The 115343-nt window shown below is 35.9% G+C and carries 116 protein-coding genes and 1 tRNA gene (2 of these 117 running past the window's edge); 104 read left to right on the forward strand and 13 right to left on the reverse strand.

All coding sequences use genetic code 11. From position 1 onward, the window contains the following. On the reverse strand, positions 1 to 218 hold the beginning of the coding sequence (locus D2K60_RS04500) for a MurR/RpiR family transcriptional regulator (protein WP_117168777.1). The gene continues 619 nt to the left of window position 1, outside the view; 218 of the gene's 837 nt are visible here — the first part of the coding sequence; its start codon is at positions 216 to 218; its stop codon lies off the left edge, out of view. 192 nt (positions 219 to 410) lie between these two features. Between D2K60_RS04500 and D2K60_RS04505 the strand changes: the two genes are divergently transcribed. The 5 genes from D2K60_RS04505 to hpf all read left to right on the forward strand — a co-directional run bounded on the left by D2K60_RS04505 (position 411) and on the right by hpf (position 5391). Continuing rightward, a complete protein-coding gene (locus D2K60_RS04505; protein WP_117168778.1) occupies positions 411 to 1283 on the forward strand; it encodes a DUF8171 family membrane protein in 873 nt (290 codons plus the stop codon). After that, positions 1284 to 2993, forward strand: a complete 1710-nt coding sequence (locus D2K60_RS04510) for an ABC transporter ATP-binding protein (protein WP_117168779.1) — start codon at positions 1284 to 1286, stop codon at positions 2991 to 2993. It begins immediately after the preceding gene. Next, a complete protein-coding gene (locus tag D2K60_RS04515) occupies positions 2977 to 3795 on the forward strand; it encodes an energy-coupling factor transporter transmembrane component T family protein (RefSeq protein WP_117168780.1) in 819 nt (272 codons plus the stop codon). Before D2K60_RS04510 ends, D2K60_RS04515 begins: the two co-directional genes overlap by 17 nt. 19 nt (positions 3796 to 3814) lie before the next feature. After that, positions 3815 to 4585, forward strand: coding sequence for a PHP domain-containing protein (locus D2K60_RS04520; RefSeq protein WP_117168781.1), 771 nt, complete (start codon positions 3815 to 3817; stop codon positions 4583 to 4585). A 260-nt stretch (positions 4586 to 4845) separates the two neighbouring features. After that, on the forward strand, positions 4846 to 5391 hold the full coding sequence (gene hpf / locus D2K60_RS04525; RefSeq protein ID WP_117168782.1) for a ribosome hibernation-promoting factor, HPF/YfiA family: 546 nt from the start codon (positions 4846 to 4848) through the stop codon (positions 5389 to 5391). A gap of 287 nt (positions 5392 to 5678) precedes the next feature. Here hpf and D2K60_RS04530 read toward each other — a convergent pair whose 3' ends face one another. Together D2K60_RS04530 and D2K60_RS04535 are read right to left on the reverse strand one after the other, a co-directional pair. Continuing rightward, positions 5679 to 6674 carry a nuclease-related domain-containing protein gene (locus D2K60_RS04530; protein WP_162880694.1) on the reverse strand — a complete coding sequence of 332 codons (996 nt, stop codon included), beginning with the start codon at positions 6672 to 6674 and terminating at the stop codon, positions 5679 to 5681. A 79-nt stretch (positions 6675 to 6753) separates the two neighbouring features. Next, the gene (locus D2K60_RS04535; protein ID WP_117168784.1) at positions 6754 to 7938 is read right to left on the reverse strand and encodes an ROK family transcriptional regulator; all 1185 of its coding nucleotides are present in this window, start codon (positions 7936 to 7938) and stop codon (positions 6754 to 6756) included. 785 nt (positions 7939 to 8723) lie between these two features. On the opposite strand from D2K60_RS04535, the gene xylA reads away from it, so the two are divergent. From xylA to D2K60_RS04565, 6 genes are all read left to right on the forward strand, one after another. Next, entirely contained in the window at positions 8724 to 10049 is a 1326-nt protein-coding gene (gene xylA, locus D2K60_RS04540; RefSeq protein WP_117168785.1) for a xylose isomerase, read from the forward strand. A 13-nt stretch (positions 10050 to 10062) separates the two neighbouring features. After that, complete coding sequence (gene xylB, locus D2K60_RS04545; protein ID WP_117168786.1) at positions 10063 to 11559, forward strand: xylulokinase; 1497 nt, start codon at positions 10063 to 10065, stop codon at positions 11557 to 11559. Positions 11560 to 11660: 101 nt separating this feature from the next. Beyond that, positions 11661 to 14486, forward strand: a complete 2826-nt coding sequence (locus tag D2K60_RS04550) for a glycoside hydrolase family 3 protein (protein ID WP_117168787.1) — start codon at positions 11661 to 11663, stop codon at positions 14484 to 14486. Further along, positions 14483 to 16807: a glycosyl hydrolase family 95 catalytic domain-containing protein gene (locus D2K60_RS04555; RefSeq protein ID WP_117168788.1), complete on the forward strand. Its 2325-nt coding sequence runs from the start codon at positions 14483 to 14485 to the stop codon at positions 16805 to 16807. The genes D2K60_RS04550 and D2K60_RS04555 overlap by 4 nt, the downstream gene beginning before the upstream one ends. Before the next feature lie 705 nt (positions 16808 to 17512). Continuing rightward, positions 17513 to 19000: a glycoside hydrolase family 1 protein gene (locus D2K60_RS04560; protein ID WP_117168789.1), complete on the forward strand. Its 1488-nt coding sequence runs from the start codon at positions 17513 to 17515 to the stop codon at positions 18998 to 19000. Positions 19001 to 19048: 48 nt separating this feature from the next. After that, positions 19049 to 20851, forward strand: a complete 1803-nt coding sequence (locus tag D2K60_RS04565; protein WP_117168790.1) for a sensor histidine kinase — start codon at positions 19049 to 19051, stop codon at positions 20849 to 20851. Positions 20852 to 20873: 22 nt separating this feature from the next. Here D2K60_RS04565 and D2K60_RS20560 read toward each other — a convergent pair whose 3' ends face one another. Beyond that, on the reverse strand, positions 20874 to 21017 hold the full coding sequence (locus D2K60_RS20560) for a hypothetical protein (RefSeq protein ID WP_162880695.1): 144 nt from the start codon (positions 21015 to 21017) through the stop codon (positions 20874 to 20876). Between the two features lie 453 nt (positions 21018 to 21470). Here D2K60_RS20560 and D2K60_RS04570 point away from each other — a divergent pair, with 453 nt between their 5' ends. From D2K60_RS04570 to D2K60_RS04590, 5 genes are all read left to right on the forward strand, one after another. After that, on the forward strand, positions 21471 to 22988 hold the full coding sequence (locus D2K60_RS04570) for a response regulator transcription factor (RefSeq protein ID WP_117168791.1): 1518 nt from the start codon (positions 21471 to 21473) through the stop codon (positions 22986 to 22988). Between the two features lie 19 nt (positions 22989 to 23007). Then, complete coding sequence (locus tag D2K60_RS04575; protein WP_117168792.1) at positions 23008 to 23676, forward strand: YesL family protein; 669 nt, start codon at positions 23008 to 23010, stop codon at positions 23674 to 23676. A 24-nt stretch (positions 23677 to 23700) separates the two neighbouring features. Further along, a complete protein-coding gene (locus D2K60_RS04580) occupies positions 23701 to 25071 on the forward strand; it encodes a DUF4340 domain-containing protein (protein WP_117168793.1) in 1371 nt (456 codons plus the stop codon). Positions 25072 to 25238: 167 nt separating this feature from the next. Then, complete coding sequence (locus D2K60_RS04585) at positions 25239 to 25937, forward strand: dihydropteridine reductase (RefSeq protein ID WP_117168794.1); 699 nt, start codon at positions 25239 to 25241, stop codon at positions 25935 to 25937. A 375-nt stretch (positions 25938 to 26312) separates the two neighbouring features. Beyond that, positions 26313 to 26603, forward strand: coding sequence for an RNA polymerase alpha subunit C-terminal domain-containing protein (locus D2K60_RS04590; protein ID WP_117168795.1), 291 nt, complete (start codon positions 26313 to 26315; stop codon positions 26601 to 26603). Positions 26604 to 26636: 33 nt separating this feature from the next. Here the strand turns inward: D2K60_RS04590 and D2K60_RS20565 are convergent, their stop codons facing one another. Further along, positions 26637 to 26795: a hypothetical protein gene (locus D2K60_RS20565; RefSeq protein WP_162880696.1), complete on the reverse strand. Its 159-nt coding sequence runs from the start codon at positions 26793 to 26795 to the stop codon at positions 26637 to 26639. Positions 26796 to 27151: 356 nt separating this feature from the next. Between D2K60_RS20565 and D2K60_RS04595 the strand changes: the two genes are divergently transcribed. The 19 genes from D2K60_RS04595 to D2K60_RS04685 all read left to right on the forward strand — a co-directional run bounded on the left by D2K60_RS04595 (position 27152) and on the right by D2K60_RS04685 (position 54313). Continuing rightward, a complete protein-coding gene (locus D2K60_RS04595; protein ID WP_117168796.1) occupies positions 27152 to 28171 on the forward strand; it encodes an ABC transporter permease in 1020 nt (339 codons plus the stop codon). 74 nt (positions 28172 to 28245) lie between these two features. After that, positions 28246 to 29130 (forward strand): carbohydrate ABC transporter permease, encoded by an 885-nt coding sequence (locus D2K60_RS04600; protein ID WP_117168797.1) that lies wholly within the window; start codon positions 28246 to 28248, stop codon positions 29128 to 29130. Positions 29131 to 29191: 61 nt separating this feature from the next. Beyond that, the gene (locus tag D2K60_RS04605) at positions 29192 to 30862 is read left to right on the forward strand and encodes an ABC transporter substrate-binding protein (protein WP_117168798.1); all 1671 of its coding nucleotides are present in this window, start codon (positions 29192 to 29194) and stop codon (positions 30860 to 30862) included. Positions 30863 to 31011: 149 nt separating this feature from the next. Continuing rightward, a complete protein-coding gene (locus D2K60_RS04610) occupies positions 31012 to 32547 on the forward strand; it encodes a glycoside hydrolase family 43 protein (RefSeq protein WP_117168799.1) in 1536 nt (511 codons plus the stop codon). Between the two features lie 456 nt (positions 32548 to 33003). Continuing rightward, positions 33004 to 34674, forward strand: coding sequence for an ABC transporter substrate-binding protein (locus D2K60_RS04615; RefSeq protein WP_117168800.1), 1671 nt, complete (start codon positions 33004 to 33006; stop codon positions 34672 to 34674). Between the two features lie 72 nt (positions 34675 to 34746). Beyond that, positions 34747 to 35667 (forward strand): ROK family protein, encoded by a 921-nt coding sequence (locus D2K60_RS04620; RefSeq protein WP_117168801.1) that lies wholly within the window; start codon positions 34747 to 34749, stop codon positions 35665 to 35667. Further along, positions 35664 to 37694 (forward strand): beta-galactosidase, encoded by a 2031-nt coding sequence (locus D2K60_RS04625; protein ID WP_117168802.1) that lies wholly within the window; start codon positions 35664 to 35666, stop codon positions 37692 to 37694. Before D2K60_RS04620 ends, D2K60_RS04625 begins: the two co-directional genes overlap by 4 nt. A gap of 14 nt (positions 37695 to 37708) precedes the next feature. Next, positions 37709 to 40024 carry an alpha-xylosidase gene (gene yicI / locus D2K60_RS04630; RefSeq protein ID WP_117168803.1) on the forward strand — a complete coding sequence of 772 codons (2316 nt, stop codon included), beginning with the start codon at positions 37709 to 37711 and terminating at the stop codon, positions 40022 to 40024. 174 nt (positions 40025 to 40198) lie between these two features. Next, positions 40199 to 40813, forward strand: a complete 615-nt coding sequence (locus D2K60_RS04635) for a type 2 periplasmic-binding domain-containing protein (RefSeq protein ID WP_117168804.1) — start codon at positions 40199 to 40201, stop codon at positions 40811 to 40813. Between the two features lie 199 nt (positions 40814 to 41012). After that, the gene (secA, locus tag D2K60_RS04640; protein ID WP_117168805.1) at positions 41013 to 43520 is read left to right on the forward strand and encodes a preprotein translocase subunit SecA; all 2508 of its coding nucleotides are present in this window, start codon (positions 41013 to 41015) and stop codon (positions 43518 to 43520) included. A 91-nt stretch (positions 43521 to 43611) separates the two neighbouring features. Next, positions 43612 to 44713 (forward strand): peptide chain release factor 2 gene (prfB, locus tag D2K60_RS04645; RefSeq protein ID WP_117168806.1). Its coding sequence is split into 2 segments (ribosomal slippage): positions 43612 to 43683 and positions 43685 to 44713, totalling 1101 coding nucleotides; the frame shifts between segments, so codons are not numbered across the junction. A 322-nt stretch (positions 44714 to 45035) separates the two neighbouring features. After that, positions 45036 to 45902 (forward strand): YitT family protein, encoded by an 867-nt coding sequence (locus D2K60_RS04650; RefSeq protein ID WP_117168807.1) that lies wholly within the window; start codon positions 45036 to 45038, stop codon positions 45900 to 45902. Between the two features lie 388 nt (positions 45903 to 46290). Then, positions 46291 to 46977 carry a cell division ATP-binding protein FtsE gene (ftsE, locus tag D2K60_RS04655; RefSeq protein ID WP_117168808.1) on the forward strand — a complete coding sequence of 229 codons (687 nt, stop codon included), beginning with the start codon at positions 46291 to 46293 and terminating at the stop codon, positions 46975 to 46977. Then, on the forward strand, positions 46967 to 47860 hold the full coding sequence (gene ftsX, locus D2K60_RS04660) for a permease-like cell division protein FtsX (RefSeq protein ID WP_117168809.1): 894 nt from the start codon (positions 46967 to 46969) through the stop codon (positions 47858 to 47860). Before ftsE ends, ftsX begins: the two co-directional genes overlap by 11 nt. A 77-nt stretch (positions 47861 to 47937) precedes the next feature. After that, positions 47938 to 49332 carry a murein hydrolase activator EnvC family protein gene (locus D2K60_RS04665; RefSeq protein ID WP_117168810.1) on the forward strand — a complete coding sequence of 465 codons (1395 nt, stop codon included), beginning with the start codon at positions 47938 to 47940 and terminating at the stop codon, positions 49330 to 49332. A 138-nt stretch (positions 49333 to 49470) separates the two neighbouring features. Continuing rightward, complete coding sequence (locus D2K60_RS04670; RefSeq protein WP_117169108.1) at positions 49471 to 50952, forward strand: S41 family peptidase; 1482 nt, start codon at positions 49471 to 49473, stop codon at positions 50950 to 50952. A 141-nt stretch (positions 50953 to 51093) separates the two neighbouring features. Next, on the forward strand, positions 51094 to 52290 hold the full coding sequence (locus D2K60_RS04675) for a PDZ domain-containing protein (protein ID WP_240335240.1): 1197 nt from the start codon (positions 51094 to 51096) through the stop codon (positions 52288 to 52290). Between the two features lie 105 nt (positions 52291 to 52395). Beyond that, positions 52396 to 53043 carry a GTP pyrophosphokinase gene (locus D2K60_RS04680; RefSeq protein ID WP_117168812.1) on the forward strand — a complete coding sequence of 216 codons (648 nt, stop codon included), beginning with the start codon at positions 52396 to 52398 and terminating at the stop codon, positions 53041 to 53043. Between the two features lie 382 nt (positions 53044 to 53425). Continuing rightward, positions 53426 to 54313, forward strand: coding sequence for a diacylglycerol/lipid kinase family protein (locus D2K60_RS04685; protein ID WP_240335241.1), 888 nt, complete (start codon positions 53426 to 53428; stop codon positions 54311 to 54313). Between the two features lie 68 nt (positions 54314 to 54381). Here D2K60_RS04685 and D2K60_RS04690 read toward each other — a convergent pair whose 3' ends face one another. Further along, positions 54382 to 57612 (reverse strand): DEAD/DEAH box helicase, encoded by a 3231-nt coding sequence (locus D2K60_RS04690; RefSeq protein WP_117168814.1) that lies wholly within the window; start codon positions 57610 to 57612, stop codon positions 54382 to 54384. Between the two features lie 310 nt (positions 57613 to 57922). Here D2K60_RS04690 and D2K60_RS04695 point away from each other — a divergent pair, with 310 nt between their 5' ends. The 21 genes from D2K60_RS04695 (at position 57923) to D2K60_RS04795 (ending at position 81009) form a co-directional block, all read left to right on the forward strand. Beyond that, a complete protein-coding gene (locus D2K60_RS04695; RefSeq protein ID WP_117168815.1) occupies positions 57923 to 59509 on the forward strand; it encodes a peptide chain release factor 3 in 1587 nt (528 codons plus the stop codon). 164 nt (positions 59510 to 59673) lie between these two features. Further along, on the forward strand, positions 59674 to 61656 hold the full coding sequence (gene uvrB, locus D2K60_RS04700) for an excinuclease ABC subunit UvrB (RefSeq protein ID WP_117168816.1): 1983 nt from the start codon (positions 59674 to 59676) through the stop codon (positions 61654 to 61656). Between the two features lie 6 nt (positions 61657 to 61662). Then, entirely contained in the window at positions 61663 to 64539 is a 2877-nt protein-coding gene (gene uvrA / locus D2K60_RS04705; protein ID WP_117168817.1) for an excinuclease ABC subunit UvrA, read from the forward strand. A gap of 260 nt (positions 64540 to 64799) precedes the next feature. After that, positions 64800 to 65153 (forward strand): YojF family protein, encoded by a 354-nt coding sequence (locus tag D2K60_RS04710; RefSeq protein ID WP_117168818.1) that lies wholly within the window; start codon positions 64800 to 64802, stop codon positions 65151 to 65153. A gap of 42 nt (positions 65154 to 65195) precedes the next feature. Then, positions 65196 to 65858 (forward strand): bacillithiol biosynthesis deacetylase BshB2, encoded by a 663-nt coding sequence (bshB2, locus tag D2K60_RS04715; RefSeq protein ID WP_117168819.1) that lies wholly within the window; start codon positions 65196 to 65198, stop codon positions 65856 to 65858. 169 nt (positions 65859 to 66027) lie between these two features. Beyond that, entirely contained in the window at positions 66028 to 66225 is a 198-nt protein-coding gene (locus tag D2K60_RS04720) for a PspC domain-containing protein (RefSeq protein WP_117168820.1), read from the forward strand. A gap of 1 nt (position 66226) precedes the next feature. Beyond that, positions 66227 to 66589 (forward strand): phage holin family protein, encoded by a 363-nt coding sequence (locus D2K60_RS04725; protein ID WP_117168821.1) that lies wholly within the window; start codon positions 66227 to 66229, stop codon positions 66587 to 66589. Between the two features lie 626 nt (positions 66590 to 67215). Further along, a complete protein-coding gene (gene pabB, locus D2K60_RS04730) occupies positions 67216 to 68955 on the forward strand; it encodes an aminodeoxychorismate synthase component I (protein ID WP_117168822.1) in 1740 nt (579 codons plus the stop codon). 107 nt (positions 68956 to 69062) lie between these two features. Then, a complete protein-coding gene (gene hprK, locus D2K60_RS04735; protein WP_117168823.1) occupies positions 69063 to 70016 on the forward strand; it encodes an HPr(Ser) kinase/phosphatase in 954 nt (317 codons plus the stop codon). 20 nt (positions 70017 to 70036) lie between these two features. Next, entirely contained in the window at positions 70037 to 70870 is an 834-nt protein-coding gene (gene lgt, locus D2K60_RS04740) for a prolipoprotein diacylglyceryl transferase (RefSeq protein ID WP_117168824.1), read from the forward strand. A gap of 11 nt (positions 70871 to 70881) precedes the next feature. Next, a complete protein-coding gene (locus D2K60_RS04745) occupies positions 70882 to 71844 on the forward strand; it encodes a nucleoside recognition domain-containing protein (RefSeq protein WP_117168825.1) in 963 nt (320 codons plus the stop codon). Next, entirely contained in the window at positions 71819 to 72457 is a 639-nt protein-coding gene (gene ppaX, locus D2K60_RS04750) for a pyrophosphatase PpaX (protein ID WP_117168826.1), read from the forward strand. Before D2K60_RS04745 ends, ppaX begins: the two co-directional genes overlap by 26 nt. A 3-nt stretch (positions 72458 to 72460) precedes the next feature. Beyond that, positions 72461 to 72994, forward strand: coding sequence for an acyltransferase (locus tag D2K60_RS04755; RefSeq protein WP_117168827.1), 534 nt, complete (start codon positions 72461 to 72463; stop codon positions 72992 to 72994). A gap of 97 nt (positions 72995 to 73091) precedes the next feature. Beyond that, a complete protein-coding gene (locus D2K60_RS04760) occupies positions 73092 to 74753 on the forward strand; it encodes a glycerol-3-phosphate dehydrogenase/oxidase (protein WP_117168828.1) in 1662 nt (553 codons plus the stop codon). A 167-nt stretch (positions 74754 to 74920) separates the two neighbouring features. Further along, entirely contained in the window at positions 74921 to 75934 is a 1014-nt protein-coding gene (locus tag D2K60_RS04765) for a tetratricopeptide repeat protein (protein WP_117168829.1), read from the forward strand. Between the two features lie 115 nt (positions 75935 to 76049). Further along, positions 76050 to 77000 carry a thioredoxin-disulfide reductase gene (gene trxB / locus D2K60_RS04770; protein ID WP_117168830.1) on the forward strand — a complete coding sequence of 317 codons (951 nt, stop codon included), beginning with the start codon at positions 76050 to 76052 and terminating at the stop codon, positions 76998 to 77000. Between the two features lie 238 nt (positions 77001 to 77238). Then, positions 77239 to 77691, forward strand: a complete 453-nt coding sequence (locus D2K60_RS04775) for an 8-oxo-dGTP diphosphatase (RefSeq protein WP_117168831.1) — start codon at positions 77239 to 77241, stop codon at positions 77689 to 77691. A gap of 27 nt (positions 77692 to 77718) precedes the next feature. Further along, entirely contained in the window at positions 77719 to 78600 is an 882-nt protein-coding gene (gene rapZ, locus D2K60_RS04780) for an RNase adapter RapZ (protein ID WP_117168832.1), read from the forward strand. A 3-nt stretch (positions 78601 to 78603) separates the two neighbouring features. After that, positions 78604 to 79557 carry a gluconeogenesis factor YvcK family protein gene (locus D2K60_RS04785; RefSeq protein ID WP_117168833.1) on the forward strand — a complete coding sequence of 318 codons (954 nt, stop codon included), beginning with the start codon at positions 78604 to 78606 and terminating at the stop codon, positions 79555 to 79557. Positions 79558 to 79585: 28 nt separating this feature from the next. Further along, positions 79586 to 80530 (forward strand): DNA-binding protein WhiA, encoded by a 945-nt coding sequence (gene whiA / locus D2K60_RS04790; protein WP_117168834.1) that lies wholly within the window; start codon positions 79586 to 79588, stop codon positions 80528 to 80530. Between the two features lie 206 nt (positions 80531 to 80736). Beyond that, positions 80737 to 81009, forward strand: a complete 273-nt coding sequence (locus tag D2K60_RS04795) for an HPr family phosphocarrier protein (protein ID WP_117168835.1) — start codon at positions 80737 to 80739, stop codon at positions 81007 to 81009. 101 nt (positions 81010 to 81110) lie between these two features. Here the strand turns inward: D2K60_RS04795 and clpP are convergent, their stop codons facing one another. Next, entirely contained in the window at positions 81111 to 81701 is a 591-nt protein-coding gene (gene clpP / locus D2K60_RS04800) for an ATP-dependent Clp endopeptidase proteolytic subunit ClpP (protein ID WP_117168836.1), read from the reverse strand. Positions 81702 to 82079: 378 nt separating this feature from the next. Between clpP and D2K60_RS04805 the strand changes: the two genes are divergently transcribed. Beyond that, positions 82080 to 82152, forward strand: a tRNA-Arg gene (locus D2K60_RS04805). Between the two features lie 130 nt (positions 82153 to 82282). Here the strand turns inward: D2K60_RS04805 and D2K60_RS04810 are convergent. The 5 genes from D2K60_RS04810 to D2K60_RS04830 all read right to left on the reverse strand — a co-directional run bounded on the left by D2K60_RS04810 (position 82283) and on the right by D2K60_RS04830 (position 85694). Beyond that, positions 82283 to 83437: a tyrosine-type recombinase/integrase gene (locus D2K60_RS04810; protein WP_117168837.1), complete on the reverse strand. Its 1155-nt coding sequence runs from the start codon at positions 83435 to 83437 to the stop codon at positions 82283 to 82285. Positions 83438 to 83467: 30 nt separating this feature from the next. Next, complete coding sequence (locus tag D2K60_RS04815; RefSeq protein ID WP_117168838.1) at positions 83468 to 83911, reverse strand: ImmA/IrrE family metallo-endopeptidase; 444 nt, start codon at positions 83909 to 83911, stop codon at positions 83468 to 83470. Between the two features lie 79 nt (positions 83912 to 83990). Continuing rightward, complete coding sequence (locus D2K60_RS04820) at positions 83991 to 84644, reverse strand: hypothetical protein (RefSeq protein WP_117168839.1); 654 nt, start codon at positions 84642 to 84644, stop codon at positions 83991 to 83993. Positions 84645 to 84709: 65 nt separating this feature from the next. Continuing rightward, the gene (locus tag D2K60_RS04825; RefSeq protein WP_117168840.1) at positions 84710 to 85333 is read right to left on the reverse strand and encodes a hypothetical protein; all 624 of its coding nucleotides are present in this window, start codon (positions 85331 to 85333) and stop codon (positions 84710 to 84712) included. Between the two features lie 4 nt (positions 85334 to 85337). Further along, positions 85338 to 85694, reverse strand: coding sequence for a helix-turn-helix domain-containing protein (locus D2K60_RS04830; protein WP_117168841.1), 357 nt, complete (start codon positions 85692 to 85694; stop codon positions 85338 to 85340). A 175-nt stretch (positions 85695 to 85869) separates the two neighbouring features. Between D2K60_RS04830 and D2K60_RS04835 the strand changes: the two genes are divergently transcribed. Both D2K60_RS04835 and D2K60_RS20570 read left to right on the forward strand, forming a co-directional pair. Next, a complete protein-coding gene (locus D2K60_RS04835) occupies positions 85870 to 86100 on the forward strand; it encodes a helix-turn-helix transcriptional regulator (RefSeq protein ID WP_117168842.1) in 231 nt (76 codons plus the stop codon). Positions 86101 to 86112: 12 nt separating this feature from the next. Next, entirely contained in the window at positions 86113 to 86283 is a 171-nt protein-coding gene (locus D2K60_RS20570; protein WP_162880697.1) for a hypothetical protein, read from the forward strand. Here the strand turns inward: D2K60_RS20570 and D2K60_RS04840 are convergent. After that, on the reverse strand, positions 86280 to 86486 hold the full coding sequence (locus tag D2K60_RS04840) for a DUF3892 domain-containing protein (RefSeq protein ID WP_162880698.1): 207 nt from the start codon (positions 86484 to 86486) through the stop codon (positions 86280 to 86282). The two genes, D2K60_RS20570 and D2K60_RS04840, sit on opposite strands and share 4 nt — an antisense overlap. Positions 86487 to 86569: 83 nt before the next feature. On the opposite strand from D2K60_RS04840, the gene D2K60_RS04845 reads away from it, so the two are divergent. From D2K60_RS04845 to D2K60_RS05040, 45 genes are all read left to right on the forward strand, one after another. Continuing rightward, positions 86570 to 86758, forward strand: coding sequence for a helix-turn-helix domain-containing protein (locus D2K60_RS04845; protein ID WP_205418575.1), 189 nt, complete (start codon positions 86570 to 86572; stop codon positions 86756 to 86758). After that, complete coding sequence (locus D2K60_RS04850) at positions 86758 to 87513, forward strand: phage antirepressor KilAC domain-containing protein (protein ID WP_117168845.1); 756 nt, start codon at positions 86758 to 86760, stop codon at positions 87511 to 87513. Before D2K60_RS04845 ends, D2K60_RS04850 begins: the two co-directional genes overlap by 1 nt. Further along, positions 87513 to 87782 carry a helix-turn-helix domain-containing protein gene (locus D2K60_RS04855; RefSeq protein WP_117168846.1) on the forward strand — a complete coding sequence of 90 codons (270 nt, stop codon included), beginning with the start codon at positions 87513 to 87515 and terminating at the stop codon, positions 87780 to 87782. The genes D2K60_RS04850 and D2K60_RS04855 overlap by 1 nt, the downstream gene beginning before the upstream one ends. Positions 87783 to 87891: 109 nt before the next feature. Beyond that, positions 87892 to 88209 carry a helix-turn-helix domain-containing protein gene (locus D2K60_RS04860; RefSeq protein ID WP_117168847.1) on the forward strand — a complete coding sequence of 106 codons (318 nt, stop codon included), beginning with the start codon at positions 87892 to 87894 and terminating at the stop codon, positions 88207 to 88209. A gap of 118 nt (positions 88210 to 88327) precedes the next feature. Beyond that, positions 88328 to 88462 (forward strand): hypothetical protein, encoded by a 135-nt coding sequence (locus D2K60_RS21100; protein WP_275896237.1) that lies wholly within the window; start codon positions 88328 to 88330, stop codon positions 88460 to 88462. After that, positions 88462 to 88695, forward strand: coding sequence for a hypothetical protein (locus D2K60_RS04865; RefSeq protein ID WP_117168848.1), 234 nt, complete (start codon positions 88462 to 88464; stop codon positions 88693 to 88695). Before D2K60_RS21100 ends, D2K60_RS04865 begins: the two co-directional genes overlap by 1 nt. Continuing rightward, positions 88664 to 88873, forward strand: a complete 210-nt coding sequence (locus D2K60_RS04870) for a YqaI family protein (RefSeq protein ID WP_117168849.1) — start codon at positions 88664 to 88666, stop codon at positions 88871 to 88873. Before D2K60_RS04865 ends, D2K60_RS04870 begins: the two co-directional genes overlap by 32 nt. 101 nt (positions 88874 to 88974) lie before the next feature. After that, positions 88975 to 89928, forward strand: a complete 954-nt coding sequence (locus D2K60_RS04875; RefSeq protein WP_240335242.1) for a YqaJ viral recombinase family nuclease — start codon at positions 88975 to 88977, stop codon at positions 89926 to 89928. Next, entirely contained in the window at positions 89929 to 90732 is an 804-nt protein-coding gene (locus D2K60_RS04880; protein ID WP_117168850.1) for a recombinase RecT, read from the forward strand. A gap of 185 nt (positions 90733 to 90917) precedes the next feature. Next, positions 90918 to 91703, forward strand: coding sequence for a DnaD domain-containing protein (locus tag D2K60_RS04885; RefSeq protein WP_117168851.1), 786 nt, complete (start codon positions 90918 to 90920; stop codon positions 91701 to 91703). Between the two features lie 11 nt (positions 91704 to 91714). After that, positions 91715 to 92512, forward strand: coding sequence for an ATP-binding protein (locus D2K60_RS04890; RefSeq protein ID WP_117168852.1), 798 nt, complete (start codon positions 91715 to 91717; stop codon positions 92510 to 92512). A gap of 11 nt (positions 92513 to 92523) precedes the next feature. Continuing rightward, entirely contained in the window at positions 92524 to 92685 is a 162-nt protein-coding gene (locus D2K60_RS20575; protein WP_162880699.1) for a hypothetical protein, read from the forward strand. A 10-nt stretch (positions 92686 to 92695) separates the two neighbouring features. Further along, a complete protein-coding gene (locus D2K60_RS04895; protein ID WP_117168853.1) occupies positions 92696 to 92890 on the forward strand; it encodes a hypothetical protein in 195 nt (64 codons plus the stop codon). Next, positions 92878 to 93261 carry a DUF1064 domain-containing protein gene (locus D2K60_RS04900; RefSeq protein WP_240335243.1) on the forward strand — a complete coding sequence of 128 codons (384 nt, stop codon included), beginning with the start codon at positions 92878 to 92880 and terminating at the stop codon, positions 93259 to 93261. The genes D2K60_RS04895 and D2K60_RS04900 overlap by 13 nt, the downstream gene beginning before the upstream one ends. A 33-nt stretch (positions 93262 to 93294) precedes the next feature. After that, positions 93295 to 93498: an XtrA/YqaO family protein gene (locus D2K60_RS04905; protein ID WP_117168854.1), complete on the forward strand. Its 204-nt coding sequence runs from the start codon at positions 93295 to 93297 to the stop codon at positions 93496 to 93498. Further along, a complete protein-coding gene (locus D2K60_RS04910) occupies positions 93495 to 94352 on the forward strand; it encodes a putative phage abortive infection protein (protein WP_117168855.1) in 858 nt (285 codons plus the stop codon). The genes D2K60_RS04905 and D2K60_RS04910 overlap by 4 nt, the downstream gene beginning before the upstream one ends. A gap of 59 nt (positions 94353 to 94411) precedes the next feature. Further along, on the forward strand, positions 94412 to 95245 hold the full coding sequence (locus D2K60_RS04915) for a hypothetical protein (RefSeq protein ID WP_117168856.1): 834 nt from the start codon (positions 94412 to 94414) through the stop codon (positions 95243 to 95245). Positions 95246 to 95405: 160 nt separating this feature from the next. Continuing rightward, positions 95406 to 96179, forward strand: coding sequence for a DNA-methyltransferase (locus D2K60_RS04920; RefSeq protein ID WP_117168857.1), 774 nt, complete (start codon positions 95406 to 95408; stop codon positions 96177 to 96179). Between the two features lie 198 nt (positions 96180 to 96377). After that, a complete protein-coding gene (locus D2K60_RS04925) occupies positions 96378 to 97457 on the forward strand; it encodes an MrcB family domain-containing protein (RefSeq protein WP_117168858.1) in 1080 nt (359 codons plus the stop codon). A gap of 157 nt (positions 97458 to 97614) precedes the next feature. Continuing rightward, the gene (locus D2K60_RS04930; protein WP_117168859.1) at positions 97615 to 98337 is read left to right on the forward strand and encodes a hypothetical protein; all 723 of its coding nucleotides are present in this window, start codon (positions 97615 to 97617) and stop codon (positions 98335 to 98337) included. After that, a complete protein-coding gene (locus D2K60_RS04935; RefSeq protein WP_117168860.1) occupies positions 98334 to 98837 on the forward strand; it encodes a hypothetical protein in 504 nt (167 codons plus the stop codon). Before D2K60_RS04930 ends, D2K60_RS04935 begins: the two co-directional genes overlap by 4 nt. Before the next feature lie 87 nt (positions 98838 to 98924). Then, positions 98925 to 99083 (forward strand): hypothetical protein, encoded by a 159-nt coding sequence (locus D2K60_RS20580; RefSeq protein ID WP_162880700.1) that lies wholly within the window; start codon positions 98925 to 98927, stop codon positions 99081 to 99083. Next, complete coding sequence (locus D2K60_RS04940) at positions 99076 to 99588, forward strand: sigma-70 family RNA polymerase sigma factor (protein ID WP_117168861.1); 513 nt, start codon at positions 99076 to 99078, stop codon at positions 99586 to 99588. The genes D2K60_RS20580 and D2K60_RS04940 overlap by 8 nt, the downstream gene beginning before the upstream one ends. A gap of 163 nt (positions 99589 to 99751) precedes the next feature. After that, the gene (locus tag D2K60_RS20585) at positions 99752 to 99913 is read left to right on the forward strand and encodes a hypothetical protein (protein ID WP_162880701.1); all 162 of its coding nucleotides are present in this window, start codon (positions 99752 to 99754) and stop codon (positions 99911 to 99913) included. A 69-nt stretch (positions 99914 to 99982) separates the two neighbouring features. Next, positions 99983 to 100444, forward strand: a complete 462-nt coding sequence (locus tag D2K60_RS04945; RefSeq protein ID WP_117168862.1) for a terminase small subunit — start codon at positions 99983 to 99985, stop codon at positions 100442 to 100444. Further along, positions 100422 to 101669, forward strand: a complete 1248-nt coding sequence (locus tag D2K60_RS04950) for a PBSX family phage terminase large subunit (RefSeq protein WP_117168863.1) — start codon at positions 100422 to 100424, stop codon at positions 101667 to 101669. Before D2K60_RS04945 ends, D2K60_RS04950 begins: the two co-directional genes overlap by 23 nt. Before the next feature lie 24 nt (positions 101670 to 101693). Continuing rightward, the gene (locus D2K60_RS04955; protein ID WP_162880702.1) at positions 101694 to 103121 is read left to right on the forward strand and encodes a phage portal protein; all 1428 of its coding nucleotides are present in this window, start codon (positions 101694 to 101696) and stop codon (positions 103119 to 103121) included. Continuing rightward, positions 103114 to 104010: a phage head morphogenesis protein gene (locus D2K60_RS04960; protein ID WP_117168865.1), complete on the forward strand. Its 897-nt coding sequence runs from the start codon at positions 103114 to 103116 to the stop codon at positions 104008 to 104010. The genes D2K60_RS04955 and D2K60_RS04960 overlap by 8 nt, the downstream gene beginning before the upstream one ends. Positions 104011 to 104106: 96 nt before the next feature. Next, on the forward strand, positions 104107 to 104268 hold the full coding sequence (locus tag D2K60_RS20590) for a hypothetical protein (protein ID WP_162880703.1): 162 nt from the start codon (positions 104107 to 104109) through the stop codon (positions 104266 to 104268). A gap of 150 nt (positions 104269 to 104418) precedes the next feature. Beyond that, positions 104419 to 105069 (forward strand): phage scaffolding protein, encoded by a 651-nt coding sequence (locus D2K60_RS04965; RefSeq protein WP_117168866.1) that lies wholly within the window; start codon positions 104419 to 104421, stop codon positions 105067 to 105069. Between the two features lie 17 nt (positions 105070 to 105086). Beyond that, positions 105087 to 106058, forward strand: a complete 972-nt coding sequence (locus D2K60_RS04970; protein WP_117168867.1) for a major capsid protein — start codon at positions 105087 to 105089, stop codon at positions 106056 to 106058. 50 nt (positions 106059 to 106108) lie between these two features. Then, entirely contained in the window at positions 106109 to 106360 is a 252-nt protein-coding gene (locus D2K60_RS04975) for a hypothetical protein (protein ID WP_117168868.1), read from the forward strand. A 5-nt stretch (positions 106361 to 106365) separates the two neighbouring features. Beyond that, entirely contained in the window at positions 106366 to 106653 is a 288-nt protein-coding gene (locus tag D2K60_RS04980) for a phage head-tail connector protein (RefSeq protein WP_117168869.1), read from the forward strand. Next, the gene (locus D2K60_RS04985; protein ID WP_162880704.1) at positions 106650 to 106958 is read left to right on the forward strand and encodes a phage head closure protein; all 309 of its coding nucleotides are present in this window, start codon (positions 106650 to 106652) and stop codon (positions 106956 to 106958) included. The genes D2K60_RS04980 and D2K60_RS04985 overlap by 4 nt, the downstream gene beginning before the upstream one ends. Continuing rightward, the gene (locus D2K60_RS04990) at positions 106951 to 107298 is read left to right on the forward strand and encodes an HK97-gp10 family putative phage morphogenesis protein (RefSeq protein ID WP_117168871.1); all 348 of its coding nucleotides are present in this window, start codon (positions 106951 to 106953) and stop codon (positions 107296 to 107298) included. The genes D2K60_RS04985 and D2K60_RS04990 overlap by 8 nt, the downstream gene beginning before the upstream one ends. Next, on the forward strand, positions 107295 to 107696 hold the full coding sequence (locus D2K60_RS04995) for a hypothetical protein (RefSeq protein WP_117168872.1): 402 nt from the start codon (positions 107295 to 107297) through the stop codon (positions 107694 to 107696). Before D2K60_RS04990 ends, D2K60_RS04995 begins: the two co-directional genes overlap by 4 nt. Positions 107697 to 107700: 4 nt before the next feature. After that, a complete protein-coding gene (locus tag D2K60_RS05000) occupies positions 107701 to 108288 on the forward strand; it encodes a hypothetical protein (RefSeq protein ID WP_117168873.1) in 588 nt (195 codons plus the stop codon). 44 nt (positions 108289 to 108332) lie between these two features. After that, positions 108333 to 108671: a hypothetical protein gene (locus D2K60_RS05005; protein WP_117168874.1), complete on the forward strand. Its 339-nt coding sequence runs from the start codon at positions 108333 to 108335 to the stop codon at positions 108669 to 108671. 35 nt (positions 108672 to 108706) lie between these two features. Further along, positions 108707 to 108970, forward strand: coding sequence for a hypothetical protein (locus tag D2K60_RS05010; RefSeq protein WP_117168875.1), 264 nt, complete (start codon positions 108707 to 108709; stop codon positions 108968 to 108970). 39 nt (positions 108971 to 109009) lie between these two features. Beyond that, on the forward strand, positions 109010 to 111031 hold the full coding sequence (locus D2K60_RS05015; protein ID WP_117168876.1) for a phage tail protein: 2022 nt from the start codon (positions 109010 to 109012) through the stop codon (positions 111029 to 111031). Next, positions 111032 to 111886: a phage tail family protein gene (locus D2K60_RS05020; RefSeq protein WP_117168877.1), complete on the forward strand. Its 855-nt coding sequence runs from the start codon at positions 111032 to 111034 to the stop codon at positions 111884 to 111886. It abuts the gene before it with no gap. 68 nt (positions 111887 to 111954) lie between these two features. Beyond that, positions 111955 to 112461 carry a hypothetical protein gene (locus tag D2K60_RS05025; protein ID WP_117168878.1) on the forward strand — a complete coding sequence of 169 codons (507 nt, stop codon included), beginning with the start codon at positions 111955 to 111957 and terminating at the stop codon, positions 112459 to 112461. Between the two features lie 15 nt (positions 112462 to 112476). Beyond that, positions 112477 to 112683 carry a hypothetical protein gene (locus D2K60_RS05030; RefSeq protein WP_117168879.1) on the forward strand — a complete coding sequence of 69 codons (207 nt, stop codon included), beginning with the start codon at positions 112477 to 112479 and terminating at the stop codon, positions 112681 to 112683. A gap of 56 nt (positions 112684 to 112739) precedes the next feature. Further along, positions 112740 to 113702 carry a hypothetical protein gene (locus D2K60_RS05035; protein WP_117168880.1) on the forward strand — a complete coding sequence of 321 codons (963 nt, stop codon included), beginning with the start codon at positions 112740 to 112742 and terminating at the stop codon, positions 113700 to 113702. Between the two features lie 15 nt (positions 113703 to 113717). Next, a protein-coding gene (locus tag D2K60_RS05040) for a siphovirus ReqiPepy6 Gp37-like family protein (protein ID WP_117168881.1) crosses the window boundary here: on the forward strand, positions 113718 to 115343 show its 5' portion. 1965 nt of this gene lie beyond the right edge of the window; only the first 1626 of its 3591 coding nucleotides appear in the window; the start codon lies at positions 113718 to 113720; the stop codon falls past the right edge of the window.

Consider the following 115343-nt stretch of genomic DNA (forward strand, 5'->3'; position numbering starts at 1 on the left):
ACCTCTAAGGTTGTTTGCATCTTTTTTTTGAATGCTTTGAAATTGTGAAAACCGACAGCCTGCCAAAAACGGGAGACAGAAGCGATGCTGACGTTAACTGCGAGCGCAATTTCGTTTTCCGTTGACAGTAAGACGTGTTGGGTATTTTTTTGAATATAGTTTGCAATTTTAACTTGTGTTGGTGACATCGAGGTTGTATCCCAATCAAAACTGATCATATGCGTGAGCTCCTTCTTGTAAAGAATACTATCAGACTAGCATATTTCAATCCAAAGTAGAGCTTTATGAAAGAAAATTTACATAATGATAAATAAAGTTAATAAATTTACATCTTCTTTACGACAAGCCTAAAGTAGATTAATAACTCTATCTTATACTGAAAGTAAGTTAATAAGAGGAGGGAAAAGAAAATGAGTCAATTAAAAAAAGAGCGCTACACATTAACACAAGCACAGAAAATGATGGTATTTATTTTATCTATGTCCTTATACGGTTTATCGAACATGATAACAGAATTGGTGCCATCGGTTAATCTCGGTCCAATTGAATTTTCGATTGAGTACTTTGCTTTTATCCCGCTTACGTTATGCATGTTGTTTCATCCGTTATATGCCGCAATTGGTGCTGCATTAGGGGAAGTTATTTTTGGAGAAATTATGCTTGGTCAGTTCGGTGGATTTGGTGAATTAGAGAAGTTTATTGCTTTCTCGTTAGCGATGTATATTGCTGGTACACTCGTGCGTGATCCGCGTAATAAACGCCAAGTTGCGGTTGCAGCTATGATGGGTGTCATTATTCACCAAGCGATTAGCTCGATGGTTGATATTATGAAAGTTTGGGTCGGTGTCGAAGAGTTAGAAGCAGTAAATGGGTTAGCAGAGAGTGTCGTTATTATTGAAGGATTCGCGTTTTTAAATGATGTCCTGTTCTCCGGTATTCTGTTTGCATTACTTCCAACGGTATATTTGGTACCACGTTTGTACGGGAAGATGGAGCCTTTACTTGGCATGAAACCACGTGATAATCAAACAAGGTATTCGCTTGGTGAAATTGTCGGGCCGCGTTTAGTTGTGCTTGGAATATTCTTAGCTGGTGCAGCGTTCTTGTTTGAATATTTATCAGAAGCTGGTTTTAATTGGGAGTGGGAAGCAGATTTTGTTGGGATGTTTGGTGAAGGATTTATCTGGATTAGTATGGCGGTCGCTGCAGTCGTGGCAGGAATTACAATTGCTGTGCTGCTCAAGAAAAGAGCTAGCAATATAGAAGAAGAAAGGGTTTCATAAATGACAGCACACATTGAAATAGATCAGGTAACGTTTCAATATCCAGGTGGCGATGCGCCCGTTTTAGAGAATGTTTCCTTATCTTTAGAAAAAGGTACCTTCGTCGCCATCATGGGTAGTAACGGTAGTGGTAAATCAACCTTGTGTAAGCTTCTCAATGGCTTGATTCCGCATTATTATGTAGGAGATTTCAGTGGGAAAGTAACTGTCAATGGCCTTGTAACAACCGAACAAAAAGTAGCAGAACTGTCGCATGATGTTGGCTATGTCTATCAAGATTTTGAGAACCAATTGGTAAGTCCGCGTGTGTTAGAAGACGCGAGCTTTGCGCCACTGAATTTTGGTTATGCTGATTTTAAAGAACGAGGGAAACAGGCTTTAGATCGGGTTGGGTTAGTTGGCTATGATCAAGAATTCATCTGGCAATTAAGTGGTGGTCAAAAGCATCTATTAGCTCTAGCTGGTGCGTTATCACTTGATCCTGATATTTTAATTATCGATGAGCCTGTCGCACAACTCGATCCCCAACACGCGGAAGAAATATATCAGATTTTACAAAAGCTTAATGAAGAATATGGCAAGACAATTATCGTAATTGAACACCATACAGAATTTATTGCTTCGTATTGTAAAGAGGTTGTTTTGATGGATCAAGGAAAAGTTGTTTGGAAAAAAGAGACGAATGAAGCCCTGCAAAATGTTGAAGCGTTGGTTGCTAGTCAAATCTATCCACCGCAAGTAACACAAGCGGCATATCAGCTTGGCAATACACAGGCTGTGAAATTACCAATCACACTAGCAGAGGCGCGCACTTTTTTCGAACAAAAAGAACGGGTAGGAAGTTTGATTGAAGAATACGACGAAGTGATGCCAATGCGTGAAGCGATAGTTGAAATGGAAGGCGTTAGTTTTTCTTATAAAACGATTACGCGATCGAAAAATCAAGTTTTAAATGGTATTGATTTAACCATTCATCATGGTGATCATATTGCATTAGTTGGCAATAACGGTGCAGGAAAATCTTCGTTAATGCGACTAATCACAGCCTTAGTTAAACCAGAAGCAGGCAACGTAATGGTTAAGGATATGAATACACGTGATGTTTCACCCGAGAAGTTAGCTGATCTCGTCACCTATGTCTATCAAAATCCGGAGCAAATGTTTATCGAGGATAGTGTACGTAAAGATGTCGAGTTTTTCTTAAAAGCTCGGAAAGTAGAAGGCTATCAAGAAAAGGTTGATAAGATTCTTGCGCAATTTGACTTAACGGATTTACAAGATAGGGACAGCCGCTTGATGAGTGGCGGACAGCAACGCCGTGCATCACTTGCGATTGGCGTCGCGATGGATCCAGAAGTGATTCTCTTAGATGAACCGACCGCAAACTTGGATATTGCAACACGGAAACATATTACTAGATTGATTGGTGATTTAGAAGAAATTGCGGCCGTGGTAATCGCAACACATGATATGCAGCTTGTTGCGGAATGGGCGAATCGAATTATTGTCTTGAACAACGGGAAAATCATCCATGATGGTGATCGTGCTTCCGTGTTTGGTAATGCGGCATTGCTAGATCGCGCTGGATTGAAAGCACCGCAAATATTGGAGCTTAGTAAAGCACTCCAGGTTGAACCTTTAGCTTATACGGTAGCTGACTTTGTTGCTGCATGGAAGCAGAAGGAGGAAGTTGATGGAATATACGCGTAAGTTTTCCGATAAATTATCAGTAGAACAGATGAAAATAGAATTATTAAATACCGCTTATGGAAATGGTGACACTTTTTTAGCAAAATTAGATCCGCGTACACTATTTACCTGGTATCTGTTTTTCGGTGTTGCACCGTGGTTTATTCATAATCAAATTGTTTTGTTAGGGATGTTTGCGTTAATGGTTGTGCTAACATTCTTCGCAAAAGTCAGCCCGTTAATTGTCTTTATTCTTTGTTTAGGTTTACTCGGACAAGGTGGTTACCTGTTAATTGCATCACTCTTTTTTGGTGGTGACGCATCGGTCATTATGCCGTTGCTTGTCTTGACGTTAAAATTGTCGGTAATCTCACTTGCTAGTATTATCGTCTTTTGTTCAATGGATCCCGAGAAATTGAGTAATGGACTATTAAAAATCGGTGTACCTGGCCAAGTGTCGTTCAGTATTGCTTACGGATATCGCATGCTTCCGAGTTTGTTAGAGGAATATCATCACGTTTTCTTATCGTTTCGTTTACGAGGGAAGGCACCGGAGCGACATGGCTTTTTATATTGGCGCTCAATTACGTATTTTTGTAAAATCGCTGTCTTATCGTTTTATCCGTTGTTATTAAGCACGGCAAAACGAGCACGAACAACGGTGGAGGCACTAGAAACGAAAGGTAGCTTCTACGGATTCAACCATCCAAAAGTGAAAAAGATTAAACTGGCACATTTAAAAATGGGACGACGAGATTACGTGTTTTTAGTTTTATCGATTGTTTATATGGTTGGTGTGTTTATGATCGGAACGATTTCTTAATAAAAAGGAGATTACTAGAATGAAAATTGATTTTCACAGTCATGTAAAAATATCAAAAAAATCAATGTTTATGCCAGATTATTTTGCGGAGATGATGAAAGAAGCAGCAAAAAGTGGCTTAACCGCACTTGCGATGACAGAGCATTTTAATACGAAACGCTTTATGGATATTTATGATTATATCGATCGAAAATATGTGTATGAGAACGGCTATTATGTAGTTGGAGATATCCGTGTTTTTCCTGGTGTTGAAGTTGATGTAAAAGAGGTTGGGCACATCTTGTTAATAGGGGATCGTGACGATATCTTGGACATCCGTTCTACGTTAGAACCTTATACAGACCCAGCTAATTTTATTGGATTTGATCAGTTAATGGATTTGGCGGAGGGTTATGATATCTTGAAAATTGGTGCTCATCCATTTCGTAAGGGTACGCCATTGACACATTTACAACCGGAACAATTACGTCGCTTAGATGCACTAGATTTAAATGGAAAAGATTTATACGCACAGGGCATAGAACCCTATCGGACGCGATTGACTGATTTTGCAGAAGATCTTGGTTTACCAGTTGTCGGAGGCAGTGATACCCATCAATTTCTACAGTATAGCGCTGTGTCGAATCAGTTTGAACAAGCATGCTTAAATGTTACAGAATTAAAAGCAGCAATTAAGGCTGGCAATTATCATGTGGAAATTGCAGAGGATCTAATGATAAAAGTAAAAGCTGCCGTTTTAGTGAAAAAATATATGAAACAGTTGTTAGAAGATCATACACCTGTTGGATAAAAATCTGAAAACCGAGCTTAAATCGCTCGGTTTTTTGTTTGTCGCTTTAAAAATGTGTGGGTAGTGTAAATTTTTTTAACAAATAGCTTTAAAGTTAGTTAGATGTAAACGTTAACAGTAACGTTGATTTAGCAGCGTTTAGCGGTGATTGTAAATTTTTCTAACAAACTTTATGTAATTTCGACAAATTTTTTATGTGTTTATGCAGGAATAAGACAGGGTAGTGTAGAAGTATAGATATATAAAGGAGGACACTTATTATGAAATATAACATTCGTGGAGAAAACGTTGAGGTAACAGGGGCAATGAAAGAATACATTGAAAAAAAGGTAAGTAAGTTAGAACGCTATTTTGATACACCCCCAGCATCAGATGTAAACGTGAATCTAAGTGTCTATAAAGAAGAACAAAAGATTGAGATCACCATTCCAATGATTAATCTATTATTACGTGCGGAAGAACAACATACTGATTTGTATGCCGCCGTTGATTTAGTAGTAGATAAATTAGAAAGACAAATAAGAAAATATAAAACAAAAGTTAATCGTAAATCACGCCAACAAGGTGCAGCAAAACACGTTTTCGCCGAAATGGAAAAAGAAATAGATGAAGATTATGATGAAGATGGATTTGAAGTCGTTCGTACAAAACGATTTGACTTAAAACCAATGGATTCCGAAGAAGCAATTCTACAAATGGATATGCTTGGACATACTTTCTACGTATTCACAGACGCAGAATCTGGAGACACAAACGTTGTCTACCGACGTAAAGATGGAAAATACGGTCTAATCGAAACAAGCTAACTATAACTAATAATAATATGTAAGGGTTCCGCCTAGGCGGAACCCTATTTTGATGGGGCTTTTTTGATGGAGGAACTGGTGGCAATCCGACGGAAGTGGGCGCCATAATTAAGCGGAGCACGCGATAATTAGGCGGAAGGGCGCATAATTAAGCGGAGTACGCGATAATCCGACGGAAGTGGGCGCCATAATTAAGCGGAGCACGCGATAATTAGGCGGAAGGACGCCATAATTGGGCGGAAACGAGCCTTAATCCGGCGGACGCTCAAAGTCATAGTTAATCAACTTCATCTATCATTCCTCCTTTTATAATTTTGCTCGAGTAGTTTGTCCAAATAGTAAATGCGTCCCTTTGTTTCTCCACTAGTTTCCAATCCAATATTTATTAATATTCTTTTTGCTGTGGAATTGGATTCTATACCTAAGAATAATCGTGCTTGTTTATTTGTAATGGAAGTTCCAAATAGTAATGCATATTCGCATAGCGCCTGGATATGCGCTGTGTTATTTTTCTCGCGGCAAGCTGGACAGTACCAGTAGCGTTTTATGCGGTGCATTATAATTCTTTTTCCATTGAATTGGCAACTTGGGCACCATACGCCTCTACGAATATGATGGTAGGCTATCTGATATCTTTGGATCACAAAGTAATGATTAGCTTGATGCTTTTCATTTAAGAAATGTGCAAGCTTATAGAGTTGTTGTTTTTGATAAACTACTTTTGCATGTGCGCTTTTAATAGCGTTAATTCTACTAGGTAATCGTTCGTTGGTGAGGATATCATCATATTTCTGGTCGGATTGGAGAATAACTCTGGGATGAGTAAATGTCACGACTGGGTGAATTGGAATCGCAGGAAATCCGTGTTTCGCTAAAAAATCGCTTAATTGCCATCTCTGCACAGCTGCTTGGATTTCTGGGTTAGGGAATGTCTCTGTAATTTGATCAAGGGTTCGAATCATCTGGTCGTTTTGATTAAAGGAAATCGTTCCCTTCAGATTCTTCGCCTCAACTATAAAACAGACGGAACCTGTCAAAAGTAGTGCATCAATCTGGAATGCGTTATCTTTTCCTTGTAACCGTAATCCGTATAAAAGTAAAGCCTCTTCTGAATCCGTTAAACTAAAATAATAATGTAAGGATGTTTCACCAAAATAGCCAGCTGTCTCTCGGCCAAGAAGATTATCAAGTTTTTCAAAATTAGGATTGGAACGATCGATCCGAGGGAGAAGTACTTCTAGTTGCTTGAGTAAAGGGGTCTTTTCAGGGGGACGAATGATCAATATAGATACCTCTTTTCTATTAAATTAAAGTTAGTATACTATTAAATAAAGCCTCTAGCAAATGCTAGAGACTCTTATATTAATTTGAAATACTATTATTTAATCGAATAGAAAATGCCTCAATCGTAAATGCTGCCATGCCATAAGCAGTGGAATGAGAAGTTAGACTTGAAAATTTAATTTTTAAATCTACTTGATGAAATCCAATCGCATGTTTCTTGACGTAACTTTCTAACGCAGGTCGAATCCATTTTTCGGTTGCTGCCATTTGATTGCCTATAACCACTGCTTCAGGATTAAAGATATTAATGCTATTTGTTAATCCAACCCCGATATATTCGCCAATCTCTTTAAATAAATCAATTACGTCAACTAAACCATTATCAGCAAGTGTAACCATCGTTTGGATCGGTGTGACATCATCTTTTTCAATTAATCCCAATTTAAGTGCCTTTTCAAGCAAGGCGCTTTCAGATGCATAACGCTCCCAGCAACCATTGTTTCCACAACGACAAGGAATCCCATCTTTTTCTATTGTCATGTGGCCGAGTTCTCCTGAGAAACCATTAAATCCTTTAAATAGTTTCTTTTCTAAAATTAGTCCAACACCAATACCAGTTCCAATACTTGTATAGACCATATTATTAAAATCTTTACCTATTCCAAACACTTTTTCGCCATATGCACCAGCATTTGCTTCATTTTCTATTACAATTGGTAAATGAAACCGTTCCTCTAGCACCTGTAGCAAATGAATTCTTTTCCATCCGAGGTTTGGTGCTAGTAGTAATTCACCATCATTACTGACAACACCTGGAACACCAATGCCAATCCCGACCACACCATAAGGGCTTTCTGGCGCAGCTTTTTGAAGATCTTCAATCACTTCAAATAGCTTCTGCATCACATGTTCAAATGTCGTGTCTTGAAAATGAACACGTTGTTCACACACTATATTTCCATTCAAATCAGTTAACAAGCCTAATATGTAATTCACGCCTAGGTCGATTGCAATTGAATAGCCTGCAAGGTGGTTAAATAAAAGCATCACAGGTCGTCTTCCACCGCTAGATTCGCCAGGACCTGATTCCAGAATAATGTTTCCATCAATTAATTCACTTACAAGAGAGGAGACTGTTCCTTTGTTTAATCCAGTGAGTTGGGCAACACGAGCACGTGAAATAGGGGTGTTTGTTTTAATTGTTTCAAGCACAAGGGTCTTATTTTCCTTTTTGACAACATGCTGGTTCCACGTTTGATTCATAACGATTCACGTCCTCTTTCTATTTATAATATTCAACTTTAGTAGCGTGAAATTGTTGAAAAAATCCTGTTACAACTAAGAAATCTCACAATCTATAGTTGAAGTTGACTTCGTGCTCATTTCGTAAGCAACATTGCGACATACCGCTCTGGAAATATACTTCGTTTTCCGTGGGCACGGCTTCAGCTAACTTAGTAAAGCAAAAAAACACTTTACTAAGTGGATCTTCAGCCCGCGCTGTTCCCACAGGAGTCTACGTATATTTCCATCACTAGATATACACATTCTTTCGTAACATGAAAATTACATGCAAGAGAGAAAACAAGCGCTCTATCGCTATTTTTTGACAACCCTGTTTTGTTAATAAAATAATTTGTTTTGCACAGTTGACTTTTATAAGAAAAACCTAGCGTATCAAGTTAAATGGGTGACATCCTCGAAAATAAAAAAAATTTCTTCGTGCGATGTGTCGCTGTCGAGGCATTCCTTGTCCTGCAGGAACAGCACGGGCTGAAGATCCACTCGGAAAGCGACCTCATTTCACTTGAGCAGCGGGTCCGTTACACCTGCATTTATAGCTGTTTCGTAATAAACGAAATCTTTTATAAACCAGCCAACAATTTGTACGTATTTTTTTGATGAGAAAGTTATGTCAATACTAATGTATCATAAGATTAAAAATAATACTAGAAACTTTGTTTATTCGCTAGACAAACTTAGTTTTCCTTGCTATACTGAGCCCATAGAAAGATAAAAAAACGTTTCAAGAGAGGTAGGTTTTTTTTATGACATGGTTTGAAAGCGTTAACAAGATTAAATATGAGGGTGCTCAATCAAAGAATCCGTTGGCATTTAAATTTTACAATCCAAACGAGCTAGTTAATGGCCAAACAATGGAGGAATATTTACGTTTTGGTGTTGCATATTGGCATACATTTACACAAGATTTATCGGATCCATTCGGAGCGGGAACTGCGATTCGTCCATGGGATAAATTTACTGGAATGGATCAAGCAAAAGCACGTGTGGAAGCTTCATTTGAATTTTTTGATAAATTAGGTGTCAAGTATTTCTGCTTTCATGATGTTGATATCGCACCAGAGGGTGATACATTAAGAGAATCGAATAAGAACGTAGATACGATTGTAGCGATGATGAAAGATTATATGAAGGATAGCGGCGTGAAGTTGCTTTGGAATACAGCGAATAATTTCACGCATCCACGTTTTGTTCATGGTGCTGCTTCAGCAAGTGATGCAAATGTGTATGCATATGCGGCTGCTAAAGTGAAAAAGGGATTAGAAGTAGCAAAAGAACTTGGTGCTGAGAACTACGTCTTTTGGGGTGGTCGTGAAGGATACGAAACATTGCTAAATACGGATCTTAAATTAGAACAAGATAACTTAGGACGTTTCTTTCATATGGCGGTTGATTATGCGAAAGAACTTGACTTTGATGGCCAATTTTTAATTGAACCAAAACCAAAGGAACCAACAACACATCAATATGATTATGATAGCCAATCGGCGCATGCATTTTTATTGAACTATGGTTTAGAAAAACACTTTAAACTAAATATCGAAGCAAATCATGCAACATTGGCTGGACATACATTTGAACATGAATTACGTTATGCACGTACAAATGGTATTTTAGGTTCTGTTGATGCAAACCAAGGGGATCCATTACTTGGTTGGGATACAGATGAATTCCCGACTGACTTGTATTCTACAACACTAGCAATGTATGAAGTGATTAAGAATGGTGGTCTTGGAAAAGGTGGATTAAACTTTGATGCAAAAGTGCGTAGAGGATCATTTGAGCCAGAAGATTTATTTTATGCGCATGTAGCTGGCATGGATAGTTTCGCAGTAGGTTATAAAGTTGCTAGTAAAATGATTGAAGATAATGTGTTTGAAGATATTCTAGCAGATCGTTATAGCACATATAACGAAGGAATTGGTCTTGATATCGTGAGTGGCAATACTGATTTCAAAAAACTTGAAGCGCATGCTTTAGACTTAGGTGAAATCAAGCAAAAATCAGGTCGTTTAGAATTAATTAAAGCAACAATTAATCAGTATTTATTACAAGTGACTGCAGAGAAATAAACGAGGTGAGCGAATGAAATATGTAATCGGTGTAGACTTGGGAACAAGTGCCGTAAAGGTTTTATTAGTAGATCAAGATGGAAACGTAACGGATGAAGTATCGAAATCCTACCCGTTAATTCAAGAAAAAGCAGGATATAGCGAACAAGATCCAGAGCAGTGGGTGATACAAACAAAGGCTGCAATAAAAGAGCTAACAGCAAATTTCACTGGGGATAAGAAAGATATCCAAGGTTTGAGCTTTTCGGGCCAAATGCATGGACTAATCCTCTTAGATAAACAGCAAAACGTCTTGCGTAACGCTATTTTGTGGAATGATACACGGACAACGAAACAATGTCAGGACATCTATGACTTGGTCGGTAAAGATCGGTTTATTTCCATTACAAAAAATCTAGCATTAGAAGGATTCACTTTACCAAAGATTTTGTGGGTAAAAGAAAATGAACCGGAACTTTTTGCTAAAGCAGCGCATTTTGTATTACCAAAGGATTATCTGCGTTTTCGCTTAACGGATCAAATTGCAATCGACTATTCTGATGCGGCAGGAACAAGTTTACTAGATATTAGTCAGAAGAAATGGAGCGAGGAAATCTGTGAAACATTAGCGATTCCATTATCACTTTGTCCACCATTAGTTGATGCAGAAACAAACGTTGGCAAGGTTTTAAAAGAAGTTGCCGAAGAAACAGGGCTTGATCCAGAAACGGATGTTTTTGCAGGTGGTGCGGATAATGCGTGTGGTGCAATTGGGTCTGGTATCCTTTCAGAGGGTAAAACATTTGCCAGTATTGGTACGTCAGGTGTCGTGCTATCTTACGAACCAAATGGAGAAAAAGATTATCAAGGAAAAGTACATTATTTCAATCACGGTGAAAAGGATAGCTATTATGCGATGGGCGTCACGTTAGCAGCTGGACATAGTCTATCTTGGTTCAAGGACACTTTTGCACCGAATGAAGATTTCGATGTGCTATTAAAAGATGTTGGAACCGTGCCAGTTGGTTCAAGAGGATTGCTTTTCTCTCCTTATATCGTTGGCGAACGGACACCACATGCAGATGCAACGATTCGGGCAAGTTTTATCGGAATGGATAGTTCACATCAATTAAAGGATTTTACGCGAGCAGTATTAGAAGGTATCACTTTTTCATTACACGAGTCAATTAAAATATTTCGTGAGAACGGTAAACAGATCGATACGATTTATGCAATTGGTGGCGGTGCAAAAAACAAAGTCTGGTTACAGATGCAAGCTGATATCTTTAATGCCAAAATAATTAAATTGAAGAGTGAGCAAGGTCCAGGTATGGGAGCAGCAATGTTAGCGGCATATGGCTCAGGCTGGTTTGCTTCGCTAAAAGATTGTGCAGATCACTTTTTAGAAGAAGCAGAAACCTATCAACCAATTTCAGAAAATGTCGTGAGCTATCAAAGATTATTTGAACTATATCAAACGATTTACCAGCAAACGAAAGCATTAAATAAAGACTTAATGGCATTTCGTTAAAGAACAAAGAGATATGATAAGAACTAGATATTATAGTAGTTCTTATCATATTCTTTGTATACATAGGTAACTCATTTCATAAAAAGAAGGGGATGGATTAATTGGGAAATCTATTTAGCAATCCAACTGTTCCGTTAGAAGATCGTTTAAATGATTTAATGACAGCGTTAACTTTAGAAGAGATGATTACACTTTTATCTACTTCTCAAAGTGCAATTCCGCGTTTAGGTATGGAAGCATACGCGATTGGTGGAGAAGCGGCGCACGGTATTGTAAATCGAGAAGGTGGTAAAACAACCGTCTATCCACAACCAATCGGACTATCGAGTACATGGAATAAAGCATTACTGCATAAAGTTGGTTCCGCAATTGGGGATGAAGCTCGGATATTTTACTACCAACAAGATCATAAGACTGGTTTAACATTATGGGCGCCGACGATTGATATGGAACGTGATCCTCGTTGGGGACGCACAGAAGAAGCATATGGTGAGGATCCCTATTTAACAGGACAATTATCCAAAGAATTGATAAAAGGGATGCAAGGTGATGATCCTTTTTATTTAAAAATGGCTGCAGCCCCGAAACACTTTTATGGTAATAATAATGAATATGGACGAGGAAGTATTTCAAATAGTATTGATCCTAGAAATCGCTATGAATATTATTTGAAAGCATTTGAACCAGCCTTTGTTGAAGCAAAAGCATCATCGATGATGACGGCTTACAACGGAGTGAATGGTATTCCCGCCATGCAATTGAAGGAGATTAAAGAGGTAGTAAGAGACGAGTGGGAAATGGACGGTTTTATTGTCAGTGATGGTGGTGCACTTAGTTTAAACGTAGAGGATTACCGTTATTATGACAGTCTAGCGAAAGCATTAGCTGATGCGTTGAAAAAAGGGATCGATTGCTTTGTTGATGATAAACAAATCGTTGAAGATGCAGCAAAGGAAGCTTTAGCCAACGATTGGATAGCCGCAAAAGACATTAGAAAAGCTGTATCCCGTATTTTGAAAGTTCGTTTTCGTCTCGGTCACTTTGATGCTGATTCCAGCAAGAACCCATATGTGAAAACAGAGAAGGAAACAATGTGTAGTCCGGAGCGTTCGAAGTTAGCGTTGCAAGTTACAGAAGAAGCCCTTGTTTTATTGAAAAATGATACTAACATCCTTCCGTTAGATGAAGAAAAACTTAAAAAAATAGCTGTAATCGGACCAACAGCAACAGAAGTATTTCGCGATTGGTATACAGGATATCCGCCATATGCCGTTTCCACATTAGACGCTATAAAGAGTAGATGTGTTAAACAACATGTTACCTACACTAGTGGTCATGATCGTATTGCGCTAAAAGCAGTAGATCAAGAACGGTATTTGGCTATTTCAGAGGATAATATTGTCCGTTCCGATGGTAAATCTATTACAGAAAATGCGCAATTCATCCAGGAAAACTGGGGCTGGAATGCAAATCTACTGAGAAGTGTTTCAACAAATAAATACCTAACATTGCCGGAAGTCGATAACGTTTTGCAAACGAATAAAGAAGAAGTATTTGACTGGTTTGTTCGCGAAAAAATCGGTTTTTATACTAGTGATGAAAAAGCATCGACGTACCATCTTACTTCTTGGCAGGAGGAGCCATTAGCTGTATCAGATAATCAGGCGATTACACCAGGAATAATAGCTGATACATTTGAAAAAGTTGTCATTCAATCTGGTATTGAGCAAGCTGTTGAACAAGCAAAACAGAGTGATGTTGCAATTGTTTGTGTTGGCAATCATCCAATGGTTAATGGTCGCGAGACAGAAGATCGGCCTGGCATTTCTTTACCGGAACACCAACAAGAGTTGATTCAAGCAGTTTATCACGCAAATCCTAAGACGATTGTAGTAGTGATAGGCAGTTATCCATTCGCATTAAATTGGGAAAAAGAGCACGTTCCAGCAATTTTATATAGTGCACATGGTTCTCAAGAGCTTGGCACTGCTATAAGTAATGTACTGTTTGGAGATACGTCTCCATCTGGCAAACTGAGCATGACTTGGTACACGAATACCGATAAACTTCCAGATATCTTTGACTATGACATTATTAAAGGAAAACGCACCTATATGTATGCAGATGAAAACATTCTTTATCCATTTGGACATGGACTTCATTATGGTGATATCGCCTATAAAAATCTTGTAGTTGATGCATTGCAAATCAAAGAAGATACGAAAATTAAACTCCAAATCAAGCTAATAAATAAAAGTAAGCGTCTAATAAAGGAAGTTGCTCAAGTCTATGCGACGATAGTAGATTCAGAGGTGAAACGACCGAAGAAAAAACTAGTTGCATTTGAAAAAGTCACACTAAAACCGGATGAATCGAAGACTATTATTTTCTCTGTTACAGCAGATCAATTACAAGTTTATGATGTAGCAGAAGGAGCCTTTTGTTTAGAACAGGGAAGCTGCATCTTTTCTGTTGGCTCATCAAGTGAAGCTATCCATCTAACTTCAGATCCAATTCCTGTAAGCGGCCGTTATTTAACTGAACGCTCGTTAACAAAGCAAACAATGGCAGAGAATTATGATGATTACGAGCGCGTGATTATTGATAAAGGAGAAAACGAACAAAACTGTATTACCAATCAATCAGATGGTTGGGTTTGTTTTAAACAGGTAACCTTTGAAGCGTTTAATCAGTTACAGTACCGCGTTACTACTGATGGTGGAAGTGGTCAAGTAAGTTTTCATTTAGATCGATTAGATAACACTCCTGTGGCAACAAAAGTAATTGATACAGATTTTCCATATCAATGGCTTGATCAACAGGTTACTGTCGAAACAAATAAAGGAAAACATGATATCTATCTTGCTTTTAAAGGCCCAGTTTCTCTTTTATCTGTGCTACTAATCAAGGGGGAAAAGCGAGCATGAACATAAAAGACACGATTCCATTAAGAGGTGTTTGGAATAAAACACCGGCTACCAAGTGGGAAGAAGCGTATCTTGCTGGGAATGGATCACAAGGTGTGATGGTATATGGTGACCCAATCCACGAAACGATTATTGGTAACCATTGTCGGTTATATTTACCGCAGGGTAATAGCCAACAGCTACCAGAAATGGGAAATCATTTACCTGAGGTAAGAGAATTAATTCGAACAAAAGGTTATCCAGAAGCATTAAAGTTTTACTACGAAAAAGCAGTACAATCTGGCTATGAAGGATTAACAATGAGTGATCCTTATCATCCAGCATTTCATTTGCATATTGATATGCCGTTAACAAATTATCATAGCTATTATAAAAGTATGGATTATCAAACTGGTGAGATCGCTGTGAATTTTAAAGAAGGAACAACAGATTACCAAAGTAAAACCTTTGTATCCCGGACAGACGATGTTATTGTCTATCAATTAGAAGCGAATAAGGGAACGATTGATTGCAATCTAAGCTTAGCTAATTATGATAATCAAGGTTTAAATAGTACGAAACATGTAAGCGAAGAAGGAATCACATCCCATTATCAATACGTAAATGGTACGGGTGGCTATGATGTTGCGATACGACTGATTGCCCCAGATGCTATATGTGAACGAAAGTTAGATAAAGTTCATATTCGAAACACAACGAAGCTTTTGTTAATTATGAAGATTGTTCCTTATAAGAATGAAGAGGATCGTAATACGGACAGTTTAACGAGCATGAAAGTTTTTGATAAAGCCTATCCAGAATTATTTCAAGCCCATACGTTGCTGCATCAAGAAATGTTTGATCGGGTTGCACTTAATCTAACAACTGACACAGAACGTAAACGTAATATTGAAAGCTTACTAGAAGAAGCAAAGGAAAAATCTGTTTTGCCACTAGCATTAATAGAAAAAATGTATGATGCAGGACGTTATATGTATATATCGAGTGCAGGAGAGCTAACGCCAAATTTACAAGGGATTTGGACCGGTACGTTTCATCCGGCTTGGAGTGGAGACTTTACCTTTGATACTAATGTGCAGTTATCAATCGCAGCCGCACTATCTAGTAATTTATCAGAGGGGTTATCAGGTTACTTTCGACTGCTCAAAGAGTTACTTCCAGGGTTTCGGGAAAATGCGCAAAAGTACTATGGCTGTAGAGGCATTATGTCATCTGCTCATTCAAGTAACACGGGCAAACATATCCATTGGAATGAGGAATGGCCACTCCAATTTTGGACGTGTGGTGCTGGTTGGCTTGGGCATTGGTTTTATCAGTATTATTCATTTACAGGTGATAAGGACTTTTTAGCAACAGAAGCAGTACCATATTTAGAAGAAGTGGCATTATTTTATGAGGACTTTTTAATAAAAGATCCAGATGGAACGTATCGCTTTACGCCCTCTTATTCTGCAGAGAATGGTTGCGCGGATAATGCAACACAAGACATCGCAGTTGCGAAAGAAGTATTAAAGCATTTAATAGAGAGCTACCATGTATTGCAGATTGATTCACCAAAAATAGACCAGTGGCAAGAAATACGAGATAATCTACCAGACTATCAAATAAATGCTGATGGAGCATTAAAGGAATGGTCAACAGCAGAGAGTGAAGAAAATTATAATCACCGCCACTTTTCTCACTTATATCCTGTTTTTCAAAGTAGAGAGTTTACCGAAGAAAGCGAGCCGGATCTGTGGCAAGCAAGTAAAGTGGCATTTGATAAACGTTTAGAAGCATGGTTGAAAAGTGATGATGGTGATACAACTTCTACGCATGGTAGAATGCATGCAGCCTTATGCGCAACACAATTTCATATGCCAGAACTTGTCTATGATATTTTCACGATGTTAACGAAGTATAATTGTTTTTATCCATCATTGATGATGAGTCATTATAATAACCAAGAAGTTTTTAACGTAGACGGAAATGGTGCTTTTCCGCAGGTGATTCATGAAATGCTAATTGATTACCATAATCAAACACTATCTTTACTTGGCGCATTACCAACTCAAATTGACCATGGCAAAATAAGAGGTGTGCGTTTAGCAAATCAAGTTGAAGTCACGCATTTGGAGTGGGAACTAGCAACAGGTGAATTACGTGTGCACTTACTAGCAAGTGGAAGTGATCAAAAGATGGCAGTAAAACTACCGCTTTATCCGAATGCTAGAGTAACAGCGTTTACTGGCTGCAAGATTGAAGAGAAGACAGGTCAAATTAGCTTGAACTTACATGCTAGTGAACGTGCAGAAATTGTATTTCAATTAAATAATGAATAAATCAACTTTCGCAGTGCTTAATAGGAACTTAAGTTTTGGAATAACAAGGAAGTCTCATAATCCAAAATAGAAGTTGACTTCAGGCTTCTTTCGAACTTGATAGAAACTGCGACGTAGATTCCCTACCCGCTCCACAATTGAAATGGGATCGCTTTCCGTGGGCACGGCTTCAGCTAACTCGGATAAGCAAAGACCGCTTTCCGAGTGGATCTTCAGCCCGTGCTGTTCCCACTGGAGTCTCACCTATTTCAATTGCTCCGCTAGTTTTGTCTTTAAACATTTTATGAACTACAAATAAATACAGTAATCATTAGTCTCTTGAAAATGTTTCGATTGATTCTGTCTTACGCTTAAAAATAGTTCCACTAACTAGCGAAGGAAGCAAATGCTTGACACTCCTACGGGAACAGCGCGAGTCGAAGATCCACTTAGTAAAGCGTTGTTTGCTTTACTAAGTTAGCTGAGGCCGTGCCCGTGGAAAGGAAAAGCATTTGCTGACGTAGCGAATAAGACCAGAATGTTACGTCGCAGTTTATGTTAATTCAGTCATTGACAACAATCTTTTAGAAAGCAGACCTTTTTAAAGAATGTCACGTAATAGAACAAATATATTCCAAACGCAACGCAGCCAACTATTACTTATTTTTTAAGTGAGAAAGTTGAGAATTAAACTAAAATAATACCTAATTAAAGGAGCGGATAAATATGTACCATGAAAAACTAGATCCATTTCCAAAAGATTTCTTATGGGGAGCTGCTTCAGCAGCATATCAAATAGAGGGAGGATGGGATGCAGACGGGAAAGGACCTTCTGTCTGGGATGAATTTGCTAAAATCCCTGGAAAGACGTTTGAAGGAACAAATGGTGATGTGGCAGTTGATCATTACCATCGCTTTCAAGAAGATGTCAAGCTAATGGCTGAGATGGGAATGAAATCTTACCGTTTCTCTGTTGCTTGGAGCAGAATTTTTCCGGAGGGAAGCGGAGAAGTAAATGAAAAAGGATTACTTTTTTATGAACAACTTATCGATGCATTGCGTGAATACGAGATTGAACCAGTCTTAACGCTATATCATTGGGATATTCCCAAAGCCTTACAGGATAAATATAATGGATGGGAATCAAGGGAAGTAATCGATGACTTTGACCAATATGCGCGTACTCTTTTCATACGATTTAAGGATAAAGTTAAGTATTGGGTAAGTTTTAATGAACAGAACGTCTTTACTGCAATGGGATATCGTTGGGATACACATCCGCCAAGAGTGACAGATGTCAAGCGTATGTTTGCAGCTAACCATATAATAAATTTAACCAATGCAAAAGTAATCAATAGTTTTCATGAATTGGTACCAGATGGTCTAATCGGCCCAAGCTTTGGATATGGTCCGATGTACAGTTTTGATTGTGATCCATCGAATGTATTAGCTGCATTAAATGGAGAAGAGTTCCAGAATCATTGGTGGATGGATGTTTATGTTCATGGAAAGTATCCGAAAGTTACCTTTAAACATTTAACACGATTAGGTATCGCACCAACACTTGAAGCTGGTGATGAAGCATTACTGCAATCTGCGAAACCAGATTTTCTTGGGGTGAATTATTACCATGGTGGAACAGTTAAAGCAAATGAAATAGAGCACCCACCAACAAATGAAGAAAAAGATATAGAAGAAAAAGGATTCCAAGCAACAGATCCCTATTTAATGCAACCTAAAACAGAGCAAGCACAAAGCCCAGAAACAACGATGTTTAAAAATGTTACAAATCCCTATTTAGAAACAACAAAGTGGGGCTGGGAAATTGACCCGGTTGGAATAAGGATTGCCTTAAGAAGACTTCAAAATCGATATGATCTACCAATGATGATTACCGAAAATGGTTTAGGTGCAATTGATCAATTAACGAGCGAAGGAACAATTGAAGATGATTATCGGATTGAATACTTACAAACGCATCTTATTGAGGTTCAAAAGGCAATCACAGATGGGGTTGAATTGTTAGGTTATTGTGCATGGTCCTTTACTGATCTATTAAGTTGGTTGAATGGTTATAAAAAACGATATGGTTTTGTATATATTGATCGTGATGATAAGAGTGAAAAAGAGTTAAAACGCATTCCGAAGAAAAGCTACTATTGGTACAAGAAAGTAATTGAAACAAATGGAAAAGAACTGTATAGTAAAAGGTAGTGTAAACGATTTCAATATAAAAAGATAGTCTTGTGATGGGGGATAAATATGCCGCAGATAATAGAAAAGGCGCGGAAGCTTTTACAAGATTTAAAAATTCGCCATAAGCTGTTGGGTATTTATCTCCTTGTAACAGTGCTACCAATATTGTTGGTAGGTGCTTATATGAATAATGCAACGCGTGATGTTGTTTTAAGTAATGCTGTATACGAGGCTGAATCGAACGTAGATAAGTTAGAAATGCGGCTTGATACAATTTTAAACCGCGTAACTAGTATTTCGGACTTAATCTATTTAAATGATGACCTGCAAAAGCTACTACAGGAAGATTATCGTACGAATTTACAAGTTTATAATGCATATAACGCATATCCGATTTTTGATCCGTATTTAAAATATTATGATGAGATTGAGAATATCCAATTTCATATGAGTAAGCAAATGATTACGAATTCGTATTTTATTCATGCCGATAAAAATACGATGAAAGAAAATTGGTATCAACAAGCAGTTGAAAACAAAGGCAAAATCTCCTGGGTATTTAAAAAGGAAGAATATACAGGAGATTCCTTTTTAACCTTAACACGGGCAATATATGATACAGATAATATACTTTTGGGAGTTTTGAGTATTTATGTTTCGCCAGATAAATTAAAAGAGATATCAATAGGCGAATTGCAAGATGTTTTTATTACGTTAGATGAACAAGTCATTGTCTATCATCAAGACCAAAAAAAGATCGGTGATTATCCTGCTTTTCTAGAATCAGAAGAAAAAAAAGAGCAATCGAATTATGTCATCGATAAACGCTATGAAGAAAAAGATGTAAAAATAAATGTCCACTCTTTTCGACCAGTAAGAGCATTGAGTAACGAAATTCAAGTTGCAAGTATTGTGCCAGTTGAAGAAATTATGCAAGCACCAAATCACATTTTTTTCCGTGGGTTTGTGGTGATAGTGGCTGCTTTAAGTGTATCTATTCTTTCAATTATTCTTTTTATAAAAAAATTCAATGTCCGAATAAATACGTTAAAACATGCGATGTTTCGCGTAGCCAAAGGGAAGTTTAATATAAAAAAAGAAATTCCAGGTAAAGATGAGATAGGCGAAGTATATGATGAACTTTACCAAACTTCTCAAAGTATTCAACAATTAATTGATGAAGTATATGTTCATAAGATTAAGGAAGAGAGATGGCGTAGAAAGCAAAAAGAAACAGATTTTAAAATGTTATCTAGCCAGATAAACCCACATTTTCTTTATAACACGTTAGAAATGATTCGGATGAAGGCCTTGATAAATAAAGATAAAGAAGTTGCCGAGATTATTAAAAAATTAAGTAAAATGATGCGATCTGCGTTAGAACGAACAGATCAACCTGTGCCATTGAAAAAAGAAATAGACTTGGTTACTACTTATCTAGAAATTCAAAAAATGCGTTTTGGGGAGAATTTCAGTTATCAATTTGAGCTGAAATGTGACATGACAAACTATCAGTTATTCCCATTGCTGATCCAGCCTATCGTAGAAAACGCAATTATTCATGGACTCGAACCGAAAGAAGGGCCTGGATGCGTGAAAATCTATGTGGAAGAAAAAGAGGAGCATTTACTAGTTACAGTAGAGGATAATGGAGTAGGCATGTCGCGTGAACGTCTTTCACAAGTTTATCATCGTATAAATGAAGAAACGTACCAACCAGATGGAGAAAGAATAGGTGTGCGTAATGTTCATCAGCGCATCCAATTGTACTATGGTACGGACTATGGAATAGAAATGACAAGCAAACCAAACAAAGGAACAAAAGTAACCTTTCGTTTACCAATGATAAAGAAGAAAGCAGTTTTCTAGAAGATTGTTAATGAGTAAAGTTCTATGAATTGCGATATAACACACCCGCTACGGAAGCAAATGGGCTCCCTTTCTGTGGGCACAGCCTAAAGCTCTCATTGGTAAAGAAAATCACTTTACCAAGTGGATCTTCGGCTTGTGCTGTTCCCACTAGAGTGTCACCCATTTACTTCCTCCGCTAGGTTTTACTACTAATAATTGTGTTCAAAACAAGTTATTATTGTTAACAACATACAGTTTAAAAAGTAGCGATAGAAAGCTTGTATTATTTCATAAATGTAACTTGCAACTCACGAAAAGATTACGTCTATACTAGCAGTGGAAATATACGTAGACTCCTCGAAAATATAAAACTATTTTCTTCGTGCGATGTGAACTCTTTGAAGCATTCCTTGTCCTGTGGGAACAGCACGGGCTGAAGATCCACTTAGTAAAGCGCTTTTGCTTTACTAAGTTAGCTGAAGCCGTGCCCACGGAAAGCGAAGTATATTTCCAAAGCGTATGGTACGTCTTAATTTTCGATTAAGTTCGAATAGTAAGAGCAACTGCATTTGTGAGAAGAGCTAAAAAGAATAACATAATATGGTGATGATTCAATTATAGAGGGGGTTGTTTTATCATGTTCAAGGTTTTGTTAATTGATGATGAACCTTTAATTAGGGAAGGTTTACGCCAAGTGATAGATTGGGAAGCGTGTGGTTTTACAATATGTGACGTAGGTACTGATGGTCGTGATGGTCTGAATAAGATTCGAAGCCACCAGCCAGCAGTGGTGTTAATAGATATTAGAATGCCAGGTATGTCAGGTATAGAAGTAATTCAACAAGCAAAAGAAGAAGGCTATACATGTAAATTCATTGTCTTATCAGGCTATTCTAGCTTTTCTTATGCGAAACAATCAATTAAATTAGGCATTGAATCGTATCTTCTAAAACCGGTAGATGAAGATGAGTTGATATCGATTTTAGCTGAGATTAAGACCACCTTAACACATGATAAAAAAATACACACCCAATTAACACAGTATCAACAACTATCAGAAGAACAAAGATGGAAATCGGTCATTGAAGGAAGAGCTGATGATCGACAGATTGCAAACCTTATTGAAACAAATCCAAGTCACTTTCATTTAGCTGTTTTACACGCTGATGAAGACATGAAAAAGCAAAAAATCAAAGAAATTTTAAAGCCGTATGAAACTAAAAACTTAAAATTAATTTGGAAAGATCATTCGATATATTTATTATGTACGAATTGTGAGGAGCAGGAAGTAATAACATATCTTACGCTTTTTAGTGAGAAAATACAGAAGTTTGTTAATGATCAAATTAAAGGATATTTAGCGGATACCTTTCAATCACTTACTGAAATTGACTTCGCACTTCGACAAATAGACCAACTTGATAAACTCGCCTATTGTTTTGGAAGCGAATCAAATTTAACCTATTCTATACTAGATAATGAAAAAGTGGAAGAACCCAATCACAATCAAATCGCATCAATCATTATTCGATCTCTAGAATTTAAGGATAAAAACAAATTAGAAGAGCAATCAAAAATGTTAATTCATTATTATCAAAAGGGCAAATTTGAAAAAGGACGAATCCAAGCAGAGATGATTGAATTTGTATCGGAAATAAGTAAGGAATTATCAAAAACATATCAAGACTTGCAAATCGGAGAAAAAGAAACGTTTGTTAAACAAGTTTATCAAACAAAAAACATACAAGAGTTGTTTGTTGTTATCGAATCAAGACTCTGGTTGCTAGCAAAACAAATCAATGGCTTTTCCTTAACGGCTGAGGACAATATGAAAAAGATCTTACATTATACACAACAATATTATTATCAAGATTTAAATTTAAAAGTATTAGCTAAATTATTTAATTACAACAGTTCCTATTTAGGGAAAAAGTTTAAAATCCATACAGGTGAGCACTTTCATACCTATTTAGATAAAGTTAGGATTGCGAAAGCGAAACAATTGTTAGTGAAACAAGATTACAAAGTATACAAAGTATCCGATTTAGTTGGCTACAGTAATATGGATTATTTTTATAAAAAGTTCAAGAAACATGTAGGAATGAGTCCAAAAGAGTATCAGAAGGAAAGTAGAAAAGAACATTCAATTTTATAGAGACTAGTGGGGGATAAATGTGGCAAATTCAATTATAGATCGACCAATATATAATGTAATTAATTATGTTTATGCATTTCTGATCACTAATTTTTACTTTTTTATAGCAAACAGTGTATTTGTTTTCGCTTTTTACTTTGTCGAGTTTACAATAGAAAACATTCTTTTGTTTTATATCGCACTTCTTCCGTTTGGGCCTTCTGTTACGGCGTTATTGGCTACGATGGATAAGTTAGTTAAAGATAAGATTATCCAACCAACAAAGGATTATTGGCATTTTTATCGTTCGAACTTCAAAGTAACAATGAAGTATTGGTTGATACAATGGTCCGTTATAACCATTCTGATTGTTGATATTCATTATGGGAATTTATACTTTCCGCTGTTATCTCCAATATTTTTAGTGTTTATCTTTTTAAATGTAGCAATCATGCTTTACGCCCTGCCACTTATAACACGTTTCGAAGTTAAAATGAAAAATTTGTTTATCGTCGCTTTTTATGCAAATTTCCGTTTTATTAAGACTACCTTATTAAATATGACAACTATTATTGCATTAGGAATCATTTATTATGCAGTGCCAAGTATTTTTATTCTATTCTTAATGAGCATCACCTGTTTTTTCATTATGTTCAATATTCAACGACCACTTGAACAAATGAAAATTGATTTATCAACTAGTAAATAAATAACAGTCTGTGAGGTTTTTATCATGAAACGTAAGCATCTAGTAACAATAAGCATCATGCTAATAGGTTTAGCCGTATCACTATTTTTCTTAACTGATCAGGATGAAGTTGCTAATGGAATTAAGCAGTCACCTCAGGTTTTAATTACAGAGAGTGAGAAGGTAGATCGCGTTACAATTCAATTGGATAACGCGGTTATATTAGAAAAAGATACAGAAGAAACCTGGACGATTAAAGATAGTCAAGAAGCTGCAGATCAGGATAAAATCAAAGCAGCGCTAACAACTTTGTTTAGTTTAGAAGGCGAAGAAGTGGCTGTTAAGAAAAAGGATGTTGGTTTGGATTTCCCACAAATTAAGATCAAGATTGGCTATTCAGATAACGATACAGAAGAATCATGGACAATCGGTGATTTAAATGCAGCAGGTTCCGCGTATTATGTCGAGAATCAAAATGAAGGTACCATCTATCTTGTTGCTAGCACATTAATTGAAACGTTACCATTACAAAAGCAAGGTTACACAGATAATAAAATTATCACGATTACATCTGAAACAGTTAATAAGATGACGATAAATAATGGTGCAGAAACAATCGAACTTACCAACGATGTGCCATATCCTGAAGAGGAATCACGTGCAAACTTAACAGGGTGGTATGTACATGCGCCATACAGTGGTTATTATAATGCGGCTTACTCTAAAATGTCAGATATGATTTATGCAATTGACCAATTCGAAATGACTGAACTAGTTACCTCCAATCCAACTGATTTGAACGAATATGGATTAGATGAAGTAGATTTTACGATAACATTAGAATCAGCTGAAAAAACAGAAAAAATAGTAATCGGTGATCCAGCAGCCGGTGGTAATTATTATGCCATGTTGGAGGGTCAATCAGCTGTTTTTACTATTAATAATCAGTTATTAGATTTATATAGCTACCAAGCTTTTGATCTACTAGATGGCTATGTAAAAATTATTGCGCTTGATGTTATGAATCAACTAAAAATAGAGTCCGATGATTTTTCAATTGATATTAGGATGGAACATGATACGGTTACAAATGAAGATGGTGAAGAGGAAGTTTCTTCTGCATTTAGCGTAGGAGATCAAATAATAGAAGAAGATATTTTTCGAGATGCATATAAGTATGTAGCAGGTTTGAAAGTGGATAAAGTAGTCGAGGAAGATGTCATTTATCAAGATCCAGAAATAGAGTTGACATATGTTATTGATTTAAAAGATGATCAACAAAAAGAGATCGACGTCGCGTTTGTTCCTTATGATACGACACATTACACCGTATTTGTTGACGAAGTAGTAGACTTTTTAGTGTTAAAAGAAGACGTTAACCAAATGCTTGAAGAGATGAAAAAGATTACAAAATAAGACTCTTATCGTAAATTATAATGTTTTCGATGGGACGAGTACTCGCAGTCAGCTAAATCTAGCTTTCCTTGGGTAAAGGATGCAACAAAAGATCCCTTTAATTGATAATTGTTATTAATTAAAGTACATTAGATAGTAACAATATGTATAATAAAGGGGAATATATAATGCAAATATACTGGACTAAAATAAATAAAATTATTGAAGAAGCGCCTGAGGTTAAAACGTACCTACTCGATTGTCCAAAAGACTATACATGGGAAGAAGGCGCCCACATCCACTTCGCACTGGAAGGTTTTAATGCTGGAGATAAACCAAACCGCAGCCTGATTCGCCATATGTCAATCTCCACTTTACCACACGAAAATTTAATCGGAATCACAACACGGATCAAAGAGCAGTGTTCTGAGTTTAAAACGATTTTAAGAAATCTGGAAGTCGGAAATGAAGTTGCAGTCTTTAAAACGCATTCGAATATACCACTTAAAAGGGAAGACAAAAATGTGTACCTACTATCATCAGGTGTCGGATTGGCAACATTCAGACCGCTTGTACTTAATTATTTCGAACGTCACGACAACGTCAATCAAATTCATTCCCTAAACATCGATTCATCAAAAGATTTCTTATTCACTAACATTTTTAAAACCGCACATGAGAAGAAGTTCACGTCACAGTTCGTCGATAACCGTGAAGACTTCTATGAAGAAGTGAAAAATCTTGCTGCAGATAAGGATGGAGACTTCTATGTTGTCGGCAGCGACGAGTTCCTTGTGCAAAACATTGAAGTACTACGCGAGCAAGGTATCAAGCCAGAACAGATTATGCTCGACAAGCATGAATCACAACTGCCTAATTTTTTCTGATTCAACTTGGCAGGTTAAGCGAGACAAAATAATTTCTTGGTAGATACTAATTGGATGTCCCATTAATTGGTGCTATATCACATTAATAACAATTACTTCTTCTGCTGTTTGGCAGAATTGTTGAAGATGGAAGTACTCCAAAATACGCTTAAAAGTCTGTTTTAAAAACAGGCTTTTTTATATTTAGAAATGAAAATTACCATACGTGTGGAATATAAGAACAAGAATTCTTGATTTTCTGGTATGATATTCTTATTAAGAATTGTTAGTTTGTGAAATGCTGTTCTTAAACTATAGATGGATATACATAGTTTTGTCGAGATTGTACAACAAATATATAATATGTAAATATAGAATTTGTTTGGAGGAATTATTTTGACAGCAGAAAAAAGTTTAAGAGTTTGTGAAAAGGGACATAAGTATTACAAAAGTAGTGAGTGTCCAAGTTGCCCTACCTGTGATAAAGAGAATAAGCCTAAAAGTGGCTTTCATTCAAAACTCAGTTCACCTGCAAGAAATGCATTGGTTCACGAGGGGATTGACACTTTGAAAGAATTATCAAAGCTCACTGAAAAGGAAATTTTAAAAGTTCATGGTATTGGACCAGCTTCCTTACCTATTATGAGAACTTCATTAGAAGAAGAAGGGTTATCATTTAAAGAATAAATAAACTACAATATGTGACGTACTTTACTTAACTTACTGGTGCTTATGTTGAACTAGATCAACTAATATCATAAAGTCATTGCGACTCTCCTCGAAAATTAAGAAGCCATTTTCTCGTGGGTTGTGCCGCTGTCGAAGCATTCCTTGTCCTGCATGAACAGCAAGTAATGCAGATCCACTTGGAAGGCGCACTTTGGACCTGCGGTTACTGTCTACCGGAAACATTTACTGATCCGAGTTAGCGCCGTTGAACTGTGATTACTCGTCCCATCAATGTGATCCGCCTGTGGAAAGTGTGCCAATTTCACTTGTGAAGCGCGTCAAGAAATTCTGTACGTCGAAGTTATGCATTTTCACTGAAAATTAATACGTAATGCATTGATTGTTCTTGAAATCAAGGTATTTTTATTACATTAAAATCAAGACCTCTTGTTTTTACATGATTTTATGTCCTTATTGTTCTGTTTTTATTGAAAGCGTTTACTTATATAATGAGAATAGAAAGAAAAGGTACTTCTACTCATCAAGCAGTAAGGAGAGAATTTAAAATGAGTAAACATGTGAAAGCAAGTGGAGAACAAGCGAACCTAGCTGTTGAAACAGCCAATGTCAAGATTGGGTTAGATAAAAAGACAAAACAACCACAGCTTCAACCCAAAAAGAAGGGCTTTTGGAAAAGAGTCAACAATCAGAAGGCATTAATTTTGATGGCATTACCATTTATACTTTGGTTATTTGTTTTTAAATATATACCAATCGCAGGGTGGACAATGGCGTTTCAGGATTATAAACCACAGAATGGTTTATTTGATCAAGAATGGGTAGGGCTCGAGCACTTTAAAGATTTATTTAATGAACCAATGTTCTATCAAGCTTTAGAAAACACATTGGGCATGGGGATTTTAGGAATAATATTTGGTACATTATCCGCAATTATTTTTGCATTATTACTGAATGAAATGCGATTTCAAAAATTCAAGAAGTTTACACAGACGGTATCTTATCTACCGCACTTTGTATCTTGGGTTATTGTAGCGAATATCGTAACGACCATGCTATCACAAGATGGACCGATCAATGCAGTATTAATGGGTTTAAATATTATTGATGGGCCAATCAGCTTTATGTCCAATCCTGATATGTTCTGGGGCATTATAACTGTATCGGATGTTTGGAAAGAAATGGGTTGGAATGCAATTATTTACTTCGCTGCAATGGCAGGTGTTGACCCGCAGCTATATGAAGCTGCAAAAGTAGATGGTGCCAGCAGGTTTCGCCAAATGTGGCACATTACATTACCGAGTATTCGCCCAGTTATTATCGTTCTACTAATTCTAAGCATTGGAAACTTAATTAACATAGGTTTTGAAAAACAAATGCTATTAGGAAATAACGTTGTTGCGAATAAAGCACTAGTTATTGATTTATACGCCCTAGATTATGGTATAGGGATGTTCCGTTATTCCTTTGGTACAGCAATCGGTATATTTAAATCTGTGATAAGTATTATCCTGATTTTAATAGCAAATGGTTTTGCCAAACGGATAGGTGAAGGAAGAGTATTTTAATCCAACTTTTTTAGTTTTAGTTTATGAATAGGTAATCTTTCATACCAAGGCACATTATGGAAAGGAGAAACACCATGGCTAAGAAAAAGTTTACAATGTTTGATATTTTACTATTAATCTTAATGTTCTTTGTGCTTGTCCTAACACTCTATCCATTTTTAAATATATTAGCAATCTCATTAAATAATGCGATAGATACTGCTAGAGGCGGGATTAATATATGGCCAAGAGAATTTACATTTGCAAATTACACTGAAATTTTTGGTAGTAATGATCGACTGTTACAAGCACTATTTATGTCGATTTTAAGAACTGTAGTTGGTACAGTAACAGGTATCATCGCCAGCACTATGCTAGCTTACACGCTTAGTCGTCGCGATTTTATTTTTAACAAACAAGTGGGTTTCTTGCTCGTAATTACGATGTTTATCAGTGGAGGATTAATTCCTGATTATATGTTAATTAGAGAGCTTGGCTTAATTAATGACTTTATGGTGTATATTTTACCATTACTGATTACAGCATTTAATGTCATTATTATCCGGTCCTTTATGGACAACATACCAATGGCTTTGACAGAATCAGCAAAAATTGATGGTGCAAATGATTTTACTATTTTCTGGCGCATAGTGATTCCATTGAGTTTACCAGTTATCGCAACGATCGCTCTTTTCTTAGCGGTAGGGCAATGGAATATGTGGTTTGATACGTATTTATACGCTAGATCAAGTGATAACTTAACAACCTTGCAGTTCGAGTTAATGAAAATACTAGATAATGCTAACATCTCAGGTGGAGATGTCACCTCTCAAAATGCAGAGGTTTTAGCAGGTCAAACAAATCCACAATCTATCAAAATGGCAATCACTATTATTGCTACAGTACCAATTTTATTGGTGTACCCATTCTTACAAAGGTATTTCGTTACAGGACTTACTTTAGGTGCTGTGAAAAGTTAAGCATGATATTAATGAAAATTAATATAAAGTATCCACTTACAAAAAATGGAGGGAAAATGTGATGAAAAAGCATTTATTTATACTGATTTTCATGTTTATTTTCAGCACGCTTATCTTGGCTGGGTGTAGTGATGATTCTTCTAGTTCTTCAGATGAATCAGATAATGGAAATAGCTCAGATGAACCAATTACATTATCATTATTTAATGCAGATGGAGAAGCAAAGGAGTTTGATGATCCTATTGCACAAAAAATCACAGAAGAAACAGGAATCAAATTGGATTTTGATTATCCAGTAGGTGGAAATGATGAAGCGATTCCATTAATGATTGCAAGTGGTGATTATCCGGATATGATTTTTGCGAAAGGTGATATCGGCAAGCTAATTGACGCGGGAGGTGTTATTAAATTAGATGAATTGATCGAGGAAAAAGGTGATAATTTAAAAGCAATGTATGGGGATCAAATTGATCGTTTACGTAATTCGAGTGATGATCCCAGTATTTATACTGTTGGAACGTATCCTGTTGAAAATGCTTACTGGCAAACTAGCGGATCTTTCCAAATTCAATTAGATGTATTACGTGAATTAGGCTATCCAGAAATAAACACATTAGAAGAATTTGAAGAAGCAATCACAGAATACTATGAAATGTATCCTGAGATTGATGGTCAAAAAACGTTACCTTTATCACTGTTAGGTAGTGACTGGCGCTGGTTAATTACAGTAGGTGACCCTGCAGGTGCTATAGCTGGATTTCCAGGAGATGGCCAATGGCAGATTGATGATGATACAGGAGAAGCAACATACAAATTCTTGAAACCTGAAATTAAAGAGTATTTTAAATGGTTAAATGGTATGAATGCAAAAGGTTTATTAGATCCAGAATCATTTACACATACGTATGATACGTATATTTCCAAACTTTCATCTGGTCGTGTGCTAAGTGTTGCTGACCAAGATTGGGATATTGCGGATGCTGATAAAGCATTGGTTACAGACGGAAAAGAAGAAAGAACATATGCACCACTTCCTGTAACGCTTGGTTCTGACGTACAATCACAAGCATTAAAAGATTATGGGTTTGCAGGTGGTTGGGGAATTGCGATTTCATCAACAAGTGACCATCAAGATGAGGCATTCGAGTTTTTAAATTGGATGGCATCAGAAGAGGCACAGGTTCTTGCTAATTGGGGCATCGAGGGTGAGAATTATGACATTGTTGATGGAAAACGTGTGATGCAAGAAGATGATCGTGAACGTATGAATTCTGATGCGGATTATGGGAAACAAACTGGTGTAGGTTATTATGTGCACCCGTTCCCTCAAATGGGTATTGGTGCAGTGGACTCTGGTGGTCAACCAATCACACCGAACTCTGAAGAAGATATTATCGCTAACTATAATGATGTAGAAAAAGAAGTATTAGCTGAATATGGTATGGATAACTGGATTGATTGGTTTCCTGCAACAGAAGAATTAGATGTGTCTAACCACGGCCAAGCTTGGAACTATACAATTCCATCAGGCAGTGACCTTCAAATTATCCAGCAAAAAGCGGATGATTTAACACAGCAACGTGTTACTCAAGCAATTTTAGCTGATCCGAGTGAATTTGATGAAATCTGGACTGGTATGATTAAAGAATTAGAAGCAATGGATATTGAAACAGCAAATGAAGAAATGACACAAATGACATTAGATGTAATGGAACTTTGGGGAACTAAGTAACAAGTATACAAAAACAAGTCTCTATTCTAAAATGTCCTCTAGATAGGATATTTTAAAAAACTTGCAACATTAAAGAGATGATTTCTGTATTACTAAGAAGTCATCTTTTTGTATTAAATAAATAAGACAGATCATAATGGAGGGAAATAATGAGATACGAAAATCCGATTATAAAAGGGTTCCATCCCGATCCTTCAATCTGTAAAGCTGGTGACAGTTACTTTTTGGTTACATCCAGTTTTGAATATCTTCCTGGAGTTCCGTTGTTCCATAGTAAAGATTTAGTTAACTGGAATCAGATTGGTCACTGTTTAACAAGACAATCACAAATAGATTTACGTAATTGCCATTGCTCTGGGGGTATATATGCACCTACGATCCGTTACCATGATAAAACATTTTATATGATTACTACATGTATGACAGAAAGCAGTTTTAAGAAGGGAAACTTTATTGTAAGTGCGTCTGATCCTAGGGGAGATTGGTCAGAGCCAGTTTGGGTAAAGAGGATTGGAATAGATCCATCGTTATACTGGGAAGATGGACGAACCTTTATGCAACTTGCTATAACCGATGAGTCAGGACCAGCAATAGAACAGTTCGAAATTAATATAGAAACAGGGGATATTATAGGGGAGTCCCAAATTATTAGTAGAGGAACTGGCGGAAGAGACTTAGAAGCGCCACATATGTATAAAATCAACGGATATTATTATTTAATGGTAGCAGAAGGCGGGACAAGAGACGGACATATGGTTAAAATTATGCGAAGTGATACGTTATGGGGTCCGTTTGAATCTTGTCCGCATAATCCGATCTTATCAAATCGCGACTATGCATCAGAACAGTTACAATCTGTAGGTCATGGAGATTTAATAGAAGATAACGATGGTAACTGGTGGATTGTTGCATTAGCAACAAGACCAGTAGAACTTAGACACGTACTAGGTAGGGAAACGATACTTATGCCAATTATTTGGTCAAAAGATGGATGGCCAATAGTAAAAGATAACCGTGCTCTAATTGAAGTGGATTCAGACCTATATACGCCAAATATAGAAAAAGAACAAAAAACAAAATTGATTCTTGATGATTTTAATGAAGACTCGTTAGCTCCATGTTATAACACTATGAGAGAATTTATTACTGATAACTACTCTTTATCAGATAGAAAAGGATACCTTTCTTTAAGGGGAAAGGAATGGTCTTTAAATGATTTAGAAGCAAGTACCTTTATTGGTAGAAGGCAAGAAGAGTATCATTTTAATATAGAAACAAAGTTAAGTTTTGCTCCTACTGCACCAAATGAAGAGGCTGGATTAGTCGTCTATATGGATAATAAACATCATATGGATTTAGTAGTTACGATTAGGAAGGGGGAAAAAGTAGTTTTATTGCGTAAAAATGTTGCTGATATTCAGGTGGAAACAGAGGGGTTGATAGTAAGTCAAGAAACTTCAGATATCTATCTAAGCATAATAGGAGACACCAAGAAATACTATTTTTCATGTTGGACAAGTAAAGAAGAGCTTCACTCAGTTGGAAGTACAATGGTGAAGCATCTGGCATCAGAATGTACAAATTCTGCATTTACAGGAGTTTATATAGGGATGTATGCTAGTGGAAATGGTAAAAACACACAAACTGCAGCGCATTTTGATTATTTTAAAATGGAGAATATCTGATTGTAATTGAAGCTGCTTGAAATAGCAATATTTAAGTAATGGTAAAAATAGAATATTCATATAAAGTAAATATTATAGAATTAATAAGAGTGAATGAAGCACCTTTTTGATTCAATCGACACTATGGATCTGAATGCATGCTCTTAGTCATTTAAACTTCCAGATTAAGTATTATCTCTATAATCATTTTTATGGTCATATTCATTCATTTAGTTTCAAGAGAGTCACCTCTTCTTTTTACATGATTTTATGTCTTGATTGTTCTGTATTTTTTGAAAGCGATTACTTATATAATAAAGATATAAATAACAGCTAACAAATCAAGGTCGTCTGCTCGGTTCTCGGTAAGCAGAGTAAGATAGGAGTAAATACAATAATATAGACGCATAAAAGGCTAATTAGATTATTATTAATGAAAGTTAATATAAATAACAACGACAACTTGGAGGAGAAAATATGAAAAAAAATCTATTGCTATTATTTTTGATGTTCGTCATAGGAACTGTAATTCTTGCAGGATGCAGTGACGACTCGTCAAGTTCATCAGACGATTCAAATGATGGAGGAAATTCGGATGAACCAGTAACACTTACATTCTTTAGTGCTGACGGGGAAGAAAAGGAATTTAATGATCCCGTAGCTCAAAAGATCACAGAAGAAACAGGAGTGAAATTAGATATTGATTATCCAGTTGGTGGAAATGATGAAACAATTCCATTAATGATAGCAAGTGGTGACTATCCAGATTTAATTTATGCGAAAGGTGATATCGGCAAATTAATTGACGCTGGTGGTGTTATTAAATTAGATGAGTTGATTGAAGAAAAAGGCGATAATTTAAAAGCACTATATGGTGATGATTTAAATCGTTTACGTAATACGCTAGATGATCCAAGCATATATACAGTAGGGACGTATGGTGTAGAAAATGCATATTGGGCTACGAGTGGTACGTTCCAACTGCAGTTAGATGTCCTACGTGAATTAGGATATCCAGAAATTGATACGTTAGACGAATTTGAAGCTGCACTGACAGAATACTACGAAATGTATCCGGAAATTGATGGACAAAAAACGTTACCTTTATCCTTATTAGGTAGTGATTGGCGTTGGTTGATTACTGTAGGTAATCCAGCAGGTTTTGCAGCAGGTCTTGAGGATAATGGCCAATGGGCAGTTGATAATGAAACGGGAGAAACAACTTACAAGTTTTTACTTCCAGAAATGAAGGAATATTTTGAGTGGTTGAATGGAATGAATGCCAAAGGATTATTAGACCCAGAATCGTTCACCCAAACGTATGATACGTATATTTCTAAGCTATCATCTGGTCGTGTACTAAGTATTGCTGACCAAGATTGGAATATCGGAGATGCGGATAAAGCATTAGTATCAGACGGAAGAGAAGAGAGAACGTATGCACCATTACCTGTAACACTTGGTGATGACTATCAATCTAAAGGATTACAAGACTATGGTTTTGCTGGTGGATGGGGTATTGCAATCTCTTCTACAAGTGAACATCAAGATGAAGCATTTGGATTTTTAGATTGGATGGCATCAGAAGAAGCCCAAATTCTTGTTAACTGGGGTATCGAAGGTGAAAACTATGACATAGTTGACGGTAAACGCGTGATGAAAGAAGAAGACCGTGAGCGTATGAACGCAGATAGTGAATATGGCAAAGAAACGGGCGTAGGATATTATGTCTATCCATTCCCACAAATGGGTAACGGTGCAGTTGATTCGAATGGTCAATCGATTACGCCAAATTCAGAACAAGATATTATTGACAACTTCAATAGTGTAGAAAAAGAAGTTTTAGCAGAGTATGGCATGACTAATTGGATTGAATGGTTCCCTGCAACAGAAGACTTAGGCGTTACAAAACATGGTACTGTTGCAAACTATACAATTCCATCTGGTAGTGATGTTCAAATTATTCAGCAAAAAGCGGATGATTTAACAGAACAAAGTATTACTCAAGCAATTTTAGCTGATCCAGCTGAATTTGACGAGATGTGGGAGAACATGATTAAAGATCTAGAAGCAATGGATATTGAAAAGGCAAATGAAGATATGACGCAGATGACAAAAGATGTTATCGAACTTTGGGAAACCAATTAATAGAAAATATAACAAGCCTGTTTCCAATCGGATGCGGGCTTGTATTTTAAAAAAAAGAAAGATGGGATTCAAATGAAAACAAAACTCTATTTGTGTTTTGATGTCGGTGGAACAAACGTTAAATACGGCCTATTAACTGCTGAAGGGAAGTTCATTAACAAATCGAGTTATCCAACTAGAAAAGAAACAGCTGAGCAATTCATAGATGATATGGTAAATGTAATTAATGAGATAACAACGACTAATCAAATTGAAAAGATAGCAATTAGTTTTCCAGGATTTATTGATCCAAGCACTGGATATGCAGCATTAGCAGGTGCAATTGATGTTCTAGATGGAACGAATATTATAACTTTACTAAATCAAAAAACTACTCTGCCAATTATCATAGAAAATGATGCGAATTGTGCTACACTAGCTGAGAAGCACAGTGGAAACGCTATCAATTGTGACGACTTTATTTGTATGACAATTGGAACTGGAATCGGTGGCGGGATTTTTATTAATGGTGATATTTTACATGGTCATGCTTTTCAGGCAGGTGAGTTTGGTCTAATGACGGTAAATGGTTTAGACGATGGTTATCAGAATTTGCATGACATTGCCTCAACGAGTGCCTTAATTAATAACTACAAAAAAATAAAAAAGATTGATATAAAAACGCTAATTGAAGGTGAAAAGGTATTCGAAGACGCACGGATTGATCCTGAAGTTGAAGCCATGCTTGATCGCTGGTTTTCTTATGTAAGTGCAGGTGTATTCAATTTAGTTGCTACATTAAATCCAGAAAAGATTTTAATTGGTGGTGCAATTAGTGTAAGAGAAGACTTGTACGAACGAATCAACGACAAATTAAATCAAATTTATAATTGGAAGGATATTAAAGTTCCAATCGAAGCTTGTTATCATCACAATAATGCAGGACTTTTAGGTGCGCTGTATCAAGCAGTTCAGTCGGATCAAAAAAATCAAATCAAGGAGGAATTGAATTGATAAATAAAGCATTACCAAAGATTTGGTACGGTGGAGATTATAACCCAGAGCAATGGAATAAAGAAACATGGTCTGAAGATGAACGAATGTTTACATTGGCGGGTATTGATGTTGCAACAATCAATGTTTTTTCTTGGGCACTTAACCAACCGTCTGAGAATACATATGATTTTACTTGGCTCGATGAAACGATTGATCGTCTATATGAAAAAAATGTCTTTGTTTGTTTAGCTACAAGTACAGCTGCACACCCGGCATGGATGGCGAAGCGTTATCCCGATGTAAGGCGAGTTGATTTTGAAGGAAGAAAGCGCCAATTTGGTGGTAGACATAACTCCTGTCCGAATAGTCCAACATATCGAAAATATGCAAGTCGTATGGCAGAGAAGTTAGCTGAACGCTATCAAAATCATCCAGCTGTTTTAATATGGCATGTTTCAAATGAATATGGTGGTTACTGTTATTGTGATAATTGCCAAAAGGAATTTCACGTTTGGCTTAAAGACCGCTATCATACACTTGATGCAGTTAATCAGGCGTGGAATACGACGTTTTGGGGTCATACATTTTACGAGTGGGATGAAATAGTCGTACCAAATGGTTTAAGTGAAGAATGGGAACATGGCAATAATACGAACTTTCAAGGAATTTCATTAGATTATCGTCGTTTTCAATCGGATAGTCTGCTAGATGTGTTTAAGCTAGAACGCGATCAATTAAAAAAACATACACCAGATATTCCAGTTACAACAAATTTAATGGGCTTATACCCAGAACTAGATTATTTTAAGTGGGGAAAAGAAATGGATGTTGTATCGTGGGATAACTATCCATCAATTGACACACCAGTTAGCATGACAGCAATGACGCACGATTTAATGCGAGGGTTGAAAAGTGGTCAACCATTTATGTTGATGGAGCAAACACCTAGTCAACAAAACTGGCAAGCATTTAATGCACTAAAGCGACCTGGCGTAATGCGTCTTTGGAGCTACCAAGCAGTTGCCCATGGCGCGGATACAGTGATGTTTTTTCAATTACGACGTTCCCGTGGCGCAACCGAGAAGTATCATGGTGCAGTGATTGAACATGTTGGGCATGAACACACGAGAGTATTTAAAGAAAGTGCTGCAGTGGGTGAAGAATTAGGTATTCTTTCTGATCAGATTATTGATAGTCGGACGGATGCAAAAGTTGCAATCGTGTTTGATTGGGAAAATCGCTGGGCTATTAATTTATCAAGTGGACCGTCCGTAGCACTCGATTACGTGAAGGAAGTGCATAAATATTATGACGCCTTTTATCAAAAAAACATTCCAGTTGATATCATCGGAGTAGAGGAAGACTTAAGCCAATATCAAGTCGTGATTGCACCTGTTTTATATATGATCAAAGAAGGTCACGCGAATCGTTTGAAGAAATTCGTTCGAGATGGCGGTACATTTGTTACAACATTTTTTAGTGGCATTGTAGATGAGAACGATTTGGTGACACTTGGTGGTTATCCTGGTGAACTTCGTGAATTAGTCGGAATATGGTCAGAAGAAATAGATGCATTAGAACCGTCACATACAAATGAAATAGTATTTGATACAAGTATTGGAGCATTGAAAGGCTCATACACATGTAACGTTTTATTTGATTTAATACATGCAGAAGGTGCTGAAGTTCTAGCAACCTATGGGTCTGATTTTTATCAAGGAATGCCGGTGTTAACCAAGAATACGTTTGGCCAAGGAAATGCCTATTATGTAGCTTCAAGTCCTGATCAGACATTTATTCGTGATTTTGTTGAAAATATCTGTACAGATATGGATATAAAAGCATTGATGGTATCCGCCGATGGTGTGGAAGTAACGGAGCGTGTGAAGGAAGAGACTTCATACTTGTTTATAATAAATCATAATCCAGAAGAAGCAAGCTTTGAAGCTGGAGAAACAGTATATATCGATCTGATTACAAACAATACCTATACCGGAACAAATAAAATTAAAGCACGAGATGTGCTCATTTTAAAACAACAATAAAGGAGTTTTAATAGATGAAATTTACAGATGGAAATTGGCTTGAAAGAGAAGGGTATCAGATTAACTTTCCTAGAGTCGTTCATGAAGTTATTGAAGAAGAGAATGCAGTTACATTATATGCCCCGTGTAAATTTATAAACCATCGCGGGGATACGCTAGATGGACCATTACTTACTATTAAACTATCAGCACCAATCGATAACGTTGTACGGGTGCAAACTTGGCATTTCAAAGGTGGAAAAGAAAAATATCCAAATTTTGATGTGAAAGAGGAACTAAAATCAATCGATCTTATTTCAGAAAAAGAAAGACTATCTTTTTCTAGTGGAGATTTAAAACTGACAATTAATAAGGATGTATTTGGTCTAGTTTTTGAAAATGCTGTTGGAAAATTAACGGCAGTTGACAGTAAAAGTTTAGCATGGATTGAAGGACCAGAAGGAAAAACCTTCATGCGTGGACAGTTAGGTTTAGGTGTTGGTGAGAATTTATATGGTTTAGGCGAACGTTTCACACCATATATAAAAAATGGTCAGTCAGTAGATAGTTGGAATAAAGATGGTGGAACGAGTTCGGAACAGTCGTATAAGAATATTCCATTCTACTTAAGTAGCAAGGGCTATGGCGTGTTCGTTAATCATCCAGAAGAAGTAAGCTTTGAGCTTGGGTCTGAATTAGTATCCCGTTCTCAATTCAGTGTAGAGGGAGAGTATTTGGATTATTATTTCATTAATGGTCCAACACCAAAAGAAGTGGTAAGTCGCTATACAGCACTTACTGGCACACCAGCATTGCCACCAGCATGGTCTTTTGGACTATGGCTATCGACGTCATTTACTACTGATTATAATGAAGAAACGGTTACCCACTTTGTTGATGGTATGGAAGAGAGAGGGATTCCGTTAAGCGTTTTTCATTTTGATTGTTTTTGGATGAAAGAATTTGAATGGAGTAATTTTATCTGGGACAGACGTAATTTCCCAGATCCTGAAGGAATGCTAAAACGACTGAAAGATAAGGGGTTAAAGATTTGTGTTTGGATTAATCCGTATATTGCACAGAAGTCGGAGTTATTTGAAGAAGCACGCCTTAACGGTTATTTATTGAAAAAAGAAAATGGGGATGTTTGGCAATGGGATCGTTGGCAAGCTGGTATGGGAATTGTCGACTTTACGAATCCAGACGCAGCAAAATGGTTTCAATCCAAATTAAAAGTACTTATTGATATGGGAGTGGATTCATTCAAAACAGATTTTGGTGAAAGAATTCCTACAGATGTGGTATATTATGATGGATCAGATCCTCAGAAAATGCATAACTATTATGCCTATCAATATAATGAAGTAGTATATGATTTGTTAAAAGAAGAAAAAGGATCAGAAGAAGCGGTTGTATTCGCCCGTTCAGCTACAACAGGAGCACAGAAATTCCCAGTACATTGGGGTGGAGATTGTGATTCAACTTACGAGGCGATGGCTGAAAGTTTACGTGGTGGCTTATCATTAACAACATCTGGATTTGGTTATTGGAGTCATGATATTGGAGGCTTTGAAAATACGGCAACTCCTGATGTATTTAAAAGATGGACTGCATTTGGTTTATTATCAAGTCACAGCCGTTTTCATGGTAGTTCATCTTATCGTGTACCATGGAATTTTGATGACGAGGCAGTAGCTGTTGCACGCCATTTTACAAGATTGAAAAATAGCTTAATGCCATATTTGTATGGGCAAGCAGTAGCAAATAGTAAGACTGGTGTTCCGGTCATGCGATCGATGTTGCTTGAATTTCCAGAAGATCCACTTTGTGAAACGCTTGATCGTCAATACATGTTAGGAGACTCGATTTTAGTTGCACCAATTTTCAATGAAGAGGGACTTGGTTCGTTTTATTTACCAAAAGGAACGTGGACACATCTTTTAACTGGTGAAGAAGTAGAAGGCGGGAAATGGATCAAACAAAACTATGACTATTTTAATCTGCCATTGTTTGTTCGTGAAAATACTCTTTTACCAATTGGCCTAAATGTTGAAAAACCAGCTTATGATTACGAGATGGATGTTACTTTTCAGGTATATCAGGTTAAGGACGGTTCTAAAGTTGAGAAAAGCATCTATGATACATCCGGTAAATCTATCGGCTCGGTTACTGTTTCACGCGTAGGCGAGAGGTTAGAGTTTGAAACTGATTTGATCGAAAAGCCTTATCATATAAAGGTGATAGGAGCAAAAGACAGTATTTCTACATCTAATGGAAGTATCAATTCAGATCCACAAGGTGTAATTGTCTCACCAGAAGTTGGAACTACCAAATTATCTATTACTCTGTAATATTTTAAAAATTTCTAGTATTCAATAGGGAGTCTATAAATTTCAATATCTTATCTGATTCTGATGCGTCATCAACTGGTTTAGCTTACGATGCCAATAGCTATTGTTCGCGCATCAGAAAACAGACAAAGTATGTATCTCATGTTTCAATTTTTTCGTTTGGGAGAGGTATCCATGAAGCGACTAATCGCCACTTTAAGGACAATGTCAAGTAAGAAAGAACAAATAGATTACATATGGGAGTATTATAAGTTACATATAATTGGGAGTATTTCTGCTATTATATTTCTCGGAATTATGGTAGGTAATATTTTTGATGAAGAAGAAAAAGTATTTGAGGTAATGGTAGTAAGTGAAGCGAGTTTATCTGTGATCGAACAAGTCGAAGAAGATCTATCAGATCATACATTTGATGCCTTTACACTATTCTTTGAATACATTCAACACAAAGGTGGGAAAGTCGAAGAAAGTGCCTATCAACAAATGCAAAAAATGTCTGCAGCTCTCTCTGTTGGCCAAATCGATATCATCATAACGGACAAGGCACTTGCAAAGCAGTTAATAGAAGAAGATCTATTTCTTCCTCTGTCTGAGGTGATTGATTTGAATCAGATCAATCAAGAAGACTATCAATTAGCTGATTTCGAAACAAATGAAATATATGGGATAAGCACAAAAAATGCAGCTTACTTGGATGCTCCAACTTTTGATGATACATTTATTCTCGTACCAGCTACCTCTAGAAATCAAGAATATGTCCAGGAAGTAATAGATGTGTTATTACCCTAAATAGTAAAAAAAATAAAACGAAATAATTAGAAGTAGTGACTGCTAAAAAAGCAAAAGTCACTACTTTTTAAATTTTAACCATCCTAATTTTTTCAATTCTTGTCATTACTAAATGCTAGTGTTATGATTGAAAATAGACGAATAGTATCATGATATAATTTAAAAAAAGAACATTTTATACAATAGAGGAGCGTATGACATGCGTGGATTACTAAAAAAGGTTTTTGACGGTAACCAGCGACAACTTAATCAATTGCAAAAAACAGTTGATGAAATAGAAGCAATGGAACCAGAAATTCAAAAATTATCTGATAAGGAAATAAGTGAGAAAACGGCAGAGTTTCAAAAGCGTTATCAAGATGGAGAAACTTTAGATGATTTATTAGTAGAATCCTATGCAGTTGTAAGAGAAGCTGCAAAGCGTGTACTAAATATGCGCCCATTCTCTGTTCAGTTATTAGGCGCTTTAGTATTGCATCAAGGTGATATTGCTGAGATGAAGACAGGTGAAGGTAAAACATTAGCTTCTACCATGCCCGCATATCTAAATGCTATATCTGGTAAAGGTGTACACATTATCACAGTCAATGAGTATTTGGCTGAACGTGACGCACGTGAAATGGGTGCACTATTCACATACCTCGGTATGACTGTTGGACTAAACATAAATAGCTTAACAAAAGAAGAGAAAAGGGCAGCATATTTAGCAGACATTACTTATGGAACAAATAACGAATTTGGCTTTGATTATTTAAGGGATAATATGGTGCTATATAAGGAACAAATGGTCCAGCGTCCATTGCCTTTTGCTATTATTGATGAGGTCGATTCCATTTTAATTGATGAAGCACGTACACCGTTAATTATTTCTGGATCTGCTCGTAAGTCTGCAAGCCTTTATAATCAAGCAAACGCATTTATTGGTGGACTTAAGGATGAAACGGATTACACATATGATGAGAAAACAAAAGGTGTGCAATTAACAGAAGAAGGTATTAATAAAGCAGAACGCTTTTTCAATATTGAAAACTTATTTGATCTTAATCATGTAACATTAACACATCATATCAACCAAGCATTAAAAGCAACTGTGGCGATGCAACGTGATATGGATTACGTGATCGAAGAAGAACAAGTTGTGATTGTTGACCAATTTACAGGCCGTTTAATGAAAGGTCGTCGATATAGTGATGGTCTACACCAAGCAATCGAGGCTAAAGAAGGCTTACAGATTCAAAATGAAAGCATGACACTTGCTTCTATTACATTTCAAAACTTTTTTAGAATGTACGATAAGTTAGCTGGTATGACAGGTACAGCAAAAACGGAAGAAGAAGAGTTTCGCAATATATATAACATGGTTGTACTTTCAATTCCAACTAACCGTGAAATTGTCCGTGATGACAAAGCAGATTTAATATTTAAATCAATAGATGGTAAATACCAAGCTGTAGTTGAGGACATTAAAGAACGTTATGAAGCAGGTCAACCAGTATTAGTTGGTACTGTCGCGGTAGAAACATCTGAGGTAATATCAAAGTACCTTAAAAAAGCTGGCGTAAAGCATAATGTATTAAACGCGAAGAACCACTATCGTGAAGCAGAAATCATTGAAAATGCCGGACAATTTGGCGCAGTCACAATTGCTACAAATATGGCTGGTCGTGGTACGGATATCAAACTAGGTGAAGGTGTAATTGAACGTGGTGGATTAGCTGTTATTGGAACAGAACGTCACGAATCTCGCCGTATTGATAACCAGTTACGTGGTCGTTCTGGTCGTCAAGGTGATCCGGGTATTACACGATTTTATTTATCAATGGAAGACGAATTGATGCGTCGATTCGGTTCTGACAATATGCGTGCAATGATGGATCGTTTTGGCATGGATGATAGCCAACCAATTGAAAGTAAAGTTGTATCTCGTGCGGTTGAATCTGCGCAAAAACGTGTAGAAGGTAATAACTTCGATGCACGTAAAACAGTTCTATCTTATGATGATGTTTTGCGTGAGCAACGTGAAATTATTTATAAACAACGTTTTGATGTGATAGATTCTGATAATTTACGTGATATTATTGAAGAGATGATTAAAACGGTAGTAGGACAAACCGTGCATGCGCATACGCAAGATGATGACCCAGAGAAATGGGCAACACAAACGATCATAGAATATGTCCATGCTAATTTAGTTGAAGAGAACTATTTAGTGGAGGAAGATCTAAAAGGTAAAGAACAACAAGAAATAATCGATTTCATCCTTGAAAAAGTGGATGAAAAGTATGATAAAAAAGAAGAAGAACTTACACCAGATCAAATGCGTGAGTTTGAAAAAGTTATTGTACTTCGAACAGTTGATACAAAATGGATGGATCACATTGATCAAATGGATCAGCTTCGTCAAGGTATTCATCTACGTGCTTATGGGCAAAATGATCCATTGCGCGAATATCAAATGGAAGGCTTTGCGATGTTTGAACAGATGGTTGAATCCATTAATGAAGAAGTTGCGCGTTATGTAATGAAAGCACAAGTGCGTGAAAACTTAAAACGTCAAGAAGTAGCAAAAGATGCGACAGCCGTTTCAGGTGATCAAGAGAAGAAGAAAAAGAAAAAGCAACCATTTATTAAAGCTGAAAGTGTAGGGCGTAACGATCCTTGTCCTTGTGGAAGTGGTAAAAAGTATAAACTTTGTCATGGTAAGTGATGCAATTAGATGGAGAGACACTTCCGTAACTGGAAGTGTCTTGTCTATGTGTTAATGGTAGAGAAATGAATGATTATAAGAGGTGTAAAAAATGGAATTAGCAGAGATAAGACATGAATTAGATAGTATTGAGAAACAATTAACAGACTTTAGGGGGTCTCTTTGACTTAGAAGAGAAGCGTACGCGCATTGCAGAGTTAGAAAATCAAATGTCAGAGCCTGGCTTTTGGGATAGCCAAGAAACCGCACAAAAGGTTATTGCTGCTGTAAATGAATTAAAAGAGTTTGTTCATACCTTTGATCAGCATGTGGAAAGTTTAGAAAATGTTGTGCTTTCATATGAGCTTGTTAAAGAAGAAAATGATGAAGAGTTACGAGCAGACTTGGAAAAAGAAGTGCAAGCATTGAGTGAAGCGCTGAAACAGTTTGAATTATTTATGTTACTTAGTGAACCATATGATAAAAACAATGCGATTTTAGAATTACACCCAGGTGCAGGTGGTACAGAATCACAAGATTGGGCTAGCATGTTACTTCGAATGTACACCCGTTGGGCAGACTCAAGAGGATTTAAAGTCGAAACATTAGACTATCTACCTGGCGAGGAAGCTGGGGTGAAAAGTGTGACATTATTAATTAAAGGTCATAATGCTTATGGTTATTTGAAGGCAGAAAAAGGTGTCCATCGCTTGGTTCGTATCTCACCATTTGATGCCTCAGGTAGACGCCATACATCGTTTGTATCCTGTGATATTATGCCGGAATTAGATGATGATATTGATATTGAAATTAATACAGAAGATATTAAAGTTGATACGTACCGTGCTAGTGGTGCTGGTGGTCAGCATATCAATACGACTGATTCAGCAGTTCGAATTACGCACTTACCAACTAATTCTGTTGTGACATGTCAGGCAGAACGTTCACAAATTAAGAACCGTGATCAAGCAATGAAGATGTTGAGAGCAAAGTTATATCAATTACAAATTGAAAAACAACAGTCCGAATTAGATGAAATTAGAGGCGAACAAAAAGAAATCGGTTGGGGAAGTCAAATACGCTCCTATGTATTCCATCCTTATTCTATGGTGAAGGATCACCGTACGAATATGGAAGTTGGTAACACGAACGGTGTAATGGACGGGGACATCAATCCATTTATTGATGCGTACCTACGTTCACAAATGAATTAACTAGTTTTCAAAGAGAGATGCTTTAGCTAAAGATTAGCTGAAGCATCTCTTTTAATTCCTACTGTTTTCTTTTGAGAAAGATCACTACGCATTCCACGGGTCCAAGCTCGAGAATGCTAGAAAAAACTAACCACTAAACTTCCAATATTCCATCATTCAAATAGATTAACCCGACTAATACGAATGGAAAATAGACTTTACGCTACATCACGCTAGTACTATACTCTACTAAAAATGGTTGTCCTCTTATTAGAAACAATGATATAATCCTTAAGGTTGAAAATGACGGATAGTAATGTAGAAAGTTCGAGGTGTTGTTATTATGATCGCAAAATATAGACGGGAACCGGTACCGATAGTTTTTATTCATATTTTAGAATATAGCTATGTAATAATAGGTGCATTTTTAGTCGCTATCGCATTTAATTTATTTCTTTTACCAAATGAAGTTGCTTCTGGTGGAGTAGCAGGAATAAGTACGATTACGAAATCAATTTTTGGTTGGGAACCATCATTGGTCCAATGGGCCATAAATATTCCGCTCTTTATCATTGGCTTTCTAATACTTGGAAGTAAGTTTGGCTTAAAAACCTTAGTTGGAACGATTGTTTTGCCCCTATTTGTATTCGTAACAAATGATTGGAGTGCAGCCACGCCAGATCCATTATTAGGTGCAATATTTGGTGGCATGAGTGCTGGTCTTGGAATAGGAATTGTATTTCGTGGCAAAGCGTCTACTGGAGGAATTGATCTAGCAGCACAAGTACTGCATAAGTATTTTCCACTACCTCTAGGTATATGTGTTGCTCTATTTGATGGACTAATTGTAATATCTGCCATATTTGTTTTTTCTGTAGAACAAGGGTTATACGCATTAATTGGTTTATTTGTCACAAGTCGTACGATTGACTTCGTTCAAGTTGGTTTTAATACGTCAAAGAATATTATGATCATAACAGATCAAGTCGAAGAAGTTCGTCAAGTTCTATTAAAAGACATAGATCGTGGTGTAACTGTTTGGAATGCTGAAGGTGGTTATACCAAAGAAGAACGCAAAATAATTATGTGTGTCGTTGCTCAAAATGAATTTAGTAAAGTGACGCAAATGGTGCGACGCGTTGATTCAAAAGCTTTCGTAGTTGCGATGAATGCGAGCGAAGTACTCGGAGAAGGATTCAAAAATACATGATTATAGTTACTAGTTACGCAACTTTCGCACAAAAAAGCGCTAATCGTTGACTGTACTAAGTTTAGATATAGCTGTTATATAGCCTGACAGTCTTTAAAAAGCCTGTTTCACTCTGTGAAAGTTGAAATAGTAATATAAGAAGATTCTACTTTCGAGCAGAATCTTCTTTTTATTTTAATTATAGTCTAGTAAAGGAGTGGTAACTACTTTCGCGAATTTTGTAATTTTTAACAGGGTTTGAAATGAAAATGTAATAAAAAATGTCTAAAAAAAGTGAAAATAGATGTTATAATGAACAGGATCAAATATTTTGATAGAGACTGTAACTATCATTTGGTAACAGTTTCTTACATCGAGAAAATAAACTTATAATAAAGGTGATAAAAATATGATACAAATGCAAGGTGTATATAAAACTTATCCTAATGGTGTTACGGCACTAAATGGTATAGATATAGCAATAGAACCAGGTGAATTTGTTTACGTTGTAGGCCCAAGTGGTGCTGGTAAATCAACATTTATTAAACTGATTTTCCGTGAAGTATTAGCCTCAAAAGGATTAATAAAAGTTAACAGTAAAGATATCTCGAAAATGAAACGAAAACATATCCCCTACTTACGAAGAGATATTGGTGTTGTCTACCAAGATTTTAAACTACTACCAAAACTCACAGTCTATGAAAATATAGCTTTTGCTTTAGAAGTATTAGAAGAGTCACCACGTGGTATTCGTAAACGTGTGATGGAAGTTCTTGACTTAGTTGGTTTAAAAAATAAGGCGCGTTTCATTCCTGATGAACTTTCAGGTGGGGAACAACAGAGGATTTCTATTGCCAGGGCAATTGTGAATTACCCTAAATTAGTAATTGCGGACGAACCAACAGGTAATCTAGATCCGGAAACATCTTGGGAAATTATGAAAATACTGGAAGAAATTAATGCAACGGGTACAACCATTATTATGGCTACCCATAGTAAAGAAATCGTCAACACGATAAAAAAACGCGTAATTGCCATTGAAGATGGCTTAGTTGTACGTGATCAACATCGAGGTGAATACGGCTATGAGATTTAATACAATAAAAAGACATCTTCGTGAAGGTACGAAAAACATCTGGCGTAATGGTTGGATGACCATTGCTTCTGTCGGTGCAGTAACTACGACATTAATTTTAGTTGGTGCATTTTTAGCACTCATGCTTAACTTGAATCATGTCGCTGATAATTTAGAAGAAGACGTTGAAATTAAGGTTTTAGTCGAACTAACTGCGGATGAAGAAGAAGTCGAAGCTGTGGGTGACCAGATAGGTGAAATTCCAGAAGTAGAGACTGTTGACTTCGCAACAAAAGAGGAAGAGTTAGAAAGCCTGATATCAAGTATGGGCGAAGAGGGTGGAGCATGGGAATTATATGAACAAGATAATCCTTTAAATAATGCGTACATCATTAAAACGACAGATCCACAAGAAACTTTGACAATTGCAAAAGAAATTGAGGAAATAGAGAACGTTGAAAAAGTGAATTTTGGACAAGATGTTGTGCAAACTTTGTTTAAATTTAATGAGTATGCTCGAAATATTGGGCTTGTCCTAATCTTAGGGTTGGTATTCACGGCAATCTTCTTAATCTCAAACACAATAAAGATCACAATAATGGCACGTAGTAAAGAGATTGGTGTTATGAAATTAGTTGGAGCTACAAACGGATTCATTCGCTGGCCGTTCTTTGTAGAAGGTCTTTTACTGGGTGTACTAGGAAGTATTATTCCTGTGGCGGTTTTATTAACAGGTTATTACTATCTAGATGCGAATGCTGCATCAATTAATCAATTTAGTTTTCTAGAGATATTACCATTTTCACCATTTGCATGGCAGCTAGCGCTACTGGTGTTAGCAATTGGAGCAGCAATAGGTATTTGGGGAAGCGTTATGAGTGTTCGGAAGTTTCTAAAAGTATAAATCTCTTTTTAAGAGATTTATACTTACATAGTTTATCGAAACTGCAAATCTAGTTTACAAGAGGAGGATATTTCACCATGAAAAAAGTTATCACAAGCCTTTTTATTCTTACAACCATAGTTGGATTAACGATATCACCAGTAGCTGCAGAAGATATCTCTAGTTTGAATGAGAAGTTGAATGAACTAGAGAGTGAAAAGAGTAATATAGATGAAGAGTCTGGAAGTATTTCGAGTGAAGCAGAAGAAGCGGAAGAAAATATTGCTGAAAATGAAGCTGAACAGGGTGAAGTAACTAGTGAAATAGATACAATAAATGCTGATTTAGAAGCAACGCAATCAAAATTAGCTAGCAAAGAGAGTGAAATTTCGACTACTAACGAAGAAATTAGTAGTACGGAAACGGAAATAGAAGAAACAGAAGAAGAAATAATTCAATTAAATGAAGAAATTGAAATCCTAGAAGAACGAATAGCAGAAAGAGAAAAGCTATTAAAAAATAGATTGCGAGCGATTCAACAAAATGGTGGCGATATTAGTTATTTGGAAGTATTGATGGGCGCTCAAGACTTTGGCGATTTTTTAAACCGTGCAACAGCAGTGACGAAGATCATGGATCAAGATCAAAGTATCATGGAAGCACATCAAGCTGATAAAGAAGATATGCAAACTAAAAAAGTGGCAGTAGAAGATAAAAAAGCACAATTAGAAGATGATAAAGCGAATTTAGAAGATAAAAAAGCGAATTTAGTTGTTCAAAAACAGGATCTTGAATCTATTCAAGCAACTCTAGATAGCCAAATGGCAGAAAAAGAGACATTAATGGTCGATTTAGAAGATAAGCATAGCGAATTAGAAGAATATACGATGACATTAGCAGAACAGCAACAAACATTAAATGATCAAGCCTCTATTATTGCTAATGCGATGAAAGAAGCGGAATCAAAAAAACAAGAATTACAACAATTAGCTGAGGAAAAAGCTAAAGAAGAGGCAGCGGCGGCAGCAGAAAATAATAGCAATTCAAGTGGTGGAGGTGGAAGTTCTAGTTCAACTCCAGCCCCATCAACTGGTAATAGTAATGCTGCATTTATAATGCCTGCATCAGGAACACATACGTCTCCTTATGGCTATCGAAGCTTTAATGGTGGCGGCATGCACTATGGCTTAGATATTGCAAATGGCGTCGGTACACCAATAAAGGCTGCAGCTTCAGGTGTAGTTACGAGAGCTAACTATTCTTCAAGTTTTGGTAACGTTGTTTATATTTACCATCCGGACTTGAATCTAACTACTGTATATGCACACTTAAGTAGTATTGGTGTATCACTAAGACAAAATGTATCACAAGGATCAACGATTGGCGGAATGGGTAATACAGGTAACTCATTTGGAAGTCACTTGCACTTTGAAGTACACAATGGTGGATGGAGTTATCATGGTGCCATCAATCCATCACCATATTTACCATAATAAATACACATCTTTTTCTAATAAAAGCATAATCTAAATAAACAAAGGCATCGCACGAAATGTTGTGGTGCCTTTTTGTGTCATACATATGGTACACTAGGAAAATAATTATTGAACAAAAAAATCGGGGTGAAAAAAGTGCAAATCAAAAAAAATTATCTTGTTCTAATTATTATTGGAGCAGTACTTATTGGTGGAGTAGGTACTTTCTTTAGTATGCAATTGTTACAAGAAACAGTGTTAAATGAGCAAAATATTGATTCAGAAAATTTTGTTGATCTATCTGAGGACGAGCAACAAGAAATTCTAAATGATGCCGGAGAATCAACTACTTTTTCAAAAGTTATGCAAGCATACAGTGTCATACAGGACAACTATTTAGAAGAGGCTGATCAAGATCAGTTGATTGAAGGTGCTGTTGAAGGTATGCTGGCAACTTTAGATGACCCATATAGTGTTTATATGGACCAAGAAACGATGGATCAATTTAATGAACAGATTGAATCTTCCTTTGAAGGTATTGGAGCAGAAGTTAGCATGGTTGATGGTAAAGTTACCATTGTTGCACCGATAAAAGATTCTCCTGCGGAACAAGCAGGTTTAAAGCCAAATGATCAAATACTAAAAGTTGATGACGAGAGTATCGAAGGTCTTGACTTATATGATGCTGTTTCCAAGATTCGTGGGGAACAAGGTTCAGAAGTAACATTAGAAATCCAACGGCCTGGCGCTACAAATACAATCAAAATTGAATTAACAAGAGACGATATTCCACTGGAAACGGTCTACGCAGAAACAACTGAAGTGGACGGTAAAACAGCTGGAATCATTGAAATCACTTCTTTTTCTGAAGATACTGCTGATCGATTTGAAGAGGAGCTAACCAAATTAGAAGATGAAGGTATCGAAGGTTTAGTAATCGATGTAAGAGGAAATCCAGGTGGCTTATTACCTTCTATTCAAGAAATACTGAAAAACTTTATACAGAAAGACACACCATATATGCAAGTGGAAGATGGAGAAGGAAATAAAGAACGATATTTCTCTGAATTAGATAATGCAAAAGATTATCCGATTAGTGTCTTAATAGATGAAGGTAGCGCATCAGCTTCTGAGATCTTAGCAATTTCAATGAAAGAAGCAGGAAATGCAGAAATAGTTGGGGCAACAAGTTTTGGAAAAGGCACGGTACAACAAACTATCCCAATGGGAGACGGTAGTACAATTAAGTTAACATTGTTTAAATGGTTATCTCCAGAAGGAAACTGGATTCATGAAAAGGGAGTTGAACCGACAATAGAGGTAAAACAACCTGCATATTTTTATGCGAATCCAATTCAAACAGAGGAAACCTATTCATACAATGATAGTAATGAAAACATTGAGAATGCACAAATTATGCTTGAGGGATTAGGTTATAAGCCAAATCGAGAAGATGGCTACTTTAGTCGTGATACACAAACAGCAGTAGAACAGTATCAAGCAGAAAACGACTTAGAAGTAACTGGTGAGATTGATCAAGCAACCGCTGAGAAATTACAGACAAGTGTAATTGAGAAAATAAGAAGCGGTGAAGAGGATACGCAACAAGAAAAAGCATTAGAAGTATTATTTGATTAAACAAAATGTGAGCAATTCTTTTATGAGGTTATTTTATTCATAAGGGAATTGCTTAATCTTTTCTTAAATAAGCAGGAATTCATCATCTTTTATCGAATTATACTAGATAGAGTACTAATAAGACTTAGAAGTGGAAGGGGTGTGCAAAAAAATATGGAGACTTGGCTAATTGAGATAGCAAAAGGTATTGGAAAGCTTTTTTTGAATCCATTGATATATTGGTTTTTTATTATTGCATTCATAGCATCATTTACCCGGATTAAGAAGGAACGGAAAAACTTCGGTACGAAAATATTTAGTTTGTTTGATGAATTACGCTACACGTGGAAAACATCACTTATATTTGGGTTCGTCTTATCTTTAGGTATGATACTTATTGGTGCTTCACTTCATTATCTAATGATAGCAGGACTTGTTTTGTTTACTGTACTATTTTCGATTGGTAAAAAATTCACGTGGTTATCGGCAGCTTATACATTTGGATTTACCTACATAGCATTGCTCTTTTCTCCATATTTCATATCCTATCTGCCTTCTTCATGGAATACAGAGATAAAAGACTTTCAGTGGCTGATATTTACAACGTTAATGGGAATCTTTATCTTAATTGAAGCGATTAAAATGATACGTATTCAACAAGATGAAACTTTTCCTGAATTAAAAAAAGGTAGTCGAGGCAAATTGGTGGGACAGCATCGCCTAAAAAAGATAATGCTTATACCTTTCATAAGTTTATTACCTGCGGGATTAATCACTCCTTTTGCAGATTGGTGGCCACTATTTTCTATAGGTGAGACGGAATTTGGGCTTATAATTATCCCTGTGATAATAGGTTTTGAACATGTAGTAAGAGGCTCAATGCCAACAAAATCGATCCGTGCATTTGGCCAATCTTTATTAATATTAGGACTAATCGTTATTGGATTTTCGATAGCTGGCTATTATATAACTATTTTTACGTTAATAAGTGTTGTTATCGCAATTATTGGTCGTGAGTTACTTGCACTACAATTTCGACTACGTGATTTAAAAAAACCTACTTATTTTGCAGTAGAGGAGAGCGAATTAAAGGTTCTAGGAATTATTCCAGGGTCACCAGCTGAGAATATTGGATTAATGATTGGCGAAAAAATCATTAAGGTAAATGGACAACCTGTTTCAAGCGAGCAAGCATTCTATGAGGCACTTCAGCTAAACAGTGCATATTGCAAACTTGATATTCGAGATGAAAGAGGCGAAATCAGGTTTGCACAGCGCGCCCTATATCAAGGAGAACATTATGAATTAGGGATTATTTTTCCTCGGGAGACAGCATGGAAATTTCAAAAGGCTGAATAAAATAATCTTCATATAAATTTAATGAAATTTCCATCATTTTGCCGTTAATTCAAGTTATAATTACTTAGTAATATAACTTGAGTGCCTTATGAAAGGTTGAGCGGAATGAATGCTTTACAAAAACGTTTTAATGATTGGAAAAATGGTTTACTAGTTTATAAATTTGCTTTGGATGAAATTGATACAAAATTAAGTATATTGAGTGAAGAGTTTGAATTCATTCATAACCACAATCCAATGGAGCATGTTAAATCGAGATTAAAAGAACCTAATAGTATTATGGACAAGTTAAAAAGAAAAGGATTAGAAGTCACTTTATTTAATGCTAGAGAGCATGTACGTGATATTGCTGGTGTTCGCGTGACTTGTTCATTTGTTGCGGATATTTATAAAGTTTATCATATGCTTAGCAAGCAGGATGATATTAAAGTACTTGAAGTAAAGGATTATATTAACTACCCGAAACCAAATGGTTATCGTAGTTTTCATCTAATTGTTGAAGTACCTGTTTTTCTTGCTAGTTCCACTGAACGTGTTCCAGTAGAAATACAAATACGTACGATAGCGATGGATACGTGGGCAAGTTTGGAACATAAAATCTTTTATAAATATGATCAAGAAATTCCAGAAGAATTAAAAGACGAATTAAAGCAAGCGGCAGATACAGTAAGAGCACTTGATGATAAAATGGAAAGTATTCATACGCGAGTTGAAAAGGAAAAACATAAAGTAACACCAACTATATTGAAATAAAAACAGACACGTATGCAATCATGATTGTATGCGTGTCTTTCTAATGACTGAGGTAAAAGTAAATAAGAGAATAAGATAGCCGAACTACAATAGATATTAATTAAATTATTAAGAGGTGATACAAAACGGAATTAACCTACTTTAAATTATAAATAATCATTTCTTATAACACATCAAGCTCCATTCATTATAACTAATACTATGAAATATTAGAGTGCTTAGTTTTTAAGTGTGTGACTTATTTCCTGGGGAATAAAGTATGTGTTCAAAATAAATACAAAATTGAATACTCGCCAAATGATAAAGGTTCTCCTAATAGCGTTTTGAATAGGGACACAAGGGGTATAACTACAATATCCTTATGAGAAGGAAGGTTAACAAATTGAGAAAAGTTGCAGTCATATTTAATCCCAATGCAGGAAAAGGAAAACTACTACAATTAAAAGTTAAAATTATAAACACATTAGAAATAGCCTTTCAGGAAGTAACATTCTATGAGACAAAGCAACCAGGAGACGGTGCAGCGTTTGTTGAACAAGTTTCAAGGCAGGTTGATTTAATTATTGCAGCTGGTGGCGATGGCACAGTGAATGAAGTGATTAATGCAATTGCTCCATTGGAAGTAAGGCCTGCTTTTGCAATTATTCCTGGAGGTACAAGCAATGATTTTTCTAGAGAAATTGGCATGTTACAAAATCCGTTAAAAGCAGCTGAACAAATTGCTAACAAGGAAACAAAAATGATTGATATTGGCCAAACTGACCAAAATTATTTTTTAAACTTTTGGGGAATTGGAATTATTACCCAAGTATCTGAGACAGTTGATTCAAACTCAAAACAAAATATCGGGCGGTTAGCTTATTATTTAAGCACCTTACAAACGATTGGTGAAGAAAAGCCATTTCATTTAAAAATAGAATCTGAAGAAGGAGTATGGGAAGATGAAGCGGTAATGCTTATTGTAGGTAACGGTACGTATACTGGAGGGATTCGAGCGTTCTTCCCTGAAGGTAGTATCCATGATGGCTTGTTAGATGTATTAGTTATAAAGGAAGCCTCCTTACCAACTTTTTGGTCTATCCTTCAATCAAGAGTTGATAACAAGGGGCAAATGAATGAGGGGATCAAAACCTTCCAAACAAAAAGTATAACTGTTGAAACAAATCCACCACAAAACATTGATTGTGATGGGGAAAGACAGAATCAAACGCCATCCACTATTACTGTATTACCAAACCATATAAAAATGGTAGTTGGAAACATGGAATAATTAAAAGAAAACACGCCAAAAGCAGATTGAATCCAGCTTTTGGCGTGTTGTATAGTGGGATCTACTTATTAGCGATCTATTGTCAATAATTCACGTAATTCATTTTCTGATAACGTAGATAGCATTGTTTCACCTGGTTTAATAATTTGATCAACAAGCTCTCTTTTTTTATGTTGTAATTGAAAGATCTTTTCTTCGATTGTTCCTTCCGTTATTAGGCGAATAACTTGGACAACATTTTTCTGTCCAATTCGGTGTGCGCGGCCTGCTGCTTGTTCTTCAACAGCAGGATTCCACCATAAATCAAAAAGGATAACAGTGTCTGCCCCAGTTAAATTGAGTCCTGTTCCCCCAGCTTTTAAGGAGATAAGGAAGACTGAGTTTTCACCATCATTAAAAGCATCAGCCATTTCTAATCTTTGTGGTGGTGGAGTAGAACCATCTAAATAAAATATATCATGGCCATCTTCTTTTAGTTCTTTGTCTATTATTTTTAACATACTTGAAAATTGTGAAAAGATTAATAGTCGTTTACCACTTTGTCTTAATTCGTTAACTAATTCTTTCAGATGTTCTAATTTACCTGATTTACCGGTATAGTTTTCTAAGAACAAGGACGGATGACAGCAAATTTGTCGTAAACGTGTAAGCCCAGCTAATATTTCTAATTTACCCTTTTCAAAACCCTTTTGTTCAATTGTTTGCGTTATTTTCTCCTGCATTTTTTCTACATACGCAAGGTATACTTGTTTTTGATTTTTAGTAAGTTCTGAATATTGCTCTGTTTCAATTTTATCTGGTAATTCTTCTAATACATCCCGTTTTAGTCGACGCAAAATAAATGGCCTTGTTATCATTGCAATATAAGCAGGGTCTTGTTGTAAGAAGTGTTTTTTTGTACCGAAAAATCCAGGTGATATCGTGTGAAATATCGACCATAATTCATCTAAGGTATTTTCAATAGGTGTACCACTTAACGCAAAACGATGTCTTGCTTGCAGTGAACGGACAGCTTTTGCTGTTAAAGTAAGATGGTTCTTAATTGCTTGTGCTTCATCAAGAATTAACGCATCAAATGGTAGTGATGCATATATATCCTGATCTTTTCGCATCAACGGATAAGAAGTAATCAGCACATCCACGTCCGTCATCTGTTCAACAATTGCTCTGCGTTGCTGTTTTGTACCAACAATTACTTCTGCCCGTAAAGAAGGCGCAAACTTGGAAATTTCCTTCCGCCAGTTATAGACAAGAGAAGCTGGTGCAATGACTAATGCTTGGTAATTACCATCTATTTTTTCTGCCTTTTCACTTAACAAGTAACTGATCGTTTGCACAGTTTTCCCTAATCCCATGTCATCGGCTAAGATACCACCTAAGTTATAATAGGAAAGTGTTTTAAACCACTGATAGCCAACAAGTTGGTAATCGCGTAAAGCAGCATCAAGCGTATTCGGTAAGCTAAATTGTAGCTCTTCTGGATGTTTTAAAGCTGTTAACATGTTTTCGAATGTTTCTTGATAATGTGCGACTTCAGCAGGAAATGTTTCCTCAACTTGCAAACTGCGAGCCGCAGAAATTTGGACTTGTCCATCTTGTAGATCAGATTTACTTAATTGAAGTTGATCAATAAATTGATGAAATGATTCAAATGATTCATTCTCTAAAGCAATTAATGGTCCATCTGGAATCCGATAATAGCGTTTCTTTTCTACTAATGCTTGCAAAAGTTCTTGTACTTCGGTATTTGATATCCCGTTAATATCAAAGGAAACGTCTAGCATCCCCGTTATTTTGTTTACCTGAATATTTGCTTGTAATTCGGCTTCTTCTACACGAATTAATTTCTTTACAGCATCTGAAATATAAACAATTGCATGGTTATGAACCTCAGGTAAGGACTCATGTAAAAAACGATAGATATTTTCATTGTTAAAAATTTGAAAACGACCATTTAAATAATAGAAACCAGCTTGCTCGAGAAGTTGTAAAATAAACCGTTCGGCCTTTATTTCACGCTTTATTACTAAGTTAGAAGCGTGATGTGAGTCGTAAGGTGCAAGTTCATGATCTCCATACTGAAAAACAATATTTGCAGTGAGTGTATCTTGTAATTCATCTAGATATATTTTTGTTTTAAGCGATGTTATTGCAAGTATTTCGTTTGTTTTTGAAGAATAAATAGGTTGTCCTATTCGTTCTAGTTTCGGCATAACATTTGAGACAAATGCTTCCATCTTATCACGAGCTATTAAATGGACATGCTTGGTACGATAAGGTAATAAAGCAAATAGCTGATCAATAATCAAGCGTTGCTTAGCGTTCGTCCGATAAAATCTAGTAGCTTCATATAAATAGCCATACCCATCAAAATAATCAAAACGGAGTAAAGCCGCCAGATTAATTGAAAAACTGTCTTCATTTTCAAGATCTACCGGAAATGTAAGGGCTGGCAACTTGTCTTCTAATAAAAAGTTCTCGAAAATTTGGCCTGTTAAATCTTTCATCATATGGTCTCTTGTACTAATCCCATCTAATAAAGGGTTAGCTAAATTAGGTGGAATTCTAATAGCACGTTTATTCGTCATACCATAATCATTATCATATAGAATTTCATTTTGATAGGCTTGTATAAGTTGATTGATAATTTCTTTATCTTCTGCTGCAAACTGATGTAGTAAAGGATCATATGTGAACGTATTTGTAACAGGATAAGCTTGCTGATTTTTTATATGAATAAGAAAGGTGCGGATTTCTTTAATTATATATGTTTTATTTGTCCCAACTTGCAACTCTACTTCTAAAAATAGTTTCGCATTCTGAGTGTTTTTGCGTTGTATTATCGTATAATCAATTCGAAGTTCTTTTGCATCTAAAGCGTGTACTCTATTTTCACTACTAAATGCTTCTAACATTCGTAATGTGAAAGGATCGCTTTTTGCTTGCGGTTGAACTGGCAATATTGGGTTTTGATTTGTCGAATTCGTTACGACTAGTTGACTAGGATCACTGTTATTATTATTGCTTATTGCGAGTAATACTGCTGCAATGTGCTTGCAAGTGAAATGTGTTGCATAAGCTGGACAATCACAGTTGCCTTCTAACTCATCATCGTCAAAAAAGAAAATACGAACGTTGTAGTTTGTTGCACCACGAACTTGCGCACTCCATGTGTTGATCGTTTGATTATATGTTAAACCAATGACTCTTCCTTTTTTGAAATAGTCAAAGCCCCTTTTATAAAATCGTTGTCCAGTTATTTTAATAATGTCTTGTGTTTCTAAAAAAAAAGTGCGCATATATATTTCCCTACCTTGTCTTGTATTGGCAAAAGTGTATCTTTTCATTATAACAAAAAACAGCCAGTAAAAACGGTTAGAATAAAAAAAATTATTTGTATTTTAGTTGTTAAAGGATTAAAATAGGCTGTCATACAACGTGAAAACAGTTGACTTTAGCCTGAAAAACGTGCTATTTTTACTAACGTGAATAGGCATATAAAAAAGCAATTATACATTTAGGTGAAGGAGCATTATATTGATGTAGAAATCCCTTAGTAGGCCATGTTTTATAAATGAATCAAATTAAAGATAGGAAGGGATTTATAAAATGACAATGCAAGAAGAAGTTAATAAACGAAAAACATTTGCGATAATATCACACCCTGATGCGGGAAAAACAACATTAACAGAAAAATTGTTATTATTCGGTAACTTAATTCGCGAAGCAGGTACAGTAAAGGCAAAAAAATCAGGTAAATTTGCGACATCTGACTGGATGGAAATTGAAAAGCAGCGTGGAATTTCTGTAACATCGAGTGTGATGAACTTTCCATATAAAGATTACAAAGTAAATATATTAGACACACCGGGTCACGAAGATTTTAGTGAAGATACGTATCGTACTCTAACAGCGGTAGATAGTGTTGTCATGATCATTGATGCAACAAAAGGAATTGAAGCACAAACAATTAAATTGTTTAAAGTTTGTAAAATGCGTGGAATTCCGATCTTTACCTTCATTAATAAGATGGATCGTGAAGGTCGCGAACCACTAGCACTTTTGGAACAAATCGAAGAGGTTTTAGATATAGAAACGTATCCAATGAATTGGCCTGTCGGAATGGGTAAACGCTTCTTAGGAATATTTGATCGTCAAAATAAACAGTTTGTAAAATATAATGGTAATGAAGCAGAAACGACTATTCCATACACAGATCTAGATAAACCTGAAAACAAAGCACTTGTGGAAAATCCAACGTATCAAGATACATTAGATGAACTAGAATTAATTGATGAAGCTGGAGATGACTATTCTTTGGAGGCTGTCTTGAGCGGTGATCAAACACCAGTTTTCTTCGGTAGTGCACTTGCGCCTTTTGGTGTACAAAGCTTTTTTGACACATTCATCGATATGGCACCAAACCCAGTCCCTAGAAAGACAACAGAGGGTTTAATAAGTCCTGATCACCCTGATTTCTCAGGTTTTGTATTTAAGATTCAAGCAAACATGAATCCAGCACATCGTGATCGTGTCGCATTCCTCCGGGTTTGTTCAGGTAAATTCGAACGTGGAATGAGCGTACGATTAGAGCGAACAGGGAAACAGATTAAGCTATCTCAAACACAGCAGTTTGTAGCTTCGGTTCGTGATACAGTAGAAGTTGCTTATGCGGGAGATATTATCGGTATTTATGATCCGAATGCTTATCGTATTGGTGATACATTAACAGAAGGTAAAAATTCTTTTGTTTATGATGAATTACCACAATTCCCACCTGAGCTATTTAAGCAAGTAACTGCAAAAAATGTGATGAAATCAAAGCAATTCAGAAAAGGTTTAGAACAACTCGTACAAGAAGGTGCAATTCAATTATTCACACGTTATCCGATGGAAAGCTACATTATTGGAGCAGTTGGCGAATTACAGTATCAAGTATTTGAACATCGCATGAAACACGAGTATAATGTTGAAGTAACGTTAGAATCTATCGGTGAACGCGTACCCCGTTGGTTAAACAAGGAACAAGTAGATACGACGTTATTTGATGATCGAAATCTGTTAGTTAAAGACCGTGAAGGTACATTTTTAGTCTTGTTTAAGAATGACTTTGCTCTTCGCTGGTTTAAAGATAAACACAAAGATGTCGAATTAATTGATTTATTTGAAGTGAACCAATATGATCAATCATATTAAAAATTAATAGAAACAAGAAAGCTTGGGGTAAACTGTACCTCAAGCTTTTTGTTACATATATTTTTAAATACAAAAAATAAACGAATATTTGTTCGTGTTTTGGTTTGAAAAGTAGTATAATGTGGTAGTATAGATAAAGTAAAGAGATGAACGGAGGGTGCGTAGTGGTAGATAAATTTGAGTTAGTGTCGAAATATAAGCCCGAGGGTGATCAGCCGTCTGCAATTAAGGAATTAGTTTCCGGAATTAATGCTGGTAAGCGTGAACAGACGCTACTTGGAGCAACAGGAACAGGTAAGACATTTACGATGTCAAACGTTATTACTGAAGTAAACAAACCAACTTTAGTCATTGCTCATAATAAAACACTGGCTGGCCAATTGTATAGTGAATTCAAAGAATTTTTCCCTAATAATGCTGTGGAATACTTTGTTAGCTATTATAATTATTATCAGCCTGAAGCCTATGTGCCTTCTACGGACACATTTATAGAGAAAGATTCAAGTGTTAATGATGAAATTGATAAATTACGACACTCCGCAACATCTTCCTTATTTGAAAGGAAGGATGTTTTAATCGTAGCTAGTGTATCGTGTATATATGGTTTAGGTAATCCAGAAGAATATCAAAATCAAGTATTATCAATTCGAGTCGGGATGGAGAAAGACCGAGATGCATTACTTCGTCAGCTAGTTGATATTCAGTATGCGCGTAATGATATAGATTTCCAACGTGGAACTTTTAGAGTACGAGGAGACTCGGTTGAAATTATTCCAGCTTCTAGAGAAGAACACTGCATTCGAGTTGAATTTTTTGGCGATGAAGTTGATCGTATCCGTGAAGTTAACGCGTTAACTGGTGAAATTGTTGGTGATCGAGAACATATCGCTATTTTTCCAGCTTCCCACTTCGTTACCGGTGAAGAAAAGTTAAAAAAAGCTATGAAAAATATTGAAAAAGAATTGGAAGAACAGCTTACGTTTTTCCGTGAAAATAATAAATTATTAGAAGCGCAACGCATTGAACAACGGACACGTTATGATTTGGAAATGATGGAGGAAATGGGATTTTGCTCAGGGATTGAAAACTACTCGCGTCAATTAACATTGAGAGAAGCGGGATCGACTCCATACACCTTAATTGATTACTTTCCAGATGACTTTATGATCGTTGTTGATGAGTCCCACGTTACGTTACCACAGGTGCGTGGAATGTTTAATGGTGACCAAGCAAGGAAACAAGTATTAGTTGATCATGGATTTCGGTTACCATCAGCAATGGATAACCGTCCGTTAACATTTAAGGAGTTTGAAGAGAAGGCGAAACAATTGGTCTATGTTTCAGCAACTCCAGGTCCATACGAATTAGAGCACACTCCTACCATGACTGAACAAGTTATTCGTCCAACAGGTTTACTTGATCCTCCAGTGGAAGTCCGTCCAATTGATGGTCAAATAGATGATCTGATTGGAGAAATAAATAAACGGGTAGAGTTAGACGAACGCGTATTAATTACAACGTTAACTAAAAAAATGTCTGAGGATTTAACTGATTATCTAAAAGAGATAGGAATGAAGGTTGCATATTTACATTCTGAAATTAAAACATTAGAACGAATAGAAGTCATTCGTGACCTACGAATTGGTAAATTTGATGTCATTGTCGGAATTAACTTATTGCGTGAAGGAATTGATATTCCTGAAGTTTCTTTAGTTGCTATACTTGATGCGGATAAAGAAGGATTCTTACGGTCTGATCGAGCGCTAATTCAAACAATGGGACGAGCAGCGCGTAATGAGAATGGACGCGTCATTATGTACGCGGATCGGATGACCGATTCAATGACTCGAGCAATTGAAGAAACAGAACGACGTCGTGAAAAACAACAAGCGTATAACGAAAAACATGGCATCACACCTACGACAATTAAAAAAGAAGTTCGCGACGTTATTCGCGCAACTATGGCTGCTGAAGATCCAGCCAAGTATGAAGGCGATGCACCAAGCTATAGTAAGATGACGAAGAAAGAAATTGAGAAACTGATTGAAAATATGGAAAAAGAAATGAAACAAGCTGCGCGTGACTTGAACTTTGAAAAAGCTGCTGAGTTGCGTGATATCGTTATACAGCTGAAAGCGGAGGGGTGACAATCAATGGCTAAAAAATCAATTATAATCAAAGGTGCACGAGCACATAACTTAAAAAATGTGGATATTGAAATTCCAAAAGAAAAATTAGTTGTACTTACAGGATTATCAGGTTCAGGAAAATCATCGTTAGCTTTTGATACGATATATGCTGAGGGACAGCGACGCTATGTTGAGTCTTTATCGTCCTATGCGCGTCAATTTTTAGGGCAAATGGAAAAACCGGATGTTGATGCTATTGAAGGGCTGTCTCCAGCCATTTCAATTGATCAAAAAACAACGAGTAGAAATCCACGTTCCACTGTGGGAACAGTAACAGAAATTTATGATTACATGCGTTTGCTATATGCTCGAATTGGTCATCCAGTATGTCCAAAGCATGGCGTAGAGATTTCATCACAAACTGTCCAACAAATGGTTGATCGAATACTAGATTATCCAGAAAGAACGAAGCTGCAAATTCTTGCCCCAGTTATATCTGGTCGTAAAGGTGAGCATGTCAAAGTTCTAGAAAAGTTAAAACAAGAAGGTTATATACGTCTTCGTATTGATGGAGAAATGCGAGAAGTTAGTGAAGATATTGTGCTTGAAAAGACTAAAAAACACTCGATTGAAGTTATTGTTGATCGAATCGTTGTCAAAGATAGTATATCGGCTCGTCTGACAGATTCGTTGGAAACAGCCTTACGTCTAGGCGAAGGTAAAGTGAAAGTAGATGTAATGGGTGAAGAAGAACTGTTATTTAGTGAACAGCATGCTTGTCCAATTTGTGGTTTTTCTATTGGTGAACTTGAGCCGCGCTTGTTCTCTTTTAATAGTCCTTACGGTGCTTGTGAACGTTGTGATGGTTTAGGAACAAAGTTGGAAGTTGATGTAGATTTAGTAATACCTGATACCGAATTAACATTAAATCAGGGTGCTATTGCAGCCTGGGAGCCAACGAGTTCACAATACTATCCACAGCTCCTTAAAAGTGTTTGCGAGCATTATGGTATTGATATGGATACGCCAATCAGTCAATTACCTCCTGATCAGTTAGATAAAATTCTAAAAGGAAGCGGAAAAGAAAAAATTCACTTTTATTATGAAAATGATTATGGCATGACGCGTGAAAATGATATCTTCTTTGAAGGAGTTCTAGCAAATCTGGCACGCCGCCATCGTGAAACATCTTCAGATTTTATTCGAGAGCAAATGGATAAATATATGGCACAAAACAACTGTCCGAAGTGTAAAGGTTATCGTCTTAAAACGGAAGCAACTGCCGTATTAATAAATGGAAAGCATATTGGTAAAGTAACGGAGTTAGCAGTTACGGAAGCGAATGATTTTGTTACTAATTTAACTTTATCTGAAAAAGATGCACAAATAGCTGAAATGATTGTCAAAGAAATTCAAGATCGACTAACTTTTTTAACTAACGTTGGGTTGGATTATTTAACATTATCACGAACTGCTGGTACGTTGTCAGGCGGAGAAGCGCAACGCATTCGATTGGCAACACAGATTGGTTCAGCTTTAACAGGTGTTTTATATGTATTAGACGAGCCATCTATCGGCTTGCATCAACGTGACAATGATCGATTAATTGAGACACTTAAGCAAATGCGCGATTTAGGTAACACATTAATTGTTGTGGAACATGATGAAGACACAATGTTAGCTGCTGATTGGTTAATTGATATCGGCCCTGGAGCTGGTGAACATGGTGGTACAGTTGTCGCAAGCGGCACACCAAAACAAGTGATGAAACAGAAACAATCACTTACTGGCCAATATTTGTCTGGCAAAAAGTTTATTCCATTGCCAGCGAATCGCCGTAAAGCGGATGACAGATATGTAGAGATTATTGGTGCGGAAGAAAATAATCTTAAAAAAGTTAATGCGAAGATTCCAATTGGTGTCATGACGACTGTAACTGGTGTGTCGGGTTCTGGTAAAAGTACGCTTATCAATGACATTCTGCATAAGAGTTTAGCAATGACATTAAATCGTGCGAAGCAGAAACCAGGAAAACATAAATCAATTAAAGGCAGCGAATATTTAGAAAAGGTAATTGATATTAATCAAGCACCAATTGGTAGAACGCCACGTTCTAATCCTGCTACCTATACGGGTGTATTTGATAATGTTCGAGATGTCTTCGCATCAACGAATGAGGCAAAAATTCGTGGCTATAAAAAAGGTAGATTTAGTTTTAATGTTAAAGGCGGGCGTTGTGAAGCCTGTCGTGGTGATGGTATCATAAAAATTGAAATGCATTTCTTGCCTGATGTGTACGTATCTTGTGAAGTTTGTCATGGTAAACGGTATAATCGCGAAACCCTTGAAGTGAAATACAAAGGTAAAAATATTTCTGAGATTTTAGATATGACAATAGAAGAAGCGGTAGGATTTTTTGAGAATCTGCCGAAAATCAGAAGGAAATTACAAACCGTTTATGATGTAGGTTTAGGTTATATTCGGCTTGGACAACCTGCTACGACGCTTTCTGGTGGAGAAGCACAGCGTGTGAAATTAGCTAGTGAATTACATCGACGTTCAGATGGCAAAACACTTTATATCTTAGATGAGCCAACTACTGGTCTACATGCTGATGATATATCTCGTTTGTTAGGCGTATTACAGCGCTTGGTCGAGAATGGCGATACTGTTTTGATTATAGAACACAATCTTGATGTAATTAAAACAGCTGATCATATTATTGACCTTGGTCCAGAAGGTGGAGATCGTGGTGGTCAAATCATCGCAACCGGAACACCAGAGGAAATTTCAGAAATTAGTGAATCGTATACAGGATACTATTTAAAACCAGTTCTTGAAAGAGATCGTTTACGAATGGAAACAAATATACAAGAAAAAGAAAAACTAGCACAATCTTAACATAAAGCTTGGACGAAATTTTTGCGTCCAAGCTTTTTTAATTTTGGATGATCTCGAATCGGACGAACGCGCACTGAATCGGACGATAAACTGAATAATCGGGAGAAAGCGCACCGAATCGGGCGAAAATCCGAATAATCGAGCGATCAGTACACAAAATCAGATAGCGGAAAATATCAATTAGAAGTCAGTTTTTTGACGTTTTTATCTTTTTTGGTTAGAGTATAACTAGTTAGAAGAGTTGGAAGGAGTGTTTCGTAATGGAATTAATTGTTCAAGAAATAGTGCAAGATGAATTAGAAAAATTCTTAAATGAAGATGTTTATATACATATCGAGACGACCAATGGTGCTTATGCTAGTCATCATAATGAGAAGGCTTATAATGTTGGTGTATTTATGCGAAATGCGAAAGTGCGTTACAACCAAGCGAAAATAGTAGGAAACCCCACGAGTTATCGTGTTGGATTAAAAACAGAAAATGGTTGGATCTATGCAGAGGGTGTTCGTGAGTATGAAATTGATGATGAAGGACATCTACTTATTGCTGGACATGATCAAGAAGGAAGACTATTAGTTACATTAGAAATAAGTAAAACCCCGTTTGTAAATTAACAAAAATGAAAAGTTCAAGCTTATAAAGGAGCTGAAAATAGAATGGAAAAACACGTTGTTGTTATTTTCCCACATCCAGATGATGAAGCATTTGGTGCTGCTGGAACAATTGCACGTTTTCGTGAAGAAGGTGTACCTGTTACCTATTTATGTGGAACGTTAGGAGAAATGGGAAGAAACATGGGTAATCCTGCCTTTGCCACACGCGAAACGCTACCGAAAATAAGAAAAGAAGAATTAATTGCCGCTTGTGATGTATTGGATATTGAATTAAAAATGCTCGGCTATCGTGATAAAACGCTAGAATTTGAATCAAGAGAAGAAGTTGCAAAAGATTTATTAGCACGTTTAGAAAAAATAGAGCCTAGTCTTGTGATTACCCATTACCCAGACCATGCCGTGCATCCCGATCATAATGCTTTCGGTGCTGCAGCGATTGAAGCTGTTCGTTCAATGGACGCTGAAAAGAGACCAAAAGTTTGGGCACAAGCTATTACAAATACAAGAGTGGAAGACATAGGTGAAGCCGATGTTTCGATAGACATTACCCCATTTTTCGAGAAGAAATTAGCAACAATCATGGCTCATACTTCACAAGCATCCGGCGTGTTAGGTAGTATAAACCAAGTAGCTTCTGATATGGAAGAGATTGTGAAAAAGAACCTATCTGTAGAACAATTCTATACATGGCAATTCAGTAAGTAAATAGGAGTAGTACGCAATTCAAGTGCGTACTACCTCTTTATTTATATACGTTTAAAAAAGTAGTAATAGAGGAATATAACTTATGTGCAAATTAATTTCTTAAATGAACAAAAGGATAATTTACCTTAAGAAGTCATACAATAATTATGGATAAAAGGAGGATGAAACAATGGATAAGAAGTTATTCCGTTCGAGTAGCAATAAAATGGTGTCAGGTGTTTTAGGTGGTATAGCAGAATATTTTAATTTTGACGCGACCATTTTACGGTTGATTTTTGTTATCGCCGTACCATTCACAGCTGTTTTCCCGTTGTTATTTATTTATATTGCAGCGTCGATTATTATGCCTATTGAGGGTGAAATATAAAATGACACGTTGGGTTGTTTCACTATTATTAAATGCTGTAGCCTTAATTGTTGTTGCACAATTATTTGATTCTTTTCATCTTGAAGGATTCGGTACAGCATTACTAGCAAGTCTTATTTTATCGGTTTTAAATGTAATTGTGAAACCAATTCTAGTACTGCTGACATTGCCTATTACGATTGTTTCACTTGGCTTTTTCTTATTTGTAATCAATGCAATTACATTAATGCTAACGCAAGCTTTCATTGGTGATACATTTGTTATTAATGGTTTTGGTATAGCGATTTTAGCGGCTATTATTTTGGCTATCATAAATCTCATTTTAAACCGATTAATTAAAGATACCTTATTTTTAAATAGGTAAAACGTAGAGGATTAAACCTTTACGTTTTTTTCATTTAGTTCTTTTCGCAAACATTGTTTCTTTTCAATATTCGGAGTTGATAGAAACTGCGACGTAACAGAAGACCCTTACCCGCTACGGAAGCAAATGGTCTCCCTTTCCGCAGGCACGGCTTCAGCTAACTCGGATAAGCAAAGATCACTTTCCGAGTGGATCTTCAGCCCGTGCTGTTCCTGCTGGAGAGTCGACCATTTGCTTCCTTCGCTAGAAAGAACTTAAGGTTCGAAAAGGCCTGTTATCGTTAATAAAGCAAATTCATCAATAAACATATTACTGACCAGCGATGAAAATCCACTACGACTCCTGCAGGAACAGAGCGATCTGAAGATCCACTTGGAAGTGTCTTTCTTCCAAGTTAGCTGAAGACGTCCCTGCGGAAAGCGTAGTGGATTTTCAGAGCGAAGTAATCTGTTGAGTTACGTCGTTGTTGATGATAACTCAGACGTAAGATTATTACACCTTCTTTATGGTAATCAAGTCATAAACAACAACCTTTCAAAAAACAGTCTTTCCTTTTGCCTATATTTAAAAATTGTTTTAAGCTATAATTACATTAATTTTAGAAAGTTAAATGAGGTGAAAGAAGAATGAATCCAGACCTTATTTTTGAGTTTATGGATCATACTGGGAATATGCAGAGGACTGCATTCTGTGACCCAATTAAAATATATCAAACAAATTCCTTAACAGAAGTCACTTCTATTTTTAACAAGGTTGAAAACGCAATTGATGCGGGCTATTATGTGGCCGGTTATGTTTCATATGAAGCAGCACCGGCATTTGAAGCACGTTTCAATGTTAAATCGAATAGTAATCTTCCACTTGTATGGTTTGGTGTATACGAAGCGCCTTCAGCTACAGAAGCAACACCACTATTACAAGACTACACTGTTTCCGATTGGACATTTACATCAAGTGAAGAAAACTACCAAGACGGTATTAGAGATATTAAGCAAGCTATTGCACGTGGAGATACATATCAAGTCAATTATACAAGTCGTCTACAGGCTACTTTTACTGGTGATGACTTTGCCTTTTACAAACAATTGGTTGAAAATCAACAAGCGCCTTACAGTGCCTATCTAAATATTGGTGATTATCAGATTTTATCTGCCTCACCGGAGTTATTCTTTCGAGTGAATAATAATACGATCACAACAAAACCGATGAAGGGGACGTCAAAACGTGGACGTTACGGGAAAGAAGATCAGCAATTAATAGAACAATTGACGTCATCTGAAAAAGAACGCGCAGAAAATTTGATGATTGTTGATTTATTACGAAATGATATAGGTAAAATCGCAAAAAAAGGTACCGTACATGTACCGAATCTTTTAGATGTCGAGTCCTATCCAACTGTTAATCAGATGACCTCGACAGTAACAGCAGAGCTTGAAGAAGATACACATTTATTAGACTGGTTTACGGCATTATTTCCATGTGGATCGATTACTGGTGCACCAAAAATAAAAACGATGTCTTACATTGCAGAACTTGAAGACACACCCAGAGAGGTTTATTGTGGTGCAATCGGTTTTGTTACACCTGAGAAGGAAGCAACATTTAACGTACCAATTCGTACCGTTATTATTGATAAAAAAAGTCAGATGGCTACATATGGTGTGGGCGGAGGGATTACTTGGGATTCTACCGTTGAAAATGAGTATCAAGAAATGAAAACAAAAGCGAAAATGTTAACAGAGCAGCGGCCTGATTTTCAATTACTCGAATCGATCTTACTTGATAATGCCAGTTATCCATTACTAAGCTATCACATGGCACGCTTGCTTGAGTCTGCAAGATATTTCAATTTTGAGATCAATATAGAAAAAATTAAGCAAACATTAAATCAAGTAAAAGCAAACCATCCATCTAAAAAATATAAAGTTCGACTCCTTGTATCTAAGACAGGGGAGATTTTTACAGAGGTTCAAGAAGTAAAAGAGATAATAGGGAATGTGACATGTACATTAGCAAAATCACCAATTGATGAAGAGGATCCATTTCTTTTTCATAAAACGACAAATCGAACGCAATATAAGAACCATCAAGTAGATGAACCAACTGTTTTTTCTACTTTATTGTGGAACAAACAACACGAATTAACAGAATTTATTATTGGCAATGTAGTAGTAGAAAAAGCTGGTATGTATTATACGCCACCAGTAGATTGTGGTTTATTAGCTGGCACATACCGCGCGCACTTACTAGACACAGGTATTATCCAAGAACAGGTGATTAAATATGCCGATTTAGGAAGTGCTGATCGTATTTGGTTTATCAATAGTGTCAGGGGTTGGCTCCCGGTTACATTAAATTTAAAATAGTATTGTGATCTAATCGATTAATTTGGTGAATGTATTTATAAAAAATGCTACAATAAGTGTACACTATAAATCCACAGCGATGGTGATGGTAAGATGGAGGGCTTAATATGACAAAAGTTCACACGCAAGATTTATTAGATCAATTTAAATTAGAATTACTAGCTGGAAAAGAAGGCTTACAGCGTGAGATAATTATGAGTGATATATCTCGTCCAGGAATTGAAATGACAGGTTACTTCAGATATTATCCGAAAAAAAGATTACAATTACTAGGGAAAACAGAACTCTCTTATTATAAGGATCTAACTTCAGAGCAAAGAACAGATCGCGCTACAAAAATGTCTACAGATGAAACACCGGGAATTGTCGTATCAAGAGGTATGGAAGTTCCGGATGAATTAATTAATGCTTGTGAAAAAGCGAATGTGCCTTTATTACGTTCACCGTATAAAACAACTCGTGTTATAAGCAGATTAACGAACTTTTTAGAAGCAAAATTCGCTCCGTTTACAGCAATGCACGGTGTATTAGTTGACATTTATGGTGTCGGCGTTTTAATTATGGGACAAAGTGGTGTCGGTAAAAGTGAGACAGCTTTAGAATTAGTAAAACGAGGACATCGTCTTGTAGCAGATGATAGTGTCGAAATTAGACAAGAGGATTATGATCGTTTAATTGGCTCTTCTCCACCGCTAATTGAACACTTATTGGAAATTAGAGGGCTAGGTATTATAAATGTCATGACGTTATTTGGTGCAGGTTCTGTTCGCTCCTATAAAAAAATATCATATGTAATAAATTTAGAATCTTGGGATGATAAAAAAACGTATGATCGCCTAGGATTAGAAGAAGAAACAATGAAAATTATTGATGTAGACGTACCAAAAGCAATATTACCAGTCCGTCCAGGTCGAAATTTAGCAGTTATTATTGAAGTAGCAGCAATGAATTTTCGACTAAAACAAATGGGCGTTAATGCTGCAGAAGAATTCTCGACAAGATTAACAACGATGATTGGTAAAGAAAAGACAAATCTTGGTCCGGATTATGACTTAGATTAAGAAGAATAAGGGGGAAGTTTATTTTGCTATTTAATGTATCACCACCAATTGACCGTATCTTTTTAGAAGTGGGACCATTCACTATTTACTGGTATGCGGTTATTATTGTATCGGGCGTATTTTTAGGATTATGGATGGCATCAAGAGAATCCAATCGTTTGGGTTTACAAAAAGACATATTCACAGACTTAATTATTTTTGCACTACCAATTGCAATTATCTCGGCCAGAATTTATTATGTGATATTTGAATGGGACCAATATCAAGGAGGACCTTGGTGGAGCATTTTTGCAGTATGGGAAGGCGGAATTGCAATACATGGCGCATTGATAGGATCCGTTATCACAGCAATTATCTTCGCTCGTGTTAAAAAAGTATCCTTTTGGCAATTAGCAGATATCGCAGCGCCGGGCCTTCTTTTAGGACAAGCAATTGGTCGTTGGGGTAACTTTATTAATCAAGAAGCGCATGGCGGAGAAGTGTCACCTGCAGCGTATGATAACTTTATTCGATTCCTGCCAGATTTCATAGAAAACCAAATGTACATAGATGGTGTTTTATATCATCCAACTTTTCTTTATGAATCAGTATTAAGTTTCATTGGCGTTATTTTAATTCTCATATTCAGAAAATATAATCCTTTACGTGGCGAAGTTTTTCTTGGTTATATAATATGGTATTCTATTGGACGTTATTTCATAGAAGGAATGCGAACAGATAGTCTTTACATTATTGGTTCATTAAGAACAGCTCAAGTTATTTCAATTGTGCTCGTCCTTGTTGGTGTAGCTCTGATTGCTTATCGTCGGAAGTCAAAAACGGTTAATAGACGATATAGTGGTAAGAAAGTCTAGGAGGGTTCAAAGTGAAAGAAATCCTGATCCGGGGTGTGCAACAAGGTTTAGGCGTTACGTGGACACTAAGTAAGGTGATATTTCCAATTACTGTGCTCATTACGATCTTACAATTCACACCTGTTTTGCCATGGGTAGTAGAGATGTTAACACCAATGATGAGCTGGATCGGTCTCTCAGGTGAGGCGGCAGTTCCGTTAGTATTAGGTAATACGTTAAATCTTTACGCTGGAATTGCTGCAATTGTTTCCTTTGATTTTAGCGTTAGAGAAGTGTTTATAATGGCAGTTATGCTGTCTTTTTCTCATAACTTATTTATTGAGTCATCTGTTGCTACACGAGTCGGAATTAAATGGCCAATTGTTGTCGGTATTCGGATAACACTTGCGCTATTTTCTGCAATTATGATCAATACTTTTTGGAAAGGTGGACAGGAACTTGCACAATATGGATTTATTTCATCAGATCCTGCCTCCCCAGAAGGTTGGTTCGCTATAGGATTAGAAGGGTTCCAAACGGCAACTGTTAGTGTGTTGCAACTTGCACTTATTGTTATACCATTAATGGTTATACTACAAATATTCCGTGAAATAGGTTGGATGAAGAAAATTTCTGATCGTTTAGCGCCATTTACAAAACTAATGGGTATGAATAGTAATGCGTCGATGACATTAGTGGCCGGTTTATCAATCGGCTTGGCATATGGAACTGGAGTAATGGTTCAAGCTGTTAAAGAAGACGGTGTTTCGAAAAAAGATATGTATTTAGCTTTCATTTTCTTAGTATCGTGTCACGCTGTTGTTGAAGATACACTTGTTTTTATTCCACTTGGTATACCAGTTTGGCCGCTATTATTAATCAGACTTTTTACTGCACTAATTTTAACAGCATGTATCGGTTTCATTTGGAATCGAAAACAAGCAAGAAAAAGAAGGGAAGAATTAGCAGATGGACATTCGTACGATTCTGTTTGATTTAGATGGTACATTAATAGACACAAATGAATTAATTATTGCATCTTTTACACACACATTAAAAAAACATAGTGAAACGCCTTATACGAGAGAGCAGATATTATCATTTATTGGACCACCTTTATATGATAGTCTTGCACAGGTTGATCCAGATAATGTGGAAGCAATGGTTGCCACGTATAGAGAACACAATTTATCTAACCATGACAAATATGTAACTGCCTATCCTACTGTAGTTGATACGATTAAGACACTGAAGGAAAATGGCTATCAACTTGGGATTGTTACAACAAAAATGCGTGATACGGCATTGTTAGGCTTAAAGCTTACCGGAATGGAAGATGCGTTTGATATAGTTATCGGTTTAGATGATGTAACAAATGCTAAACCACATCCTGAACCAATTATTAAAGCACTAACACAATTACATGCAAATCCGATAAACGCAATTATGGTAGGAGATAATTATCATGACATAGAAGCTGGCCAAAATGCAGGAATAAAAACGGCAGGAGTAGCATGGTCTATTAAAGGTAAAGAAGTGCTAGCGAGTTATAAACCAGATTATATGTTGGAAGAGATGAGCGATTTATTAAAGATTCTTGAGGTGTAGATAATGCGAAACACGGAACGTTATCATGTTACAGGTGCAAACTCATTATGGCATGTCTATAAAACAGTTCCTTTTTGGAAAGTGATTAAAAACTTCATTGTAATTCAACTAGCGAGATATACACCGTTTTTATCATTAAAAAATTGGTTATATCGTACTTTTTTAAGAATGAAGGTTGGAGATCAAACAGCTTTTGCCTTGATGGTTATGTTAGATGTTATGTTTCCAGAACGCATATCTGTAGGAAAAAATACTGTTATAGGATATAATACAACTATTCTAGCACATGAATATTTGATTAAGGAATATCGACTAGGCAATGTATTAATAGGTGATGAAGTAATGATTGGTGCCAACAGCATCATATTGCCTGGTGTGACGATTGGTGATCGAGCAGTCATAGCTGCTGGAACGGTTGTACATAAGGATGTTGCGAGTGGGACATTTGTAGGTGGAAATCCGATGCGTATGATTTACTCCAAAGAAGAAATGAAAAAGAGAATAGGACAAGATGATTTTTTAAAGGATCATGCATAGAAGTAAAGTAATAATAAACTACGCGCGAAACAATTTTTGTTTCTCGCGTTTTCCTATATTTTCTAGATAAAAGAGAAAAGAAAAAGGGGATTAAGTAATGGGCTTTTCAAATATAAATCGTCAAGAAATGTGTGAAGCATTAGCGAGTGAATCATACGATGTATTTGTGATTGGTGGTGGCATCACTGGAGCAGGCATTGCATTAGATGCAACATCAAGAGGTATGAAAACGGCTGTAGTCGATATGCAAGACTTTGCAGAAGGAACATCAAGTCGATCAACAAAACTCATTCACGGTGGTCTCCGTTATTCGGAACATGGTGAAGTTAAAGTAGTCGCTGAAGTTGGGAAAGAAAGAACAATTGTCTACGAGAATGGTCCCCATATTACAAAACCTGAAACGATGCTATTACCACTATACCAAAAAGGTAATCTTACACCAATAAAGGCAAGATTAGCACTACAGTTATATGATTTCTTAGCAGGAGTAAAAAAACAAGAACGGCATCAAATGCTTTCTAAGAAAGAAACATTAGCAAAAGAACCACTGTTGCAAAGTGCACACCTAAGAGGTGCAGGATATTATGTTGAATATAAAACGGATGATGCTCGTTTAACAATTGAAGTGGTTAAAAAGGCAGTAGAGTTAGGCGCAAAAGCATTAAATTATATTAAAGTTTGTAGCGTGCTTTATGATGAAACTGGTAAGGCAAACGGAGTGGAATTAGAAGATCAAATTTTGGGAGAAACCTACCAAGTATTCGCGAAAAAAATCGTAAATGCAACTGGACCATGGGTTGACACAATTAGAGAATTGGATGATTCTAAGGAAGAAAAATCGTTGTATTTAACCAAAGGTGTTCATCTTGTCTTTGACCAAATAGATTTCCCATTACAACAAGCGATTTACTTTGATCATACAGATCGCAGAATGATCTTCGCTATACCACGTGATGGAAAAACATATGTCGGAACAACAGACACTGTATACGGGGGAGATATTGATAATCCGTCTGTAGATGAGACGGATCGTACGTATTTATTAAAAGCAATTAATCATATGTTTCCAACATTACAAGTAGACGAAACGAAGATAGAATCGGCTTGGGCTGGTTTACGACCTCTAATTGCAGAAGATGGCAAAGATCCTAGTTCGATATCGCGCAAAGATGAAATATTCGTTTCTTCATCTGGACTAATTTCCATTGCTGGAGGTAAATTAACCGCTTATCGTAAAATGGCTGAAGATATTGTCGATGATATTGTAAAGCAGTTTAAAAAAGAGATTGGTATTTTATATTCCAAATCTGACACAAAACGAATTCCGATTTCTGGTGGAGATATGAATGGTTCAAAAGGCTTTGAGGTTTTTAAACAAGAACAATTAAAACAGTTAGAAGATATCGAATTAGATGAAAAAACAAAGATAAAATACATCGATCGTTATGGTTCGAATGTAGTGAAAATTTGGGAGTACTATCGAACTTTAAACAAAGAAGCACAAAGTTATGCTATTGAGCCTCTCGTTTTCTCTGAACTCGTTTATAGTTTACAAGAAGAGTGTATATACAAACCACTAGATTTTTTTGTTCGACGTACTGGCGCGATGCTGTTTGATATCGCTACTGTTAAACGAAATGCACGAGGTGTGCTACATTATTTGCAAAATGAACTGTTCTGGGATGCGGAAGAGAGGACCTACTATCACCGTGAATTAATGCAAGGAATTAAAGAAATGACGAATCATACGAACAAATAGTAACCTTTTTTGATAAAAACTTGATACCTGTCAAGTTTTTTTTGTTGAAAATGCAAATTAAACAGCATTTCTTCGTTTATTGCAATAAGAAAATGTGATATACTTCACTCGGGTAAGAAAAATTTTCATAGAAACTTTATTGTTTTTATGTAAATTGGGGGAGACATATGACGATAACAGAAGATACAGATACACAATATAAATCAATAGATAATGTCATCCCATTTATTCCAGAAGGTGATTTTTATTTTTCAAAAGGTGTAGACGCCTTTTATAAACGAAAGTTTGACATTGCATTAAAATGGCTAAAAAAAGCGACAGAGGCAGATCCTGAGGAAGCATTATACCCTTGTCAGATATCTATTATATATACTGAAATCGGATCGTATCATACGGCCAATCAAATTCTAACAGATATTATTAAAGAACATGGAAAAGATTATCCGGATTGCTATTATCTAATTGCTAATAATTATGCGCATTTAGGCTTATTAAAAGATGCAAAAAAATATGCAGATTTATATTTAAAAAATGATCCTACTGGTGAGTTTAAAGAAGAAACGGAGCAACTATTAACTGTTTTGGACATTGGTGCTGACGACGAAGATGATTGGTTGGAAGAAGAAGATGAACTATTGGTTTATCAAGAAACAGCTTTTTATCACTTGGAAAAACAAGAATGGGAGCTAGCAATGCCACTATTACAAGAGATGATGGCATTATTTCCTGATCATCAAACAGCTAAACATGAATATTGTTATGCGCTCTTTTACTCAGGAGATCAGGATGAAGCAATCCGTATAGAGGAAAAGTGGTTAGAAAAAGATCCACAGTCCATTTTTGTACGAACTAACTTAATATTATTTTATTATGAACGACAGGAATTTGAAAAAGCAGAACTATTACAAGGAACAATTACGAATATTTATCCGATTCACGAAGAACAAAAACTGCGAATAGCCAGTACTCTTGCACAAACAAAGTATTATCAATCTGCCTATCAACGTTTTTTACGTTTAGCAAAATCAAAAGTAAAAGGACATATGAGGTATTATAAATACTTTAGTATTGCTGCTTATCAAGTTGGAGATAAAGTGCAAGCAGAGCGTATTTGGAAAGAGGGATGTAAGCAACATCCTCATTTGAAGACTGAACCACTTCCGTGGGAGTTAGACCAATAGAATAGAAGTCTTTCGTCTTTAATTCTTGCTGAGCAGAATAGTAGACGGCCATTAGAAAATATACGATAATGGGTATAGTAATCATTACGATTTGTAAAAAGAAAGGATGAAAAATATGTCTGAAGAACGTATTTATGATGTTATTATTGCTGGTGCTGGACCAGCTGGTATGACAGCCGCTTTATATACATCACGAGCTAATCTTGATACTTTGATGTTAGAACGCGGTATTCCAGGTGGACAAATGGCTAACACAGAAGATGTTGAAAATTATCCTGGTTATGATAGTATTCTTGGACCAGACTTATCAAATAAAATGTTTGAGCACTCGAAAAACTTTGGTGCTACGTATGCATATGGCGATATTAAAGAAATAATAGATGGCAAAGAGTATAAAACAATTATTGCTGGTAAGAAAGAGTATAAAGCTCGTGCTATTATTCTTGCAACTGGTGCGCAATTTAAAAAATTGGGTGTGCCAGGAGAAGAAGAATTAGGTGGTCGAGGTGTGTCTTACTGTGCAGTTTGTGATGGAGCCTTCTTTAAAGAAAAAGATTTAATTGTTGTTGGTGGTGGAGACTCCGCAGTAGAAGAAGGTATCTATTTAACACGTTTTGCTCGCAAAGTTACGATTGTACATCGCCGTGACACATTACGTGCTCAAAAAATCATTCAAGATCGTGCATTTAATAACGATAAAATTGATTTTATTTGGGATACGATTGTAAAAACAATTAATGGCAAAGACGGTAAAGTTAGTAGTCTAACCTTAGTCGACAAAAAGACTGGTGGAGAATATGAGCATGACGCCGATGGAACATTTATTTACATTGGAATGAATCCATTAAACGCACCATTCAAAACGCTTGGAATCTTAAACGAAGAAGGATACGTAACTACGAATGAAAAGATGGAAACGTCTATCCCTGGTATTTATGCCGCTGGAGATATTCGTGATAAAGAACTTCGTCAAATTGTTACTGCAACAGGTGATGGTAGTATTGCAGCACAAGCAGCACAAGCATATGTGGAAGACTTAATGGAATCGTTAGAAGCTGTTAAATAAGTTCGTAACAAAAAGAAAATATAAAGTCATTGCATTTTAACTCTCCTGTAATACGGATGCAATAAAGTTTAGTTATACTATAAGTAACTAATTAACCCCCTTTTTTAATATATAGTTTGCACAGGCGATATTGCCTGTGTATTTTTTTTGCCATCTAACGGAAATTATATTTAAAATTAGATAGGGGAACGGAGATATAGTATAATAGTATATATTGCTATAGAAAGAGTGAATTGATTTGCAACGAATAACAAACTGTATATTAAGAGAAAATGATCATATTTTATTATTAAAAAAGCCAAGTCATGGCTGGTATGCGATGCCTGGTGGTAAGATGGAATTAAAAGAGTCGATAAAAGAATCAGTTGTAAGAGAATATCGTGAGGAAACAGGTCTGATATTACAAAGCCCTGATCTACGAGGTGTCTTTTCGATGGTTAAGGTTAGTCAGGATAAGGTCATAAGTGAATGGATGATGTTTACTTTTATTTGTGATCATTATGAAGGTCGCTTAGTTGATTTTTGTGATGAAGGCGAATTAGAATGGGTTCCAATTAATAAAGTATTAGAAAAGCCGATGGCTCCAAGTGATAAATATATTCATCAGCAGTTATTAAATAATTCTAAACTTGTATATGGAAGTTTTGAGTACACACAAGACTACGAAGTAATAAAGCATAACTTAGACTAATGATTTTTAAACAGGGAGAGATGGATGATGGCCAAAGAACAAGAAACAAAGTTAGTCATTATTACAGGTATGTCTGGTGCGGGTAAAACAGTTGCAGTCCAAAGTTTCGAAGACTTAGGCTATTATTGTGTGGACAATTTACCACCAGCATTACTTCCGAAATTCTTAGAATTAATGAAAGACGCAAGTAATAATATTCATAAAGTTGCATTAGTAATGGATCTAAGAGGCCGAGAGTTTTTTGATACATTATTTGAAGCGCTAGATAATTTGGGCAAAGCAGATTGGTTAGAAGAGCATATTTTATTTTTAGATGCGCAAGAAAAAGCACTCGTATCTAGATACAAAGAAACGAGACGTTCTCATCCACTTGAACCTGATGGTTTACCACTTGATGGTATTAAACAAGAACGCTTGATGTTAGATGAATTAAGGGGAAGAGCACAATACTTCATTGACACGACAAATCTAAAGCCAAAAGAACTACGCGATAAAATTGTTAGCAAATACGGTGAAAAAGAACAAAAAATATTTTCTGTTCATACGGTCTCATTTGGCTTTAAATATGGCTTGCCTATTGATGCTGATTTAGTATTTGATGTGCGTTTTTTACCTAATCCACATTATGTCGAAAATTTACAGCCTTTAACTGGATTAAATAAAGAAGTAGCTTCTTATGTTTTTAAATGGTCAGATACACAGAAGTTTTTAGAAAAAATAGTAGATTTACTTACATTCATGTTGCCGCAATATAAGAAAGAAGGCAAGAGTCAGCTTGTAATTGCAATTGGCTGTACGGGTGGTCAACATAGGTCTGTTGCACTTGCAGAATTTCTTAAAAGCCATTTTGCAACACAATACGTGACACATGTGACGCATCGAGATATTGACAAGAGAAAGGGACATTAACATATGATGGATAGGAAGCAAAATGTAGTAGTAATAGGTGGTGGAACAGGAATGCCTGTGCTATTACGTGGGTTAAAAGAGTATCCAATTGATTTATCAGCAATTGTAACGGTTGCTGATGATGGCGGAAGTTCTGGAAGGTTACGAACAGAAATGTCGATGCCTGCTCCTGGAGATATTCGGAATGTAATTGCAGCTTTATCAGAAGTAGAACCTATGTTACTAAAGCTTTTTCAACATCGTTTTGTGAATGGTAATGGCCTTTCTGGACATTCAATGGGAAATTTATTATTAGCTGCCATGACATCTGTTACGGGAGACTTTTATAATGGGATTAAGGAAATATCCCGCGTTTTAAATGTAAAAGGTAACATATACCCGATCGCTAACCAAAATATGTTCTTACACGCCGAAATGGAAGACGGTGAAATTATTGCTGGCGAATCAAATATTCCACTTGCGGGAAAAGTAATCAAACGTGTATTTTTAAAACCAGAGATAGTGTTACCGTTACCAGAGGCAATTGCTGCTATTAAAGATGCTGGTTTAGTTGTCATTGCACCTGGAAGCTTATATACGAGTACAATGCCGAATTTAATTGTACCAGAAATTGGTGATGCACTCCGAGATGCAAAGGGTAAGGTGGTTTATGTTTGTAATGTTATGACGCAAGAAGGAGAAACAACAGGCTATACGGCGGCTGATCATGTCAAAGCGATCACGCAACATGTAGGCGAAGGCTGTATTCATTCTGTACTTGTTCATAACAAAACCATTGATGAAACGCTGCAAAAAAAATATGCAAAAGAAAATGCCGAACCCGTCATCTATGATACGGACCGATTAATTGACATGGGTTTAGAAATTATTGAAGCTGATATCATTGATTATTCTAAAAAAATATTACGTCACGATACTGGAAAAGTGGCGAAAATCTTAAGTACCTTGGTAGGGTAATGGAGAGGTAAGACAGGAAGGTGAGTAAATGTCTTTTGCATCTGAAATAAAAAAAGAATTGACACAGATTGAAAATAAACCGTGTTGTATTGAATCAGAACTTGCTGCCCTAATAAGAATGAACGGTGCAATTTCTTTCTCACGACATGAGTATGTATTAGATGTACAAACGGAAAACGCAGCAATTGCTCGTCGCATCTATACATTAATAAAATCTTTATATAACTATCCACTTAAATTACTTGTTCGAAAAAAAATGAAATTAAAGAAAAACAACGTATATATCGTTCGAATCACAGAAGGGGCACAAGCCATTTTATCTGAATTAAATATTCTAGATGGTCCATTTTCCCTTGTAAGAACTATTTCTCCTAAATATCTTAAAAAGAAATGCTGTAAACGTGCTTATTTAAGGGGGGCCTTTCTAGCTGGTGGATCTGTTAATAATCCTGAAACATCTTCGTATCATTTAGAAATATCAAATGCCTATCAGGAACATAATGACTCTTTATGCGAATTGATGAATTCTTTTAATCTTCATGCTCGTATTCTAGAAAGAAGAAATGGCTATATTTCATACATCAAAGAGGCAGAAAAAATTACCGAGTTTCTAAATTACACTGGTGCACATAATGCACTATTTAAATTTGAAGATGTCCGGATTATGCGAGATATGAGAAATTCAGTTAATCGTTTGGTGAATTGTGAAACAGCCAATTTGAATAAAACAATTGGTGCAGCATTTCGTCAAGTTGAAAATATTAAGTTTATCGAACGGACAGCTGGATTAGAATCTTTACCAGACAAACTTCAAGAAATTGCGCGGTTACGGGTTCAAAATGCAGACCTGTCTTTAAAAGAATTAGGCGAATTAGTATCTGGCGGTAAGATTAGTAAATCGGGTATTAACCATCGACTCAAGAAAATTGATGAGTTTGCTGACCAACTACGCACGAATCAACAACATATGTAACACGACTCACATCGATAGTAACTAGTTATGAAGAATTATTTCTTTATACTAGTAAATCGGTGTTTTTTTAAACTTTTTAAAATGATTTTATTGTCTGTGTATCCGCTTACATGTATAATAGTGAAGAAGGTAACATACATTTTATTGTGGCAGATTATTTTAATAACGCTTTCTTCGTGTAGTTCATTATGAGAGGAGATAGAATGATGGAGAGTAAAACGTTAGTTGTAGTGGTGGAACCTGGGTTACAAGCAAGACCAGCTTCCGAATTTGTTCAAAAAGCAAATAGCTTTGCCTCTGAAATATTTTTGGTAAAAGGAAGTAGACGTGTGAATGCAAAAAGTATTATGGGATTGTTAAGCCTAGCGATAGCTAGTGGTGAAAAAATAACATTAACTGGTGAAGGTGCAGATTCCGAAGCTGCTATTGAAACGTTAGCAACATTTTTAACTAATGAAACGAATACCATAGAGCATTAATATAAATTAAACCGTACACATTGTATAAGCGAAAATGAAATTATTATTGTTGTAAAAATTAAAGAACGGAGCAAAATTTGCTCCGTTCTTTTTATTGAAAGTTATTCAGTTGGCTTTTTTTCCATTACTTTGTCAATCAAACCGTACTCTTGTGCTTTGTGTGCACTCATAAAGTTATCACGATCTGTATCTTTCTCAATAACTTCAATTGGTTGACCTGTTGTGTCAGCAATGATTTTATTTAGTTTAGCACGCATTTCAATAATACGATTTGCATGGATTTGGATGTCTGACGCTTGACCTTGTGTACCGCCTAGTGGCTGGTGAATCATTACTTCACTATTTGGAAGTGCGTAACGTTTACCAGGTGCCCCAGCAGTTAGTAAGAATGCACCCATAGATGCTGCCATACCAACACAGATTGTTGAAACGTCTGATTTAATGAATTGCATTGTATCATAAATTGCCATTCCAGCTGTAATTGAACCACCTGGTGAGTTGATGTAGATTGAGATATCTTTACCAGGACTTTCTGCTTCTAAGAATAAAAGCTGGGCAACAATGCTGTTAGCAACATTATCATCAATGGCACTACCTAACATAATAATACGATCTTTAAGTAAGCGAGAATAGATGTCATATGCACGTTCTCCGCGGTTTGTTTGTTCAATAACTGTTGGTATTAAATTCATTGTAAAATTTCCTCCTTATAATGCTTGATTCTTCTATTTGTGAATTAACTTCCTATGTATATAGTAACTAAATGGTCAATAAAGGTCAAACAAAACACATTCGATTTTAACTTTTATTGTTAAGACACACCTAACTGTATCCTACCCATTCAGTTGGCAATATAAACCTTGTTATTTATTATAACAGAGAGTACTTATTTTTGGGGGATGTAGCTATTTAAAATATATATGTTTCTTTTTATTTATAATGATCAGATGGAGTAGTGTTATTTCCTAATAACTGAGAGGAGGTATAATTGTAATTGAATTACCGTCAATCATCCGTTATAATAATGCTTGTCCATTAATTTAAATTGTATAGGATAATAAATATATCATGCGCTCGTAGCTCAGGGGATAGAGCATTGGTTTCCGGTACCAAGGGTCGGGGGTTCAAATCCCTCCGAGCGCACTAACGTAAATACAGTAATAGCAAGGGATGTAGCGTTTTTACATCCTTTGCTATTTTGTTTTTCAAAGCCATTTGCAAACAAACTGCAAACCTTTGAATTCGAGATAGTTTTTTTAGAGGATATTAGTTCTTACTTTTCCATGCTGTTTTTATTACTTTCATCCGTGAATAAATCCCCAAACTTTTCGGCAGCTGCTTGTTGCATACTTGGTATAACGTGAGAATATTTGTCTAGTGTCATCTGTATGCTAGAGTGTCCTAATCGCTCTTGTACTATTTTAGGATGTGTTCCTTGCGTAAGCATCAAAGTTGCATGTGTGTGCCTTAATGCATGAAATGTTATGTGCTTTACCTTTGATCGTTCTATCGCTCTCCAGTATGATCTGTTTAAGTTGCTAGGCAATACATAGTTACCTGTTACTGTTGCTGTAACTAAATCATATTCTCTGTAATCCTTCCCGCATTTAACCTTTTCCTTTAGTTGATTGTTGCGATGTTTTTTTAGTTCTGAAATAGTATTATCATCTAAATGTATCGTTCGACAACTTGATTCAGATTTTAATTGTGCTGTAAGTTCGTAAGTTCCATTTTCGTCCTTGTCCTTTTTTTTACGCAATTGTTGCCTAACAGATATTACTTTTTTATCAAAATCTATATCAGACCATCTTAATCCTAAAGTCTCGCCTTGTCTCATACCAGTCGTCAGAGCCAAATAAACCGTAATAAAATAGCGTTCTTTCCTTAAATAGGGTAAAAATATACTTATATCTTTTTCAGTCCAATAGGGCATATGTTTTCTTTTTACTCTAGGTGGACTAACATCATTCATAAGATTTTGCTTAATGCCATATTTCGTGCCATATTTTAGCGATGATGATAATATTCTATAAACATGGTGCCGAGATCTTTCACTTAATTTTGTATTAGACAACGAATCTATAAACGATTCTACTTGCATAGGTTTTATCTGTTTGATTTTCCATCGCCCTAGACCTGGAACAATATATTTACGTACATAGTTTTCGTAATGGAAATACGTGCCGTAAGCAACTTCTTTTTCTTTCTTTTTAAGCCAAATGTCCATGTATTCTTTAATTGTCATGTCAGGTGGTTCTACGTAAGTACCAGTTTCTATCTCTGCTAAGATACCGGGTAAATCTCGCTCTGCATCTCTCTTCTTTTGATAACCACTAAACCACTTTTGTTTGCGTTTATTTTGATGATCTCTACCAAGATCAACGACAATAGCATATTTGTTACCTCTCTTAATTATGTGACCTCTCATATTTAAACAACCTCCTTATTAATATAAAATTTACTTGCCAGAAGCAAAAAGCAACTTGTTATTATGCATATCTAATCGATGTCTAGCAAACTCATAATCCACATCAAAAGTTTCGGAAATGGTATAAATGTTTATGTCTTTCACTTCCTGTAACATGAAAGTGGGTATACAAAAGTGATAAGCGAAATTGTCAGCTTGGTATTCTTGTAAATTAATAAATAAAGTGTTCATTGATAGATGATTCCCAACATGTCTAAGATAGTGACCTATCTCATGACCAAATTCCTGCCATTCTTGTTGCTTTGTTGATCTCTTAATTACAACTTTATCCCCAAATAAGAAACTCACATTTCCATAGTAAACTTCGACATCTAACTTTTTAGCTAATAACGCTATACTTAATTGTTTCGGGTTGTTGATTGATAACGTTTTGTATAAATTATTGATATAGTCCTCTAGATGAGAATAAAACAAGTAATCACCCCTCCAAAGAGAATGTATGTTCGTATATTTTTTATAAAAGTGGGTGCACTTTTGAAAGTGCACCACATTTTTATTTTTTTAATTCTACCTCAAAGTCTACTTCTTCGCCAACAGTTTCAAAGTCATCATTAGTAGGAGCGCTGTATATCAATCTAACAGATTCAACATCCTCTGCTTTGGAATTCTCTAATATATAAAAAGAAGAGCCTGATTTATTAACTTGTCCAATAAATTCGCCGTCGATGTGGTCGCTAAGAAACATATCTGGTTCTAATTGTTCACCTGTGTTGGTAGTCATTGTCGCTTGAGATGCATAAAAAGTAATGTTTTCTTCAGATGTATTTTCGACTATCATATCTACTTGAATATATTCTAATTCTTCTTGTTCCAAATACTCAACCATCTCTGGGCTAAGAACACCCGATACACCATTTACTTTTTCTACAGTCATAATAATAGATCCCGTTTCAAAAGTTCCAACGTCATCTGTCCTGCTAACCAAAGTCATTTCTCCAGCTTCTGACGTAATGGTGTCTCCAACCTTTGCTTCAGTAGATTCATTCTCTTCGGAACTCATTTCTTCTGGTTCTTCTTCTGCCTCTTTATTTTGTTCTTCAGTTTCATTTGTATCAGTTGAAGTGGTATTCGTTTCACTATCTTCGCTACCACAAGCCGCCAATAGGAAAACCAACAATATTGCCATCATGCCTAAAAGTTTTTTCATTACTAACTAACCCCTTATTTTTCTATTTATAATTATATAAACTGGTTAAAGTGTATATTTATTATTTATTTTTTTAAAAAGTCATCTCTCCAGTCACTATCAACATCGATCGGAAGGTGTTTTTCTTCAGGTTGTTTAATGGCTGCATCCTTATCTTTTGTTGGGAATGATTCTCGATTTTTAATCCCTGATTTTTTAATCAGTCTTTCTAACCTACCTTCAAAACCACCTTTTGTTTTGTCGATAAGATTATATTTAATTGCCAATTCTGTAATGTAGATAGCTTTATTAATTTCTCCTTGTTTCTCGTGGATTATAGCTTTCCGTTCGAAAGAAGGTATTCTAGGAGACGAATCTCCATATTCTTCTTTCCATTTAGTTGCGAAGACGGGAAATAATTCAATGTCTTTTTCACAACATTCAATACAATTATCCAATGCATGATTCCAATTATCTCTTTGTCTATAGTAGACATTAATCAACTCGTTATATGTAAAATGCAAGTCCACAGTATTTCCTTCTACCAAATATCTTTTTTCACAGTCCCTTAGAAATGCTTCCTTTTCAACAGGATCATCTATATATTGAGCCTCCGATAAATTGTTAGCTGAACGTTTGAATTCTAGATCTGCAGGCTTGTCCATTATGTCTATCTTTTGTTTCTTTTTAAATAAATCAAAGAAGCCCACTCAATTACTCCCCTTTTTTATCTTTGTGTATTATATATTTAATCATGTTGATAGCTTCTTCTCTTTGTTCTTCGTTCATGTTTTTCCAATCTTTAAACATAAGGTCTGTTTTGGGATCGTTGAGCAACTTTGCTATTTTCGAATCTTCTAATGACGAGTTAGGGTTGTCTGATCTGCCTAACAAATAATCACTAGTTACCCCGAAGTAATCAGCTAACCTTCTTAGATTATCCGTATCGGGGGTTCTATCGCCACTTTCATAACCAGATACAGATACTTTAGAAACGTTAATTATTTTACCAAGTTCGGATTGAGTTAATTTTTTTTCGTTTCTCAATTCCCTTAATCGTTTTCCATCCATAGGTCTTAACTCCTTTAATAACAATAAGTTCAACTCCTTTCATTATAGGTTAACCATGTGTTAATTTAAATGAAGTTAACTAAAAAGGAACTTTTTGGCCAAAAAACCTTGACAAGTTAACTCAAGGTGAATTAAACTAAAGTTAACCTCAAGTTAACCGAAGGAGTGATACAAAATGGCGCTTGATAAATTGAAAAAGATTCGCAATAAAGAAGACTTAACTTACCAAGAAGTAGCTAACCAAGTAGGTATATCCAAAGAATATTATTGGATGATTGAAAACGGTAAGCGTCGATTAACCTATGAATTAGCTGTGAAAATAGCAAAGGTATTTAAATCTAGTCCTGATTATATTTTTTTGGACAGTGAGTTAACTAGAAGTGAACAAAAAAGACGAATAGTCTAAGGAGTGTATTTCATGAATCAACCGATTAACAAATCTATAGATTCTATCATTGTCACTAGAAAGCGTTCGGGCGAAATTGTAGATGCTGAGACAGGAAATGAATTAATCGCTTCGATTTCTAATGAAGAAATCATTATGCATGATGATTACGAGATAAAAATAGTGCCTGCAAAAGAAAATTAACCTAAATTATTGTTTTTGCTTCTATCTGGATTAGAACGAATAATACGTTTGTTGTCTTTATTCATAACGTGATAGTTACTAAATCTATCAATGTTGTTTGCAACTTGACCACGGGTGAGTATTTCACCATCACTAGTTTTAAAATGCGTGTTTAGTCCCGTTTTACTTTCTCTTGCAACCGTTAATTTTTGTTTGTTAGTCAATGTAAAACCCCCTAAATGTTGCAGGCACTAAAATTATTATACCACCATATATGGTGGTCATCAAATTTAAGGAGGTCTATATATTGATCTTGAAAACTATCAGAGAATCAAAGAAAATGTCTCGTTATCATCTAGCAAAATTATCAGGAGTTAAAGAATCAACGTTACAAAATATCGAAAATAGCACAAACCCAAATCCTACTTTTAAAACAATGTGCAAGATTGCAGATGCATTAAAAATTTCATTAGACGATTTTAAGGAGGAAAAATAATGAATCAATTAACAAAAGTATTTGATGGAAGAGAGTTAAGAATTATCGAGAAAGATAACGAATCTTGGTTCGTTGCAAAGGATGCGTGTCAGATTTTAGGTTTATCCGATGTATCTAAAGCTGTTTTACGTATTGATGATGACGAAAAGGGTACGAACAGTATTCCTACCCTTGGCGGAATTCAAAAATTACTAACAGTAAATGAATATGGTTTGTATTCACTAATACTAACAAGTCGAAAACCAGAAGCAAAACAATTTAAAAGATGGATAACACACGATGTCATTCCTTCTATTAGAAAGACTGGTTCATATGAAATGGACAAGCCTTCTTATATGTATGACGATCCAATTTATCGAGCGCAACGATGGATTGTCGAAAGAAAAGAGTTTGATCAACTGCAACAACAAAGGCAAGAAGAATTGCCGTACACAACGTTTGGTAAGGCCGTTTCTAATACAACCGCATCAATTAACATTGGAGCCTTTGCGAAGATGATTTATGAAGAGAACGGAATCAAGATAGGTAGAAACAAACTTTTCGCTTGGTTACGTGATAACGGTTATTTAATTAAAAATGGTCGCGAAAGAAACAATCCTAAGCAGCAATATATCGAACAAGGAATATTCACAACTACTGTGACAATGATTTCTCGCACACAAGGTGATGTTGAAAGTGTTACACCGTTAATAACAGGCAAAGGGCAAATCAAACTAACTGAAAAGCTATCACAAGAGTTTGGAGTGAATGTCTAATGGATGAACAAAAATTACGCCAAATAGTTAGAGAAGAACTTCAATCAATATTAGATATAAAAGAAAAAGAACAACCGCGTTTTCTTTCGGTCGCTCAATCCGCAAAGATTCTAGGTTTAGGTACTACGAGCGTTTATGAACTTTGTAGACAATCAGACTATAATGATTTTCCTTGTGTAAGAAATGGAGAAAAAGGCAAATTCCTTATCTCTTACAACGCTCTAATGAATTGGGCAAACGCACAAGAAAAACAAAACAAGGCTATTTAAAAGGAACCAACTAGGGGGTTGGCTATAACTTAATTATAAAACAACATCAGAGATATAGCTGTTCAACCCATGAACATGTTCCAAGTTGGAACAGAGGGAGGTGAAACAGTTGGAGTTCGGAGGAGTATTAAGAAAGATGCGCTTTAGGGCACATTTGAGTCAAGAACAAATGGCAGAGCGCATGTTTATATCACGTAGCAACGTATCTAAATTAGAAAATAACAAATTAGAACTTAAAGCAAGAGACTTAATTAGATGGTGCAAAGAAACAAATGGACAAGACATGTTAATAGCAGTTACTTGTGGCATTGATCCAGCAATGATCGCAGATATTGGCCCAAATGCAATAGATGGAATGAATAATCTAATAGACCTACTAACAAACATAACGCCAGGTCTTATCAATCTATTAGGAGTGATTCTATGAATCTGGAAATAAAGTGTGTGAACCATGCCTACAAGAGTTAAATGTTTTTATTGGGTGATGGCTCTAGCGACATTGGTATTTATGTATTACGGATTAGTAACAGCTTAGGAGGGATCAGATGGACACACTCGCAATGGTATTTATGGTTGTTGTAGCCCCGATATTGTTTGTTTTTGCAATGTACCAAGAAGTAATGGACGACGAAAAAAAGGCTTGCGAACAAAAATTACTGGATAGCAAGGAGGGTCAATAATGCAAGCTAATCTTTACGATGTCCATGAAGGAATTGACACTATTCAAAAAAATATAAAGAAACTTGAACGAGCTATACATGATCCAGAGGAAGAAAGGGATATTGATTGGAAGTTGATTAATCGCATCACAGAAGATTTAAACGTTGGTGTAAAGCACATTGAAATGGAAGCTTGGAAGGAAACATTAAAGGAGGGTCAACATGTTACTAGACTTAGAACATCCATCTATTAGTAAGGTTAATCGCAGAGGCTATGAAGATCCAGTTGTCGACCATATCGAACATGATGCATTCGGCGATGAAATAAGCCCTGAAGACAAAGTATATGAAACAGATAGTGGTGACATTGTCCTTGCAAGTAATTTAGATATGTACTTAAAAAACGAGCTTGATTTTGAAATTAGACAATAAAAAAACTCGCACCAAAGGTACGAGCAGGTCGATCAATTAATTAAAAATATCAACTTTATTATAGTTGATCGACTGTTAAAAATCAATAGGAGGTATGCACATTGGCTAAAGCACAAATAGAGATACTTGCTTCGACAGATAATATGTCGCATTCAGAATGGTTGGAAATGCGAACTAAGGGCATTGGTGGTAGCGATGCATCTATCATTCTTGGATTAAATAAATATAAAACGTCTTTTGAATTGTGGCTTGAAAAAACAGGGCAATCGTTACTAGAGGATAGCGCAGGCGAAGCAGCCTATTTTGGTAACTTACTAGAGGATGTTGTTGCTAAAGAATTTGAGGTTAGAACAGGCAAAAAAGTGAGAAGCAGAAACGCTATTTTAAAGCATCCAGAACATCAATTTATTCTTGGTAACATTGATAGGAAGGTTGTTGGTGAGAATGCACTGTTGGAATGCAAAACAGCTAGCGTGTATCTAAAAGATCAATGGGAAAGTGAAGAGATACCAGAATCATATTTAGTGCAAATACAACATTACTTGGGTATCACAGGTTATCAGAAAGCTTATATAGCTGTTTTGATCGGTGGTCAACGTTTTGTATGGAAAGAAGTTGAACGTGACGATGAGCTCATTAAAATGATATTCGATGCAGAAATACACTTTTGGAGGCATCACGTTCTTGGTAATATTCCTCCTGCATTAGATGGATCAAGTGCAGCAGAGCAATTCCTAAAGGAAAGATATGAAAAATCAGAACCAAATAAGACAGTTGATCTAGCTTTTGAATACAAGGATAAAATAAGTACTTTATATTCTCTGAAAGACAAGATAAAAGAATTAGAATCACGCAAAAAAAAGATTGAGAACGATATTAAAAGCGAACTAAAGGAAGCTGAATATGGCTTTGTAGGAAACTATCAAGTCGGTTGGAAACCAATAACTTCTAATAGAATTGATTCAAAACGATTAAAAACAGACTTCTCAGAGGTTTATAACAAAGTCCTAAACGAAACCACTTATAGAAAATTTACCATAAAGGAGATAGGTTAAATGGCTAATAATGAATCATTAAAAAATCAGATTGCTAACAAAAGTAATAATCAAGTTTCAAATAACACACAAGGAACAACAATGAAGGGTTTGCTTAGTACGCCTGCTGTAATGAAACGTTTTGAGGAAGTATTAGGTAAAAGGTCAAACCAATTTACGGCATCAATTTTAAGTCTTTACAACAATGAAAAAATCTTACAGAAGTCAGAACCAATGAGTGTTATCTCGAGCGCGATGATTGCAGCTACATTAGATCTACCAATTGACAAGAATCTAGGTTATGCGTGGATCGTTCCTTACGGTAATAAGGCACAATTCCAATTGGGTTATAAAGGTTATATCCAGTTAGCATTACGTACTGCTCAATACAAGAACATTAACGTTATTGAAGTATATGAAGGTGAATTAAAGGTTTGGAACCGACTAACAGAAGAACTTGAATTAGATTTTGAAGCAAAGAAATCGGACAAGGTTATAGGTTATACAGGATATTTTCAATTAATAAACGGATTTAGAAAAACAGTTTACTGGTCACAAGCTGAGATTGAAAAACACAAAAAGAAATTCAGTAAATCGGATTTTGGTTGGAAAAACGATTGGGATGCAATGGCAAAGAAAACAGTCATTAGAAACATGCTTAATAAGTGGGGTATTTTGTCTATCGATATGCAAAAAGCTTATACAAACGATGAAAAAGACCCTATCGAACAAGAAGAACAAGATGCAGAGATTGTTGATGGTGAATACAGCGAAATTAGCGACGAAGATATGAAACAAGCTTCGGCAGAATTAGGAAATGAATGAATTTAAAACACCGATACCACTATTTTATCAAAGTCTAGCTACAGATGGACAACATTTCAAACGGTACGTTGCGGCTTACATTAGTTGTAGCGCACCTGGTTATAAATTAGTGAGAATTGAGGATAGGGGCAGGACGGCGGTTTGTATTAAAGAATAATAGATATTGACCAGTTAGGAGGACTGACATGCAAGGATACATCAAGTTATATAGAAAGATGATGAAAAGCCAAGTTTGGGAAGATCCAAATTATCTTAAGTTATGGATGTACTGTTTAATGAAAGCTTCTCATAAAGAACATGAAATATTAGTCGGAGAAACTATGGTAAACCTCAAACCTGGTCAATTTATTACTGGAAGAAAAGTTATAACAAGCGAATTAAACGAAGGAATGAAGCCCAAATATAGACAAAGTGAAAGTACTTGGTTTCGTAACTTAAAAAGTTTAGAAAAGTTACAAATGTTGAACATCAAAACAACCAGTAAATACAGCGTCATATCAATAATTAACTGGAAACATTATCAAGAAAGTGAACAGCAAATGAACAGCAAACGAACAACAAATGAACAACAAATGAACACAAACAAGAATGGTGAAGAAGGGTTTAAGAATGGTGAAGAATTATTTAATAGTAATAATAACGATAACGACTTTTCAGAAGTGATTCATTTCTACCAACAGAACCTGCAAAAAGGAGTAACAGAATCACCTTTTAATACAGAGTTGATCGTACAGCTGTTTGATGAGTGCGGAAAAGATTTACTTCTTGCAGCAATGAAAGTAGCAGTTAAGAAAGAAGCGAAAGGTGTAGCGTTCTTTGAAGCTGTATTGAAGAACTGGAAAGAAGCGGGTATTGAAACGATTGAACAAGCTAGATTACATGAAACGCAGTTTAAACAGAAATCAAAAACTAATAATGTAGTGCCAATTCGTAATGACGAGAAAGAAGATACACGAAATTATGGTTTCTAGGAGGTTAGATCATGCAATCCATAAAGGAAACAAAAGCTTTTCATGCGATTCAACCTAAAGTATTAGAAGAATTCATATGTGCAGATTGTGGAGAGAAAGTAAAACGTACAGAACTAACTATACCAATCGGACCGCGAAAAGGTGAAAAGATAATTGCAGATTACGACTGTATCTGCTCAAAAAAAGAATTTGCCGAAACAATTGCTAAAGAAGCGAAGGAACGACGTAATAAATTGCGGTCAGATAAGATGCTTAAACACTTTGATGGTCACAGCTTACTAAATAAGTCACTGATTAGTGCAACATTTGAAAACTATGAAGCTACTAATAACGATCAAAGAAGTGCTAAACAAATAGCTATGAAATACACTGCCGATTTTAATGGAACAGGAAATTTGCTCTTTAGTGGATCTTACGGAACAGGTAAAAGTCATTTATCAGTAGCGATCACTAAAGCGTTAATGGAAAAAGGTAAAACGTGCGTATTTATCAGCTTCCCGAAATTACTAACAAAGATTAAAGATACTTACAACAATGATGGCCCAACAGAAGATCAGTTAATGAGCGCTATGAAAAACGTGGACTTGCTAGTCATTGATGATATTGGTGCTGAACATAAAACACCATGGACTACACCTAAACTATTCGAAATTATTGATGATAGAGCAGGGAAAGCAACGATCTACACAACTAACTTAAACAGCAAGGAGTTAAAAGGATGGGTCGGAGAACGTAACTTTTCAAGAGTTATGGAAAATACAGATCCGATTCAATTAAACGGTAATGACTACCGCAGAAAAGAATTTTAGGAGGGATTGGAATGAACGAAATGAAAAGCGTAATATACTTTGATCCGAAAGACAGCATAGGTGATCGTAACCGTAAATTTAATGAGTGGATGGATCGCAATCACAATAGCGCTGTAGCAGATAAAGCAGTACCCAATGCAAAAGAAACACGCAAACTATTAGCTAATTACTAGGGGGATCCAAATGATAACAACACAAATTGATATTGAAGCAGCTAAAAGTAAATTAAAACAGGATAGCGTAATAGCTCATTTAAGACATGAGAGGGATCATTACAAGTTGAGAGACGAAAGTAAGGTAGGCGTAATTAAATGCTTAACCATACTGTTATTACTTACGACAATGAGCATTAGCGGATTGCTGTTGTGGTTTATGTGATTAAGCAAAAGCGCAGCAAATACGGCAATAAGAAAGTTGTCATTGATGGCCATAAATTTGATAGTAAGCTAGAAGCTAAATACTATCAAGAATTACTTATACGTAAAAGGATCGGGGAGATTAAAAGTTTCTCCCTGCAACCTAGATACGAGTTACAGCCGAAGTACAAGAAAGATAACAAGACTATTAGAAAAATAGAGTATGTCGCTGATTTTGAAATAGAGCATGCTGACGATTCGATAGAGATTGTTGACATAAAAGGTCATGTTACGAAGGAATTCGCTATTAAACGTAAGATATTCGAATATCAGTATGATTTAAATCTATCTGTACTGGCATTTAATAAATTGGAAGGTTGGTGTGAGGTTTGAGTTTTTCGGGGCTATAAAATAGGGGGTTGTTGCATGCGATTGAATTCTATACCATTAGAGGTAAGTGACAAAAGACTACAAATAGACGTAAAATTGGAAGGTAATAAGCCGTTTTGTGTCGTATACTGTGAAGGACAAGCTAAACTTACCTATTTGCCTGAGCATGGAGAGACGAGAGTTATTACGCACCAAGGTAAGGTAAAAAGGGTAAAGTTTGATGAGGGGGAAGATTTTTGAAATTCAAAAAAACAATAATATTATTTTTAACTGGATTTATGTTTCTATCAGTAATACTGCCAATTTCAACAAAGTTTTTCGCGGAAATGGCTTCTGAAAAATATGGGATTAATGAAGTGGAAAGGTATGCCAGTTATTTTGCATCCGTTAGCAACTGGATTTCAGGAGCAACTGTACCAATCTTTACATTAGCAAGCGTTGTATTATTGTTTATTACGCTTCATATGCAGAGGGAAGAGCTTGAATTGCAAAGAGAAGAATTAAGTGAAACAAGAAAAGAGTTTCAAGAACAAAATAAAACAATGTCTCTTCAACGGTTTGAGAATACTTTTTTTAACTTAATAACTAACTATAATGAGATTTTAAGGAATATCCATTTCGAAAATACTATTTCTAGCTATGAAGGAGAAGGAGTGGTACATGAAACTCATGAAGGAAGAGATGGAATTAGATTTTTAAAGTATCTTGTATATCACGATATTAACGAATATTTAGAAAAAAAGGGGAAAGTTAACGAGAGCAAATTGATAGAGTTTATTGATTGTAAAATTAATCAAGTAGTTAAAGAATTTGGGTATGGTATAGATCATTATTACAAAAATTTTCTTAGCATTTTAATAATTATTTATAATGATAAGGAGCTTAGCCCAGAACAAAAGTCAATGTATTTTAACTTATTCCTATCCATGGTAAGTAGCGATGAAAAATACTTATTATATTGTATCTGCTGGTCAGATTACGGTTTCAATCTAATGGAATTAATGTTGCACTTTGATCCTGATTTGCTAACATTGGTTGAATTCGATGAAGTAAAAGTGTTGAATTCTATATTAGAAGAAAAGGAGGTTGTATAAAATTGTAAGGCTTGATGAGAGAGTTTTGTTGTTAGATGAGGGGGAGGATTTTTGAGAAAATGGAGATCACAGTGAAAGAAGCATGTAACGGTTACTGGCAGTGCTTTTCAACATCAGAATATATACAAGTAATAGCAGTTTCTATCGCTATGATAGCAGCTATAGCTTCTTGGTTTTCGATTTATACTCAGTCAAGGTTGGATAAAAAAAACAAAGAACCAATAATTGTGCCTGGAATTAAGAATATAGAAACAAAGATTGATCATATTATGGATGATTGGGATCAGACAGGGAGTATCCCAAAGAAGTTTTCTAACACTACTCTTCCAATTTGGAACTATGGTAATACTCCCGTTTTTAACGTTTCATATAGTTATTCTATAGAAAATTTTGATTATTTTTTAGAAAAAGAAAATTTAGAAAAAAAGTACTCAGACTATAAATTAAAAGCTTTAAATAAAGAAGAAGGCAAATACACCCTAAGTCTTCAATATACTCACAAAGAAAAGCCGAATCAGGTGATTACAGGAACGGATATTGTTCCTTATATCAGAAGTGTAGATGTTATAAGGCCAAATAGTAATAATGTCATAAAATTACCTGATTATTTCTTAATATTATTAAATAATTATTTTCTTGATTCATTGTTTGAAGATAAAAAAATGCCCATTTTACTACTTAATTTATATTATGACGATATTAATTTTACAACATGGAGACAGCAATTTAGGGTATTTATTCCCAATACTTATCAGTTTAAAGGTGAAACATTAACTACACTTTTTCACTACGAGGTAGTACAAAAAAAGAGAAAAGTCAAAATGCCTACAATAAAAGAAAATGAAAAAAGGATAAAAAAAAGACAAGAGAAAGAAGAAAAAAAGAATAAATAGGTTCTACCAGCACACTGGAGGACACTAAATGATGGGGTTCCTGTCTTTTAGTGTCTTTTTGTTTTTTAAAAAGAGACCTAGCAGAAGGTCTCTAAAAAAAGGTTAAAAAAGAACTAGTGTTCCCCTTAGCTTATATTACTATATTGAGAGAGGAAAAGAAATGAATATTAAACAAAACACGATTTATAATATGGAATGCATTGAAGGGATGAAACTTATCCCTAATAAATCAGTTGATATGATACTATGTGATTTGCCATATGGTACTACTAACTGTAGGTGGGACGAAATAATTCCATTTGAAGATCTGTGGAAACAATATAAAAGAGTTATAAAAGACAATGGAGCTATTGTGCTAACAGCAAGCCAGCCATTTACCACTAAGTTAATAGCAAGTAATATGAGTTGGTTTCGCTATGAATGGATTTGGAAAAAAGGAAAGCACACTACAGGTTTTCAGAATGCAAAGAAAATGCCTTTAAAAAATCATGAAAATATTTGTGTCTTTTATAAAAAGTTACCGACATATCATCCACAAGGGATTGTACCTCTTTTGAAAGTTAGAAAAGGTAAACGTAAAAGTACTGGAGGCATATTCAAACAAAACGACCAAAGCTTAATGAAAGAATACACGACAACACATTCTAATTATCCGAAGTCTATTTTAGATTTTTCAAGGGATAGCAAAACATTCCATCCAACTCAAAAGCCGTTAGTTTTGTTTGAGTATTTGATTAAAACATATACTAATAGAGGTGATGTTATTTTAGATAATTGTATGGGAGCATTTACTACTGCGATTGCTTGTGACAATACCAAAAGAAATTGGATTGGGTTTGAGCTAGAAGAAGGATATTGCGATAAAGGTATGGAGCGAATTAATGAAAAACGAGTAAATTTAGATTTGCCATCAGTAAATATTATTAAAGGTTAGAGCCAACTAATGAAATAAATTTAATGGATAGTTGGAGGACACTAATTAATTCAGTTGCACATGCATCTACTTAATTGGTGTCCTTTTTTAAAGGAAATTTAGCGTAAAGTGTCGTATAATGTAATAGGGTTGGTAATTAGTTCTAATAAATTAGTTACTGATTTTTGTACCGTATTACTCAGTAAAAAGGGGATATTTATGCAGAATCTATTCAAAAAAGTATTAAATGGATATGAAGAATTTTATCAAAACGGAAAAAGTAAACCTAGCAGTCATCCAATTGGCATAACGACTGTATATGAACTTCCTAAAGCTATTCAGACCAGCCTAAATTTGAATGATAATAAATACAAAGTTCAAGGTTCATACGGGAGTGGTATTTTAACCTTCACACCTTGGATAGCTATATTTGATAGGAGTATAACTGAAAGTGCTGAAAAAGGATTTTATGTTGTTCTATTGTTTAGAAAAGATATGTCTGGCTATTATCTGTCACTAAATCAAGGAACTAAGTATTTGACTAAGAAGTTTAATAACAACAATCCGAAAGAGAAAATGAGAAATGTAGCTAGTTATTTAAGAGATAATTTGAATCTTCCATTAAATGAATTTAATGCCTTTAATATCAAGTCACTTGGAAGTAGTGCAGGAAACTATGAAGCTGCAAATATTTGCGCTAAGTTTTATCCATCAAGTAGTTTGCCAGATGATAAATCTTTTAATGGCGATATAACTATCTTGTTGGAAGCTCTTGAAAACATTCGAACTTTTATGGGAAATCGATCACTGGATAATGTAGTTGATGAAATAATTTATGATGAAGTGATCGAAGATACAAAATTTCAAGAAGATATTTCTATAGCAAAAGCTAGTAAAACACCAGAAGAACCACAAAAACGACCTGATAGCAAAAGTGATACTAATGTTTCTTTATATTTAAGAAATCCTGAAAAAGCTAAAGAGGCTATAGAGAAATCAGGTTACCAATGTGAATTCAATAAAACTCATTTAACATTCAAATCCAAAAGAACAAATAAAAACTTTGTTGAAGCTCATCATTTGATACCAATGGGCGTTCAAGGACAGTTCGAGTATAGCTTGGATGTGCCTGGAAATATAGTTGCATTATGTCCTAACTGCCATCGACGCATCCATTTTGGTATAAAGGATGATAAAAAAGAAATGTTGAGCTTATTTTTGAAAAAGAATGAGATCAAATTAAAAAAATTCGGTATTGAAATCGATGAAAGTAAACTGATTAAAATATATAACGTGTGATAAATTATTTGTGAAGTAGATGAATTATTATTTTGGAGTAATTATTGGCCATAGGAGAGAGGGTTATGTACTAATAAAAGATATTCAGGGATTTTGAAGGTTTATTAAAAAATCTAGAAGGGCTGGAACCTGATTGAAAAAGACAAGAGGATTTTTTTTGGAGATTAGAAAAACATTTATTGAATTATCGCTCTTTATAGTAATGTTTATTGTAGTATTTGTAGCATCTTTATATTTTTCTAAATTTAGTGATATTTTCATTGGATTATTTACGTTAGTTTTTATACCATATCTAACACTAAAATTAATAAACATTAATTTATTTATTAAATCTAAAAATGAAATAAAGAGATTAAGAAAAGAAAAGAAACCAGGTAAACTGTTACTTTTTGAATGGTTAGGTAAGGCTGACTTTGATAATGATTTTGTACTTAAAGTATCGAATTATACTGTTCAAGAAGATTTGTTAGATAATTTGAAGGAAATAAAAAAACAAATAAAAAATAAAGTTGGTCCCAATTTAAGTGATTATGTACTGTTGAAAGACTATTTAGAATTACATAGTAAAAATAATTTACTAAATAAATTCAATACTGTTTTTTTCGGGGCAGGTAGTGTAATATTAACCGGAATTATAACAAAGGCATTAACAACCGATAAAGCAATAACAAATTTTTATAATATCTTTACTACGAATGAAGGTAGTGTCACTGGAAGTTTTGCAAAGTTCCTTTATATACTTACCAATATTTTAATCGCAACAGCTGTTTTAATTTATATTTATAGTGAATCAACTAAAGAAAAGAGGCGTATTGAAATGATAAAAATAATAATAAATAATATAATTGAAGAGAAGGAAGGTAGTTTTAATACTAAATGAAAAAAACTATTGATGTAATTAAATTTTGTTCCAGGATACAAGGGAATTTGTCAAATCATTTTTATAGTGAAGCTAAAGTAGTTTACAAATTAGTGAATAAAATACACCTTGATGATTCTTTAGACTTAAATCAATTAAAAAAGGAATATCTACGTAAATTTATTAAGGATGATCAATCTGATTTAGTTAAAATAGAAACTCTTAAAAACATAGTTTCTATTACTGATTCTGCAATCGAGGGGGAAAAAGAGAATAAGACCTTTTATATCCTGCTGGGCTTTGCTATAAGTTTTTTGTCATTAATCGTGCAGGAATCATTAGGACTTATAGGAATAACCACGACTATATTCACAGGTTTTACTACTCTTATGTTGATGATTGTAATAATATTTATAGGTTGTGGTTATATGCAATTTTGTATAAAAAGAAGAATCACAAAACTAGTTTTACTGAAAAATTTCGCTAAACAAGAATTGGAAAAAGAAAATAATTCAAATTAGTTCTACCAGCCAACTGGAGGACACTGACTGACAGCGTAATAGCTGCCGTTCGGTGTCCTTTTTTTATTATATTAGGGGGTAATGTTAATGGCTAAAATAAACGAGCAAAGACGGTCGAAAGACCGTAAATACTATGGAAGTATGGAATCTTATAAAAATGATAATCCCGAAAAGATCCAGAAGCCGATTAAACGTAGTCATTATGTACAGCAACTATGGGAAAAAGGGGCTGGATGGAATGAATAGTATTGAATTGGAGAATTGGGCAGATACATTAATCATCCAGTATGAAGAGGGACGTAAGGAGTTGCAACGACAACATTCGGAATTGAGCGATTCTAAAATTGATAAATTAGATAAATCACAAATTAATGGTATGGTATCAAGTATGACATTTTCTATCGATTGGATGAAAAAAGGACGCAGACCAGGCAACATGCGAGGGATTGACAAACGTTCTGCGTATCAAAAACGTGCATTAGTTGATGTTGACCTTATTCCATCATTAGATATTCAACCAAAAGATCGCGAATTAAGCGAAGAAGAAAAGAGGGAAATTTACAATTTGTTATTAGACTTATCAAACAGAGAAAGACAATGTTATTTATTACATTTCGCTCAAGGTTACAGCATGCAACAAATTGCGGGTGAATTGAATATTAAAAAGCCGAGTGTACAAACATTTGTTGATCGAGCGAAGAAAAAAATAAATAGTAGAAAATCTTTGTCATACGACTGTCATACGATTTAATCTTATTGGTAAGGGGCTCTTATAAGAGCTCTTTATTAATTAGTATTAAAGATTTTAAAGACTGAAAGTCTTATATATTTATTCTATATATGTTAGATAGTAGAAATAAGCAGGAAAAAGCTTTCTTTTTGTCGAAAGTGTTCGATGGAAGGTAGGTGATTGCATGGAAAACAAAACAGGAAGAAACGCGAACGATGTTGTAATGGAGTTACTTCATCTTCACATAGAGAAAACGATATATGTTGGAGATGAGATTACAGGTGAGGATATAGAAAGCTTTTATCTAAAGTATTACGAATTAGTTAACAATAATCATTTTATTTAATAATATTAAAAGCACCCATTGTGGTGCTTTTTCTTATGTTTAAAATAAATTTGGAGGTGGTGGTATGCCATGAGTAAGAAACTATCGTTAAAACAACAAAAATTCGCTGATGAGTATATCATCACTGGTAATGCTTCAGAAGCTTATAAGATGGCATACAAGAACGTTAAGAAGGATTCGACAGCAAGAGCCAATTCGAGTAGACTGCTAACAAATGCTAACGTTTCTGCTTATATAGAAGAACGACTAGAAGAACTAAAGACTGAAAAGGTTGCTGATCAACAAGAAGTCATGGAGTATTTAACATCCGTATTGCGTGGTGAAGTACAAGATGAAGTGTTGCTTGTTGTTTCTGATGGTGACTTTGGATCAAGTGTAGAAAGAAATGACAAACGATCCGATACAAACGATAGAACGAAAGCAGCTGAACTATTAGGCAAACGTTATGCTATGTGGACTGATAAAAAGAAAATTGAAAGCGACTTAGGGATGAATTTGGTGATTGATTATGGTGACGACGAAGAAAATTAAATTCAACAAGACATTTAAAGAAGCGAATAACAGCAAAAAACGTTATCGCATATTAAAAGGATCGGCTGGTAGTGGAAAGTCCGTTGATATTGCACAGGATTATATTTTAAAGTTATCAGATCCTAAATATCAAGGAGCTAACCTTCTTTGTTTGCGTAAGGTTGATGTGTCTAACAGGTATTCAACGTTTGCTGAATTAAAGGGCGCTATTAATGTAATATACGGAGATAAAGCGGAACATTATTGGTACGTAAACGAATCGGCTATGACGCTTAAATCGAATGTGACAGGAAATGAAATCATATTTAGAGGTGTACAACATGAGAAGGATAGAGAGAAGCTAAAATCAATTAACTTTGCTCATGGCAAGCTAACATGGATATGGATAGAAGAATCCACAGAGTTATACGAGAACGATGTAGACATATTAGATGACCGTTTACGTGGAATATTAGATAATCCTAATTTATATTATCAGATCACAATGACATTTAACCCTGTTAGCGCGCAACATTGGATTAAAAAGAAATACTTTGATTATCAAGACGATGATATATTCACGCATCATTCAACTTATTTAGAAAATCGTTTTATTGATGAAGCTTATCATCGAAGAATGGAAAGACGTAAACATCAAGATCCAGACGGCTATAGAATATACGGTCTAGGAGAATGGGGAGAGGTCGGTGGATTAATTCTTACAAACGTATTAATACATGAGTTCGATATAAATGCATCAATGTTTGACAGCACGATTAACTGCCAAGACTTTGGTTTTAATCACGCTAACGCAATCCTCAACCTTGGATATAAGGATGGGGATATTTTTGTGTGTGATGAGATATATGAGCACGAGAAGGACACAGATGAATTAATAACGATCGCTAACGAAAGAAGTTGGAATAAGCGATTGCAAATGCCTTGTGATTCTGCTGAGCCAGACCGTATTCAGATGTGGAAGAAGGCAGGGTATAGAGCTTATCCAGTTAAGAAGGGTAAAGGTAGCGTTAATGCTCAGATCGACTGGCTAAAGCAAAGAACCATACACATACATCCTAAATGCTTAAACACGATAAGTGAGATACAGCAATGGAAATGGCGTAAGGATGAAAAGTTAAATGTTTATTTGGATGAACCGGTAAACATATTTGATGATGCCATGGCCGCACTAAGATATGGTGGCGCTCATTACATGAAACCTAAAGGGATTACATTTATTAATTAAGGTAGGTGAAGCAAATTGTACCCAATGGAACCAACATACACGGAATATATAAATAAGCTACTAGAGCAAGAGAAACCAGTTGAGATGGACACTATCAAGGAATATATTGATAAGCATGAATATACAGCAATTAGTATGAATCAAGGCGAGGATTACTATTTCAAACGGAATAAGATAGTTCGTCGCGATATTGAAAAGTATACAAATGATGGTCAAAAAGTCATTGATGAGGATGCGACAAACAACAAGCTTGCTTCTGGATGGCACAAGCTATTAGTAGATCAAAAAGTTGGTTATCTTGTAGGTGATCCAGTAACAATTGGATATAAAGAGGAAGAGGACATTTCAACTTTGACTGTCATATTGGGTGAGGACTTTGACGATACACTCACAGAATTAGTCAAAAACGCATCTAACAAAGGGACAGAGTGGTTGCATCCTTATATTGATGAAGACGGTGAGTTTCAATACATTATCATATCTGCTCAAGAGGGTATTCCTATTTACGACAGGACACCACAAAAGAATCTAATAGCCTTTATACGTTTCTATCCATTGGATCACGATGATATTGTTAAGGTTGAATTTTGGGATAAAAAAACCGTTACTTACTATGAAATTATAAATGGGAAAATTGTTATTGATGTAAACGAAGAGATCAATCCTAGAGCACATATTGATTATGGTAACAGTACAGCCAGTGATGGTTATGGATGGGAGATGGTTCCCTTCATCAACTTTAAAAATAACGAAGAAGAAGTATCTGATTTAACTTTTTATAAAGATACGATTGACCTGTACGATATATTAATGAGCGATACAGCTAACACGCTAGAGGACGTACAACAGTTTTTATATGAGATCGTTGGTTATGATGGCGAAGACTTAGATCATGCTGTCACTAATTTAAAGCGATACAAAGGCGTTGCTGTTACTGAAGGTGGGGCTGTTAATATAAAGCAAGGCCAAGTACCAATGGATTCTATCGGATCATATTTGGATCGTTTACGTGAAACGATATATCAAGAAGGACAGGGCGTAGATGTTGGAACAGATAAGTTCGGCAATAGTCCTAGTGGTATCGCGTTAAAATTCTTGTTTAGTTTGCTGGATATGAAAGCTAACGTACTCGAAAGAAAGTTTATTAAGGCGTTAAGAACATTTATGTGGTTTGTATGTGAGTATGCAAGAATGACAAATCAAGGCAACTTTGACAATAAGAAGGTTAGCTTTACATTTAATAAATCAATGTTAATGAACGATCAAGAAACAGTAAATATGGCACAACAGAGTATGGGTGTCATTAGTAAACAGACTATAATGGAGAATCATCCTTGGGTATCTGATGCACAACTAGAGAAGGAACGTTTAGAAGAGGAAGAAGAAGGAGAAGTTGATCTTGATAAACCGATAGATCCTATTGTTCCTGTTGAAGGTGAGGAAGATGAATAAATGGCAAAAGCAACGTAAACGCCATCTCGACAATCTAGAAAAACAGACAGAACAAGAAATGATAGCTTATTACCAAGTAGCATTAAAAGAATTAAGAGGTAAGATAGCAACATTATATGAACAGACTAATGGTGATTGGATAGAAGCACAGAAGTATAACAGACTATCTAAGCTTGAAAAAGAGATTGCTAATGAAATAGGTAAGCTAACGGGAAAGTCTGCTAATAGCCTGTTAAAATCACAACGTGTGATGTATGAGGAAAGCTACTACTCAACAGCATACGTGCTATCCAATACAGTTAAAGCTGATTTACAATTCACAGCGTTAAGTAATGAATTAGTTAAAAAATCTATAGAAAATCCGTTAGATCGTGTTGGTTTCCTGCAACGCAATAAGGATAATCAAGCAAGGCTCACTAGACAACTACGTGAAGAGTTAGCGCAAGGCCTTATTCAAGGTGAGTCATATGGGAAGACAGCCAAACGCATTAAAAAGCGTATGGATATAGGGGCAAAGAAAGCCATAACGATAGCACAGACAGAAGGTCATAGAGTTAGAAGTTCTGGCACATTAGCTAGTATGGAACGTGGAGAGAAGTTAGGCATAGACATTAAAAAGCAATGGTTATCATCTGGTGATGGAAGCACAAGAGATAGCCACCAAGAATTAGATGGTGTAGTGATTGATCTTGATGAAGACTTTGAAGGAGAGAACGGTTCAGGATCTGCACCTGGTATGCTAGGGTCGGCTAGCGAGGATATAAATTGTCGCTGTGAAATGATCGAGATAGTTGGAGGATTCGAGCCAAATAGTAAACTGGTACGAGGTGTAGGAGTAACAGAATATGAGACGTACAATAATTACAAGAAAGACGGTATTATATTTTAAGAAATGATATGGATACCTTTGGATCTTCAAAAAGAATCAGAGTTTCAAACAGAAAAGCTGTCCAAATAGGGTGGCTTTTTATTATGGGGTGATTTAATGGAGGATAAGTATGCAAAGATAATAGCACGTGAATTAGGACTGATTAGGCAACATTTAGAAAAGCTGACTAACTCAGATGTAGATAACGTGAGTGAATCGGAAATAGAACATTATACAGAGCGTATAAGTAAAGCTAATGAGAGCGTAGTGATTAAATGATTCATTACATTAAACAACTATTACCGTTACAATTCGACCTTAGCAAGTCATTAAAAGGCTTATTTTTAATGCAATAAATCGAATTGTATGTGTGAAATACAAACTTTTCGCAGACTGAACTGCGTAACCAAACGTAAAAGGAGAATGGATATGAAACGTAAATTTCTAACAGATTTAGGCTTGGATAGCGAACAGGTAGACAAAGTCATGAAAGAACATGGCGAAACAGTCAATGGTCTTAAAGATGAATTAGAAGGCATTGATAGCTTGAAACAACAGATTGAAGATCAAAAGGCCACGATCGAAGAAAGAGATACACAACTAAATACATTGTCTGAAACAGCTAAAGGTAATGAAGAACTAACGAAAGAGATTGAAGACTTGAAAACAGCTAACACCCAGACACAAGCGGACTATCAATCTAAGTTAGATAAGCAAGCGTTTGACTTCAAACTTGAAAAAGAGTTGACAGGAGCAAAGGCGCGTAATCCTAAAGCTGTTAAGGCTTTGTTAAATATTGAATCATTGAAGCTAAATGGTGATAAGTTAGAAGGCCTAGAAGATCAGTTAAAGACATTGCAGGAAAGTGATGCTTATTTATTTGGTGAAGATGAACCTAATAAGCTAGGTGGTCGCACTCCTGTACCTAGTGGAAACGGTGTGGGTCAACCAACTAAAAATCCGTTTAGTAAGGATTCATTCAATTTAACGGAGCAAATGAAACTTGTAAAAGAAAAGCCAGTAGAAGCTAAACAATTAGTTTTACAAGCAGGGGGAAATCCTGCGACATTTGGATTATAAAAAAGGAGAGATTTTAAATGCCAGTAACACGAGTAAGTGACATTATTGTACCAGAGGTATTCACAAATTATGTAATAAATGAAACAGTTGAAAAATCAGCTTTGTTCAAGAGCGGGATTATCGGTGCTGTACCGAATTTAACTATTCCTAATGGCGGGGACACGGTAAATATGCCATTTTTCAATGATCTAGAAGGGGATCCTCAAGCGATACAGTCTGATTCTGCAATTGAAGTACAAAAAATTAGTACAGGAAAAGACGTTGCGCGAATTTTTACTTTTGGTCAAGGTTGGTCGAGCGAGGATTTAGCAGCTGAATTAGCTGGGTCTGATCCAATGGCAGCTATCGGATCTCGAGTGGGTAACTACTGGGAACGTGCTTTTCAACGAATCCTAGTTGCTTCTGCTAACGGAGTTTTTGCTGACAACGCAGCTAACGATGACGGAGATCTAATTCTTGATGTTTCAGCAGAAGATGGGACAGGAGAAGAAGCGAGCGGAGATGTTTTTATTGACGGGGCACAATTACTAGGTGATGCAAAAGGAAAGTTTAGCGCGCTTGCTATGCACTCTCAAGTACACTCTAATTTGCAAAAGAAACAATTAATTGAATATCTGCCCGAATCAGATATTGATGTTGGTTTTGGTACTTATAATGGGAAAACGATTGTTATTGATGACGGGGTTCCTGTTGTAGATGGTGCAACAAGCGGTAAAAAGTACACAACTTACCTATTCGCAGCAGGTGCGTTTGGCTATGAGGAAGGTGTACCTAAAACTCCAACTGAAACGGCACGTAATGCAGCTAAGGGAGAAGATTTACTATTCAATCGTCGTCGTTTTGTTATCCATCCTCGTGGCTTTAAATGGACTGAGGGTTCTGTTGCTGGCGAAATGCCAACAATGGCAGAAATGGCTCTAGCGGACAACTACGATCGAGTTTATGACAAAAAGAAAACACGTATTGTTCGAGTAATTACAAACGGATAAGTAAAAGGGAGCTTAATAGCTCCCTTTTATTTTTGTGAAAGGATGATAATATGCCACATTCTGATTTTACGGGATTCTTTATAGAAGAAGAACGGAAACGAAAACAGGAGCGTGAAGCAAATGTCAAAAGGCAAGCCGAACAAAGGAACACCGAAGGACAAGAGGTTGAAACAGAACAAGAGGAACAGGAAGAAGAACAAGAAGTAACTCTTGATGAATTAAAAGAACAAGCGAAAGAAAAAGGAATCAAAGGTTATGCAAATATGAAAGAAGAAACACTTATTGAGCGACTAAAGGGGTGATCTGATTGGTCACAAAAGACGAATTTAAAACAGCGATAGGTATTACTAGCGACACGAAAGACGCTCAAATAACATTATTGATTGAATTAGCCGAGGAATCTATCAAAGAGTATTGTAATATCACTGAATTACCTACAGCTTACAAGCGAAATGTTATTAAGATGGTTGAATACGATATGAACCGAAAGACTGGTATCACGTCCGAAAGTCTATCACGCCATTCAGTGTCATTTGCAACCGACTATCCAGCCGATATATTAAGAGGTCTCAAACGTAGGATTAGATGGCCATGATTGCTGTTACGCAACGTTACACCACAACCAGTGACGGTATGGGCGGAGAAATCTATGACTATACAAACTATCTAACTATTGACGGCACGCTAGACAAGCTTAGTGGCGATGAGGTGCTTGCTAGTGAAAAGATCGGTCAAATATCTACGCATGTATTTATCATCTTTGAAATATTAGATGTCAAAGTAACGGATCGCATGATTATTAATGAAGGTATCTATGCTATTAAAGATGTAGACAATCCTAATAACTTAAACAGACAGCTAGAAATCACTTTGGAATATAAGGGTGATCAAGTTGGTTAAATATTATAAATCAAATCTTAAGCAAGTTAAACAACAGATGGAACAAGCAAATGAAGTGATGATGGAAGCTGTTGGATTAGCAGCAAGAGGGTTCACAAAAGCTGTTACACCTGTAGGGCAATACGATGATGGTCGTATAGGTGGTTCTTTACGTAGTTCAATAGATTACAAGTCGGACAAGACTGGTGTATATATCGGATCGCAGTTGACTAACGAAGAATATCCCGTCTATGTACACCAAGGAACCAGTCGCATGTCAGCTAATCCTTATCTACACAATGGCATTATGCAGAACTTGTCCAAATTGAAGAAAATAGCAGAGGGGAGTTACAAAATATGATTGATTTATTACCTGTGATCTATCAACAGATTAATAATGCACATGACTATAAAACCTATCCCTCCCCTGCTCCTGCGGAAATAACATTAAAGGATGGCAGTAAAATACCTACTCCATATCCTCACGCAACTTATAAGCTGCTACCTGTTGATGGAACAGAAAACGATAGAGATGATTACACGCTTGAAGTTAGCTGTTGGGATAGATCGGAATCAACTTCACACGCAATAGCTATAGGTATTGCGGAGGATGTTAAACAAGCCTTAAAACGGTACAGGCATTTAGATGAACATAACTTAATTATCACATCTAAACCTTTCGTTGGTTTGGTTCCCGATCCCGATGAACAAATAAAACGATATGACGTAAGGACGAATTTATTAACATACAGGAGGTAATATGATGGCAGTTAATACAGTAGGTGTTACAAACGCAACACCAGAACGCATGTTATTAGATGCAGGGGCGATATATAAGAATTTAACGTTTGATGAATTAACAGGGGATTTTACAGGCGAGGTAATGGGTGCGACTAGTGGAGGAAACGAATTTCAAGTTGAAATTGAAACGCGAGCGCCAGAGTTAGATGGTGTCAAAACTAGAATTAGAGGTTTAAAGTTTGTTAATTCACATGAAGCTCAATTAACGGTAAACTTAAAAGAATTGACAGCGCAGAACATTAAAAACGCAATCGGACCTGCTGATATAGATGAAACGGATGACAATTTCGACATCATTACGGGTCGGTCAGCTATTAAGGACGCAGATTATCTTGATAACGTGTCTTTTGTTGGTCGTTTAAGTGGCAGTCAAAAACCTGTAGTAATCATGTTGAAAAATGCATTATCTGCAGAAGGTTTCACTTTGACCAGTGAAGACGATAACGAAGCAATAGTGCCAATCGTATTCCATGCACACGCAGATTTTGAAGATATCGAATCAGGTAAAGTAGCTTATGAAATTTACTGGCCAAAAGAAGTAGTAGCTTAAGAGTGGGCATAATGCCTGCTCTTTTTTAATAAGGAGGAAAACAATTGAGATATCTAAATAACAAAGACTTATTTAAAATAATGAAGATCGTTCGTAAAGCTAAATTAAAAGACAAGATATTAAAGATGGAATTACCTAGAGATGAAGAAGGAAACCTATCCTTAAGTGATGATGAATACGGGGTTATGATGATCTTTGAGGTGTTAGAAGTAGTACCAGAGATTGAAACTGAACTATTCGAGTTATTAGCTGATGTGGCAGGGGTTAGTGTAGAAGACATGCAGAATGATGAATTTGAATTATTACCTAACGTTATTAAACATCTACAGAAACAAGAGAAACTATCGGCTTTTTTGAAACAAGCCTTCAAGTCAGCGACTTAGAAGCATACGACATACTGTTAAAAAGATATAGTGATATGTCTTTTATTATGCAGTTAGATCATGATGTGCTTATTGATTTATTGGGCGAATCGATTAATAAGGAATTTGAAGAAAAACAATACAGTATGCTTTGGGAACAATGGTTAGTTGATTATGCGAAGTTTACAGAAAAGACATTCGTACCATTTGACAAATACATTGAAAAAGCCAAGAAAGCTAAAACGACAAAACAATTGACTGACGAACAAATATTAGAAGATGCACAATCCATATTGAAATCAATGAACAGATCTAAATAGGTCTTTTTTTAATGCCTTTTGCAGGAAGAAGGTGAATAGATGCTAGAACTATTTAAAATAGCAGGGAAGATTGATCTAACAGGACAGAAAGAAGCTAACAGCGCGCTAGATGGAATAGATAAAAAAGTGGGTGGCTTAGGTTCGAAGATGGGTAAGACTGCAAAAAAAGTAGGTAAAGCAGGACTTCTAATCGGCGGTGCTATGGTCGCTGCAGGAACTGCCGCCTTTGCTATGGTTGAAAAGACTACGCAAGGATTTGACAGGATAGCTAAGACAGCGCCAAAGCTAGGTATAACAACCGATGCGTTGCAAGAAATGGAATACTGGGCAGGACAAAATGGTATTTCTTCACAAACGTTAGAAAGAGCGGTAGGGCGATTGAATCAACGTATGGGTTTAGCTGCAGAAGGTAACGAAAAGTATTCAAGTGCCTTAACTAATTTAGGCGTGGATATGGAAGGTGTTAAAGACGGTACTATATCGACTGATGACGCAATGTCTACAGCTATTCAAACGTTATCAGGTATGACAAACGAACAAGAGAAATCGGCAAAGGCTTCTGAATTGTTTGGAACTAAGATGGCTAGGGATTTAATGCCTGCGCTTAAAGATGGCGCACTCACCATAGAAGAAGCAAAAGCAAAAGCAGAAGAATTAGGGATCGTTATAGGTGGAGATACATTAGCTTCCGCAGAAAAGTTTCAAGATACATGGGATAACTTGAAACGAACATTCGGAGCGGTTGGACAGAAGATCATGGCGGAACTAATGCCGATATTTCAATCTATGATGGATTGGATATTATCGTATATGCCACAGATACAAGCGGTATTCGGTGTCGTCTTCGGATTCATCGAAAATATATTCACTACAGCCACAGCGTGGATACAATCGTTTATCGGTTGGCTAACGCAATGGTCGGATGGTAGCTCAGATACACTATCTCTAGTGTGGGAGACTTTCCAAACATATCTAGGGTTACTTATCGAATATTGGAAAGAAGTCTTTACAGGTATTAAAACAGCCGTAGAAGAAGTAATGAATTTTATCTTGCCATTGATACAAGAAACATTAACAATGATTTATGAGTTTTGGCAAGAAAATGGCGCCATGCTGATAGAAAACGCAAAAAACATTTTCAACACAATATGGCAAACTGTCGAAGTAGTTTTTCAAGCAATTTGGACTATCATTCAAGAAATATTAAATCTAGTTGTACCGTTCATTCAAGAACAACTTCAGAAAATAATGAAATTTTGGAACGAAAACGGCGAACAAATTATGAAAGCTGTAGATAATGCTTTTAAATTTATTAAAGGCGTTATTGAGTTTGTCATGCCTATTATTACAGGAGTTATAAAAGGTGCTTGGAAAATAATTTCTTCTGTATTTGAAACGGCAGTAGGTGTAATTATGGGTATAGTTAAATTTTTCAGCTCTTTACTTACTGGAGATTTCAAAGGTATGAGCGATGCGGTTAGCGATATATGGAGCGCTTTATGGAATGGCATCAAAGGCATTGTATCTGGTGCTTGGTCGATGTTATCTGGTGCTTTTTCTGGTCTTTGGACTAGTATTAGCGGTTGGTTCACTGGCATCAAAGACGATGCGGTTGACTGGGGCAAAAATATGATAGGTGGTTTCGTTGACGGCATAAAGGCCATGGGTACTAAAGTAGTTGACGCAGCCAAAGGTGTTATGGACAACGTTAAAAATTTCTTAGGATTTAACTCTCCCGCCAAAAAAGGCGAAGGTCGTAACATCGTTAAGTGGGGGCGCAACATGGTTAGTGGTTTTACTGATGGTGTAGACGATGAAGAAAAAACAATTGCTAATTCTGTTAATAAAGTAATTAGAAATGTTAGTCCTCAAGTTAATGCTACCGTTGCTGGTCAAGGCTTAATACAGACTAAGAGACATGCAGAAACGCAACAAACAAACGAAAATAACACTAATGTTACTTTTAATAACACCTATACAACCAAAGAAATGACACCAAGCGAAATAACAAGAAAACAAAAACAAATGTGGCAACGTGCGGCAATGGAAGGAGGAATATAATTGGAACTCATATATACGAACCAGAGAGGTAAAAGTATTACTTTTGGTTATAGTCCTCCCTTTATATTATCGTCGTTTGAGGGATTAGGTGGAGTGGAGGCGGATGTCCAACGCCAAAAGTCACCTTATCAGGACGGGAGTACACATGCAGATACTTTGTTAGATGATAGGGCGATACCATTAACTTTTAGCATATTAGCCAACAGTAAATCAGAATTAAATGATTATAGAAGGATGTTATCAGCCGTTTGTAACCCTAAATTGAGAGGGGAGTTGCAATATCGAGATGGTGACATCAGAAGAATAATCGATGTCGAATTAGAAACTTCTCCTTTTTTTCCTAGTGGAGATTCAAGGGGAAGTGGATTTCAAGACGGTACCATTGACTTAATTGCACTTTATCCATATTGGCGTGATCCGCAAGAAGTAAGCCGAGCGTTAAGAGCATATACTGGCAAATTCCACTTTCCTTTTTCGTTTCCTGTAAGCTTTGGTATAAGTGGTGACGCAACTATTATAACCAACGACGGAGATATAGAAGCACCAGTAACAATAGACATACAGGGTCCTATTACTAACCCAAGAATAACAAATAAAACAACAGGGCAATTCATTAAAATAAACAGGTCATTGTCATCAGATGAAATATTACACATAGATACTAGCGATAACAATAAGAGAGTTGAGATATATAGAGATGGATATCCAATACAGAAGGCTATTGGATTCTTGGATAGTGATTCAGATTTTTGGAAATTGGATGAAGGAGAGAATGAAATAGAACATGTGGCAGATTCGGGCACTAGGAATGCTATTGTATCGATAGCATGGCATAACTATTTTGTTGGAATATAGGAGGATGTTTCAATTCTTCTGTCGAATTGGATAGATTAGATGTTTATACAATTCGAGGAGGAAACGAAATGTCGGATAAGTTGTTTCAACATAAGATGAGGCTAAAATTCAATATGTATTCTTCAAGAACAGCCTATAATCGATTAGAAAAAGCAATAGAAGAAAACAATAATCATGAAATTTATGCCTCAACAGGAGAATTGCTTTTGTGGGTGTTAACGACAGATGAATGGCATAAAAAAAATGGGGATTCAAATTATGAATCTAAAAGAGATAATTCTGATGGCGGTAAAATTATGAGTGGTTTAAGGCATGCTTATAATATGGTCAAGCACAACATGGATTTATTTGAAATTAATCAAAAAGAAGGTGGAAGAAAGTTCCCCTTTTCATTTCCAATGACTTTCCCAGAAATCAAAGTGTTTTGGATACCAGGGAAAACTTTAGATGGATTGCATAAAAATCAAAAAGAGAATTACATTGAACATATTGAAGGTAAGGAAGTTTTAAAGACTTTTTCTCAAGCCTTAACTTTTCTCAATCAAGAAAGTCAAAAATATATTTTCAAAGATTAGAAAGAAGGTGATATGTTGAGAAAAGATGAAATAAGAGACTTTGCAAAGAAGTTGCGTTTATTGGAAGAAGAGTACAGTGTCGATGTTATTTCTGATAACTATTTTACCCCTGCGGTTATAGTTGATATTAAAGGTCAAAGCGGCTTTTCATATCAGTATTATCAGGGTGATATAAAACTCGATACCAACACATATAAGGTTGGATCAGATGAAGAAAACTAACTACTTAAGCATCTCAATTAGAGATGCTTTTTCTTATGGAAAGGACGTGAGTATATATGGAAAGAAGCTATTTTTTCGATGATACAAACACAGAGCAAAGAATCTACCAATCTGCAGACTTCGCAAGATATCACGCACAAATTATAGGAAACGGCGTGTCTAATACTTTATCTTTACCAGATCTAAAAGTGGAGCCAAAAGCGAACATGACTACTAGAATTGGTGCGGGGTACATGTTTGCCAATGGTTACATGTACGAAAATACAGCATTGAGAGACATGGTGCATGAGACTGCTGAACCTACTGTAGATAGAATAGATAGAATTGTCGTGGCATTTGATGACAATCCAGAGGAACGCAGGGTATATGCATATGTTAAGAAGGGCGCAGCTAGTTCAAATCCCGTACCGCCATCATTGACGAGAGATAATTATATATTCGAGATGAGTGTAGCACAAGTACTTATCAAAGCAGGTAAGTCGTTTATTGAAGCAAGCGAAATAACAGACGAAAGAACAAATACTGCAGTATGTGGCTATATTCCACTTCACAATATCTATCGGGGAATGGAGATAGATTCTGGTGGTACAGTATCCCTGTTAAACCAGTCATTTATTAAGGCAGACAATTTTTCGGGTCTAACTTTTACTCAAGGGACAGCTCGGACATTACCTTTTGGTACGATCGTTGAAGACAAACAAAATGAGATAACATCTTCTACTTCCTTTACTGTAAAGGCTGGTGGCATATATAATCTTTGGACGGAAATTGGATTTAGTGGAGGCACACCATTTCCTATCGGGGTAGATATACAAATATATGTATTTGTTAATGGCACAGAATCATTCCCCTTAGTAGCGAAAGTCTTGCAATCAGCCAATGATAATTTTGTAATTGCAAACGGTATTGACAGATTCGAGGCAGGAGATGTAGTCAGTATTAGAGCCATAATGTTTAACACGGGTGGCACATCACCAAAGCCAGACATAGTTAAACAGAGAATAGCGAAAATTTCCTAAAGGGAGTGTACTCTAATGAATAAAATGCCCATACGGATTTACTCGCCATATTTGGATTTATTGCATGAGACAGATAATTATATATCGTTGCAATACGGCCCGAAATTTTATGAAGTCGGAACGTTTGAGTTGCACATTAATCAATATACGGAAGGGTCAGAATACTTTCAAAAAGGCAATGTCATCGTAATTGATAAACAAGGCGAAAAATCTATGTTAATAAGACATAGAGAGATTGGCTTAGATGAGAACGGAAAATCATCGGAGAATTGGAAGATAATCGGTGTGACATTAGAAGGTGTGACGGATCAACGCATTACAGTTCCGCCAATAAATGATAGCCACGACCGCAAAAGTGGTCCTGCGGAAACGGTAATGAAACACTATATAGCTAGACATTTTGTGAACCCAAGTGATCCAAACAGAAAGATGCGTAATATCGAAATAGCGCCCGATTTGGAGCGTGGTTGGCACATATCATATGAATCCAGGTTGAAGCCTATATCAGAAGAATTGACTACCATTGGTAAAAGAGGAAATCTAGGATGGATAATGTATGCTGATTTAAATGCTAAGAAGTGGATATTTGACGTAGTTGAGACAAGAGATCTTACGCAAGATAATCCATTCGGTAATACGCCGATATATTTTAGCCCTGATTTTGCCACAATAAAAAATCAAAATTTTGTAGATTCAAACAGTGGTTTTAAGAATGTATCTTATGTTGGTGGTCAAGGCGAGGGTACTGAACGTAAAATATTGTCCGTTGGTGAAGCTGCTGGTATTGATAGATTAGAGGTATTCGTGGATGCCAATGACATAGGCAATGGTAGCGACAGTGATAGTGAAGATAATGCAGAATCAGAAGAGGGAAAACTCACTGATGAAGAAATAGAAGAATTGTTAATAGAACGTGGCATGCAAAAATTAGAAGAGGATTTCAACACAAATTTTTATCTTGAAGCGCAGATATTAACACCTATATGGGATGCCAGAACCAATCAACTAACGTTAAGTACAGCATTTGAATACGGCAAAGATTTTAGGTTAGGTGATATGGTTACTGTCCTAAATAAAAAGTGGAATATCATGATGAATGCCCCTATCACAGAGTTTGTTGAAATACATGAAGCGGGCGGTTTTATCTTGGAAGCCGTATTTGGCGAGGCTAGACCAACCTTAATTAGCAAGATAAAACGTGAATTTGATAAGATAAACGGCATTGATAAGCAAGAATTACCGTCTAGGTTACAAGCCAAAGCCTTGAATATAAGCAAAGAATTAATAACAGCAGAAGAGCAGGCAAGGATAGATCAAGCTAAAGCAAACCTACAGACATCCAAGGAATTCACGACAAACTACGCTGAGAAAAAACGTGTAGAGAGTGATACAGAGCCAGAGGAAAAGGATTTGATTTGGGTAGATACATCGGATCCCGACAACGTAATATGGAAGATATGGAGTGACATAGATCTAGTCTGGAAAGTTGGTCCTAGTGGACCACAAGGACCAGCAGGACCGCAGGGTATAGAAGGCTCTAAGGGTGAAGATGGACAGCCAACTTATACATGGGTAAGATATGCTGATTCAGACACAGGGGAGAACATGTCTAATTTTCCAGACAATAAGGCGTATATCGGA

It is taken from the genome of Paraliobacillus sediminis, assembly GCF_003426055.1.

Bases quoted from the DNA above. Each gene is read 5' to 3' on its own strand.
- D2K60_RS04505 (WP_117168778.1), top strand. From the start codon at position 411: ATGAGTCAATTAAAAAAAGAGCGCTACACATTAACACAAGCACAGAAA.
- D2K60_RS04510 (WP_117168779.1), top strand. From the start codon at position 1,284: ATGACAGCACACATTGAAATAGATCAGGTAACGTTTCAATATCCAGGT.
- D2K60_RS04515 (WP_117168780.1), top strand. From the start codon at position 2,977: ATGGAATATACGCGTAAGTTTTCCGATAAATTATCAGTAGAACAGATG.
- D2K60_RS04520 (WP_117168781.1), top strand. From the start codon at position 3,815: ATGAAAATTGATTTTCACAGTCATGTAAAAATATCAAAAAAATCAATG.
- hpf (WP_117168782.1), top strand. From the start codon at position 4,846: ATGAAATATAACATTCGTGGAGAAAACGTTGAGGTAACAGGGGCAATG.
- D2K60_RS04535 (WP_117168784.1), bottom strand. From the start codon at position 7,938: ATGAATCAAACGTGGAACCAGCATGTTGTCAAAAAGGAAAATAAGACC.
- xylA (WP_117168785.1), top strand. From the start codon at position 8,724: ATGACATGGTTTGAAAGCGTTAACAAGATTAAATATGAGGGTGCTCAA.
- xylB (WP_117168786.1), top strand. From the start codon at position 10,063: ATGAAATATGTAATCGGTGTAGACTTGGGAACAAGTGCCGTAAAGGTT.
- D2K60_RS04555 (WP_117168788.1), top strand. From the start codon at position 14,483: ATGAACATAAAAGACACGATTCCATTAAGAGGTGTTTGGAATAAAACA.
- D2K60_RS04560 (WP_117168789.1), top strand. From the start codon at position 17,513: ATGTACCATGAAAAACTAGATCCATTTCCAAAAGATTTCTTATGGGGA.
- D2K60_RS04565 (WP_117168790.1), top strand. From the start codon at position 19,049: ATGCCGCAGATAATAGAAAAGGCGCGGAAGCTTTTACAAGATTTAAAA.
- D2K60_RS20560 (WP_162880695.1), bottom strand. From the start codon at position 21,017: ATGGGTGACACTCTAGTGGGAACAGCACAAGCCGAAGATCCACTTGGT.
- D2K60_RS04570 (WP_117168791.1), top strand. From the start codon at position 21,471: ATGTTCAAGGTTTTGTTAATTGATGATGAACCTTTAATTAGGGAAGGT.
- D2K60_RS04580 (WP_117168793.1), top strand. From the start codon at position 23,701: ATGAAACGTAAGCATCTAGTAACAATAAGCATCATGCTAATAGGTTTA.
- D2K60_RS04585 (WP_117168794.1), top strand. From the start codon at position 25,239: ATGCAAATATACTGGACTAAAATAAATAAAATTATTGAAGAAGCGCCT.
- D2K60_RS04595 (WP_117168796.1), top strand. From the start codon at position 27,152: ATGAGTAAACATGTGAAAGCAAGTGGAGAACAAGCGAACCTAGCTGTT.
- D2K60_RS04600 (WP_117168797.1), top strand. From the start codon at position 28,246: ATGGCTAAGAAAAAGTTTACAATGTTTGATATTTTACTATTAATCTTA.
- D2K60_RS04605 (WP_117168798.1), top strand. From the start codon at position 29,192: ATGAAAAAGCATTTATTTATACTGATTTTCATGTTTATTTTCAGCACG.
- D2K60_RS04610 (WP_117168799.1), top strand. From the start codon at position 31,012: ATGAGATACGAAAATCCGATTATAAAAGGGTTCCATCCCGATCCTTCA.
- D2K60_RS04615 (WP_117168800.1), top strand. From the start codon at position 33,004: ATGAAAAAAAATCTATTGCTATTATTTTTGATGTTCGTCATAGGAACT.
- D2K60_RS04620 (WP_117168801.1), top strand. From the start codon at position 34,747: ATGAAAACAAAACTCTATTTGTGTTTTGATGTCGGTGGAACAAACGTT.
- yicI (WP_117168803.1), top strand. From the start codon at position 37,709: ATGAAATTTACAGATGGAAATTGGCTTGAAAGAGAAGGGTATCAGATT.
- D2K60_RS04635 (WP_117168804.1), top strand. From the start codon at position 40,199: ATGAAGCGACTAATCGCCACTTTAAGGACAATGTCAAGTAAGAAAGAA.
- secA (WP_117168805.1), top strand. From the start codon at position 41,013: ATGCGTGGATTACTAAAAAAGGTTTTTGACGGTAACCAGCGACAACTT.
- D2K60_RS04650 (WP_117168807.1), top strand. From the start codon at position 45,036: ATGATCGCAAAATATAGACGGGAACCGGTACCGATAGTTTTTATTCAT.
- ftsE (WP_117168808.1), top strand. From the start codon at position 46,291: ATGATACAAATGCAAGGTGTATATAAAACTTATCCTAATGGTGTTACG.
- ftsX (WP_117168809.1), top strand. From the start codon at position 46,967: ATGAGATTTAATACAATAAAAAGACATCTTCGTGAAGGTACGAAAAAC.
- D2K60_RS04665 (WP_117168810.1), top strand. From the start codon at position 47,938: ATGAAAAAAGTTATCACAAGCCTTTTTATTCTTACAACCATAGTTGGA.
- D2K60_RS04680 (WP_117168812.1), top strand. From the start codon at position 52,396: ATGAATGCTTTACAAAAACGTTTTAATGATTGGAAAAATGGTTTACTA.
- D2K60_RS04690 (WP_117168814.1), bottom strand. From the start codon at position 57,612: ATGCGCACTTTTTTTTTAGAAACACAAGACATTATTAAAATAACTGGA.
- D2K60_RS04695 (WP_117168815.1), top strand. From the start codon at position 57,923: ATGACAATGCAAGAAGAAGTTAATAAACGAAAAACATTTGCGATAATA.
- uvrA (WP_117168817.1), top strand. From the start codon at position 61,663: ATGGCTAAAAAATCAATTATAATCAAAGGTGCACGAGCACATAACTTA.
- D2K60_RS04710 (WP_117168818.1), top strand. From the start codon at position 64,800: ATGGAATTAATTGTTCAAGAAATAGTGCAAGATGAATTAGAAAAATTC.
- bshB2 (WP_117168819.1), top strand. From the start codon at position 65,196: ATGGAAAAACACGTTGTTGTTATTTTCCCACATCCAGATGATGAAGCA.
- D2K60_RS04720 (WP_117168820.1), top strand. From the start codon at position 66,028: ATGGATAAGAAGTTATTCCGTTCGAGTAGCAATAAAATGGTGTCAGGT.
- D2K60_RS04725 (WP_117168821.1), top strand. From the start codon at position 66,227: ATGACACGTTGGGTTGTTTCACTATTATTAAATGCTGTAGCCTTAATT.
- pabB (WP_117168822.1), top strand. From the start codon at position 67,216: ATGAATCCAGACCTTATTTTTGAGTTTATGGATCATACTGGGAATATG.
- hprK (WP_117168823.1), top strand. From the start codon at position 69,063: ATGACAAAAGTTCACACGCAAGATTTATTAGATCAATTTAAATTAGAA.
- ppaX (WP_117168826.1), top strand. From the start codon at position 71,819: ATGGACATTCGTACGATTCTGTTTGATTTAGATGGTACATTAATAGAC.
- D2K60_RS04755 (WP_117168827.1), top strand. From the start codon at position 72,461: ATGCGAAACACGGAACGTTATCATGTTACAGGTGCAAACTCATTATGG.
- D2K60_RS04760 (WP_117168828.1), top strand. From the start codon at position 73,092: ATGGGCTTTTCAAATATAAATCGTCAAGAAATGTGTGAAGCATTAGCG.
- D2K60_RS04765 (WP_117168829.1), top strand. From the start codon at position 74,921: ATGACGATAACAGAAGATACAGATACACAATATAAATCAATAGATAAT.
- trxB (WP_117168830.1), top strand. From the start codon at position 76,050: ATGTCTGAAGAACGTATTTATGATGTTATTATTGCTGGTGCTGGACCA.
- rapZ (WP_117168832.1), top strand. From the start codon at position 77,719: ATGGCCAAAGAACAAGAAACAAAGTTAGTCATTATTACAGGTATGTCT.
- D2K60_RS04785 (WP_117168833.1), top strand. From the start codon at position 78,604: ATGATGGATAGGAAGCAAAATGTAGTAGTAATAGGTGGTGGAACAGGA.
- whiA (WP_117168834.1), top strand. From the start codon at position 79,586: ATGTCTTTTGCATCTGAAATAAAAAAAGAATTGACACAGATTGAAAAT.
- D2K60_RS04795 (WP_117168835.1), top strand. From the start codon at position 80,737: ATGGAGAGTAAAACGTTAGTTGTAGTGGTGGAACCTGGGTTACAAGCA.
- clpP (WP_117168836.1), bottom strand. From the start codon at position 81,701: ATGAATTTAATACCAACAGTTATTGAACAAACAAACCGCGGAGAACGT.
- D2K60_RS04810 (WP_117168837.1), bottom strand. From the start codon at position 83,437: ATGAGAGGTCACATAATTAAGAGAGGTAACAAATATGCTATTGTCGTT.
- D2K60_RS04820 (WP_117168839.1), bottom strand. From the start codon at position 84,644: ATGAAAAAACTTTTAGGCATGATGGCAATATTGTTGGTTTTCCTATTG.
- D2K60_RS04830 (WP_117168841.1), bottom strand. From the start codon at position 85,694: ATGGATGGAAAACGATTAAGGGAATTGAGAAACGAAAAAAAATTAACT.
- D2K60_RS04835 (WP_117168842.1), top strand. From the start codon at position 85,870: ATGGCGCTTGATAAATTGAAAAAGATTCGCAATAAAGAAGACTTAACT.
- D2K60_RS20570 (WP_162880697.1), top strand. From the start codon at position 86,113: ATGAATCAACCGATTAACAAATCTATAGATTCTATCATTGTCACTAGA.
- D2K60_RS04850 (WP_117168845.1), top strand. From the start codon at position 86,758: ATGAATCAATTAACAAAAGTATTTGATGGAAGAGAGTTAAGAATTATC.
- D2K60_RS04855 (WP_117168846.1), top strand. From the start codon at position 87,513: ATGGATGAACAAAAATTACGCCAAATAGTTAGAGAAGAACTTCAATCA.
- D2K60_RS21100 (WP_275896237.1), top strand. From the start codon at position 88,328: ATGGACACACTCGCAATGGTATTTATGGTTGTTGTAGCCCCGATATTG.
- D2K60_RS04865 (WP_117168848.1), top strand. From the start codon at position 88,462: ATGCAAGCTAATCTTTACGATGTCCATGAAGGAATTGACACTATTCAA.
- D2K60_RS04870 (WP_117168849.1), top strand. From the start codon at position 88,664: ATGTTACTAGACTTAGAACATCCATCTATTAGTAAGGTTAATCGCAGA.
- D2K60_RS04880 (WP_117168850.1), top strand. From the start codon at position 89,929: ATGGCTAATAATGAATCATTAAAAAATCAGATTGCTAACAAAAGTAAT.
- D2K60_RS04885 (WP_117168851.1), top strand. From the start codon at position 90,918: ATGCAAGGATACATCAAGTTATATAGAAAGATGATGAAAAGCCAAGTT.
- D2K60_RS04890 (WP_117168852.1), top strand. From the start codon at position 91,715: ATGCAATCCATAAAGGAAACAAAAGCTTTTCATGCGATTCAACCTAAA.
- D2K60_RS20575 (WP_162880699.1), top strand. From the start codon at position 92,524: ATGAACGAAATGAAAAGCGTAATATACTTTGATCCGAAAGACAGCATA.
- D2K60_RS04895 (WP_117168853.1), top strand. From the start codon at position 92,696: ATGATAACAACACAAATTGATATTGAAGCAGCTAAAAGTAAATTAAAA.
- D2K60_RS04905 (WP_117168854.1), top strand. From the start codon at position 93,295: ATGCGATTGAATTCTATACCATTAGAGGTAAGTGACAAAAGACTACAA.
- D2K60_RS04915 (WP_117168856.1), top strand. From the start codon at position 94,412: ATGGAGATCACAGTGAAAGAAGCATGTAACGGTTACTGGCAGTGCTTT.
- D2K60_RS04920 (WP_117168857.1), top strand. From the start codon at position 95,406: ATGAATATTAAACAAAACACGATTTATAATATGGAATGCATTGAAGGG.
- D2K60_RS04925 (WP_117168858.1), top strand. From the start codon at position 96,378: ATGCAGAATCTATTCAAAAAAGTATTAAATGGATATGAAGAATTTTAT.
- D2K60_RS04935 (WP_117168860.1), top strand. From the start codon at position 98,334: ATGAAAAAAACTATTGATGTAATTAAATTTTGTTCCAGGATACAAGGG.
- D2K60_RS20580 (WP_162880700.1), top strand. From the start codon at position 98,925: ATGGCTAAAATAAACGAGCAAAGACGGTCGAAAGACCGTAAATACTAT.
- D2K60_RS04940 (WP_117168861.1), top strand. From the start codon at position 99,076: ATGAATAGTATTGAATTGGAGAATTGGGCAGATACATTAATCATCCAG.
- D2K60_RS20585 (WP_162880701.1), top strand. From the start codon at position 99,752: ATGGAAAACAAAACAGGAAGAAACGCGAACGATGTTGTAATGGAGTTA.
- D2K60_RS04945 (WP_117168862.1), top strand. From the start codon at position 99,983: ATGAGTAAGAAACTATCGTTAAAACAACAAAAATTCGCTGATGAGTAT.
- D2K60_RS04950 (WP_117168863.1), top strand. From the start codon at position 100,422: ATGGTGACGACGAAGAAAATTAAATTCAACAAGACATTTAAAGAAGCG.
- D2K60_RS04955 (WP_162880702.1), top strand. From the start codon at position 101,694: ATGGAACCAACATACACGGAATATATAAATAAGCTACTAGAGCAAGAG.
- D2K60_RS04960 (WP_117168865.1), top strand. From the start codon at position 103,114: ATGAATAAATGGCAAAAGCAACGTAAACGCCATCTCGACAATCTAGAA.
- D2K60_RS20590 (WP_162880703.1), top strand. From the start codon at position 104,107: ATGGAGGATAAGTATGCAAAGATAATAGCACGTGAATTAGGACTGATT.
- D2K60_RS04965 (WP_117168866.1), top strand. From the start codon at position 104,419: ATGAAACGTAAATTTCTAACAGATTTAGGCTTGGATAGCGAACAGGTA.
- D2K60_RS04970 (WP_117168867.1), top strand. From the start codon at position 105,087: ATGCCAGTAACACGAGTAAGTGACATTATTGTACCAGAGGTATTCACA.
- D2K60_RS04975 (WP_117168868.1), top strand. From the start codon at position 106,109: ATGCCACATTCTGATTTTACGGGATTCTTTATAGAAGAAGAACGGAAA.
- D2K60_RS04985 (WP_162880704.1), top strand. From the start codon at position 106,650: ATGATTGCTGTTACGCAACGTTACACCACAACCAGTGACGGTATGGGC.
- D2K60_RS04995 (WP_117168872.1), top strand. From the start codon at position 107,295: ATGATTGATTTATTACCTGTGATCTATCAACAGATTAATAATGCACAT.
- D2K60_RS05000 (WP_117168873.1), top strand. From the start codon at position 107,701: ATGGCAGTTAATACAGTAGGTGTTACAAACGCAACACCAGAACGCATG.
- D2K60_RS05010 (WP_117168875.1), top strand. From the start codon at position 108,707: ATGTCTTTTATTATGCAGTTAGATCATGATGTGCTTATTGATTTATTG.
- D2K60_RS05015 (WP_117168876.1), top strand. From the start codon at position 109,010: ATGCTAGAACTATTTAAAATAGCAGGGAAGATTGATCTAACAGGACAG.
- D2K60_RS05025 (WP_117168878.1), top strand. From the start codon at position 111,955: ATGTCGGATAAGTTGTTTCAACATAAGATGAGGCTAAAATTCAATATG.
- D2K60_RS05035 (WP_117168880.1), top strand. From the start codon at position 112,740: ATGGAAAGAAGCTATTTTTTCGATGATACAAACACAGAGCAAAGAATC.